Genomic DNA, 115,343 nt, shown 5'->3' on the forward strand with positions numbered 1-115,343 from the left:
GGCGCCGCTCGGGTCGATCGGCGCGGCCAGCTCGGCGACCGTCACCGGCCCCGCGGGCAGCGCGGCCCGCTCGCGAGTGAGTTCGTCGTCGTCGAGCGCCAGCCATTCGACGGTACCGGGCAGTCGATCGCGCTCGCCCGCGACGGTCAGGCCGAGGACGGCGCCCGAGTCGGTGAGCATGTGCCGGACCCGCTCCGCGGGCAGCGCCGGGTCGATCGGGACGAAGGCCGCCCCGGCCTTCGCGACCGCCCACAGGGCGAGCACGGATTCGATGGACCGCGCGAAGGAGGTGGCCACGAACGACTCCGGGCCGATGCCCCGGCCGAGCAGCACCCGCGCCAGGCGGTTGGATTCGGCGTCCAGGTCCGCGTACGACATCTCGATCCCGGCGCAGCGCAGCGCCACGCCGTCGGGATCGACGGCCGCGCCCGCCGCGAGGATCTGCGGCAGCGTCCGCACCCGCGGCGCGGGCAGCGCCGGCCCGGCCTGCGCGGCGAGCCGCTCGGCCTCGTCGAGCACCTCGATGTCGCCGACCACGGCCGAGGGGTCCGCCGCCACGGCCTCGAGCACGCGCAGCAGCCGACGGGCGAACGCGTCCACGGTGTCCCGGTCGAACAGGTCCGCGGCGTAGGTCACCGAGGCGGCCATGCCGTCGCCGGACCCGAGCTCGCGGAAGGTGAGCTCCAGGTCGAACTTCGCGACGTCGACGCCCGGGTCGAGCGCCGCCACCTGCAGGCCCGGCAGCTCCAGCGAGGCGACGCCCTGGTTCTGCAGCGACAGCCCCACCTGGAACAGCGGCGAGTGCGCCTGCGAGCGCGGCGGATTCGCCGCGTCCACGACCTGCTCGAACGGCACGTCGGCGTGACCGTACGCGGCCAGGTCCGTGCTCCTGGTGGACGCCAGCAGGTCCGCGAAGCCGGTACCCGGCTCGACCTGGGTGCGCAACACCAGGGTGTTGACGAACATGCCGACCACGTCGTCGAGCGCCTGCTCGCCGCGGCCCGCGATCGGGGTGCCCACCGAGATGTCGGAGGTCCCGCTGAGCCGGGCCAGCAGCACCGACAGCGCCGCGTGGAGCACCATGAACAGGGTGGCATTGTGCTCTCGCGCAAGCGCGTTCAGTGCCGAGGTCAGCTCCGCGCCGATCTCGAGGTCGGCGCGGGCGCCGCGGAACGACGCGATCACCGGCCTGGGCCGATCGGTCGGCAGCTCGAGCACGCCGGGTGTGCCCGCGAGCTGACCGCGCCAGTAGGCGAGCTGGCGGGCGGCCACGGACAGCGGGTCTGTCTCGTCGCCGAGCACCCGCCGCTGCCAGAGCGCGAAGTCGGCGTACTGCACGGCCAGTGGTCGCCAGGACGGCTCCTCGCCGAGGGTCCGCGCGGAGTACGCGAGCATCAGGTCGCGGGCCAGCGGCACCGTCGACGCCCCGTCGCCGCTGATGTGGTGCACCACCAGTACGAGCACATGTTCCCGGTCGTCGAGCCGGAACAGGCCGCCGCGCACGGGAACCGCGGCGGTGACGTCGAAGCCCCGCGACAGCAGCGTCACCATGGCGGTGCGCAGCTCGTCCTCCCCGTCCACCGGGACGGGGGTCAGGTCGAGGTCGACCTGTGCGGCGGGCACGATCACCTGGTGCGGGCCCGCGTCGGCGGCCGGGAACACCGTGCGCAGCGACTCGTGCCGCTCGATCACGTCGCGCACCGCGGCAGCCAGCGCCGCCGCGTCCAGGGCGCCGGTCAGCCGGACGGCCAGCGGGATGTTGTAGGCCGGGGACTGCGGGTCGAACTGGTTGAGGAACCACATCCGCTGCTGCGCGGCGGACAGCGGCACCCACGCGGGGCGCGCCTGCGCGACCAGCTCCGGGCGGACGATCTCGCGCTGCGCGCCGTCGAGCGCGGCGGCCAGCGCCGCGACGGTGGTGGCCTCGAACAGCTCACGCACACCCAGCCCGGTACCCGCGATCGCGTTGATCCGGGCCATCGCCCTGGTCGCGCTGAGCGAGTTGCCGCCGATGGCGAAGAAGTCGTCCTCCGCGCCGACCCGTTCGAGACCGAGCACCTCGGCGAACACGTCGGCGACCGACGTCTCGGTGCGGGTTCGGGGCGCGACGAACTCGCGGACCGTGAACACCGGCGCGGGCAGCGCGCGGGTGTCGACCTTGCCCGCCGGTGTCAGCGGCAGCTCGCCGAGCACCGTGATCGCCGACGGCACCATGTAGACAGGCAGCAGCTCCCGCGCGTGCGCGGTCAGGGTGTCCGGGTCGGCGGTCCGCCCCGTCGTGGGCAGCACGTAGGACACCACGGACACCACGCCGTCCGCGCCGGTGTGGCCGACGGTGATCGCCGTCTGCACGCTCGCATGCGCGGCCAGCACCGCGTCGATCTCGCCGAGCTCGACCCGATGTCCGCGGACCTTCACCTGGAAGTCGGTGCGGCCCAGGTACTCCATCTCGCCCGCTGCGGTGGCGCGGACCAGGTCGCCGGTGCGGTAGAGCCGTGAGCCCGGCTCGCCGAACGGGTTCGCGACGAACCGCTCTGCGGTCAGCCCGGCCCGGCCGTGGTAGCCGCGCGCCAGTCCGACGCCCGCGACGTACAGCTCGCCCGCGACCCCGGCTGGCACCGGCTGCAGCCGCGCGTCGAGCACGACGGCATCCGTGCCCACCACGGGCGCACCGATCAGCACCGGCTGGCCTGGCTCCAGCGGGCCCTGCTGGGTGGCCACGACGGTCGACTCGGTCGGGCCGTAGGCGTTGAACATCCGGCGACCGGGCGCCCACCGCCGCACCAGCGCCTGCTCGCAGGCGTCGCCGCCGACGACCACGACGCCGATCGTCTCCAGCCCGTCCGGGTCGAGGGTGGCGAGCGCACCCGGGGTGATGAAGGCGTGCGTGACGCCGCCGGCCAGGAGCACCTCGGTCAGCTCGGCGCCGCCGTAGACGCCCACCGGCACCACGACCATCGCCGCGCCGCCGCCGACCGCCATCATCAGTTCGAGGATCGACGCGTCGAAGCTCGGCGACGCGAAATGCAGGGTGCGCGAATCCGGTCCGACGGCGTACGCCGCCCGCTGATCGGCCACGAAGGAGGCCAGGCCGAGGTGCGTGACCACCACGCCCTTGGGCGTGCCCGTCGAGCCGGACGTGTAGATCATGTACGCCGGGTGCCCGGGCCGCAGCGGCCTGAGACGGTCAGCGTCGGTGACGGGCCCGGCGGGCGCGCCCACCATCTCGGCCGCGGTGTCCTCGTCGTCGAGCGACAGCCAGATCACCGTGTCCGGCAGCTCTTCCCGGTGCGCGGACAGGGTGATGCCGATGGCCACCGCGGAATCGGCGACCATGTGCGCGATCCGCTCGGCCGGGTAGGTGGGGTCGATCGGCAGGAAGGCGGCGCCGGTCTTGGCGACCGCCCACAGCGCCAGCACCGACTCGATGGAGCGCGGGACGGACAGCGCGACATACGATTCCGGGCCGACGCCACGCGAGATCAGCAGCCGAGCCAGTCGGTTCGAGCGCTCGTCCAGCTCCCCGTAGGTGAGCTCGGCATCGCCGTGGACCAGCGCGGTGTCGCGCGGGTCGCGGACCGACTCGAGCAGCAGTTCGGGCAGGGTGCGGGTCGGGGCTGGCACCGGACCGGTGACCGGGACCAGCGCCGCGCGCTCGGCGGCGCCCAGCAGGTCGACGTCGCCGACCGGCCGGGACGGATCGGCCGTGCCGTCGCGCAGGATGGCGAGGAACCGCGACGCGAAGCCCAGGGCGGTGGCGCGGTCGAACAGGTCCCGCGCGTAGGTGAAGGCGGCGACCGCACCGGCCGGGTCGCCGCTGCCGTCGAAGTGCTCGGTCACGGTGAGCTGCAGGTCGAACTTGACGATCCCGAAATCGATCGGCTCCGCGGCGATCTGCAGTCCGGGCAGGGCGATGGCGTGTTCGCGGGCGTCCTCTAGCGCGAGCACCACCTGGAACAGCGGATGGTGCGCGGTCGAGCGGGTCGGGCTGATCACCTCGACGAGACGCTCGAAGGGCACGTCGGCGTTGCCGTACGCGGCCAGGTCGGTGGCCCGGACCTTCTCCAGCAGTGCGGCGAACGAGCGCGCCGGGTCCACCTCGGTGCGCAGCACCAGGGTGTTGACGAACATGCCGACGACATCGTCGAGGGCCTGCTCGCCGCGGCCAGCCACCGGCGTGCCGACGGCGATGTCGCCGGTGCCGCTCATCCGCGCGAGCAGCACCGCGAGGGCGGCGTGCAGCACCATGAACGGCGTCGAATTCGTGGACCGGGCAAGGGCCCTCACCGCGCCGTAGGCGGTGGCATCGAGCTCGCACTCGACGGTGCCGCCGCGGTAGGACGGCACCGCGGGGCGCCTGCGGTCGGCGGGCAGGGCAAGCACCTCCGGCACCCCGGTCAGGGCCGCGGTCCAGTAGTCGATCTGGCGGGCGGCCGCGGAGTCCGGGTCGTCCTCCGAGCCGAGCACCGCTCGCTTCCACAGCGCATAGTCCGCGTACTGCACCGGCAGCGGCTCCCATGACGGCGCCTGCCCGAGGGTGCGTGCGGAGTAGGCCTGCACCAGGTCCCGGGCAAGCGCCTGGATCGACCAGCCGTCGATGCTGATGTGGTGCACCACGACCACCAGCACGTGGTCGTCGGGGCCTGCCGCGAGCAGGGTGATCTCGAGCGGGATCTCGGCGGTGACGTCGAACCCGGACGCCACCGCGGCCCGGACCCGCTCGGCCAGCTCGTCCGCGCCGAGCGGCTCGTCGCCGCCAAGCGTGTCGAGGGCGAGCTCGTCGAGCGCCTCGGAGGTCGGCAGGATCTGCTGGTAGGGACCGGACGGCGAGTCCGGGTACACCGTCCGCAGCGACTCGTGCCGCTCGAGGATGTCCCCCACGGCCTCCGCCAGCGCGGACACCTCCAACGCGCCGGTCATCCGCAGCGCGGCCGCGACGTTGTACGCGCCGGACGCGGGATCGAACCGGTTGAGGAACCACATCCGGGACTGCGCCGGGGACAACGGGATCGGGTCCGGACGCGGCCCGGCCACCAGCTCCGGTCGTTGCACGTGCCCGGTGAGCACGTCGTCGACGACGGCGGCCAGCCCGGCGACCGTCGGCGCCTCGAACAGCTCGCGCACGCTCACCCGGGTGCCGAACTCCGCGTTGACCCGAGCCAGCAGCCGGGTCGCGACCAGCGAGTTGCCGCCGAGGTCGAAGAAGCTGTCCGCCGCACCGACGGGGTGGTCGGATTCGAGGACGCCGGCGTAGATCTCGGCCACGGCCAGCTCGGTTGGGGTGCTCGCGGCCACGAACTCGGCGGCGGCGAACTCGGGGGCTGGCAGCGCCTTGCGGTCCAGCTTGCCGCTCGGGTTCAGCGGCAGCGCGTCGAGGACCACCAGCACCGACGGCACCATGTACCGCGGCAACGCCTGCGCGACCGCCTCCAGCACTGCGGTCACGTCCAGGAGTGAACCGGCGGCGGGCACCACGTATGCGGCGAGGTAGTCCCCCGCGGGCCCGTCGCCGCGGACCACCACGACGGCCTGCGCGACGCGCTCGTCGCGCAGCAGGGCCGCCTCGATCTCGCCGAGTTCGATGCGCTGGCCGCGCAGCTTGACCTGGAAGTCGGTGCGGCCGATGTACTCCAGCTCGCCGGTCTCGGCCCAGCGCACCAGGTCGCCGGTCCGGTACATCCGGGAGCCGGTGTCGCCGAACGGGTTCGCCACGAACCGGTCGGCGGTCAGGTCGGGGCGCGCGACGTATCCGCGGGCCAGCTGGACGCCCGCGAGATAGAGCTCTCCCGCGACACCGACCGGCGCGGGCCGCAGCCCGGCGTCGAGCACGTAGGTCTGGGTGTTCCACACCGGCGCACCGATCGGCACGACCGTCTCGCCCGCCACCGTGCGGTGGTAGGTGACGTCGACGGACGCCTCGGTGGGCCCGTACAGGTTGTGCAGCTCGGCGTCGGTGCTGCCGTGCAGCGCCGCCACGGTGCCCGGCGCGAGCGCCTCACCGCTGGTGAAGATCCGGCGCAGCGTGCCGCACCGCGCGATGTCGGCGCCCATCAGGAACACCTCGAGCATCGACGGCACGAAATGCATGGTGGTGACGCCGAACTCGCGGATGGCCGTCTCGAGATAGACGGGGTCGCGGTGACCGTCCGGCTCCGCGATCACCATCCGGGCCCCGGTCTGCAACGGCCAGAACAGTTCCCACACCGAGACGTCGAAGGTCGCGGGGGTCTTCAGCAGCACCACGTCGTCGCCGCCGAGCGGGTAGCTGTCCTGCATCCACTGCAGCCGGTTGACGATCCCCCGATGCGGAACCGCGACCCCCTTGGGCCTGCCGGTCGATCCGGACGTGAAGATCACGTAGGCGGTGTTGTCGGGCCGCAGCGGCGACACCAGGTCGGCGCCGCGCACCGCGGACGCGGACAGGTCCGCAAGGTCGAGGTCCTCCACCGCGACGGTCGCGACCGACGCGGGCATCGACTCGCGGTCCGCCACGGTGCTCAGCACCAGCACCGGCGCGGCCAGCCCCGCGACGTACTCGATCCGCTCGTCCGGCTGCTCCGGGTCGATCGGCACGTAGGCGCCGCCTGCCTTGAGCACCGCGTACATCGCGATCACCATCTCCGTCGAGCGGCGCATGGCGATCCCGACCAGGGACTCCGGTCCCACTCCGGCCGCGATCAGGTACCGCGCCAACCGGTTTGCCCTGGCGTCGAACTCCGCGTAGGACAGCGCGTCGGTCCCGGACACGACGGCGTTCGCGTCGGGGGTGCGAGCCACCTGCGCGTCGAACAGGTCCACCAGGGTGGCGGGTGCGACGTCGTGGTCGGTGTCGTTCCAGCTCCGCAGCACGAGTTCACGTTCGGTGCGGCCCAGCACCTCCACGCCCGCCGCGGTGATCTCCGGGTTCTCGGCGATCGCACGGAGAACCAGCGCCAGCCGGTCCGCGAGGGTGGTGGCCGCCGCGAGGGTGAACAGGTCGGTGCGGTACCGCAGGTGCAGGTGCAGGTGCGGGTCGAGGATCGACATCAACGTCAGCGGGTAGTGCGTCGCGTCGCGACCGGTGAGCCCGGTGACGCGCATGCCCGCGATGTCGGTGTGTTCGTCGAATCCGGCCCGGTCCACGGGGTAGGACTCGAAGACGGTCAGGGTGTCGAACAGCAGACCGAGGCCGGTCTTGGCCTGGATGTCGGCGAGCCCCAGCTGGTGGTGCTCGAGCAGGGCGGTCTGCTCGTCCTGGACCAGGCGCAGCAGCTCCGCGACGGAGGTGTGCGGATCCACCCGGACGCGCACCGGGACGGTGTTGATGAACAGGCCGAGGATCTCCTCGACGCCCGGCAGCTGCGCGGGCCTGCCGGACACCGTCGCGCCGAACAGGACGTCGTCGCGGGAGAGCAAGCGGGACAACAGCAGTCCCCACGCGGTCTGGATGACGGTGTTCAACGTGACGCCGTGGCCTCGGGCCAGTTCGCCGAGCGCGTCGACCAGGTCCGCGGGCAGCTCGACGTCCACCTCGCCGGGCAGATCCAGGCCGGTCGCCGGTGCCTGCGCGGAGGCGATCAGCGTCGGCTCGGTGACCCCGTCGAGGGCGCCCGCCCAGGCGCGCGCCGACTCGTCGGCGTCCCAGTGCGTGCGCCACTCCAGGTAGTCCCGGTAGCGGCGGGCGTCGACATGGCCCGAGGCTCCGCCCGAGGTGGGCAACCCGATGTCGGCGCCGCCCGCGGCGTACCGGACCAGCAGCTCGCGCACCAGCAGCGGCATCGACCAGCCGTCGAGGATGATGTGGTGGTTGGTCAGTGCGAGTACGCAGCAGTCGGCGGCGGTGCGGATCAGCAGCATCCGCAGCAGCGGCGGCCGATCCATCGCGAACCGGGCGACCCGCTCCTCGTCGAGCAGGCGCCGGAGTTCGGCCTCGCGGGCGTCCTCGGCGAGCCCGACGAGGTCGACCTCACGGAACGGCACCTCGACCTGGTCGAGCACCAGCTGGGCGGCAATTCCGTTGTCGTCGTAGACGAAGGCGGTGCGCAGGTTCGGGTGGTGGGCCACCAGCGCGTTCGCGGCGCCGCGGAGGCGGGCCGGGTCGACGGTGCCTGCCAGGTCCATCACGAGCTGTGCGGTGTAGACGTCGATCGTGTCCGCGGCCAGGGTGGCGTGGAACAGCAGGCCGGACTGCAGCGGGGACAGCGACCACACGTCGGTCAGCGAGGGGTACCGGTGGTGCCAGCGGTCGATCTCGTGCTGGCTGACGGTCACCAGCAGCAGGTCCGACGGGGTCAGTCCGCCCGCGTCGGGCCGCTCGGCGTGCGCGGCCAGGCCCTCGAGCGCGCGGCGCCACAGCCCCGCGAACGCGCCGACCTCCTCGGCGGTCAGCAGGCCCGGCTGGAATGCGAACGACGCCTGCAGGATCGGGCCGTCGGCGCCGTCCACGACCATCGCGTTGATGTCCACGGCGACGGCCGCGGTCATCGCGAGTCCGCTGCCCGCGTTCAGGTCCGGGGCGGCCGGGTCGGGGGTGAAGCCGAGGTGCCGCAGCGCCTCGCCCAGGTGCCCGGTGCCGAGCCTGCCGAGGTAGTTGAAGCTGATCTGCGGCTCGGGCAGCGTCGCCAGTTCCGCGCCCGCCTCCGCGTCGAGGTGGCGCAGCACACCGAAACCGATGCCGCGCGAGGGCACGTCGAGCAGTTGCTCCTTGACCGCCTTGATCACGGTGCCCGCGGCGGGTCCGCCGGCCAGCACGTCGTGCAGGTCCGCGGTCGGCACCTGGAGGCGCACCGGGAAGGCGCTGGTGAACCAGCCGACCGTGCGGGACAGGTCGGCGCCGGCGACGGCCTCCTCCTCGCGGCCGTGACCCTCGAGGGTCAGCAGCACCGACGGCTCGACGATCCCGCGGTCGCGGCGCCACGCCGCCAGCGCGACGGCCAGCGCGGACAGCAGCCCGTCGTTGACGCCGCAGCCGAACGCACCGGGCAGCGTGGTGAGCAGGCTCTGCGTTGTCGCGGCGGCAAGCTCGACGTGCACCCGCTCGGCGTCCGCGACGGTGTCCCTGGCCGGGTCCAGCGCGCGGCGGCCGAGCATCGGGTCCGGCCCGTCGAGGATCTCGCGCCAGCGCGGCAGCTCCGCGGCGTGATCGCCGTCGCGAGCCGAGTCCAGCACGCCTTGCGCCCAGCGGCGCAGTGAGGTGGCCACCGGCGCCAGCTCCGGTTCCATGCCCGCACCGAGCTGGGCCGCGGCGGTTGCGAGGTCGGGCAGCAGGATCCGCCAGGACACCCCGTCGACCGCGAGGTGGTGGATCACCACGAGCAGCCGGCCCGCAGACTCCTGCGGGTCCAGCCACACGAGCTGCGCCATGATCCCGGCGGCGGGATCCAAACGACCTGCGGCGGCCGAACATTCGGCGAGAACAAGCGCGTCGAACTCCGGGCTGCCCGGCGCGGTCGCGGCCGGGACCCGGGTGATCAGCGCGTCGGCGCCAACCGTTCCGGGCGCACCGATCTCGAAGACCCATTCGCCGTCGGCGGCGCGCTGCAACCGTGAGCGCAACGCGTCGTGCCGGTCGAGGACCGCCTGCAGCGCCCGCCCGAGCCGATCGCCGTCGACCTCCTCGGGCAGGGTCAGCAGGACGGACTGGTAGAAGGCGTCGAAGTCGCCGCGGCCCAGGATCGACGCCACGATCGGGGTCAGCGCGACGGCACCGACTCCCCCGCCCTCGAGCTCGGTGAGCGCCGCCACGGGCGCAGCCGTCACCGGCACCGCGATCTTCGCGATCTCGGCAACCGTCTTGCGCTCGAACACCTCTCGCGCGGTGAAGCTCAGCCCCAGCGCGCGGGTGCGGGCGACGATCTGCATCGCGATGATGCTGTCCGCGCCGACCGCGAACACCGACTCGTCCACGCTCAGCCGGTCCAGACCGAGCGCCTCCTCGACGACGCCCGCGATGAGCCGTTCCGCCTCGGTGCTCGGGGCCCGGTACTGCTGATCGCGCGAACCGAAGACCGGTTCCGGCAGCGCCCGGCGGTCGAGCTTGCCCGCCGAGGTGAGCGGCACCCGATCGAGCGTCATCACCGCTGCCGGCACCATGTGCGCGGGCAGGAACTCCGCCAGGCGCGCGGTGACGGCGGCCGGATCGAGCTCGACGCCGGCCGCGGGCAGGACATACGACACCAATGCGGTACTGCCGCTGGCGGTCTCGTACGCGATGGTGACCGCGAAGTCGATGCCACCCGGCCCGAGCAGGGCCGCGTCGATCTCGCCGAGTTCGATCCGGAACCCGCGGATCTTGACCTGGAAGTCGGACCGGCCGACGAAGTCGAGCTGGTGGTCGTCGGTCCAGCGGACCTCGTCACCGCTGCGGTACATCCGGGAGCCGGGGGCACCGAACGGGTTGGCCACGAAGCGGTCCGCGGTCAGCTCCGGGCGGCGGTGGTAGCCGCGGGCCAGCCCGGCGCCCGCCAGATACAGCTCACCCACGACGCCGACCGGCACCGGCCGCAGCTTGCGGTCCAGGACCATCGCCTCGGCGCCCTGGATCGGGCGGCCGATGGTGATCGGCGCACTGCCGTCCAGCGGATCCCCGACCGTGATGACGATCGTGGTTTCCGTCGGTCCGTAGCTGTTGGTGAATCGGCAGACGTCCGAGAAGCGCGCGACCAGGTCGGGGGTGCAGACGTCGCCGCCGACCACCACCGCCTCGAGGTGTTCGAGGCCACGCGGGTCGACGGTGCCGAGCAGGGTCGGCGCCGACAGGATGTGGGTGACCCGCTGCTCCCGCAGCAGGTCGGCCAGCTCGTCGCCGCCGAACATCTGCTCCGGGGCCACGACCATCGTCGCCCCGGCGCTGAACGCCTGGATCATCTCGAAGATGGAGGCGTCGAAGCTGGCGGAGGAGAACCGCAGCACCCGCGAGGCGGCGGAGATCCGCAGCTCGTCGCGGGAGGCGGCGTCGAAGTCGACGAGCGCCGAATGGGTGACCAGCACGCCCTTCGGCACGCCGGTGGAGCCGGAGGTGTAGATCATGTAGGCCGTGTTGCCGACCGCGAGGGGCGCCACCCGGTCGGCGTCGGAAATTCGTGCCGCCGAACGTGACTCGCATCGGCGCCGGACGGCGGTGTCGTCGAGGACGATCCAGTCGACGAAGTCGGGCAGCAGCGAGACCTGGTCCGCGCCGGTGAGCCCGAGCAGCACGCCCGAATCGTCGAGCATGTGCCTGATCCGGTCGGCGGGCAGCTTCGGATCGATTGGGACGAACGCGGCCCCGGTTTTGGCGACCGCCCAGCACGCGACCAGCGCGTCGGCGGATCGCGAGAACGCCAGCGCGACAAAGGTCTCGGGTCCGGCGCCCGCGTCGATCAGCAGCCGGGCGAGCTGGTTCGACTTGGCGTCGAGTTCGCGGTAGCTGACCTCGGTCTCCGACGTCCAGATCGCCACGCCGTCCGGGTTGGCGGCGACGCCCGCGGTGAGCAGGTCCGGCAGCGTGCGGGCGGGCAGCGCCGCCGGGCCGCGGAAGGGCACCAGGTCGGCGTACTCGTCGGGGTGCAGCACCTCGAGGGCGGTGACGGTGGCGTCGGGCTCGGATTCGGCGAAGGCGGCGAAGAATTCGAGGAATCGCGCGTGGTGCCCGCGCAGTTCCGCAGCCGAGTACAGGTTGGGGTTGGCCTCGAAGTCGATGTGCGCGCGGCTGCCAGCGACACTCGGGTAGATGTTGACGGAGATGTCCTCGACCGGCCCGGTGGTGAGCACGTTGAGACGGCCGACCAGCTCGCCGAGCCGGATCTCGCTGTGGAACATCATGATGTTGATCGCGGGACCGAAGAAGCCGCGTCGGGCCCCGCCCGATCCGGCGTCGCGCCGGATGTCCTCGTGCCGGTAGCGCTGATGCCGCAGCGCGCCGGTCAGCTCGAGCGCGACCGCACCGATCAGATCGGCGGGGGTGGTGTCGTCGGCGACGGCCAGGCGCAGCGGCACGACGTTGGACACCATGCCGCCGGAGCGGCGGAGCTTGGCGGTGGTGCGGGCGGACACCGGCAGGCTCAGCGCGATGTCGTCCTCGCCGGTGAGCCGCGACAGGTAGGCCGCGACGGCGGCGACGGCGACCGTCGCCAGCGAGGCGCCGGGCAACCGGTCCGCGACGCGCGCCACGGCGGCCTCCGCCGTGGCAGGCAACGGACCACTGACCACCAACGACGACGCGCCGACCGGACCGGTGCGTCCGGACAGGCTGATCGCGGGCGGCAGGTCGCGCGCCCGCTCCGCCCAGTGGTCGCGGTCCTTCTCGAACCGATTGGACCCGCGGTAGGTCGCCTCCTCCGCGCTGATGTCGGGGAGCGCGCTGGCCTTGAGCGCGGCGGGCTCGCGCCCCTCGACGGCCGCGGTGTACCGCTCGGCCGTGCGGTTCATGAACGTCATCGCGCCGAAGCCGTCGAGCGCGATGTGGTGGATGCGGGAGTACCAGTAGTAGCGGTCGTCGCCGACGCGAAGGGTCACCGATTCGATCAGTCGGTCCGAGAGCAGGTCCATCGGCGTGCTGTACTCAGCGCGCATCCAGGCCTGTGCCGCGGCGTGCGGATCCTCGTCGCCGCGGAAGTCGAAATGGGACATCCGGTCCCGCAGGGAATGGTCGATCTGCTGGAACGGCTCGGCGTCCACCTCGGTGATCCGAAGCATGCCGGTGCCCATTTCGCGGGCAGCCGTCGCGCCTGCATCGGCGAGCGCCTCGATGTCGAGATCGCCGACGATCTCGACGTACTGAGCAATCGCGATCGGGACATCCCCGAGCAGATGCTGAGCAAACCAGATACCGCGCTGGGCTGCCGAAAGAGGAAACAGCTCACCCATGGAGGATGCGCGCTCCTCGGTGGAGCCATTAGCACCGTGACCCCCGACGGGTCCCCGTTCCGATGACAAAGATTCGACCCCTCAATAGTGCAACAACTTGTGCAGGTTAGGCGATCTGTGCGTCGCTGTGCGGCGTAACGAATGAACGACTGACCAACTGCGGCGACCATCGGGTTCCCTCAGGTCGACGAGATAGGGATCCGACCCCGTATCACCAGGTCAAATGGAAATTTGATTCGCATTGCAAACATTTTTGGTGCGGTTTACCCGGAATGCTCCACGCGGCGCGACGCAGGAATTAGCCCGCGATCGACCGTGCGCCAGGTACGGCAATCGCCGCCATCCTCCGTCACCCGGCGACCCGGGGCAGCGCGACCTCGGGTGATCCTCACCACCTCCCCGCGCGCCTACGCACCTGAAACCGGGTGCGTGCCCCACCCGACGGGTCCACACTGACGTGTGGGCGCTCCGCTGGCTCCGCGCTGATCCACGGGCGCTCCGCTGGCTCCGCGCTGATTCATGGGCGCTCCGCTGGCTCCGCGCCTGGGATCGACGACCGCGGGTGGATGGACAACCGAGGGAGTGCGGGCATGACCGACGGCGTTCCGCAGATACCACCGAGCGCGGTCGACGTCGACCTCTCCGCCGTCGCGGACGGCTGGGACCGGACGATGTCCGACCTCGAGACCGGAATGTGGCGGATGGAGGAGGCCCAGCCGCGGCTGCGCACGCCGATCGTCGCGGTCGATGTCCTCGATGGCCCGCCGGACTGGGACCGTCTGGTCCGGGCGCACGAGTGGGCCTCGCATATCGTGCCCCGGATCCGGATGCGGGCGGTGGAGCCGGCGTTCGGCCTCGGCAACCCGGTGTGGTCGGTGGACCCCGAGTTCGACCTCGGCTACCACCTGCGGCGGATGCGGCTGCCCGAGCCCGCCGACTTCGACCACGCCCTGCGGATCTGCAGGCACATGGGCACCGAGCCGTTCGACAAGGCCCGGCCGCCGTGGGTGGCGATGCTCATCGAGGGCCTCGACGACGGCCGCGCGGTGTACGTCGTCAAGACGCACCACAGCCTCACCGACGGCATGGGCGGCATCCGGATGATGACGCTGCTGCACAGCCGCCGGTCCGCGCCAAGCCCGAACAAGCCGGACCGGCTGCCCGCGCCGCCCGAGCACCTGTCCAACTTCGAGGCGCTGAGCCAGGACATGCTGTCGGAGGTGCGCAAGTCCCCCGGCCGGATCGCCGGGCTGATCGGCGGCGCGGCCAGGGCCGCGCTGGCCACCGTGACCGACCCGATCGGCACCGTGGGCGACGCGCTGGGGTACGCCAACTCGCTGCGTCGGATCGTCACCCCGCCCTCGGCGACGGGGTCGCCGCTGCTGCGCGGCCGCGGGCTCGGGCGCTGGTTCGGCGTGCTGGAGGTCGGCCTGCCCGAGCTCAAGGCCGCCGCCCGCGCGGCGCACGGGTCGCTCAACGACGCCTACGTCGCGGCGCTGCTCGGCGGGTTCCGCCGCTACGCCGAGGCGCACGGGCAGCAGGTCGGCGCGATCCCGATGGGCATGCCGGTGAGCATGCGGGCGGCCGCGGACGCGTCGGGCGGCAACAGGTTCGCGGCCGTCCGGTTCGCCGGGCCGGCGGCCGAGCCGGACCCGGTCGAGCGGATCAAGAAAGTGCGCGCCATCGTCCTCGGGCTGCGCGAGGAACCCGCGATCGACGCCATCGACCTGGCCGCGCCGGTCCTCAAGCGGCTGCCGAATTGGCTGCTGGCGGACTGGTACTTGTCCCAGTCCACCGGCCTTGACCTGCAGGCCAGCAACGTCGCGGGCGTCCCGGTCCCGGTGTATCTCGCGGGCGCCCGGATCGAGCGGATGTTCCCGTTCGGCCCCGCACCCGGCTGCGCGGTGATGGCCACCCTGGTCTCGCACGTCGGCACCTGCTGTATCGGCGTCAACCTCGACACCGCCGCTGTCACCGCCCCCAAGCTGTTCATGCGCTGCCTGCAGGAAAGCCTGGACGAGATTGTCGCGCTGGCCGGCCCGACCGAAGGGACGCACCGATGACGAGCACCCAACGCCCTCGGGTCTACCTCACCGAGACCATGACGGCCGCCGAGGACGGCGTGCTGCGGTCCTGGTTGGGCAAGCACCCCACCGACACCGGGCAGCCGGCAATCGCCGTGCCGATCAGCAGCGAGTCGCTCGCCGAGCTCTCCAGCCGCGAGGACGATCCGCTGCTCGCCCCGGTCCGGGTGGTCTGGTTGCCGCCCCCCTCGAACGGGCACCGGCACCCGCTCCGGGAGACGCTGTCCCCGCGCGATCCGCTGCACCCCGGCCGCGGCGCACAGCGCCGGATGCTGCGCAGCGACCCGGCGCGCTGCCAGGTGATCGAGGGCGAGCCTGCGCCGCTGAGCGACCTCAAGCGTCGGCTCGAGGAGAACGGCGGCGGCTCGCTGCCGGACTTCATCCGCAGGCAGGCGTCCCTCGCGCTGGAACGGGCGGAGCGGGCGCTGCTCGGCAACCAGTACAAGGTGTCTCGGTTCGTGGTCGACGAGATGACCGACACCGCCCGCTTCCACGCGGGCATCAGCGACCTGTCCCTGCGGCTGGGTGTGCCGCCGTCGGAGGTGGACGAGCGGGTCCGGGACGCGCTCGGCGAGATGGTCGCCGCGCAGAGCAGGCGCGCGATCGCGGTGTGGGACCGGCTGGGCCGCTACTTCTCCCGCGCCTACCGGCTCGACGTCGACACCACCCGGTTCGAGGAGCTGCGCGAGCTGAACAAGGAACACTCGCTGGTGTTCCTGCCGAGCCACCGTTCATATCTGGACCCGCTGGTGCTGCGTCCGGCGCTGCTCGCGAACGACCTGCCGCTCAACCACGTGATGGGCGGGCTGAACGTCAGCTTCTGGCCGATCGGGCCGATCAGCAGGCGCAGCGGCACCGTCTTCATCCGCCGCAAGTTCGACGGCGACGAGGTCTACAAGTGGACGCTGCGCGAGTACATGCGCTATCTGGTCACCAAGCGGTTCAACCTGGAGTGGTACATCGAGGGCGGTCGCAGCCGCACCGGGAAGCTGCGGCCGCCGCGCTTCGGGCTGCTCACCTATCTGACCAAGGCCTACCAGTCCAGTGGCGCCTCGGACGTCTACCTGGTGCCGGTCTCGCTCACCTACGACCAGCTCTACGAGGTGAGCGCGATGGCCGCCGAGGCGCACGGCGCGCCGAAGACGAAGGAGAGCCTGCGCTGGATGATCGGATACGTGCGCGCCCAGGGCAAGCGGCATGGCGTCGCGCACGTGACCGTCGGCAGGCCGCTCTCACTCGCCGAGTCGCTCGCAGGCGAGAAGGACCTGCGGCTGGCGATCCAGAAGACCGCGTTCGAGGTGTGCCACCGGATCAACGAGGTCACCCCGGTCACCGCCTCGTCGCTGGTGATGCTCGCCTTCCTCGGCATCGAGGACCGCGCGCTGACGGTTCCCGAGCTGAGCTTCATCCTCGCCCCGCTGGTGAAGTACGTGACCGACCGCTCGCTGCCGACGGCGGGCGACGTGGACCTGACGAACCCGCAGGTGATCCGGAAGGCGCTGTTCACCCATGTGGAATCCGGTGTGCTGCAGGTCTTCGACAAGGCAGGCGAGCGGGTGTACTACCTGGGCAAGGACCAGCACCTGGTGGCGGCGTTCTATCGCAACAACACCATCCACTTCCTGGTGGTCCGGGCGATCGCCGAGCTGGTGTTGCGGGCCGCGATCGAGGAGCGCTTCACCGACCCGGTCGCCGACGGCTGGGCGGAGGCCAAACGCATCCGCGATTTGCTCAAGTTCGAATTCTTCTTCAGCGACCGGGACGCCTTCGAGCGGGAGCTGCGCACCGAACTCGACCTGATCGCGCCGCGGTGGGAGGACACCCTCAGCGATCCGGAGTACGCCGAGAATCTGCTCGGGTCGGTGCGGCCCTATCTCGCACACCGGGTCCTGCAACCGTTCCTCGAGGCCTACGAGGTGGTCGCCGATCAGCTGATGAACACCCCGGTGTCGGGCAAGTTCGACGAGAAGGCCTTCACCACGGCATGTCTCGCCCTGGCGGAGCAGCGCCGGCTGCGGCAGCAGATCGCCAGCAGTGAGTCCATCTCGGGTGAACTGTTCGCCACGGCGCTGAAGCTGGCGCGCAACCGGCGACTGGTCGAGCCCGCTGACGGGGACGGCGACGGCGATCTGGCGCGGCGACGATCGGAGTTCGCCGACGAGATCCGCGCGCTCGTCGACCGGGTCCGGCACATCCGCGGCCTCGCGCAGGAGCGCCTCGACCTGCTGCAGGAGCCCGCCCCCCTCCCCGAGGAGGGGACTCGGTGACCGACGTCGACGACCTGCACCGGGCCATCGCCGCCGCCGAGCCCGGTCCGCAGACGCTCGCCGCGTTCGACCTGGACGGCACCCTGATCAGCGGCTATTCCGCGAGCGTGGTGTACCGGGATCGGCTGCGCCGCTTCGACATCAGCCTCGCCGAGCTGCTGCGGACCACGGGGGCGGCGTTCGACACCCAGTTCCGCGGCGCCGATGTCGGCGGGCTGATGCGGATCGCGATGGAGGCCCTGGCGGGGAGGATGGACGACGAGCTGCGCGAGTGGGGGCAGCGGCTGTTCCGGCAGGAGATCGCGGGGATGATCTACCCGGAGGTCCGCGGCCTGCTCGCCGCGCACCGGCGCGCCGGGCACACGATCGTGATGGCCACCTCGGCGACCCCGTATCAGGCGCAGTCGGTGGCGGCTGACCTCGACATCGCGGACGTGCTGTCCACCGAACCGGAGGTGGTGGACGGGATGCTGACCGGGGAGCTGGCGACGCCGCCGCTGTGGGGGCAGGCGAAGGCGGACGCCCTGCTCGCGTACGCCACGTCGAAGAAGGCAAGTTTGGAACGGAGTTTCGCGTATTCCAATGGCGGCGAGGATGTTCCGATGCTCGAGTCGGTGGGGCATCCGGTCGCGCTGAATCCGGATCGCAAGCTGACCGGGGTGGCCCGGCAGCAGGGCTGGCCGGTGGTGAACCTGCGCAAGCCGCAGCGCGGGGCGGATCCGCTGTCGGTGGTGCGGACCTCGACCGCGGTCGGTGCGCTGATGACGACCGCCGTGGTCGGCGGCGTGGCTGGCCTCGTGTTGGGTAGCAGGCAGAGCGCGGCGAACCTGGTCGGCACCTTCGGCCCGGAGCTGGCGCTGTCGATCTGCGGGATCACGCTGGAGATCAGCGGCAAGGACAACGCGTGGAGCGATCGTCCGGCGGTGTTCATGTTCAACCACACCAGCTCGCTGGACATGCTGATCGTCGGCGACGTGATCCGTCGCGACGTGACCGGGGTGGCGAAGAAGGAGGCGGCGCGCGATCCGCGGTTCATGCCGATCGGCGCGCTGCTGGATGTCGCGTACATCGACCGGGCGGACAGCGAGAAGGCCAAGGCCGCGCTGGCGCCCGCGGTGGACAAGCTGAAGTCGGGCATCTCGATTGCGATCGCCCCCGAGGGCACGCGGACCCCGACGCCGCGCCTGGGCAGGTTCAAGAAGGGTGGGTTCCACCTGGCGTTGCAGGCGGGGGTGCCGATCGTGCCGATCGTCATCCACAACGCGGGCGAGCTGATGTGGCGCAATTCCCTTGTCGCACATCCGGGGACGGTGTACGTGGACGTGCTCGAGCCGGTGAGGACCGAAAAGTGGACCCTGCGGACGCTGGACAAGCGGGTCGACGAGGTGCGGGCGATGTTCGAGGAGTGCCTGCATGCCGGGCACCGCTGAGCTGACTTGGCACCGGCACACCTGGGACACGCGGCAGGGCACCGCGCCGACGCCGCCCATTTCTGGGTGGTGTCGGGCGGTGCCCGGTGATTTCGCCTCTAGGCGGCGAAGGTGAATTGGTTGCGCCGGTTGTGTGCCGGCACTGGTCTTCGTTGGGTGTCGATCCATTTCGGCGGGACGAACCAGGGATGGCCGTCGTCTTTGCTGATGTATACCGTCCAGTCGCCGCGGTGGATAGTCGTGTGGTGAAAGCGGCAGAGCAGCACCAGATTTGACAGTGTGGTGGGCCCGTTGTTGGACCAGTGCTGAATATGGTGGGCCTCGGTCCAGGCGGCGGGTCGCCCGCACCCTGGGAACGCACATCCGCAGTCTCGTGCGTTGAGTGCGCGGCGGAGTCTGCGGGAGATCAGTCGGGTGGTGTGGCCCACGTCGAGGGGGTTTCCCTCGTGGTCCATCGCGATCGGCGTGATGTCGGCGTCGCAGGAAATCTGGGCGGCGAGGTCCAGGGAGATCGGTCCGAGCCAAGGCATCCAAGCCGGCCCGCGGCGTCGACCGGCGTTGTTACGGACCCGATCCCGATGCTTGGACGCGGCACCGGGGGCGGTCGCGGCGTCAGTGGTCGCGGCATCGGCCGTGGTGTCGGCTAGATCGTCAGCGTCGACGAAGACGCAGACGTTGGGGCGTTCGCCGCCTTCGGTGGGTGCCTGCCCGGAGCCGAGGAAGGAGTTGATGATGTGACTGAAGGCGTCGGCGCGGCGCTGGGCGGGGGTCCGTTGGTCCTTGCCGTGTGATCCGTCGTGGTTGTCGGCTCCGCGGCGCGGCTTCGACAGGGCGGAGAGGGCCGCCAGGAGCGCTTCGCCGGTCAGAGCGTCGAAGTGTCCCTTGACGTGGACGCGGCCGCCGAGGCTTTGGGAGGCGTAGAACTCGTTGAGTTCGGCGTTTTCCGAGTCGCGGGTCTTGTCGTCGCCGTTGAGGATCAGTTCGAGTGCCTTGGCGCGGCGGGCTAGGACGGTGGAGTCCTCGGCGCGTGCGGCGAAGAGGAGGTAGCGGGCACAGGCTTCGGAGCGGGTGTCCCTGTCGCCGAAGATGATCGACTCGACGTCGGGCTCGCCGCCGGATCCATCGTCAGCGCCGTCAACGTCGTCGGCGGCACCGTTGACGTCGTCGGCCGTACCAGTCGCGCCGGTCGCGCCGTCGGCCGTACCGTCGTCGTCGCCGCCGGCCGCGTCGGGGTCGGATCTGCCGTCGGTTTCGGTTGGGGTGCCGTTCGATTCCTCGAGGTCACCGGACTCGCCTTCCGCCTTCGCGGCGGCGTTCGGGTTGGCGGGCGCGCCGCCATCGGGCACCTTCGCGAGGAGGCCGACGATCACCCGGATCTGGTCGTAATCGACTTCTCCGGCGTCGAATTCGGCGGCCACCTTGGGGTGCTGCGCGAGTTCTCGGCCGAGTGTGACGATTCTGTTCGCCCGCCCCGGGGTCATGGTGGTTGCCCCGGCAAGCCAGTTGCCGGGCGAGGACGCCCCGACCTGTTCGGCGACGCAGCGCTGATCGATCTGATGCATCAGTCGTACCCGCAGGGCCTCGAGCTGCCGCATCCGCAGGGACAACTCGGGAACCAGGCGAAGGAGGTCGGCGTCGGCGAGTTGCCAGGCGGCCACATTCTGTGGCGCGGTGAGCATCTCGTCGAGATCCATGCCTCAAGGCTACTAGCACAAATGTTCGAAGACAAGGGTTGGGCGGCGACGTCTCGCTATCAGCGGGGATATCTCGCAACATGCGCCCACGGGGCCGACATCAAGACACACGAGAGGAAGCGACCCGCACCTCGACTCTCACAAGGCCGCGAAAAGCTGACCGCCCGCGTTCCCGCCGAACCGTCGCCGCACTGCCCCTGCCGCGCGGGAGTTGCCCCCAGCCTGGGTGCAGCAACTCGAAGTGACGCCCTCGCGCCACAAGGAGCGTTGCCACTCGCTACAGCAGATCGGCGTAGAGATACACGTTGTCCTCGTAGTCGCCGACACCGTTGTCATAGGTGAGTTCGCCGCCGCAGGTGACCACGGCCAGCCGCCGCGGGCCGGTCGGCCCGTCGAGCACGCTCTCCTCGACCCCGTCGGCCTTGGCCCGCTCGACGACCCGCGTCACCCGCCACGCGGTGGGCTTTCCAGTGTCGTCGGAGGTGTGGATGATGTCGCCGGGTTGCATGAGCGCCAGGTTGAACAGGGCGCCGTTGCCCTGGCCGACCAGGTTCACGTGTCCGGCCAGCAGGGTGGTGCCCTCGTCCGCGGCCAGTGGCGCTCCGTCGAGCCAGATGCCCACCGTCGACACGTCATTCGGCGGGGTCAGCACACCCCCCGGCACGGTCGAGACACCGATCGGCGCCGACATCCCGACCCGCGGCATCGACAGGATGCGCGGGGCCATCGCGGCGAGGTCGGGCCGGTCCGGCACCGGCGAGGGGGCCGACCCGAGCGCGGACACACTCGGCGGGTTCGGATCGACCGGCGTCGGCGCCTGCCTGGCACCCGAAAGCATCACGGCGCCCACCGCCAACACGACCAGCGCCACCACCAGCCCCGAGAGTGCCCAGATGCGGCTCGGTCGCCGTCGATGCCGTCCAATGCTCGCCATGCCCGTCCTCGTCCGATTCCCGTGCTTGTGTCCTACAAACCGAAACGCCCGGCCCGGTGACATCCGGGCCGGGCGCTTCGTCGATCTCACGTCAGGCTAGCCACCCGATCGCGGCACAGCTATCCACGCAGCCGGCGAACGGCCACCACAGCTCCGACACCGCCGACGGCCAGCAGCGCAAGCGCCAACCAGACCCCGGTCTGGGTGTTGAAACCGATACCGGCCTCGCCGCCGTCGATCGCGTGCGGACGCTCACCCTGCGGGGCGCTCGGCTTCACCGGCGCGGTCGTGGCCGGCGGAGTGGTCGGCTTCTCCGGACTGGTCGTGGCCGGCGGAGTGCTCGGCTGCACCGGAGTGGTCGGGGCAGGCGGGGTGGTCGTGGCCGGCGGGGTGCTCGGGCCGGTCGAGCCGCCGTTGCTGCCCTCGCCGCTACCCAGGTCGCTGCTACCGAGGTCACTACTGCCCAGATCGCTGCTGCCGAGGTCACTGCTACCCAGCTCGGCGCTGCCGAGACCAGCACCCAGGCTGCCCAGGCCGGCGCCGAGGCTGCCGAGGGCGCTGCCGGTACCGAGGCTACCCAGGCCGCCGAGCGACCCGAGACCGCCGAGGGAGCCGGTGCTGCCGAGCGAGCCGGTGCCCTCGTCGTCGACGAAGACGGCGTGCGCGCTGGCCTTCAGCTTGGACGAGGTGGTGTCGAAGGTCGCGAAGACCTGGCACTCACGACGGGGGTCGTCGGGGTGCTGGACATCGGCGTTGGCCTGGTTCCAGTGGATGTTCTGCACCGGCGAGGAACTGCCCGCGATGGAAAGGTCCGCCCGGCCGTCCGTGTCCGAGGTGACGCAGAGCGTGACCTCGGTACCCGCCGCACCGGAGCCCTTCACGACGATCTTGTCGCCGGTGATGACCGCGGCACCCTCGCACACCGTCACGGTCGCATTCGGCGGCAGCCTCAGGTCGAGTTCCTGGTCGTACAGGTTGGTGGTCAGGGTGAACTTCGCCGTGTCACCGACCGGGAGTTCGTCGCCGGGGGTCGGCAGGATGCGCTCGAGCTCGAGAACCGACTTCTCGTCGGGCATCGAGGCGAGGATCTCCTTCTGCTTCTCCTTGCCGATGAACTTGTCGCACAGTGTGGTGTCAACCACGCCATAGTCCGAGATGCACCAGACCGCGTCCTGCAGCGCGTTGCGATTCGCCTGCGACGAGTTGTCGGTCCAGGTCGAGGTTCCACCCTTGTCCGGGTTGGTGTTCGGCCACTCGACGCCGTTCAGCAGGAGGTAGCTGATGATCTTCTCCTGGTCGGCCGTCAGCTTCGCGTTGCCGGCCTGCGGCAGGGTCGGTCCGACCGGCTCGCCGTAGTCGTTGAGCTGCGTGCCCTCCGCGACGGGGTCTCGGGTCTCCGGCTTGAACGGCTCGCCGCTCATCGGATCGGTCCAGCCCTCAGGGGCGACGCCTCCGCAGGCGCCCTTTTCCGCGTCGGTGCAGTACATCCACTCGGCAACCGGCTGGCCGCCCACCTGGCGGACACCGCAGATCGGCGGATACTGGATGGTGATCGGGTCCTCGGGCAGGTTGCCGTACATCGGCACGACGTTGCCGGCGTTGTAGCTGTCCAACCGCGTCCCGGTGAGGGTCAGCTGACCCTCGAGCGGCGTCCACGCGGTCGCCTCACACTTCGGCGCGGTGAAGCTCGCGGCGTTCGCAGCAGGCGCCGGGTCCCAAGGAGCGGCCGCGGCCACGCCCACCCCGCCGGCTCCCACGATCACCAGCGCGCACGCCACGGATACTCCCGCACGTAAGCGGCCGACCCACGACCTCGTTGACTGTAAGTTCACGAATCCTCCTGAAATTTCGACTTCCTCACCTCAAGCCCCCCCGAAGCCCAAGAGTTCGTAAAGAACCTAAGTAGGTAGTTTCACTAACTGCAATTCAGGACCGCGGTCGTGTTGCCAAGGTCACAGAGACAGGCTCGAGGTTGTGAGGGCCGCAGAGCGCGACTCATCGGCCCTGGTCGGGGCCATACCGCCGGCCTTCTCGTTACCCCGACGGAGTTCGGCTCACCCACCCGGGTCTGACGGCCGGAAACCAGGACTGGCCGCCGAACCGAACGCGAGCAACGGGTTTGACGGGTCCGCACGTCCGGCACCACGGCCGCGACGCGGTCGGCCACCGCGTCACACGCTCCCGCGTTTCCACGCTGTCGCGGGGACCCCGTGAACCCCGGCGGCCCGGCAGATCGCGCGTTCGGGCTCGTGACGGACCCCGGGCACTAGCATTCGCAGAGTCAGACACCGAGACAAAGGGGATGACATGACCCGCACCCGGACTGTCGCAGTACTGCTCGCAGCGGCGTCGCTGACACTGACCGCCTGTGGCTCCTCCGGCACCGACGGCACACCCACCGCCGCACCCGCCCCTTCGCCCACCTCCACCGCCGAGGCGCCGGCCGCGGAGACCACGGTCGCCGGTCCCCCACCCCCGACCACCGCGCCCGACGACCCGAACACCTGCGCCGCCACCGAACTGATGCTCACCGCGGGGCAGGTCGAGGGCGCCGCCGGCTCGACGATGATCCCGCTGGTATTCACCAACATCGGGGGTCGCACCTGCCTGCTGGACGGATTCCCCGGCGTCTCATACGTCGCCGAGGAGCGCGGCCCCGAGGTGGGTGCACCCGCAACGAGATCCGGGCCCGGGTTCGGCCCGGTGGAGCTGACCTCGAACGGCAAGGCGACCGCTCAGGTCCGGGCGATCCAGGTCGCGAACTATCCGGCGGAGGCCTGCGAGCCGACCCCGGTCACCGGGCTGCGGGTCTTCCCGCCGAACGCGTATGCGTCGCTGTTTCTGCCGCTCCCCGGGACGGGATGCTCGAAGGCAAGCCCAGAGGTCAACCAGCTCGAGGTGACGGCGGTCGTCGCGGGGTAGGCGGTTCTCCCGACCGCGGAACCGATCGGGGCCGCCGTGCGTCTAAGGGTGGGTACGGGTGAATCGACCGAGGAGAAGTGTCTTGCGGGTTCGGGTGGCTGCGGGCGGCATTCTGACGGCTCTCGCACTGATGAGCACCGCTGCGTGCGGCTCCGAGACGGTCGCCGGATCACCGACGGTCGAGAGTTCCGACGTCGGACAGCCAGCCTTCGACCCGTGCACTATTCCTGATGAAGCACTCCTTGCGGTCGGAGTGGACCCAGCAACGGAAGACGCCGACGTCTTCGGGGTTCAGGCGACGGGGTGGGAGCTGTGCAAATGGACGGGGGCCCAGCAGGCACTGGTCGTATTCTCGTCGCTGCGATCCATCGATGAGATCAAGTCGAATCCACGGAACGCGGAGCTCACCTCGGTCGGCATCGGCACGCGTGACGCCGTCACCTACCGGGAGACCAGCGACACCCATCGCGAAAACTGCGACGTCGCCTTCGGGATTGACGGTGGCTCGATCATGGTCCGGATCATGACGAAGGACACGCGATATGTGCTGCCCAACCCCTGCGAAATGGCGGTATCGACCGCAACGACACTTGACCCGTACCTGCCTCGGTGATGTGAGAGCAAGGGTGGGCGGCGACAACGCCAGGAGGCATCAATGACAGAACTCGGGCAATCGATCTCGGAGTTTCAGCAGCTCGCGGCCCAGGCGGACGCAGGGCACCTTCGCCTGAATGAGGACGTGGCGCACAAGTGCATCCAGGCCTGCGAGACCTTCATCGGAGCTCTTAACGAGCTGAGGCAATCCGCAGCGAGCATGTCCACGATCTCCGCCTACGGCACCCTCCAGTCCGCCCAGGACCTCGGTCGAAAGTTCGAACGAAAGGCCTTGGGCGAGGACGGCTTCGAGTCGATCATCCGCCAGCACATCGAGGTCGTGCAGCAGATGCAAGACGTATTCGCCAAGGCCGGCAAGGCCTACGCGGCTGCGGAAGAGTCAAACACTCAAGCTCTCGGCGCGGCCGGGTCCAGCCTGTAGCCGAGCTAATGCTGGCGGACTGAACGAGCGCGTCCGGCGAAACGGAACGGCGCACGCCAAAGTACGCGAACGATGAATCAACAGAGGAGAAGTGTCTTGCGGGTTCGAGTGGCTGCGGGCGGCATTCTGACGGCTCTCGCACTGATGAGCACCGCTGCGTGTGGCGCCGATACGGTCGCCGGATCGCCGACGATCGAGAGTTCCGACGTCGGACAGCCAGCCTTCGACCCGTGCACCATTCCGGATGAGGCGCTTAGGGCGGTCGGGGTGGACCCCGCCACAGAGGATCCCGACATCTTCGGGGTTCAGGCGACGGGCTGGGAAGTGTGCAAGTGGACTGGGGACTGGTTCGGTCTGAGTGTGTTTTCGACAACGCAGCCAATCGACGAGATCAAAACGAATCCGCGGAACACGGAGTTCACACCGGTCGGCATCGGTACACGTGGGGCAATCACCTACCGCGAAACTAGCGACACCCGTCGCGAAAATTGCGATGTCGCCTTCGGCATCGAGGACGGCTCCGTCATGGTTCGGATTCACGGGATGGTCTCCCGACCAGCACTTCGCGAACCATGCGAAATGGCCGTGCTTACAGCAACAACACTCGACCCGCACCTACCCAGGTGATTGATAGAAGGCCGGCAGTCGGCGACGCCGCATGGAGGATGCAATGACAGAACTTGGACAGACGGTATCCGAGTTCCAGCAGCTTGCCGCCCAGGCGGAGTCCGGACATCTCCGGCTGAACGAGGGCGTAGCGCAGAAATGTGTTCAGGCCTGCGAGACCTTCATTTTCGCGCTCGAAGAACTAAGACATTCCGCGCAAGATCTCTCGACGCTCTCCGCCTACGGCACCCTCCAGTCCGCCCAGGACCTCGGTCGAAAGTTCGAACGAAAGGCCTTGGGCGAGGACGGCTTCGAGTCGATCATCCGCCAGCACATCGAGGTCGTGCAGCAGATGCAGGACGTATTCGCCAAGGCCGGCAAGGCCTACGCGGCTGCGGAAGAGTCAAACACTCAAGCTCTCGGCGCGGCCGGGTCGACCCTGTAATCGGGACAGCGGCAGCGGATCTACCACAGCAGCCGCACCCTGACCACGTCCGCGACGACTACGTCCGCCGTGACCAGCGTCGCCGATTCGACCATCGCCTGCACAGCAAGCATCCTGTCGAACGGATCCCGGTGGCTCCAGTTGAGGCCTCCTGCCTCCAGCGCGTGCCGCAAGCTGATCGGCAGCCCGGTCGCGCCCAGCCGCGCGAGATGCTCCGCATATCCGAGCCGCAGCACCTCCGCCTGCGGGAGCTTCCCGAGCCGGTGCTTGGTCGCGAGTCCCCCCGCGGACGCCGCCAAGTCAAGTTGACCAACGGGTGCGCGGGAAGGTCTCCGGCCATGCACGCCGCGCTGGCAAGTAGGGCCCGCCGGCTCCGATCCGCGGGCATGATGGGGTCATGCCGACCGTCGATCTCGCCGAACTCGTCGCAGCGCTGCCCGACGGCGCGGTGCTCACCGACCCGGACCTGACCGCCGGCTATCGCCAGGATTGGGCCGCCGACCCGAATGCCGGCCACCCGCTGGCCGTGATCCGCGCGACCTGCACCGAGGACGTGCAGGCGGTGATGCGCTGGGCGTCGGCACACAGGGTTGCGGTGGTACCGCGCGGCGCCGGCTCCGGGCTGTCCGGCGGGGCGACGGCGGTCAGCGGCGGCGTCGTGCTCACCACCGAGCGGATGCGGGAGATCAGCATCGACCCGGTCACCCGGATCGCCGTCACCCAGCCCGGCCTGTTCAACGCCGAGGTGAAGAAGGCCGCCGCCGAGCACGGGCTCTGGTATCCCCCGGACCCGTCCTCGTTCGAGATCTGTTCCATCGGCGGCAACGCCGCGACCAACGCGGGCGGGCTGTGCTGCGTGAAGTACGGCGTCACCACCGACTACATCCTCGGCATGCAGGTCGTGCTCGCCGACGGCACCGCGGTGCGGCTCGGCGGTCCGCGCCTCAAGGACGTCGCCGGGTTGTCGTTGACCAAGCTGTTCGTCGGCAGCGAGGGCACCCTCGGGATCATCACCGAGATCACGCTGCGGCTGATCCCGGCGCAGCCGCCCGCCTCGACGGTGGTGGCGTCGTTCGGCTCGGTGCAGGACGCGGCCGACGCGGTCCTCGCGATCACCCGGAACCTGCGGCCGGCGATGCTCGAGTTCATGGACCACGCCAGCATCAACGCGGTCGAGGACGCCGTGCACATGGGGCTCGACCGCAAGGCGCGGGCGCTGCTGCTCGCTCAGTCCGATGCGCCGGGCGCGGTCGCCGCCGAGGAGATCGCGGCGATGGTCACGGCCTGCGAAAAGCACGGCGCCACAGAGGTGTTCGCCACCGATGACCCCGACGAGGGCGAGGCGTTCACCGTCGCGAGAAGGTCGGTGTTCCCGGCCGTCCAGGCACTGGGGAGCCTGCTGCTCGAGGACGTCGGGGTGCCGATGGACACGCTGCCGCGGCTCATCACCGGCGTCGAGGACATCGCGCGGGACTGCGACGTGCTGATCTGCGTGGTCGCGCACGCCGGCGACGGCAACACCCACCCGCTGATCGTGTTCGACCCCACGAACCCCGACGAGACGGATCGGGCCCACCGCGCGTTCGGCCTGGTGATGGACCTGGCGATCGCGTTGGGCGGCACCATCACCGGCGAGCACGGCGTCGGCCGACTCAAGCGGGACTGGCTGCCGTTCCAGCTGGGCGAAGACGTGATGGAGCTGAACCGCCGGATCAAGACCGCGCTCGACCCGGACGGAATCCTGAACCCGGGCGCGATGCTCAAGTAGGTCGGCCGGTCAGAGCGGGGCTCCGGCGCCGTCGACGCCGCGCTCCTCCGGGGCCGCGTTCTTCTCGAATGTCTGCTGCATCTCCTGGACAACTTTGATGTGCTCGGTGATCGCCTGCTCCATCGAGCAATCACCACCTGATGCTGTACATTCCGCGTTGGTCGCGAGGTCGACGCCTGAAGGTAGCGGGTCGCCAAAGCCGTCGATCTTGCCAAGTCGCTTGGCCTCGAGCTGCAACTTCTGCAGATGGTCGAGAATTTCAGCGCATCTCTGCGCGCACAGTTGCGCGACTTCAGGTTCAGGGTGGAGATCCCCCGACGCGACGGCCGCCCCCTCTTGGGTCCACCTCGACATCGCTCCCCGCCCTTCCGCCAGGTCACCGGCCTGCAGCGCCGGGAAGTTCCCATGTCGTCCGGACAGCTACGGAGCACGGTTCTCAATAACAGACGAGCATTCGACTGATACCAGTATTACGCCCTCGTTCGACTCGCCAGCAACATCACAGCGGCAACGCGCACCGTGCGACTGTTCCCGATATCAGAACGCTGCCCGGTCGCGGAGCTCGACCGAAGCGAACTCGCGACGCCCAGGCGGCTTGGAATAACCAGGAAACTCGTCGGCGCCGCGAGCGGTAGCGGTTATGAATGGCATTGCGATGCACGAATCGAGATCAAGGCCCGACCCGGAACCGTTTCGCGCGCCGGGCTGGCTTTCACTCTCGCGACTGCTACGTTGGATGGACAAGGCAAGTGGCCCGATGCGCCGCGCCGGTACGGCACATCCTGGGGATGAAACCGAGGACCGGATCCCGCGAAGGAGCATGTCCATGCTGTTGCCAATCCTGCGAGCATCCGCCATTGCGGTCGCCGCCACCGCCCTCGCGATCGGCACGTCTTCGGTCGCATCCGCCGCGAATCCAGCGAGCCTGTCGATCGACGGCCACCTGCAGCCGATTGCCAACCTCGACGCGCTGCACATCGTGGCGACCGGTGAGCAAGATGCCGACGGCAAGGTCACCGGGACATACAACGCCACCGGCGACTTCTTGCCGATCGCCGTCTCCGGCCCGGTCACCTGTCTGAGCGTCGCCGGCAACACGGCGTCGCTGATCTACCCGATCACCGGGGTGTACGGGATGACGCTCCCACAGGGGCTGAACGGCGCCGCTGCCGTTCAGGTCACCGTCACCAAGGGCACCGACGGCCAGCCCAACCACGTCGGGGTGATCGGTCCGATGGCGACCGATTCATTCAAGGGCTGCGCCCCCGGACCGACCCCCTTCGTATTCGACGGAACCATCGAAATCACCGGCGGCTAGGGGTATCCGGTCACGGCGCAGGCGCCGATCAAGCGATCAGTTTCCCTGACCGCTTGGTCCGCGCCAGCTGCGCGGGGGAGGGCGAGTCCATGTGTGCGCATCGCTCTTCGGCCCTCGCGCTGTGCCTCGACTCGACGCCCGCTCCCATCCACGGGGAGTTTGGTCAGAGCCCCGACCCGGAACCTGAGATCACCTGCGCGCCAGCCTCGTCCGAAGCGGCATACATGGCCTCGATCTTCTCGAATGTCTGCTGCATCTCTTGGACAACCTTGATGTGGTCGCCGATCGCCTCGACCATCGAATACTCGCCGCCGACTGCTTTCCTCCCGAACTTCGCGGCAAGGGCGACGCCGGACGGCAGACTGCCGAACCCGTCGATCCTCTCCAGGGCATTCGCTTTGAGCTGGATGTCCTGAAGCTGGCTCACAAACGCGGCGCATCGCTGTGCGCACCGTTGCGCGGCTCCACGCTCGAGATAGACCTGGCCGCCGTCAATCGCCGTCCCAACCGCACCCCAGAGGGACCCTTCACCCTCAGCCATCGGCAGTCCTTCCATGTACGTGTCTAGCTCGGTATGTGGGACAAAAGCTGGAGAGCTGTCCGTTCTGCGACGCCACAGGGCTCCTCCACGACCGGCATTCCGCTCAGATAGGCAATCGAGACCATCACTGCCCCGCCGTTCGATGCGAGGGCGACATCGCACTCGCGTCGTTCCTTATCGGCTACTTCTCGAAAGGTGGCGGCTGTCCTGCCGCCGAGATCGACCGGCAGGAACTCTTCGAATTTCTTGTTCGAGCGGACGTCATCCATGGTGTACGTCGTCGCAAAGATCGAAAGCGCGTGTTCGGGTCCGCGCCACAAGCAAATGTTCCAGCCTGGCTGCTTGACCCCCGCGATGTCCTGCGATTCCGTCATGGGATCCACCTGCACCGCTCGCAACGCCTCATCCGGAATGTCGTCGCACGGGCTGAACACCGGCTCCCCTGCTGCAACTCCCTCGGGCGATGCCTCCCCCGCCACGGTCCCGGAACCACACCCAGCCAGCATCAACACACCACAGACCACGCCGACCCCGGCCAGACCCCGCAACTGCACCCGACACTCCCCACTCCCGGCCGATAGGTACCGGTCCACCCTAGATAGACGCACCACCCCGCCCGCCGGTTCCACCGCCCGGACGGAACTGTCCCGATCACCCGCTCGCCTCCCGGACTTCGTCGGACCCCCGCGATAGATTTGCTGGCGACGGGGGTTCCACGACACGCGACAGGGGGAACGATGACCGCGAGTTTCGACGACAGCATCGAGCAGGCCTGGGCCGACTTCCAGGTGGTCCTCGCCGATCACGTCGCGTCCATGGTCGACGACGACCTGCTCGCGTTGGAGTTGGGCGAGGAGTCCTCGGTGGAGGGCTTCGTCCCGTGCGTGCAGTTCCTGGCGTGGGGCGGCGACCAGGTGCGTTGCGAGGTCCCGTCGAACGCCTACCTCGACCCCCGGCACCGGCTGTCCGCCTCGGACGAGGCGCGGCTGGTCGAGCTGGGCTGGCATCGCCCGACCCGGGCGCCCGAGGACGAGCCGGACGCGGGGTCGCCGGCGTTTTTCGTCGACCGGCCCGCGAACTGGGCCGATCAGCTCGCCGCGATGGCGGTGACCGTCTTCCGGGAGACATGGAGCGTGCCGCACCCGAGCTTCCTGCGGACCGAGGCGGTCGGAACCCTGGAGTCGCTCGAGTTCGAGCCGGCGTTGCCCGACGAGGAGTCGTTTGCGATCGACCCGACCGCTGCGGTGGTGCCGCGCGACGACGAGCACCTCTACGAACTGGTCGCGCTGACCCTGTCGCGGCTGTTCGACGAGCCGCCCGGCGACGACGGCCACAGCGACTTCATGCTCGCCCTGGGACGGGTGGTCGGGTTCGTCGGGCCGCACCTCGACGGCGGCGAGGTTCAGGTGCGGGTGCCGCTGGTGCGCGAGGTCAGCGACCGGACCAGGGCCAGCGAGCTGATCGCCGATCTGAACCGTCGCTGGCCGCACCTGAAGTTCACCCTGTCCACCGACCGGGTGGAGGCCTGGGCGGCGGTGCTCGCGAATCCGTATGTCCCGCAGCACCTCATCGACATGCTCGAGCAGCTGTTCGCGTTCGCACGGACCGTGGACGACGAGTTCGCGGCGCGGTTCGGAGGGCGACTGGACGGCCCGCCGGAGCCCGAGCCGGCGCCCATGGAGGTCGACAACGGCGAGCTGACCTCCCCTCCCCCGGCGCCGAAACCGCTGCGGCAGATGGAGCTGTTCAGCGATCCCGGCGAGCAGACGCTCTTCGACGAGCCGAGCTGACGAACGCCCACCAGAACCACCCACGAGCCCGGATCGGATCATGCGCACCAGGAAGAAGCCCGACAACATCGCCACGCTGGTCAACCAGCTCTACGACCAGCGCGAACGCGCGTGGGCCGCGGCCCTGGTCACCGCCCAGACCTTTGTCGACACCCTCGCCGACGCCGTGCTCGAGGACCTGGACCGCGACCGGCTCAACGCCAAGACCGCCCGCATCAAGGATCGCGAGCGCACCGCGGACAAGGTCCGGCGCAGGATCGCCGAGGGGCAGATGGCCCGCCCCACCACCACCGACGACATCGCCGAGGCCATCCACGACCTGATCGGGATCAAGGTGCTGTGCAAGACCCCGCGCGACCTCACCGCATTCACCGAGAAGCTGTACGAGGCCTGCACCTCGCCCGCCTGCTCGGTGCGACTGGCCGTCCCGCCGCGGGACTACGTGACCCATCCCAAGGACAGCGGCTACCGGGCGTACCACGCGGTCCTGCTGATCAAGGTCGCCACCCACGAGGGCGACCTGGGCGTCAAGGTCGAGGTGCAGGTGAAGACGCTGCTGCAGGACGCGTGGGGCGAGCTGACCCACGAGGACATGTACAAGCCCGGTAAGCCGCTCAAGCCCAACGAGCTGCACCGGGACGTGGCGCGGCAGATGGCCCAGCTGCTGTACAACGTGGACGCCATGGCCGACCTGCTGGCGGCCGAGCTCGATCGACAGACCGCGCAGCTCGACACCGACCCGGACGGCACCGCGCCAGAAGGCTCGGAGGAGCCGACGGTCTTCGCGCGGATCATGCGGACCGGCCCGCGCTACGCCCTCGCGGTCACCCTCGACGGCAGGCAGGGCCTGATCCCGGCGCGCTCGGTCCGCAGGCTCGTCGGGTCTAGCGCACGGATCAACGTGAGCGACTACCTCGAGGTCGGCGACATGGTCGACGTGCGGGTCGAGGAGACCGACACCGCGCTGTACTACCACCCGGTCGCGCTCGGCTGAGCCGGGTAGGTCCCCAGATCAGGCCGTCGGCGTCAGCAGTTCGACGGTCGGGAAATATGCCCGGTAGCGCCGGGCGTCCCGTGTGACGAGCGTCAGCCGGTCCACGGCCGCGTGCGCGCCGATGTAGAAGTCGGGCAGCGGCGACCGGCGCTCGCCGCCGCGGGACCGATAGGCGAGGAATGCCCGGGCGGCCACGAACCCGGCCTGGTACGGCAGCGGCGCCCGACGAAAGGCGTTCTCGGGCAGTGCCGCATCGAGTTCTTCGATGGTGTCGTAGTTCGCCGACACCTCCGCGTAGATCAACGGATTGATCATCACCGGCGCGGTACGCACCGCCGTCGCCAGTGCCGCGGCGGACCACTCGAACCAGTCGGGGTCCTCCGTCGCCACGTCGAGGATCACGTTCGAGTCGATCAGGAATCCCGACGGCCGCGCCGTCCCAGTCGGGTCAGTCACGGGTCAACCGGAGCAGTTCGTCGGTGGACAGCTTCCGGTTTCCGGTGCCGCGCAGCGCCGCCAACGCGCGGTCGCCTCGATCGGGACGGACGCTGTCCGCGGGGAGGATCGTGATTGCGCCGTCGCGCTCGACGAAGTCAACCTCGGTCTCGGGCAGCAGTCCGTACTTGTCACGCAGATGCTGCGGGATCGTCACCTGGCCCTTGCTCGTGATCCGCATGCGCCAATCTTACTCTTACTTCTTGATGTAAGAATTGCCGAACCGGCGCCGGAGCAGGGGTTCGATGTCGTCGGGCCCACCGACTACCGTCTACCCATGCTCTCGCCCGCCGACCGCGACCACACCCTCGCCACCCTGGTGCGGGTGGTCGGCCAGACCACCTACGACCGCGGGAAGCGCTACGCGCGCGGCGGCGCGGTGCTCGAGCTGGACTGGTTCCCGGAGGAGCGGACGGTGGTCGGGCTGGTCGACGGCACCGACCTCTACCGCGCGGAGGCACTGTTCAAGCCGCGCACCGACCGGCTGGAGTTCGCCCTCGGCCAGTGCAGCTGCCCGGTCCGGATGAACTGCAAGCACACGGTGGCGTTGACGGTCGCGCTGCTGGACCAGGCGGCGCCCGCGGCCGCCGACGCTCCCCCGTCCTGGGAGGAGGTGCTCGGCGCCGCCCTCGGCGACCCCGGCGGCGAGCAGCCGAACGCGGTCCCGCTGGCCGTGCAGCTGTCGCTGACGCCGGGCGCCCGCTCGCAGTTCTGGCGGCTGACCGCCCGCATGGTCCGGCCCGGCAAGTCCGGCTGGGTCAACGCCAACATGAACTGGTCGAACCTCGGCCACATGCCGGACGTGAACGGCAGGCACCGGGACCTGTTCAGCGAGCTGTACGCGCTGTACCAGGCCGGCAGCAGGCGCACCTACTCGTACGGCGCCGAGAAAGACATCGACCTCACCACGATCGCCAGCCCGCGGCTGTGGGCCCTGCTCGACGAGGCCGCCGACGCCGGCGTCGAGCTGGTCTACCCCGGCAAGAGTGCCGGCGCCCTGCCCCGGCCGGGGACCGCCGAGCTGTGCGTGGACATCGACGAGACCGGCGGCGGGCTCGAGGTCACCCCCACCGTGCGCGCCGACGACTCCGAGCTGCCGGTGATTGTGCTCGGCTTCCTCGGCGCTGCCGCGCACGGGGTGCTGTACCTGCGTCCCGGCGACCAGCGCGGGGCGTCGTCGTCGCAGTGGCCGTTCCGGATCGCCCGCCTGACCGGCGAGACCCCGCGCGCGATGCAGGAACTGATCGTCGGCAACGCCTCGGTCACCGTCCCCGCGGCCGACGCCGACCGCTTCGCGACCGCCTACTACCCGCGGCTGCGGCGGGCCGCGACGGTGCGATCGGCGGCCGACTCGTTCACCGCGCCGACGATCTCCGGGCCCGGACTGCTGCTCGACGTCGCCTACCGCTCGGGGCACCGGGCGCAGCTGCACTGGCGGTTCCGCTACACCGTCGGCGACGCCGAACACGCGGTGGAGCTCACCCCGGGCGCCGACGAGTCGTTCCGCGACCCTGCCCGGGAACGGGCGGTGCTCGCCGGGCTGGACCTGCCGCTGGAGCGGTACGGGCTACGCGCGTCCGACGGCGGTGCCCTGCTGCCGCTGGTAACGCTAGACGGCCTGGACACCGCGCGCCTGACCACCGAACTGCTGCCGCTGCTGCAGGGCCGCGACGACGTCGAGGTCCGGGTCGAGGGCACCCCCGCCGACTACCGCGACGCAGGCGACACCCTGAGCATCGGGGTCGGCACCGACGCCACCGACGACGGCGACTGGTTCGACCTGTCGATCACCGTCCGCGTCGAGGACCGGCCGGTGCCATTCAAGGACCTGTTCGCCGCCCTGACCGCGGGCGACCAGCACCTGCTGCTCGACGACGGCGCCTACCTGTCGCTGGACAAGCCGGAGCTGCAGCGACTGAAGGACCTGATCGCCGAGGCCCGCGGCCTGCACGAGCAGGACCCGAACCGGTTGCGGCTGAGCCGGTTCCAGGCCTCGCTGTGGGAGGAGCTGGCCGCACTCGGCGTGGTCGAGCGGCAGGCCGCGCAGTGGCGCCAGCAGGTGCAGGGCCTGCTCGACGTCGCGACGGCGGCCAAGACCCGGGCGCCGAAGTCGCTGCAGGCCACGCTGCGCCCCTACCAGCTCGACGGGTTCCGCTGGCTGACGTTCCTGTGGAGCAACGGCCTCGGCGGCATCCTCGCCGACGACATGGGTCTCGGCAAGACCGTGCAGTCGCTGGCGCTGATCTGCCACGCGCGGGCCAAGAACCCGTCCGACCCGCCGGTGCTGATCGTCGCGCCGACGTCGGTGGTCGCGAACTGGGCGTCGGAGGCCGCGCGGTTCGCACCACACCTGCGGGTGGTTGCCGTCTCGCAGACGTCGGCGAAACGCGGTGCGCCGCTGACAGAGTCGATCGACGGCGCGGACGTGGTGGTCACCTCGTACACCCTGGCCCGGCTCAACGACGAGGAGTACGCGGCGCTGCCGTGGTCGATGCTGCTGCTCGACGAGGCGCAGTTCGTCAAGAACCACCGGTCCAAGGCGTATCAGTGCATGCGCCGGATCGAGGCGCCGACGAAGCTCGCGATCACCGGCACCCCGATGGAGAACAACCTGATGGAGCTGTGGTCGCTGCTGTCGATCACCGCGCCCGGGCTGTTCCCGAGCCCCAACAAGTTCCAGGAGTACTACCGCACCCCGATCGAGAACGGCGGCGACAGCGAGCTGCTCGGGCAGCTGCGCCGTCGGATCCGGCCGCTGGTGTTGCGGCGCACCAAAGAACAGGTCGCCACGGACCTGCCCGCCAAGCAGGAGCAGGTGCTCGAAGTGGAACTGGCGCCGCGGCACCGCAAGCTCTACGACACCCACCTGCAGCGCGAGCGGCAGAAGATCCTCGGCCTGGTCGCCGACGTGGACGCCAACCGGTTCACCATCCTGCAGTCGCTGACCCTGCTGCGCCGCCTCAGCCTGGACGCGTCGCTGATCGACGACAAGCACAGCTCGGTCGCGTCGGCGAAGATCGACGCGCTGCTCGAGCAGCTGGAGGACGTGATCGAGGGCGGGCACCGGGCGCTGGTGTTCAGCCAGTTCACCGGCTTCCTGGACCGGGTGCGTCAGCGCCTGGACGTCGAGGGGGTCGCGTACACGTACCTCGACGGCCGGACCCGGGACCGCGCGAAGGTGTTGGGCGAGTTCAAGAACGGCGACGCGCCGGTGTTCCTGATTAGCCTCAAGGCGGGCGGCTTCGGTCTGAACCTCACCGAGGCCGACTACTGCTTCCTGCTCGACCCGTGGTGGAACCCGGCCAGCGAGGCGCAGGCCGTGGACCGCACCCACCGGATCGGGCAGACCCGGAACGTGATGGTGTACCGGCTGATCGCCAAGGACACCATCGAGGAGAAGGTGATGGCGCTGCAGGCCCGCAAGTCGGAGCTGTTCGCCAGCGTGGTCGACGAGGGCGGGGCGTTCAACGCGACGCTGTCCGCCGAGGACATCCAGGAGCTGTTCGGGTAAGGCGGGTGCCCGATGCCCGCAGCCTCGGCCGCGGTGAGCGGTGTTAGAGTCTGATCGCGCGCTGGGGGGCAGCTGCGCGGATCGCGTTGATGTGGGCGGATTTCGGGGGATCAGTGGCCGACTTGATCGTAGAGGTTTCCAAGCTCGCAGGCCTCGCGCTGGATCTGCGGGACGTCGGCGCCACCTTCTCCGCGAACGCCAAACGACTGCTTCCAACGGTGTCACTTCACGCCGGGACAACCGGGCAGCTGGCTGCCCTGACGCCGTCTGTTCAGAGGCTGCACGACATGTTGTCCGGTGCACATCGGAGCGATCTGAGCGCCCTCGATGCGCTCGGCAGGAACCTGGGCGTCACGGCGAACCGATACCAGGCCTCCGACGAACAGCACGCTCACGCCATCTCCCTGGCAGCAACCACCGCCCTGGGCGGGCAGGACGTGTTCGCGAGCGGGTCGCCGCAGGACGTCGTCGGTTTCGGCGGATTGCAGCTCCCGACCCTGCCGGGTGTGGAGCCGGCCCCCTACCAGGTCCGCCAGGTGGTCGCCGCGAGTATCGAGATCCTGACTCCGTATGAGGAGCCCCTGAGCAGGGCGATCGGAGTCAGGCCCGTCGCCGACCATCTCGCCCCGCTCGAGGCGGACTGGGAAGCACTGGAATCGGTGGGTAGGTGCATCGGCCTGCTCGGGATCAACGACTTCGTCACCTCGGAGAACCTCGCCAACGGCACCCGCTGGTTGCAACACAGCTGGTCAGGGGAGGCGTCGAGCGCGTTCGGTGTTGCCTCGACCACGCTCAAGGACTCGATCGGCGCGCGCAGCGAGGACCTCGATGTGGTGGCCAAGATCGTAGGGAACGGCGGGCGGCTCCTCGAACGCCTCGTGCACAACCAGGCGATGGACCTGGCCGTCACCATCACCAAGTCCATGCGCTTTCTCGATTTCACTCTGCCGCTTGGCGTGTGGGCACAGCTGATCGACAGTCCCATGCAACATTCCATGAAGTCCGAGATCTCTTCTGCCGTTGAGGCACTGAAGAAGTCGGCCGCATCCCGGCAGGATGAGATCTCGAACACCATCGAACGGATCGCCTGCGCCCTGACGTACGAGCCGGGCCGCAGCCTTCCCGTTCACAACCCGAGCGATTTCGAGCTCCCCGACAAATTTAACGGGGACCTGGGCGCCTGTCGGTACGGATACGGCGGCAACGTCTGGTGGGAACACACCGTCGATTCCACTGACTGACCCGACCGCTTTCGACAACGACGGACGAATGGATGCCATGTCACCGATTCCCGAACCACTTCCCGCACCTCCGCCCGACCCTGGGCAGGGCGAGTGGGGTTCCCAGCCCGTCTACAGCCGCGGCGACGATCTCGCTTTTGCGACGGTGGCTGCGGCGGCATCCGCGGCCGCAGATGCCGCCGGTTGGACCCATGCCTCCGCCCACCTGAACCACTACCTCGACAACAGCGGCGAGTTGCTGACCATCAACGCGGATGCGGTACTGCGTGAGGTGTCCGCTGCCGACACCAAGGCGAACTCGATAGCCGAAGCGGAGCTCCGACGGATCATTGCCGAGGCGTCGATCTCTCAGACCTTCGACACCCCAGTGCAATTCCAGTCGCAATGGAGCGGGTTCTACATCACGCGGGACCTGAGTGACGACTGGTTCTTCGCGATGGGCGGCATCCACCTGTCGGCCACCGGCGTGGTAACGGTGCACGAGCCGGGCGAGGGAGCCGAGCCGAGCATCACCGCCGAGTACACGGTCCACGTGCACGACCGCTACAACTGGGACGGCGACAAGAGCACCGAGATCGCCGGTGTCACGGTCTCGGACAGCCGCATGGGAGCGCTCCACACGGCGGGCCTGGCGCAGGAGTACTACATCGAGGGATCCAGCGGAGTCCGGCGGTACGAGGGCACGGCGCCATCCACTGGACCGGTGAATCTTCCAGCGGCCGCCGACGGCCGAGACGGAGAGAGGAGTGATCCCACCCGATGAGGTACGCGAAACCGGAAACCCTGCAGGTGAGGCTGGCCCGTGTCATCGTCGGCATGATGGCCGTGACAATCGGCGTAACCGGTTGCGGCAGTGACAATCAGGACGGCGACCACCGGATCGAGACGACGCAGGCCGAGAACAGCGCCGACGTCGTCAGGGAAGCCTCCGAATTCGGTGGAATCGTCATTCCGGAGGACATCTCCGTGCTTGGCGCCCGATCCGAGCACGGTCGAGACACGCTCTACCGGCTTGCCCTCTCCACCAATCCACCGGGTCTCGCCCAACTGCTGGCCGCATCGAACTTCACCGCACCGTTGAACAAGGTCTTCCGGGTGGCCGAGACCACCGTTGGGGGGCCACCCCTGGAAACTTCGCCGTCGCTCCTGCAGGCCGAGGACATCTATCGGCGCCCCGGCGGAAAGGCGGTCAACCGGATCGTCATCGTGGACGAGCGGGACCCGTCGAGCCCCATCGTTCACATCCAACTATTCGACACGTGAAGCCGGGACGGCCGCACGACCAGCCTTAGCTGCGGACCTCGATCCGGCCTGTCCGTCACGGGTCAACCGGAGCAGTTCGTCGGTTCATAGCTTCCGGTTTCCGGTGCCACGTAGCGCCGCCAGCGTGCGGTCACCTCGGTCGGGGTGCGGGCGATCCGCGGGAACGATCGTGACGGCGCCGTCGCGTTCGACGAAGTCGACCTCGGTATGAGGCAGCAGGCCGTACCGGTCGCGCAGGTGCCGCGGGGATTGTCACCTGCCCCTTGCTGGTGATCCGCATGCGGCAATCTTGCTACCACTTTCGGTTGTACGAAACCGGCCGCCGGAACAAACCGTGGATGTCCGGTGGTTGACCCTCAAGACCACTCCCACCGCGACGCTGGGTAGCGTGCGAGGCAGTTCACCGACGAGAGGACCCGACCGTGGCGCACCGCATCGAGCACAAGCCGGACGAGAACCGCTTCGAGATCCACGTCGACGACACCCTCGCCGGGTACGCCGACTACACCGTGATCGGCGGAGTGCGGGACTTCGATCACACGGTCACCGATCCCGCGTTCCGCGGACAGGGCCTGGCAGGCAAGCTCGTTGCGGCGGCGCTGGACGCGACCCGGGTGGACGGGATCTCGATCGCGACGTCCTGCTCGTATGTGGAGAAGTTTGTCGAGCAGAACCCGGAGTACAAGGACTTGCTGGCGGCGTAGCTACGGGTAGTCGCGGGCACGGGCGCGGGCGATCGCCGCGTCCGTACCGAGCTCGGCACGGGTGTCCGGGGTGTTGGCGTAGTAGCTGACCAGCTGGTGCAGGAGCACCGGGTCGACGGCGAACTGGAAGGTGTCGACCTCTATAAGCGGCACTGGCGGCAGGCGGTCGATCCGGAAGAACCGCGTCGTGTAGCGCCGCTCCCACCTCGCGTTGGCGTATGCGATCACCAGCGTCTCCGGGAACTGGTAGTGCACCGCCTTCGCCCCGGCAACCGCCGCCCAGGGAAAATAGGACTCAAAGCTCCACCCTCGCTGCCGGATCCCCTCAGTGGAGAGCATCAGCGACCCCCGCCGCAATCGTCCGGTCATGACCGCAACCAGGTAGCCGGCGCACCCCAGTCCGAAGATGCCGAAGATCAAACTGGCACCGGGAAATCCTTGTCCTCGAGTGTTCAGGAAGATCGCGATTGCTCCACCGCCGGTGAGTGCAGTCAGGACCGCCATCATCGCGGTCATCAGGTGAAACACCATGGCCGAGTATCGGATCTGCGTCACCGCCACCCCGTCGACAGCGATGGTTCGAATGTCGCCCCCGCGGTGTCGTGTCCGTCGGATCACCACGCCGAACACCATGGCCAGCACCATCAGGAGGAAGAACAAGTAAACGAACGCGGCGGCCGTAAACCATCCTTCGACGACGCATCCGATACCTACAAGGAAGGTGACGAGGGCAACCGTGCCTCCAAGCGCTAGCGAAGCAATAACCCTCCAACCAAGTCGCACGGCACGCCATTCACTGGGGCGCTCCAGAGTTTCCTCAGAACACCGCATTCCATGCATCCTTTGCCAGTCCCCCGATTGCCGCGCCGGTGTCTCCAACCGCACCGACACCATCGCCGATCGCGTCACTTAGGTCGTCGACACCGTTCTCGTACACCGAGTCGACCATCCCCGAGGTGAACAATCCGATCGCCGCGCCGCCCGCCGCTCCTGCCGCAGTCCCCAGGAAAGGAACCGGGATCAACTTGCCCGCGACCGCCCCGGCAGCCACCGCAGCCCCGAAACCCGCCGCACCCGAGACGATCGCCTGCTCGGCTGGCTTACCGTGCGCGATGTCGTAGGCCACTCCCGCAGCCGCGAGAGCGCCGCCAACGCGAAAGCCAACCTTGCCGGCCGTCGCATCCGACTTAGCCGCCGCCTCGAGCACCTCGTCGGCTTCACGCGCCAGAGTCTTGGACAGGTCGACATCTCGGTAGATCACGGATGCCGGAGTCCCCGCCGGGGCGGTTCGCGCCAAGTCCAAATACTTGGCCGCGTCATCGGTCATGAGCTGTGCCTTCTTCAGCATCGTCGACGTGGTCCATGCCGCCAACGTCGCGCCCGCGCCATTCACGAGGTCGCCGACCACAAAGAACCACTTCTTGATCAGGTCGTTCCAGGCGTTGACGCCGGACTGAACGATCAGTGCCCATGCCGCCCGGGCGGCGTCCGCCCCGCGCTCCGCGACCTCGTACGCACTGACCAGTGCCGCGTGCCGCTCGACGCGCGCCACCGCCTCGGCGTGCGCGGCCAATGCCAATGCAGAGTCTCCGCTGGGGACGGGTCCGGGATCGACAGGCGCCGGTCCCGGGTCCTCGATCACCTCACCGACGACCGTGAGTCCAGCGGCGACAGCGACCTCCCGCACCGCGCGCATCTCGTCCTGGGAGCGCTGGAGTTCAGCGGCGGAATCATCGAATGCCTGAGCCTGTTCGCGGATCACGGCCGCCAGCTCGTCTGCCTTCGATGCCGAATCCGTGGATCGAGCAACGAAACCGTCGCCAGCCTTGCCGTCCCATCCGGCGTCGGCGAGGTTGCGGACCTTGTACAGCTGGTCGACGGCGGAGGTGGTCTCCACCGCCAACGACGTGCGCAAACCAGCTGGCTGCGGCACGGATGCTCTCGGGATTCCCGTCGATACGGGTGTGGATGGGCATCGGCTAACCGGTCCACGCGGTGCCGAGCGCGTCTGCGGTCGCCACGTCCTGCTCGCGGTATCGCGCGTTGGCATCGCCGACAGCCTCACTCGCCGCCCCCAGCGCCACCACGAGCTGGCCAGCGTCCTCGGCCAATCTAGCCATGAATTCCTAGCATGGCCGGTGCTGCGTCACCGGCATCGATCGCGGACGGAGCTGATTCGCCGGCAGCATCGAGCGCGGAGCTGGACGCCCGGAGCATGCTAACGATTCCATCGAGCGCATCATTGTCGACATACAGGCTCATGCGTAGCCCCCACACGCCCTCGCCGAGACTTCCGTCGACTCCCCCATCGTTCCCCCTTGATACGCCGATCAAGCACGCGGTCCCCTTGCGCCTGCCTGTCCGAGAAACTACCGCAAATCACAGGTGGCTCACCCGGCGGTACTGGCTGAATCGGGGCGAAGTCGGCCGGGCAGGAGCCCGCAACGTGCGCCGTCTACCTGCGGGTGCCGCTGGGCGTGATTTGTGGTCGTGAATCAAGCCGACCCGGACATCATCCGCGACGAGCCGGATGTCTGAAGGCAGCTTCATCGCCTGGGACAACCGCCCAAGCTGGGCCTGTTCGTACAGATCGTCAAGGGAGCCATCCTGCCCGATGTGAGCAAGATGCTTGGGCAGCGGGATTCCAATGCATTCCACCGAAGCAGTCCTGGACCCATCCGGTATCAGGTCGATCCTGAATGCGGTTCCTCCCCAGGTCGCGGGATCAGGAACCCGGCGGCCTTCTCAATCGATGCGCCGGATCAGTCGATCTGCGAGACAGGGTCCTCGACTAAGTCCTCGACTTCGAACGATGACGAGTCCTCCTCCGCATGTCCTTCATCAATGTCTCGCTGCACCGGCTTTCCGATCGCCGATTCGACCAACCGGCACAGCGATTCGCGCCGTTCACGGAAGTATCCGTCGAAGTCATCATTGCGAAGCCTGGCCGCGGGGACGAAATGCGTGTCGAGGAGGTGATCGAGCCCGTCGGTACTGATCTGCGCCCGATTCTCGATCACCGCCAGGTACGCCGAGGGGGCTGCTCCACCGATGACCCTGTTGGTGCGTGCGCTGATCGTGGTCTTGTTGACGATGCTCTCCCGGTGCTCGTCGTCGACCCCGTTGTCGTTACACCACTTCTGCGGGAACACGTGATGGATGTCTACGGCGAGGTCGACGTACTGCACCTTGTCGAGTGCCTTGTCTTCCATCCAGTCTCGGGCTCCGCCATCGAGGATCAATGCGGCGAGGCCCTTGTAGGCCGCCGCGTTGCGGGTCCGCAGTGAATGGAGCCGGGACTCGGTGAAGGATGCGTCCTGGATGGTGCGCGGCGCAGCCTCTGTGGCCCCTGTCGCCCATGCCGGGACCGCCTCGATGTCTCGGGCAAACCGGGTTTCGATAGTCGAGCCGTAGAGCTCACCCAGGACACCACACCAGTACCACCGCACGAGTCGCTGGCTGACGCTGATCAGGTCGGCGCCCTTGCCGAGTGCGACCTTGATCGCCGCCAACGGGACGAGTTGCTTGGGATAGGGGACGTCACGACGGGCAAAGATGTGCCGATCGGCGAGGAAGGTGGCCGACCAGATGAACGCCTCGCGCAGCGGATCACGCCACTCCAGGTAGTCCTCCAAGGTCAGCTTCAGCACGTCCTCGCGCTTGGCCGAGATCGCCGGCGGCCGGTCCGAGCTGTCGGCCAGGTGCCGCTTCCTGGTGGCCAGCATCGTGAGCGCTTGGAGAAAGTCGGTGTTCTCCACGGCGGCCAGGACCGGATATGCCGACCACTTGAGTTGGGATTCCTTCCAGTCGTCGTTGAGTCGGAAGTCCGCGCCCGTGCGTTCGTAGTAGCCGGCGTCCCCTGCGAACACGGCCGTGAGCAGCTCGAACACGTTGAGTGGGAGCCCACCGATGTTGACCTTCTCGAAGACGGTTGCCACCGCTGCTTTGTCGGTGTTCTCGTCCAGCACGATCGCCGGAATGTCGTAGGTGGCGGCCGGCTTGATGAACCGTTTGTGAAACTCTTTGCCAAGCGTGGGGTCGTCGAGGTCCAGGATCCAGCTCATGTAGTCGCCGTACAGCAGATGCAGGGGGAAGTACCCGTGCTGTCGCTGCTTGTCGTGATCAGACAGGTCGAGTGCGACTTCCTTGCCGAAGTTCGTCCGGATCACTCCGTCCCCGGGGATGGAGACCACCGCTTCGTCCACACGGTTCTGATCGGAGAGGGCGGTCTCCATGTGCACCAGGTACCGGCGATCGAGTAACTTCCCTCGACTGTCCTTAGTCGCCACCAGACCGTCACCGCTCAACGCCTGCGTCAGCGAGGTCAACCGCTGCTGGCCGTCCAGCAGAAGGAACTTCGCAGCCGTCCCCGGCGGGAGATCAACGCCCTCGATGGGTCGCGGTTTGAATCGAACCTGGGCGTTGCCGGTCTTGAGCAACATCACGGCCCCGAGCGGATGGCCGCGCAGCACCGTCACCAGGAGCTGACGGATCCGCTCGTCCTCCCACTTGTACCCACGCTGGAAGTCGGGAAGCTGGATCTCACCGGATCGAGTCCAGTCGAGATACTCCCCCAGCTCGTACATCGGAGTCAGGAAACCCATAGCTTCGCCCCCTCGACGAATGCGCACTTACGTCACCGGCCCACCGCACCCGCAACGTTCCGGGGCGAATCGAATTGGACACTACAACCACGGCACCCAAGCATCCTGGACTGCTCCACCGAGTGGCCCGTCGCCCGCGCCGTCCACCCCGTGTGGGGACCCCCGACCGGTGCTGGAGCATGCCGGTAAGAGCTCTTATGACACGGGCTGGCTGCGACTGAGCGGAGAGCCTCGACCAGGGTGTCGCCGGCCCGGCACGCCGTCAACGCTTCCCGTAGGCCGGGCCGGTCGCGGCCTCCAAGAGGTGGATAGTCCGGGAATGGCAACGCCTACCGAACCAACATGCAGGACGGGCAAACAGGACACCCGGAGACGGCGGTCGCGCTGGTCACGACTGCGGAATGGTTCTGGCAGGTCCCATTAGGTCTGGCGCACCGCCGCTGCGACCGATTCGGTCGGATCCAAGTTCGGGTGGCGGCCACGAGAGGTGCGGGCTCAGAGCTTCCTGTCACGTCTACTTGACTGGCAACGATTCGTCGCAGAAGCCGTACCGGCGGCACAGCCAGGAGGCGATATTACTGCGCCGCCTCGATCTTGACCGTGAGCCCCACCGCTGCGATCACCTTGGCGAGAGTCGCCACTGAGACATCGTCGCCGCGTTCGATGCGGGCGATCGTCGGCCGGGAAACCCCTGCTTCCTCGCCCAGCTGCGTTTGAGACCAGCCGCGTTTGCGACGAGCGTTCCGGACAGCATCTCCGACGGAAGCGAGGCTCATGGCTGGATCGGACATCCCTATTCCGCGTGCTCCGCAGGGCTGAACTTCCAGCCTCTGGCCCGTGCCGTTGCAAGCATCGTCTTCGCGGCGAGCAGACACGCTCCTTTGTCAGAGGGAGGCACATCGTTGAAGTCGACATGACCGTGATCATCTGGCCGATCGTCATTCATCGAGTCGTCCCACACGGTGAGTGGCCATCGGCTTTCACTGCCTGCGGGCGACTTGATCTCGATGGACTCGACCTCTTCCACGGTCACGGCTAGGACACCAACCGGAGGTGTGTACGGTTTGCCCGAGGCGTCACACCGAGCCTTTATCGAGGCGGCTCGGGCCATGTACGCCTGCTCGGGAGTTGTTGCGTCGCCGCGGACGATAGACAGTCGGTTGAAGTCCTTCTTGTCGGCACTACTGAGATTGAACGCATCCGGACCGACTACACCGTCGTTGCACCAGACACCGATGATGGGGCGAAGAAGTTCCGTCTCACCGGCGACAATCCGTTCACGTCTGAACACAGTTGCGTCCTCACTCATTGTCCGCGTCCTCTCCGATCAACCATGTTGCGAGTCGATCGGTTAGATCTGCGTTCTCGGGCACCGCTGCATCCTGGAAGGTCCCCGCTGCCACGTCCGCAGTATGAACGTAGAGCGCACATGAGGGCTCGACCTCTATCGACAGCTGGTTCTCGGTGTCTGGCCAGTAGAACCGAACACCACCTTCCTCGGTCGGGAAGACCGACCTGGTGACGTTCCCCAGATTCGTCATCGCGTCGATAACTTCAACACTTCGATTGATCACCTGTGTCGAGATGGCTTGTCCTGCCTCGCCGTCGAGCCAGCCCTCCTCCAGAAAAGCCAACGCGCCGAGTGCCTTACGTGCGGTTCGTGCGTCCTCAGCCAGATCAACGCCGTTCCCAGCCTCCGGGGCTTTGCGATACCGAATGTGGATTGCATCCGCGGCGATGTCAGTGATCGCTTCAAGGAATGCCGGATCGGTCATGTACGACTGGATCTCTTGTGCCTCGCTGACCGTCTTGAACACCGCGAGGCCGACAGCGCCACTGAATCCTTCAGACGCCTTGAGCTGAGCGACAGTGCTGTTCTTCGCCATCGCTACGGCCTCCTCGCTGGCGTCGAGGAAACCCCAGAACGTCGTGATGAACCCGGCCACGCTCTCCGGGCTCACGTCGACACCCTTGGCCTGGAACATCTCGTTCACCTTGTCGATGGCCTCGTCGAGCGGACCCCGCTGCGTTGTCGCGCCGCCGCCCTTGTGTTCTCCATCGAAGGTGGGCAGCTTGATCCCTTCGCTGCTGCCCTCGCTCAGCGAGTGGTTCTCACCGATCGCGGACGGTACAAGCTTCACGCCGGAGAGTTGGACACCCTCCAGGTAGCTGTCGTCGTAGTCCTCGCCGGCGGAGTGAAGGTTGCGCGCCAGCAATGTCGCCAAGATCGCACGGCGTGCGAGGTCTGCGTCCTGGTAGTCGACGATCTGGCTGAGGAACTGCCAGGCGTTGCGGTAGCTGATCACGTCGGCGCGGAACTGCTCGAGTTCCTCTCGCTTCGCCTTGTCCTTGCTGAGCACTGCCTGCCGCGTCTGACCGTTCCAGTGGCTCTTGATCGGCGCGAGGACCTTGGCGATCGCCTCCCCACCAGAGTGGGCGAGGAAGGCGTCGGCGACGGCGTCCATCTCGTCATGCGTATACATGCCGGAGGTGTCGAGGCGCTCGCCGAGCGTGTACAAGGCGTTGGGGTCGACGTCACCCTCGACGTGGGCATCGGAGTAGTAGAGCTTGAAGTCCTTCTGAATGCTCGCCGGCGAGTTCCTGAAGTCCACAACCATCGGCGCGGTCTTGCCTGGGTAGGTGCGGTTGAGCCGTGAGAGCGTCTGGACGGTGGCGACACCGCTGAGCTTCTTGTCGACATACATCGCCATGAGCCGCGGCTCGTCGAATCCGGTCTGAAACTTGTTGGCGACGATAAGTACCCGGCTTTCGTCTTCCTCGCGGAACGCGCGGGCGATGTCGCCGCGGTCGTTGAGCGAGACCTCGGTGACGGATTCGCCGGTGTCCTCGTCCGTGAGGGAACCGGAGAAGGCGACCAGGGTCTTCATGTCGGTGTAGCCCTGCTCGAGGAGGTAGGAGTTCATCTTCTTCGACCAACTGAGAGCTTCGACGCGTGAGCTGGTGACGACCATTGCCCTTGCTTCACCGCCGAGCATGTCCATCACGTTCCGCCGGAAGTGCTCGATGACGACACGGACCTTCTGCGCGATCGCGGTCGGGTGCAGCCGGGCGAACCGAACGATGTTGGTGACTGCCTCGCCGGTGTTGACGCGGACTTCTTGCTCGTCCTCGACCGCGTTCTTCACCCGCAGGAACATGTCGTACGTGGAGTAGTTGGTGAGCACGTCGAGGATGAAGCCCTCCTCGATCGCCTGTGCCATCGTGTACGTGTCGAAGGCTTCCCAGCGGCCGTCACGCTCGGTGCCGAACAGCCGCAGAGTCTTCGCCTTCGGGGTCGCGGTGAGTGCGACGAAGGTGATGTTGCTGGATGCGGCAATCGCCGAGTCTTTCGCCAGCAGCAGGTCGTCGGCGCTGATGTCCTCGTCGTCCGGGTCGAGGTCGACGTCGACCAGTAGCTCCTTCAGCTTCTTCGCTGCGGAGCCTGATTGGGAGGAATGCGCCTCGTCTGCGACTACCGCCCAGCGCCGGCCGCGGAGCTCCTTCGTATCCTCGATCAACTTCATGACTTCGGGGAACGTCTGGAGGGTGCAGGTGATGATGTGGTCACCCTCGACGAGTGCCTTCTTCAGCTGGGGTGACTTCGCTCCCGACTTCTCCCCGACGCTGACGACCAGACCCTTGCTGGACTGCACCAGGTTCATGTCGTGGCGGATGTTTTCGTCAAGCACGTTGCGGTCGGTGACGACGATGACCGAGTCGAACGTCGACTTCGAGTCCGCGCTCATGTGCCGGATCAGCCGGTGACTGAGCCACGCGATCGTCTTCGTCTTGCCGGAGCCGGCCGAGTGCCAGATCAGGTAGCGCTTGCCCGTCCCGTTCGCCTCGATGTCACCGACGACACGCTCGACCGCGCGCAGCTGGTGGAAGCGCGGGAACACCAGTCGCCCTTCCTTCTTGCCGGACTTGCTCGGCTCGAACAGCGCGAAGTCCTTCAGGATGCGCATGAACGTCGGGCGGGCGAGGATCTCGCGCCACAGGTAGTTCGTCGACGAGCCGCTACCCGACGGCGGATTGCCCTCATGGCCTTCGTTGCCCTGGTTGAAGGGCAGGAACACGGTGTCCTCGCCCTCCAGCTTCGTGGTCATGTAGACGAGGTCATTCGATGCCGCGAAATGAACCAAGGCACGGCCGGGCGCGAGCAGTGCCCGGTTCTTCCCAGGCCGGCGATCCTCCTTGTACTGGCGGATCGCATGGTTGACCGTCTGGGTGTTGTCGGTCTTCAGCTCCATCGTCACGACCGGCAAGCCGTTCGCGAGGAGCACTACGTCAATGGTCTCGTTGGTCGCGGTGTCGAATCGCACCTGCCGCAGGACGCGCAGTCGCACCGATTCGGCAGCCGCTACCACCTCTGTGAGATTGGGGTTGGCGGGCGGGAACTCCATCATCGGCCCGAACTTCGCGGCGGGACGACCGACCTGGGCGTAGGTGAAGCCCTTGCGCAGCACCCCGAGCAGACCGCCGACCGGGTGACCGGTGGTGGCGTCCATCTTCGTCTGCTTGGCGAGCTCTTTGGTGATGTGCTGCAGCAGTTTCCGCTCGGCTGCGGGTTTCTGTTCGTCGACAAGGTCTGCGGGTACGGCCTTCTCGTACTCATCCGGGTACTGGGTTGTAAGCCAGTGCAGTACGTCAACGGGGACCATCGCCAGGCCGATGTCCCAGCTCGTCGGCTTGCCCTCGTTCTCGTACAGCCATCCGCGCTCCGCGAGCTCTGTGCAGAGGTTGCGCTCGAACTCCGCCTCCATCAGCTGCGCATCGCTCATCACGCGACCTCTTTCCGACCGGTGACCACGTCGGTGATGAGTGCCGCGCGACGCTCCAGGAGCAGTGCCTTGAGGTCGGCGACCTTCGCGAGCATGGCGTCGACGCGGGCCGCGGCTTCGTCCAGCTGGTCCGCGATTTTGATCTGCTCGTCGAGAGGTGGGAGCGGGACCGGGGTCGCGTCCAGCACGGTCTTGGTTACCCGCTGCGCGTTCGGCCGGACGCCGGTCGCGATGGCGGCGAAGTAGTCGATGTACCGCGAACTTCGGAAGAGATGGTGGACGTAGCGGGGCTCGAACCGGTCCGAGATCCAGAACGCCTTGTAGTCGGGGCTGATGTAGCCGGTCAGCGACGACACGCCGATCCCGCCGTGGTTGAGCCACATCATGTTGGCTGCGAGCTGCCCGGGTCGCACGATGCGGTACTTCGACACATCCAGCGACGCCTGTTGGCCCTCAGTACGAGTGTTGAGCTCAACGCCCCGGTACTCGGAGATCGACAGAAGAGGCCCGGGCGTGCTATCCCCATTCCGCTCGGCGCTCTCGGTGAAGTCGTATCCGAACTTGGTACGACCCCAGTGGTCGGGGATGCCGGAGAGGGGCGAGTGGGCATCGGCGGCGCTGGATCGCTGTCCTGACGCGAGGCCAAACACGGCTCTCGTCTGGGTGCTCCGAGTTCGGTCTCCCAACGCGTTGCTCAGGAGATCCATTCTCGTCAGCACTGCGTCTACGTTGGCTGTCTCTCGGTCCAGATAGTCTGCTATCCCATGTTGCACCTCCGGTGGGAACTGAACCACCGGGTACTCGCGAAGACTCATCCACTCCACGCGTGGCATCTTGGTGCCCTTGGACGCGGCTTCGGCGAACCGAACGAAGTTACGGCTACCGACTACGTACTGGAGATAGCGGGGGTCGACTCCAGCCTCCGGCCGGTAGACATGGATGTCGCCACCGGCCGTGCCGGGGCGATCGGCAAGCCAGTACTTGGCCAGGTACGGACGCAGTTTTCCGAAAAGCAGGTCGCCCGGCCTGAACGGCGTGCCACTCGCCGCATAGGTGGCCAACTCGCCATCGACGAGCTGGCCGGTTTCCGAGACCATGTCTTCTAGAGAGACCTGAAACCCGAGCGGCGGTTCGGATGCTGAAACGAGCGACACATTCGCCCAGAACGGGGCGCTGCTCACTCTTCGCTCACCGCCGTAAACATAGCGGTCAACTCGCCCATGAGCTTCTCCACCTCGGTGTCGATCTCCGCCAACGGTCGGGGCTCCTCAGGCACGTAGAACATCCGGGTGAACGGGATGTCTGTTCCGTTCTTCGCCTTGGTCTCGTCCCACTGAGCGCCAGACGCATAGGGCAGCACTTCGCGCTCCATGTGCTCGTCCAGATCCTCGCTCAGAGGCACGCGCTCGGTGATCTTCCACCCTGAGACGATCACGGGTTTGCCCTTCCGATCAACTGCGAGGGGTGCGGCGTCATCCTCCACGGCCATCGCCTTCATCACGGCGTCGACCAAACCGACCGGCGCCTTCAATCCGGCCGATTTCGCGGCCTCCGGCAACGCCTTGGGAAGGTCGTTCCAGGTGGTGCCGTCAAGGGAACGGAGGATCGCGGCGTGATCCTCGGTGAAGTCGCGGCGGCTGCGCAGCGACTCGACAACTTCGCCGCTGAAGCGCGTCGCGAAGCGCGCCTGCTTGTACACAGGCACGTCGCGGAACATGAAGTCCTCAGGAGTCATCACGCGAGAGATCGCAGGATCAGCCTGATCAAACGCCTTATACGCCTCCATCAGCGTTTTCCGGTGGTCCTTCCCCATCTCGCGGCGCTTATCACCCATCGGTTTCCGCAGGGAGTCCCACTGGCCGGAGCCGTCGATGAGCTGGATCTTGCCCTTGCGCTCGGGATCCTTGTTCGTGTCGAGGATCCAGACGTAGGTTGCGATGCCGGTGCCGTAGAACATGTTCGTGGGCAGAGCCACGATCGCGTCGATCAGGTCTTCCTCGAGGAGCCATTGGCGGATCGAGTTGGGCCCGTTGTCGCTGTTGAACAACGGCGACTGGTTCGAGACGACGGCGGCTCGGCCGCCCTGGCCATTCTTCGCCGCGGGGCTGAGCTTCGATGCGCAGTGGGCCAGGAACAACATCTGACCGTCACTGGTACTCGGCAGACCGTGGCTGAAGCGTGACCCGTGAGCTTTGGCTTGCTCTCTGACCGCCCTCTCGTCTGCCGACCAGTCCATGCCGAACGGAGGATTGGAGAGCACATAGTCGAAGGTCTGATCACCGTAATGATCCTTGAGGAGGGTGTTGCCCTGCTTTATTGCGTCTGGCCGACCACCCTGGATCAACAGGTCCGCTTTGCCGAGGGCAAACGCCGACGCCATGAGTTCCTGGCCGTAGAGCGTGACGTCGATCTTCCCGTTCATTCGCTTGAGCGCGTCCTGCGCGACGAGCAGCATTCCGCCGGAACCGGCGGTCGGGTCGTAGATGGAGCGCAAGGCACTCTCACCCGCGAGGCCGTCGTCATCGTTGGTGATCAAGATGTCGACCATGAGCTTGATTGCATCGCGCGGAGTGTAGAAGTTACCCGCGGCCTTGCCCTTCTTGTTGAAGGCGCGATACATCACGTCCTCGAAAACATCGCCCATGGCGGTGTTGGCGAGTTCACCCGGGGACAGGTCGAGCTTCGAGAAGTGCTTGACCACAGCGAGCAGCCGGTTGGCGTCGGCAAGAACCTTCGCACGGCGATTGAAGTCGAAGGAGGTCCAGATGTCAGCGATGTTGTTCGAGAAGCCATCGATGTAGCTCTGTAGAGACTTGTCCACGTTGTCGTCGACCGATGCAATCGTCGCGAGGTCGAGCGGCGAGACGTTGTAGAAGCTCAGCCCGAACTTGTCCTTCACCGCGATGTCGATCAGGTGCGGAGGCATCCTCGAAAGCGAGGCGACGAACGCAGTCACCTCTTCCTTGGTGTCCGCGAGCATGCACTCCAGCCGGCGAAGCACGGTGAACGGGAGGATGTAATCGCCGTAGTCCTCCTCGTCCACAATGTTTCGGAGGTACTTGTCGGCCGTGTCCCACACGATCCGCGCGGTCGTTGTACTGCTTGTCGCCTCAGCCACTGCGTTGCCCTCGATCAGTCCCGGTCACCCGTCAGAATGTATCGGAAACTTTACATCGGGGTGGGGACGATCGAAGCGACGCCTCAGCTGTGTTGAGTGACAGTGGATTCAGTGGAGGGGCCGTGCGCGGTTGTTCCTCGACAGCTTGATGATGGGAGTACCCCGTCGATTGCGGCGCATTGGGCAGTAGGCCGGCCAGGCATTGGCATCCGACCGGCTGGCGCCTACAGGCCGGAGACCAACTGCTCGACCTTCTGCCCGTCCGCGGCCGAGAGCCCCTCGTTGATCTGGACGAACACCAGGGCGTTCGATGATCCGTATCGGTGCGGGCCGGCGAGCGAAGCGACATCCTCGAAGGCCGCGACGGTCTTGTCATAGATCTTGCTGTTCGAGAACACCAGAACCTGGCCGCTTTCGCCGGGCACCGACGGCAGCTCGAACTCGTAGTTCTCATCGGCACCGATGCCGAGACCCCCGGGTTCGGACTCGGTGCAGTTCGCCCCGACACCCAGATCGACAATCATTTGGCACACTGCCGCCGCGTCCAGCGAGGTCGGATCCGAGCTCGGTGCGGCCTCGAGTTGTGTGGGCGCAGAGCCTGCCCCCGTGTCAGCGGTGATCGGATCCGAAGTTGATGCAGTGTCGTCCGACGAGCAGCCGGCAGCTCCGAGCGCCGCGATCGCGACGATAAGAGAAACCGCGCGTAGTGCCTTGGTCATGACCATTCTCCATGCAGTGTTGAACGGGTTACCCCACTCGGACTGCACCGGCAGGCGAGGGGCCCGTGAAGAATACGGGCGCGGCCACTTCGGGCGCGGCTCCGCACGGTATGCCGTCGCTGCCCCCGACGATGTCGAACATGTCGGGAAAGCCGGGCAAGTTTGCCGATAAGAAGCGTTACGGCATTTATGCTGGTGGAAAGCCGGTTTCCGATCATCCCATCGGCCGGCGGCGAGGGGGTCGGGAATCTCCGATGGTGACGGGTTCGCACGCCGGGTCCCGTGGTCGACCCCCGGGAGGTGACCGCCGGGCCGTGGTGTCGGTCGGCCAGCCGATGTCTCCGGGCAGGGTGCGGGCCGTGGCGACGGTGACCGGAGTGCCGCGGCCGACGGGCCTGCGCAACACCACCCGGTCCGGTTCGACGGCGCTGCCGCTCCCCTGGGCCGATCGGGGGCGATCACCCCGGACCCACCCGGAACCCGGAGTCCGGTGCTCCGAGTAGTGAACCGAAGCCGCTGCTCCCGGATCCGGGAAGCCCGGGCAGTCCGGTCGTCCGGTCGAGGTTGCGAAGCATCATCGGTCGGGATTGCGGCACGATCGGGTGACAGGTTCGGCCTGATGCATTCGAAGTGCCGACAACGGCAACGATCTATTGCCGACGGTGTTCCACAACCTTAGAAGTGAGACGGTCGCCCGCCGGGGTGACGGGGCGGATCGCCCCAGCCCACGCCGTCTCATAAGTTGATTCCAAAACAGGGTGTCGAAATCCTTCTACGGGAACAACTTTCGATACGCTCCCGGGCGGAGCTGGGCTATGCGCGGGTGTCGACGACCAAGCCGGACTCGACCGGCAGATCGACGCCCTCACCACGGCCGGTATCGCCCCGGACCGCATCTAGGTGGACCGCAAATCCGGGACATGACATCGCCCCACCCGAGCTCCTCCGACCACCACCGACCGTCCCGGACTCCCCGAGTACGCCCGCGACGGCGATGTCATCGTCACGCACACCCTCGACAAGGTCGGCCGAACGCGTGCGACACCCCGAACCTGGTCCACAACCTGCGCGAGCGCGGGGATCGGGGACTGCAACCTGGACGATCTGATCCGCATCGGCTCTTCCGACCCGGGCGATCCGATGGGACAGCTGGCAGTCGTGCTGCTCGCACTGTTTGCACAGATGGAACAGACCTACACCCTCGAACGCGCCGCCTACTCCCGAGAGGTCGCCACCGCGAAGGGGCGGCGCACAGGCCGACCGTCGGTGGGCCACCGAATCCCAACTCGCCCAAGCGATCCAAGTGCGCATTTCCGGCCCAACCCTCGCCGATTTCACCGCCAAGACCGAGCTGACGCGCTCCAACCTCGACCGGCACCGGTCGAGACCCCGGCCGTGGGTACGATTCCCGCGCCTGCGTCGCCGCGGATCCACGCCCCGACGAAAACCGGGTAAACCACCCCAACCTGCGACTACTGACCGTCAACGAGGCGGGAGTTTATTCCGCACCTCGATGACCTCGGCACCGTCTAGCCGCATCTTGACGCCGCCGGCCGGCTCGATGAGCACTGACTCTGCGTCCGCTGCCAACCCCACGGCGGGTCATGACAATCACCTGCGAGCGCTGCGGGGACAGGCCACTGGTCACCGGCACCGACCCCACTGGTGACCTACCTGCATTAATTCTCCGATGGATAGAGAACCATGGTTGGCGCACGACTCCGAACCTGCCGTGAATCAACCACCTCTGCGCCATCGCCAAGGTCGAGTCGTAGTACGCGATGTCGAGGTCGGACCGCTCAATCCGGCCGCGGCCACCGTCGGCATCGTGACGATGTCTGCGACCGACTCACGACCCCGGCCGGGTGTGGGCCATCACCCTTTCATACTTGGCGTCGGTCGTTCTCCTTGCAAGCGGCGGAGTCTATCGACGCATCTCGGTTGGAGTAGTCGTCAGTGTCCTCACCCTGGTCCTGCTGCGATTTACGATCCACGTCGTCGCCGTGGTCGGGAATGCCCTCGGCGGCGGCATTCGGCTGATCCCTTCCCGAGCACCCGCCGGACAACCCCCGGTCACTCCCCCGCGCTACCGTGGACCCGCACACACCCCCGCGCAGGACAGAGGAACCATGACCGACCACGACACCACCGACGACCAGCCGCTGCGGATCGACGGCGCGCTCGCCGTGGTCACCGACGAGCACGACCAGCTGCACGCCCTGTGCGTTCGCACCATCGCCGAGCTGCTGGGCTCCGAGCCTGACACCGACGAGGACGGCGACATCGCGATCCCCGTGCACGGCTTCGCGGTGTACGTGACCGTCGCCGACGACGGCCCGCAGTTGCACCTGTGGTCGTCGATCGTCACCGGCATCACCGACCGCGGCCAGGCCACCACCCAGCTGGTCGAGCTGTCGGAGGAGTGGCCGCGGCTGCGGTTCACGCTCAGCGACGAGCACCTGCTGGTCTCGACGCTCCTCGACGCGGACCCCTTCGCACCGCAGCACCTGCTCAACCTGATCGACGAGGTCCACGACCTCACCCACGACCTGGACGACGACTTCGCCGCCCGGTTCGGCGGCACCCTCGACTGCGACGCCGACGACGACAGCTACGCCGGCGACTGCGGTGGCGGCGGCTGCGGCGACGACTGCGCCTGCGGGGACTCCGGCGAGCACGTCGAGGGCGACCTCGGCGTCACCCCGGCCACCACGTAGTCGAACCCACCCCCCAACTGCAGGAGCAGGCGTTCGGCATCACCGCTGCACGTATGCTCCGCCGCGTCCTGGGCCAGAATGTCGGGCGCTCGCGTTACCCTGCATGCCGACGGTCGGGAGTGCGGCCGGTGCGCGCTGCAGATGGGACCACACCCTTGCCCGACCTCGAAAAGTTCGACCAGGCCGTCGAACTGGCCTGGCGCGAGTTCCGTGGCACCCTCGCCGACCACATCGGCACGATGCGCGGCGAGGACATCCTCGTGGTCGAACTGGCGGAGGAGCCGGGCGTCGATGGCTACCTCCCGTGCGTGCAGTTCCTGGCCTGGGCCGATGACCTGGTCCGCTGCGAGGTGCCCTCCAACGCGTTCCTCGACCCCCGGTTCGCGTTGTCGCCCGCCGACGAGGCGCTGCTGATCGAACTCGGCTGGCAGCACCCCACCTGCGCGCCCGACGACGATCCCGGAGACGGGTCGCCCGCCCACTTCCTCGACCGCACCGTCCGGTGGTCCGATCAGCTAGCGTCGATGGCCGTGACCGCGTTCCGCGACGTATGGAGCGTGCCGCATCCGAGCTTTCTGCGGACCGAGGCCGTCGGCGGGCGGGCAGGCAGTCTCGCCGGACCCACCGTGCGGGACTGGCTCGCCTCGGACGTCGACCCGATGCTGGCCGTCGCCCCGCGCGACCCGGACCACCTGCGCGACCTCGTCGAGACCGCCCTCACCGACCTCCTCGGCGACCAGCCTCAGGTCGACGGGGACGGCGACTTCGTGCTGACCATCGAGGGGCACGCGGTGTTCGTGATCCCGCACGCCACCGAGCCCGTTGTCCGGCTGTGGGTGCCGCTGCTCTACCGAATCGGGGGCCGGACCCGCGCCGCGGAGACGGTCGCCGATCTCACCGCACGCTGGTCGCACCTGCGGTTCGTACTCCGCGAGGACCGCCTCAACGCGGTGGTCGAGGTGCCCGGATTCCCTTTCGTGCCACGGCATCTGACCGACCTGCTCGAGCGGGTCACCGCGTTCCTCGCGACCGTCGACCGATCGTTCGCCGCACGGTTCGACGCCGTCGGCTACCGCACCACGCCCTCGGCGGCCGCCGACCACGAATGCGAACCGGACGTGCCGCCGTCGCTGATGGCGGTGATGCAACTGGTGCTCTTCGGCGAGGGCGACCTCGACGCCGAGACCGCCGCCGACGTCTGCGAGCGCGACCGCGCCGCCATCCTCGAGTACATGCGGATCAGCGCGGAACGCACGGCAGAATGGCGAGGTTCGCTCGAAAAGGCTCGCGCCGAGGCGGATCCCAACGAGATCGCACTCTGCGAGGGCGAAGCGGCGGCCTGGGCCGACACGCTCGCGGCGCTGAGCGGCGCCCTGCGGATGGTCAGCTTCTCCCGGCCCGGGCTGGCCCCGGCGCCCGCGGCTCAACCGCCGCGGCAGATGGAGCTGTTCGAAGAACCGAACGAGCTCACCCTGTTCGACGACCCTCGCTGACCCGCGGCCTGGCCGAAATCGGGGTTGCAACCGGCCTCCCACCTGCAATCCAGCGCTAAACTGGCGCTGTGGCGAACATCCAGATCCGCGAACTACCCGAGGAGACCTACGAGGTCATCCGCACACGCGCACGGGCCGCGGGCCGGACCATCGAGTCCTACCTGCGCGAGGTGCTGATCGACTTCGCCGCGACACCGACCACCGACGAGGTCCTGGCCCGCATGGAATCGGCGCGGTCAAACTCCGATGCGCCCGGAGCCACCCGGGAGTCGATCCTCGAGGACCTCGGGGCAGACCGCAGGTGACCGACTGCGTGCTGGACGCGTCCGCGCTACTGCTCGCATACTCGACCGGACTCCGCAATCGGACGATCTGCGACGACGACTTCCCGAGATGTGCTGCCACGCACCGCATCTCATCGATGCGGAGACGGGAAACGTGCGGCGCCGTCCCGAGCGCGCGGGACTCATCAGCGCCGTCGAGGCGCACACCGGGCTGATCACCGCACCGGCGCTGATCGACCGGCGCTACACCCACACCGGCGCGGTCGCGAACCTCGCCTGGTCGCTGCGCGACAACCTGTCCTTCTACGATGCCCTCTACGTCGCGGTCGCGTCCCTGCTCGACGTCCCCGCTCGTCACGGCCGACTCGCGACTGGCCCACGCCCCCGAACTGCCGTGCGCCGTCGAGTTGGTGTGACCCTCGTCGACTGCCTCGGCCGTCCTGCCGCGCAGTGGGCACGCCGATCACCGATCCGTGCGACCGAATCAGAGTCCGCCGCCCGCCCCGGTGATGCCGTCCACGCCGCGCTGCTCCGACGCGCCGTACATGGCCTCGATCTGCTCGAACGTCGCCTGCATCCGCTCGACCTCGACGATATGGTCGCCGATCGCGTCGACCATCGAGTAGTCGCCGCCGACCGCCTTCTTCGCGAACTTCGTGGCCAGGGCTACCCCGCTCGGCAGAGGCCCGAACCCGTCGACTCGGCCAAGCGCCTTCGCTTCGTCCCGCAGCGCCCGGAGCTCGGCCGCGAACTCTGCGCACCGCTTCGCGCACCTGCTCGCCACGCCGGGCTCGAGATAGAGATCGCCAGCAGCGACCGAGGCCCCCACCGCTTCCCATCCCAGGCGTCCCACTTCGGTCATGCCCAGTCTCCTCGCTGTTCGAACTTCTACTCCGGAATGTGGGGCAGCAGGGTGCGGGCGGTCTGCAACGCGACCGCACACGGCTCTTCCACCGCCGGATCCGGACCGGACTCCGAGATCGACACCATCACCGCTCCCCCCGCCGACGTGGTGGCAACGTCACACCACAATCGTTCCCGGTCCGCGACGTCACGGAACGTCACCGCTTCGCGTCCCCCGAGGTCGACGGGCGCGAACTCCTCGAAGTCATCGTTACGCCGCACATCATCGAGGGTGAAGGTCGACGAGTACACCCTCAGGAAGTGCGTGCTGTTGTTCCACCGGCACAGGTTCCAGCCCGGCTGATGAACCCCGAGGATGTCCCGCGACTCGGTCGCCGGGTCCATCCCGACCGCACGGATCGCGTCGTCCGGAAGGTCGTCACACGGGCTGAACACCGGCTCGCCGGCCGCTGACCCCTCCGGTGCCGCCTGACCGCTCACCGACTCGGAACCGCAGCCCGCCAGCACCACCGCGCCGCACACCACCGCGAGAACGAACCCAACGCGCACCCGAACACCCATCGACACTGCCTCCACACCAGTTAGACGCGGCACCCGGCCCGTCGGTTCCCCCCGCCTTGCTCCGACAATTTCACCTTCCCCGATCTACCGCTAAAACGTACAATTTAGCTATGACCACAGTCCCTGCCACTCAGGCCCGCCAGCAGTGGGCCGCCACTCTCGACCTGGCGCGACGAGGACCGGTCACCATCACCCAGCATGGCCGGCCCGGCGTCGTCCTCATGGACGCCGATACCGCGCGCCGCGCACTCGAGGCCCTCCACGACGCCGAGGACGCCGCAGCCGCCGACGCCGCGCGCGAGGCGATGGAGGCCGGTGAGCCGACCGTCAGCCTCGACGAGATCGCCCGGGAGCTGGGCCTGAGCATTGGGTGACTGCTACACGGTCGAGCTGACGGGCCGCGCCGCCAAGACACTCCGGAGGCTCGACCGACCTGTGCAGGCCCGCATCCTCACGGCGCTGACACTGCTGCGCGACGAGCCTCGCCCCCCGGCCGCGACGGCACTGGTCGGGCATCCCGGCTACCTGCGGGTGCGGGTCGGGGACTACCGGATCGTGTACACCGTCGACGACGGCAAACTCCTCGTGCTCGTCCTCACGCTCGGCCAGCGCAGCGGGGTCTACCGAGACCTGCCGTGACGAGTGCGCGGGTCATCAGCGGAGCCAAGGCCGGCTGACCCCTCACCCCCGCCGCAACCCACTCGCCCGCAACACCTGCCGCCGCACCCCGGCCCGCACCGACTCCTCGGTCCCCACGATCCGCACGTGCTTCCGGGCCCGGGTGATCGCCGTGTACAACAGCTCCCGCGTCAGCAGCGACGACTCCTCCCCCGGCAGCACCACGGACACCGTGTCGTACTGGCTGCCCTGGCTGCGGTGAATGGTCATCGCGTAGACGGTCTGCACCGCCGACAGGTAGCTCAGGTTCAGCATCAACGGCTCGTCGCCGCGGGCGAACGCGGCCACCAGCTCGTCGTCCTCGCGCCGGACCACGACGCCGGTGTCGCCGTTGTAGATCCGGGTCTCGTGATCGTTCGCGGTCACCAGCAGCGGCTGCCCGGGATACCAGCGCTCCGGGTCCAGCCGGGTCGCGGTGGCGTCGCCGATCCAGTCCATCGCCTGCCGCGCCCACCAGGTCACGCCGAACGGCCCGGCCCGGTGCGCGCACAGCAGCCGGTGCGCCTCCGAATGCCGCAGCGCGGCAAGTGCATCGCCCGCGACCGCCGCCTCGGTCACCGCGGCCGCGGTGCGCACCACGTCGGTGCGCAGCGCCGCCAGCTCATCGGGGCCGACGAACGACACCTCCTCCGACCCGTCCCGCAGGATCGCCAGCACCGTGTCCTCGTCGGCGTCGCGCACCGCGACCGCCAGGCGGGCGATGGCCCCGCCGAACCGCCTGCCGCGGCTGAGCCGGACCACCCCGCCGCGCAACCGGTCCCGCTCGCCCTCGCTCAGCGCGGCCTCGTCCGGATCGTCCGACGCGTCCAGGTCCGCGCCGACCACCCGGGCCAGCACCGGGTTCTCGACCCTGCTCACCGGCCGCGCGACCAGGTCGGCGAGCACGGCGCCCGCGTCGACGGAGGTCAGCTGGTCCGGGTCCCCGACCAGCACCAGCCGGGTGTCGGGGCGCAGCGCCTCGAGCAGCCGGCACATCATGGTCAGCGACACCATCGACGTCTCGTCGACCACGATCACGTCGTAGGGCAGGTGGTTCGACGCGTTGAACCGGAACCGCCCGCCGCGCATCCAGCCGAGCATCCGGTGCAGCGTCATCGCGGTCATCGTCGACGGCAGGCCCAGCCCGTCGGCCTGATCGCGCACCGACTCCTGCAGCCGCGCGGCCGCCTTGCCGGTAGGCGCGGCCAGCCCGATCCGCGGCGTCGGCCCCGGCTGCCGCGTCAGCAGCGCCAGCACCCGTGCCACCGTGTGCGTCTTGCCGGTGCCCGGCCCGCCGACGATCACCGACGTCGCGTGCGTCGCGGCGACGGCCGCCGCGATCCGCTGCCGGTCCGGCGCGTCCGACGGCCCGCCGCCCTCACGCAGGAACAGCTCCCCCAGGCCCGCGGTCAACGCGCCCTCGTCGACCATCGGATGGACGCCGGCGCGCTCGTCGAGCACCCGGCGGATCGTCTCCTCCTGCCGGAAGTACCGCTCCAGGTACAGCAGACCGCCGTCGTCGGTGTCGACCAGCCGCAGCGGTCGCAGCGGGCCGGCGACGCCGCCGACGATCAGCGGGCTCGCCCGCAGCGCCGCCGCGACTTCCTCGTCCCGCGGCCACGGCAGCGCGGCCAGGTCCACCGGCTCGCACTCCTCGTCCCAGCGTTCGTCGACGTGCACCTCACGGATCTTCGCCAGGTCCAGGCACACCGACCCCAGCCGCACCGCCCGCACCGCCAGCGCGGTCGCCAACTGCACCGCCTCCGACTGCTCCCCCGCCAGCGCCGAGAGCCGCAGCGCCACATGCACGTCCGCGGCGGCGAGCACGCCTGCCTCGTTGAACTCGCGCAGCGCGCCCTTGCCGCGCTGCGCCACCCGCACGTCCGTCACGCCGTCACCTCCGAGGTATGGCCCGCACCGATCCCGGCCAGCAGGTCCGAGAGCCCGGTCACCAGCGCGGCGGGCGGCGTCCAGTCGAAGACGCCGCAGCCGGCCGGGGTGTCCGGCCCGACCATGCCGCGCACGAACAGGTACTGCGCGCCGCCGAGGTGCACCGCCGGGTCGTAGCCGGGCAGCCGCCACCGCAGGTAGCGGTGCAGGGCAACGGAATACAGCAGCGCCTGCAGCGGGTAGTGCGCCCGCATCATCTCCGCGGCCATCGCCTCGCGGGTGAAGTTGTCGGTGGTCAGGTCGCCGGGCGCGAGCCGGTTGGTCTTGTAGTCCACGATCACGAACCGTCCGCCGGGCAGCCGCAGCACCGCGTCGATGCTGCCGGTCAGGTACCCGCGCAGCGGCGTCGGTTCCAGCGTCGCCAGGTGATCGACGTACGCCGCCAGCGCGTCGGATGCGGGCAGGTGCTCGCGCAACAGCCCGGCCAGCCCATCGAGCATCACCGTCAACGCGGCGGGCGTGTCCCCGCCCGCCAGGGGGATCTCGAACTCCAACTCCGGCAGCCTGTTCGACGGTGCGATCTCCGCAAGAGTCGGGCCGGCCCCGGCCAGCGGGGTGCGCATCACAGCCCCGAGCGCCGACGCCAACGCCGCCGGGTCCACCGCCGACATCGTGGCGGCCACCTCGGCCTCGCAGCAGCGCAACAGCTCCGCGTCCAGGTCGTCGGCGGCGGTGTCGACCACCTCGAGCACCGCGTGCACCAGCAGGCCGAAGATCGCGCCGGCCGCCATCCCGTTCATCGGCGACGCGATCCCCGGTCCGGCCGCCGCGACGACGGTCAGCGGCGGCTCGGCGGGTTCGTCGGCCTTCTCCGCGTCCTCGACCTCGCTGCCCACGCCGGGCGTGTCGTGCGCGGACGCGGTCAGCGCCGAGTACGACGTCCGCCGCCACGCCTGGTCGAGCACCCGCTCGAACCGGGCCGCGGCCAGCTCGCCCGCGTCGTCGCCCGCCCTGGCCCAGGCCGCGTCCGGGATCGGATCGGGGCCGACGAACTCGACCTCGATGGTGCCGTTCGCCCCGGCGGCCCAGTCCGTCAGCCGCGACGCGATCACCGAGTCGTCGGGCACCCCGGCGCTCGCCGGAACCTCCGCGCCGCCGGGGCTGCGGCCCAACAGCATTCGGTGCAGCGGCGAGCTGGACGTCGCGAAGCCGGGCGCCCACCACGCGACCACCTGGCACTTGGCCCGGGTCAGCGCGACGTACAGCAGCCGCAGCTCCTCACCGGCCTCCTCCTCCTTGTGCCGGCGCAGCCGCTCGGCGTAGCCGTTGCCGCTCGGGCCGCCGACGTCGCGGATCCGCTGCCCGTGGTCGTCGTGCAGCAGCAGCGTGTCGGGCGTCGGCCTGCGCCCGGGGTCCCAGCCGAACGGCAGGTAGACGATCGGGTACTCGAGGCCCTTGCTGGCGTGCACGGTGGAGATCTGCACGGCGGCGGAGTCGCTGTCGAGCCGCCGGCTGCGGTCCAGGCCGCCGGACGCGGGGTCCTGGATCCGGTCGGTGAGCCAGCGGGTGATCGACGTCAGCCCGAGCGACTGCTCGACGGCGGCGGCGTTGAGCAGCTGCGCGATGTGCCGCAGGTCGGTCAGGGTGCGCTCCCCCGACGGCCGGGACAGCAGCCGCGACTCCAGCGACCCGATCGCGGCGAGCCGCTCGAACAGCGCCGCGAACCCGGACCGCGCGAACGTCGCCGCGAGGTCGCGCAGCTGCCCGCCGACGGTGCCGACGATCTCCTCGCCGCGGGTGTCGAGGTCGGCGGCGGTGTAGCCGAGCAGCGGGGTCAGCGCGGCGAGCCGGACCCGGTCCGCGCGGTGCGGCTGCTCGATGGCCTGCAGCAGCCACAGCCAGTCCTGCGCGGACGCGGTCACGAAAACGCTTGTGCCGCCTGCCAGCACGCACGGGATGCCGGCGCGGGTCAGCTCGGCGTGCACCCGCAGCGCCTGGTTGTTGACCTTGACCAGCACCGCGATGTCCCCGGGCGCCACCGGCCGGGGACCGCCGCCCAGCGTCAGCCGGGCGTCGCCCTCGAGCAGCGCGACGATGTCCGCGGCGACGTCGCGGGCGACCCGGGATCGCAGCGGCCCGACCGCGGGCATCCCGCTCTTGTTCAGCGGGCCGGCGCCGTGCCGGGGCAGCACCCGCAGCCGCATCGGCGGCGTGCCGGTCAGCCGCGAGCCGGTCTTGGCGGCGTCGACCGGGTTCACCACGATCTGGTCGTGGCCCAGCCGCGCCCCGACCTGCAGGTGCGCGAGGGCGTCGAGCAGCCCGGCGTCGCTGCGCCAGTTGGTGATCAGCTCCTGGTGGCTGTCCGCGGCGCCGACCGCGTCGATGTAGCTGAGCACCTCCGCGCCGCGGAACGCGTAGATGGCCTGCTTGGGGTCGCCGACCAGCACCAGCGTCGAGTGGCCGTGGAAGGCGCGGCCGAGGATGCCCCACTGCAGCGGGTCGGTGTCCTGGAACTCGTCGACGAGCACCACCGCGAACTGGTCGCGGACCCGTCGGCAGGCGGCCTCGCCGTGCACCGGGTCGGCGAGCACCCCGTGCAGCAGGGCGGGCAGGTCGTCGAAGTCGCGGATCCCGGCGGATCGCTTGCGGCGCAGCAACTCCGCGCGGACCGCGGCGGCGAACGCGACGGCGTCGCCGGCCTGGGTGCCCTCGTCGTTCTGCGGGGCCAGCACGGCGTGCGGGTCGAAGACGGCCATGCGGGCGGCGGTCCGGGCGAGCTGCGGCGTCATCGGCGTGGTGGCGTTGCGGGCGAAGGTGCGCAGGTACAGGTCGCCGATCGCCTCGTCCCGGATGTCGGTGGCCTCCTCGACCATCTCGGCGTCCGGGTCGCGTTCGCCTGCGAAGCCGAGGCCGTCGAGCACCCGCTGGCAGAAGCTGTGGGTGGTGGCGATGGTGACGGCGTCGAAGTTCGACAGGGCCTGGCGCAGAAGTCGGATCCGGGTCGCGACCTCGTCGGCGGTGCCGGCCGCGAGGTGCGCGATCAGCGGGTCGGGGTCGACGACGGTCGGGTCCGCCAATGCCCGTGCGACGGAGGCGAACCGGTCGCGGGTCCGCTCCCGCAGCTCCTTGGTCGCGGCCTTGGTGAAGGTGACCAGCAGCAGGTCCGACGGGTCGACGCCGACCTCGGCGACGAAGCGGACGGCCAGCCCGACGATGGCGTAGGTCTTGCCGGTGCCCGCGCTGGCCTCGAGCACCGTGGTGCCCCGCGGCAGCGGGCCGAGCAGCTCGAACGCGGTGATCGGTTTCTGCATTGCGGCGGTCACGGCCTCTCCAACTTCTCCGCGGCGAGCAGCGGGTCCCAGATCTGCCGGGCCAGGGTGCCGAACCTGGTCGGCTCCTCGCCGTCCGCCGCCTCCCGGGTGAGGACCGACAGGCCGGACGCGGGCCCGTACACGAAGCCGATGTGCCGGTCGTGGCACTCGCCGAAGTCGCCGCCCCACTCCTTCTCCGCGTAGGCGAGGGCCTGCTCGATCGGTCGGCCGCCTCCGCGGACGGATGCGTATTTCGCGGATGCCTTGGTGCCGATCGGCAGCGGCGCGCAGAGCCCGCGGTCGCGCAGCTCGACGAGCCGCGCGAGCTGGTCGCGGGCGTCGGCCGGGGCGATCAGGACCGAGCGCGCCAGCGGGTCTCGGCCCGAGCCGCGGCCGATGGTGACGGCCCGCCATTGCGTGTCGGTCGGGTCGGAGGCGGCGACGGCGAGCAGCTGCACCCAGGCGGTGAGCCGGTGCTTGGCGGCCAGCTTCGAGTAGCCGGTGCTCGCGATCACCGCGCCGTGCACGCCGCCGACGGTGCCGGTCAGCCTGCGCCCGCCGAGGTCGACGTCCACATCGACGGTGCTGGCGGCTCCCTGGTGCACCTCCCGACCGGCGGCGACCAGCGCCTCGACCTGGTCGACGACCCGGGCCATCACGTTCTTGCCCAGCTCGAACGGCGGCAGGGTGCCGCGGCGCCACTCGGCGTCCCGGACGGAATCGAGGTCCGCGCCCGCCAGCCGGGCGTCGAGCATCCGCTGCCCGACGCCCCACGTCACGAGCGGCTCGAGCTCCAGGTCGAGCGCGTCGGCGATGTCCTCCTCGAGCTCCGGGATCCGCAGTCCCAGCCGCTGTTTGAGGAAGCCCTGGGTGGGGTTGGCCAGGAACGCGATCAGGTCCGCCAGCTGCACGTCCTCGGGCGGCAGCGGCTCGAACGCCGCCGACCGGAGCTCCGGCACCTCGACCGGCGGTCGCTGCAGCGACCGTGCGCCCGCCAGCGCCGCCCGGTCGAAGCTGAACGGGTTCGTCGGCCGAAAGTTGGTGGCGGCGAACGGTTGCAGCGGGTGTTCGGTCACCACGCCGGCGTACGCCTCGGCGCCGGTGGTGGCGCGGACCGTGTCGAGCAGCTCCACCAGCGGGATCGCCGGCGCCCGGTGCGAGCCGTTCACCGGGTCCTTGCCGGTGTAGAGCAGCAGCAGCTTCTCGCCCGCGGACATGACGGCGTCGAGCAGCAGCTGGCGGTCCTCGCTGCGCGGATCGCGTTCCCCGAGAAGGGGTGTGCGGGCGAGCACGTTGTCGCCGTCCACGCCGGAGCCGCGCGGGAACACCTCGTCGTCGAGCCCGAGCAGCACCACCACCCGGTGTGGCACCGACCGCATCGGCACCATGGTGCAGACGGTCAGCTCGCCGGTTCGGAAGTTCGCGCGGGTGGGGCGTCCGGCGAGGCGGCTCGCGAGCATCGACCGGACGTCCGCGAGCCGGAGCACCGCCTCTCCGCCGTTCTCCAGCGCCTCGGCCAGCTCGCGGTGCGCCTGGGCGAGCTGCCAGGCGTCGGCGGCGGCGACGTCGGTCAGCAGGTCGAGGGCGCGGGTCAGGTTGGCGGACCACTGCGTGGTGGTCTGCGGCCCGGCGAGCCCGCGCAGCGACACGTCGAGCCGGTCCACGAATTCGGCGAGCCGGCCGGTGAGTTCGATGTCGTTGCTGTCGACGTCGTCGAGCGGCAGCGCCAGGTTCAGCCAGCCCTCCGACTCGTCGGCGGCCGCGCCGAGCAGGATCCGGTCCATCGCCGCGCCGACGGTGTTCTGTTTGAAGTCGTCCAGCCCGTAGGCGGTTCGCTGCCGGGGGCCGATGCCCCAGCGGGCGCCCGCGCTCACCGCCCAGCCGCGGATGCGTTCGATGTCGTCGTCGCTGAACCCGAAGCGGCGGCGCACCGGTTCGGCGGCGGCGAGGTCCAGCAGCTGCGTCGCGGTGAGCCGGGCGTCCGCCAATTGCAGCAGCGTCCCGACCACGGCGAGCACCGGATTGGTTTGGTGCAGAGCGCGATCGGCGAGCCGGACCCGCAGCCGGTGCCCGGGGTGGCCGAGCACGTCCTGCCCGAACGCGGCCCGGATCAGCGGGGCGTAGGTCTCGACGTCCGGGCACATGACCAGGATGTCGCGGGGTTCGAGGGTCGGGTCGTCCTGGAAGAGGTGCAGCAGGCATTCGCGCAGCACCTCGACCTGGCGGGCCGGGCCGTGGCAGGAGTGCACCTGCACGGAGCCGTCGGGTGTCGCGGGCTCGGTGGGCGCGCGGTCGGCGGCGATGTCGGCCTGCAGACGGCCGAGCAGGGTCGTCGGCGCGGGCGCGGCGGTGTGGTGGACGTCCTCGACGCCGAGGCCGGTGAGCCGGGCCTGCAGCTCGCGGACGTCGCGGGACAGGCTGGCCAGCAGCGGGTTCCGCACCGACAGCGCGCTGTCGTCCTGCGCCCGGGTGGCCGGCGGGTCGACGCTCTCGAGGGTCGACCACATGGTCGGGCTGGGGTGCGGCACCCACAGGTGCACGTCGCGGCTGGCGCCGAGGGCGTCCAGCACCGCGATCTGGTCGGCGCTGAGCCGGGTCGGGCCGAACAGCGACAGCCGCGCGGGCAGGTCCACCAGGCCCGGTTCGGACCGCAACCGGTCGCAGGCGTCGTCAAGCCGCTCCGCCGGGCTGGGGCTGCCGATCCGCTCCCGCAGCCGGCGCCACAGCTGCGCCTGCCAGTGCAGGTCGCCGTCGAGCGGGCCGCCCGCGCCGTCGGTGTCGCGGCCGTCGGCGCTCGCAACACCGGGGCCGTCGGCGCTCGCAACATCGGGGCCCTTGGCCCAGTCGACCAACATGGCCGGTCGCTGTGTGCCGTAGCTGCGGAACAGCTCGGCCAGGTGCGCGGCGGTGCCGTAACGGCGGCCGGTGCGGTAGTCGTCGGCGCCGTGCCCGAGGTGCCGGGCCAGCACCGCGCACCAGGGCTCGTCGAGGCTGTCGTCGATCACCCGGAGCAGCGTCCACAGCACCCGGCTCGACTCCCACGGATCGTCGTCCGCGGTCACCCCGGTCGCGGCGGCCAGCGCCTCGTTGACGAGCCGGGCCGGCGACGGGAAGGCGATGTTCGCGGCGACGCCGTCCCCACGAACGGCGCCCAGCGTGGCCGAGAGTCGCTGGGTGAGCCAGCGTTCGACGCCCTTGGCGGGCACCGCGATCACCTCGCGGGCGAACGGGTCGGCGAGCGGGGTGGCGAGCAGGTCCGCGAGGGCGGAGGCCAGGGTGTCCGAGCGTTCGGCGCGGTGCAGCGTCAGCACGTACTCCCCCTTGCGTTCGAGCTCCCCGGACGGTCGGCTCAGGCTTATCACAGTGCGAGGCGGACATCGTCTCACCGGCGACCGACACTCCAGCGCCACGGACCGAGCAGGTTTGTACGCAGGGCTCGCGCCGCGCTCTGTTACTGGGACGAGCCCGCTTGACGATGCTCGAGTTATGAATTGACCAGCTGGCTCGCTCTCTGGAATGTGACGCCGAGAATCTCACCGATGTCGCGCACGGGGACGTTCTCGGCCGCGAGCTCATGCGCTAGGCGCTTGGATTCAGCCAACGCGCGGGCCTCGAGCTCCGCGGCGTGGTCGCGTTCGCGACGAATCTCCGCAGCACGCATGCCAGCGTCGCGCACCCGGCCGACGTTGACCTCGACCTCGACCGACACCTCGTCCAAAGGAACGCCGGTGGTCACCGCGATGTACTCGCGAGCCATCCGATCGGACTCGGCGAGGCGTCGAGCCTGAGTCAGCCCATCGAGCTCAGGGATGGACACCATCCACCACTTACCTTCTCGGGTCACCTCGACCCTGTACGTCGTCATCCTGTCCTCCTTGCTTTGGTGGGTGCAGCCGGGCATGGACGCGGCCGGCCCACGGCGCCCGCACGGACTACTCCCTACTCTGGGCGATGGCCTTGTCAACCTTGCGGACGACACCGGGCGAGATGGTCCGGTGCCCGTCCGGCAGGAGACCGCTGCACCGTTCGGGCCGGTCCAAAAGGTGTGGCTACCGACCGTGCGCTGCGGCGCGAACCCTGCATCGCGAAGGCGGTTTTGGACCTTCTTGGTGGGTTGCTCCGCAATCACCAAAATAGTCTAATCGGATAGACACTTACCAGTCTAGCGAACTAGACGCTTTCCATGGGCCGGCCGTGACGAGCGACCTCGAGCCGCACACACCTTCTGTCGCCGTCCCACACTTTCTGCGCGTTCAACGCCGTTGTGACGGCGCGAAGAACTGTGTGCGGGCAGGAAAACGGGGCCGACACGGTTCCGCTCTGCGGGACCCGATCCCCACACCACCGACACCCGTGGAGTAGGCATGACTGAAAGGTAGAACCTATTTCACTAGTCCAGAGGTGGTCACAATGCTCGACGCGGCAGCCATCGGAGATGGCATCTTCCAGATTCCCGTTCCTATGTCACACAACCCCCTCGGCTCCACCCTGGTGTACGCGATGGAATCCCCCGGCGGCCTGATCCTGGTCGACGCCGGGTGGGACGCCGACGAGGGCTGGGCCGGGCTGACCTCCGGCCTCGAGTCGATCGGCCACTCGGTCTCGGAGGTCGAGGGCGTGGTGCTCACCCACTTCCACCCCGACCACACCGGGCTGTGCGGGCGGGTGCGCGAGGCCTCGGGCGCCTGGATCGCCATGCACGAGTCCGACCACGAGATGTTCGCGAAGATGTCCTCCGGCCGCGACGCGGAGTGGATGGACTACCAGCTCGCCAACCTGACGCAGGCGGGCGCCGCGCAGGAGGACCTGGATGCGTTCCGGGCCGCGACGGGCAGCGACGTCCCCGTCGGCCCCGAGTCCGCGCCCGACCGCCTGCTCGCCGACGACGAAATCGTCGCGCTCACCGGCCGCGGCCTGCGCGTGGTGCACACGCCGGGCCACACCCCCGGGCACGTCTGCTTCTACCTCGAGGACGCCGAGGTGATGTTCACCGGCGACCACGTGCTGCAGAAGACCACCCCGCACGTGGGTAACTTCGTCTACCCGCTCGAGGAGCGCGACGCCCTCGCCGAGTTCCTGGACTCGCTGCGCCGCGTGCAGACGATGGACGTCACCCGCGGCCTGGGCGCGCACGGCATCCCGCTCGACGACGTCGCGGGCCGCGCAGGCGAACTGATCGAGCACCACGAGGAGCGGCTCGAGCACCTGCTCGACGCGTTCGGCGACGACCGGATCACCGTCTGGGAGGTGGCGCAGCGGATGAAGTGGTACCGCCCGTGGACCGACTTCCATCCGATGGCCAAGGGCATGGCGCTGTCCGAGGCGGCCGCGCACCTGCGGCACCTCGTCGCGCGCGAGCAGGTCGCGCAGGTGCCGGGCACCGAACCGGCGGTGTTCGCGCGGAAGTAGGCGCTGCGCGCCCGTGAGTACTTCTGGTCCCCAGGCGGACCAGAAGTACTCACGGGCGGCGAAGCCGCCTAATCGCGGGGAGTAGCAGCGTCCGGACCAGGTGACGCACCATCGCGACGAACACCGCGAGCCACGCGATGAACGCCACCCACGAGCCGACCTCGCCGATGCCGCGCACGATCGGCAGGTGGTCGGCCTCGCCGATGTAGTGCCCGGCCACGCCGTACATGCCGAGCGGGAAAATGATGCTCCACAGCGTCGCGTCGTAGCGCAGCGGCAGCCGGTGGGTCACGTGCCGCCACCAGCCGGCGGCGAGGAGGATCGGGATCAGCCAGGTACCGAACGCCCAGAAGATCACGGACATGCCTGCGATGAGCCCGCGGGTGGCGTCGACCATCGGCGCGTCGGCCATCTGCACGATCCGGGCCCCGGCGAGGACCGTGATCGCGGTCGCGCCCATCGACACCCAGTACGCGGGGATCAGGTCCTTCGGTTCGAGCGGATACAGCATCAGCCGCGCCAGGACGAGCATCGCGGCCGCCCCGTAAAGGATCACCCCGACCGACCACGAGAAGACCGCCAACAACGCAAGCTCACGACGCCCCAGCCCTTCGCCCGGCTGAAGCACCGCCGAGAGCACCGCGATCGACTGGCTCGCGACCACCCAGACGAACCAGGTGCCGTTCGCGCCCGGCAGGGTCGGACGGATGGTCGGGTTGAGCACGGCAGTCCACGGCACGACGTAGCCGAGCACGAACCAGCTCAGCACCGCGATCGTCAGCAGCACGAATGCGGGATCGGACCACCCTTCCATCGTGCAGCGAGTACCCACCACAGAGGTGGCCGCAACGAAGGTGAAGAATCCGAATCCGCGGCGCGGGTCGCGAAAGTCGGAGAGGAATTGCTCGCGATAGCGGAGGACCCGCCAGATCACCAGCACGAGCAGCACGAACCAGCCGATCCCCGCGATCGCGAACAACAACCCGGACAACAACGGAAGGTCCTTGGTCTTCATCGCGACCGAGATGATCCCGCTCGCCATCACCAGCGCGAAATACCCGGGGTTGAGGGTCGATACCGCCTCGCGGATCGTGCCCGCCCGCGGCGTGGCCGGATCGCCGCCGCCCCGTGAGCCGCTGTCCATCCGAGACGGAGTGCCGCGAGCGGGTTCCGGGTTCATAAACGTCACTCTCACATCGCCGTTCACGGTGATCAACCTGCGCGACCGGCGCGCCGCCGACTACATCGACAGCGCCATCCGCGCGAGCACGCGGGCCCATTCGGGATCCGTGGGCACATTCGCCCGCCCGAAGGTGTCGCCCAGCGCCCCGATCGTCCTGAGGAACCGGCGGGTGGCATCGGCCGCCCAACCCGCGTCCGACGCGCTCAGCGGGCTGCCGTCGCCGTTGCGCCAGCCCAGGACGCTCAACGCCTCGACCATCACCGCGTCGCGCTCGTTGCTCGACGCGCCGGCCGCGACGGTGAGCAGCAGGATTCGTCCGGCCTCCTGCTCGACGCGCTCCTTGCCGAGGGGCAGCGTCGTCACCACATGGCACCACAGGTCGTCGCGCCGCAACTGCGACACGCCCAGCTTGGTCAGGATCAGCCTGCCCTTGAGCTTTCGGGTCAACCCGAACGCCCGCCCGGCCTCGCGCAGGGACTGGATCTGCGGGTTGTCGACCTCGCGGGTACTTTTCCCGATCCAGCTCACGCCCCAGTCGAGCTCGTTGCGCGCCGCCTCGACGTCTGCGGGCGGCAGATACCCGGACCCGGTCAGCGTGATGCCGTCGGGACCGATCCGGTGCAGCAGCCATCGCAGGTGCGCGAGGGCACTCGCCTGCGTCTGCTCGAAATCCGAGCCAACACCACCCTGGAGTTCGGCCCGCGGAATCAGCGAATACAGCTGCGGTGCAGCCCGATACGGAATCCGGGTCAGCAACTCGGCCAGCTGCGAATCGAGCACCGGTGGATATCGCCGAAGCTCATCGCGCATGCCCAGTGCCGCGTTCACCGCGTCGAGGTCGAAGGTCTCCGGGGCGAGTTCTGGTCCGGCCCAGGCCCGCAGGTCCTCGTGCTCCGGGTGCGCGGGATCGGCGAGCACCTCCAGAAGGTGTTCGTAGCCGTGTGCTCCTCCGCAATCCTCGGGAGGGCAGGCGCGCTCGCCGGCGAGGCAGGCCACCGGCGCCATGTCCTCGGCGACCGCCTCGAGCCGGATGGTGTGCACCCAGCCGTCGCCGAAGTCGTACTCGTACAGCAGGGTGTCCCCGAGTTCCCGCAGCACCTGGTCCAGTCGCACGTCCTCCTCGCAGGCGTCGTCGTCCTCGTCCGCGAAGCTGTCCTCAATGCTCGACCGCATCGCGAAGACCTCACGGCGGGAAGGTCGCTGCGGGTCCACGCGTGCCCACTGGTGCAGGTGACAGTCGCCCCAGCCCATCGCCGCCTGCAGCAACGGATGCAGTTCGTCGAGCCTCAGGTTCGACGGGACAACGATGCGCCGCCAGATGGCGGGGGCGATGCCGTCGAGCTCGATTCGCACCTGGTAGCTCACCGCATCCCGCCGACGCTGGGCACGATCCGAACGTCCCGGCGCTTGGACTGCCACGTCATCGTCGGTCTCGTCGATGAACGCGCGCAGCGCCTCGGGCGCGGTGGGCACCACCCGTAGGTGCGAGGGTCTACGCATGCCGGGGCCTCCCATGCCGCAAGGGTAGGGCACGGGCCGCTCCGCCAGGGACGAGTGGGAGGATCGGCCGTCTTCGACCCGCGGGTGCCTTCGCGGAATCCCGGGGTGCGAAGACGGCGATCATTTGGCGATCGCGAACCCGTCGAGTTCCGGTGCCGGGTCGCTGCTGACCTGTTCGAGAATCACCGCGTGCGCCCACTGCCATGACGTGGCCACCGCTCGACGTACCTTTGAGTGAAGAGTCCGAGCATGAACATGCATGCGACCTTCTCGCAGTCGAAACTCACTTCGTCCCACCGTGCACCACGTTCCGAGAAGTACACGACCCACTGGTCGCCGTCGCGAACCAGGCAGTGCCTGTCATCGGCATCGTGCCCGATTGCGTAGTCCCGCTCGCCGAAACCAAGATCATCGAGGTAGACCCGCAGGAGCTGCACCGACATCCGCACGTTTGATTCCCTATCTCGCGCGCCAACCTGCAGCGGCTAGCTAGCTAGCCAATCGGTAGCCACCAGCGTGAGTTCGCCTGACCTATAGCCCTTTCGCACCAATGTCGACCTCTCGAAGACGAGTTCATCAAAATCTCGGACGGTAATCCGCTCTTCAACGCGACCTCTCTCCTGAGGAGTCAGCGAGGTCGATACATTCCGCGGATTGACGATCGTGATCTTGTGATCCCAACTGAATCCGAGCGAGAGAACTCCAAACTTCTCCTGCACGTCGATCAGTTCATACGACTCGTCATACGGTTTCCCGAGCCACCCCGAGGGCAGGATTATCCCAATATCGTGATACCGCGACGAGAAATCTGCAACATCGCGCGCGACCCGCTCCGCACTACCTAGTTCAGCCACGATGGATCCACCTTGTTGATAATGATCTGACTCCCGCCACCGCTGAGGATTCCACCGCCGGCTAGTTTCTGTTCGGCTGCGAATCCCGCATAGATGTCCGTGCCCCGTGGCACCGTGATTGACGCTACATTCTCAGCTGTGTTCCCCCAGTCCGGGTTCAGCGCGCTGTCCAGTTGCGATTGGAGTGGCCCGCGTGGTTCATCCATTGTCCAGAAGCGCCCGAGTGGGCTACCTCCATCCGGAAAAACCCGATAGAGGGTAACCGGATCGGTCGTTGTGACGTGCGCATAGGTCCCGCTTCGGAAGGTCTCGGCCAGTTCAGTCGACAGCGGTCCTGGGTTCATCGGACCATGGTTGGCGATTACGTTTCCGAGGTCGCAGGCCCTCGGCACCAACCCCAACGGATCGATCCACCCCGTCGGATTATGCGGGTACGCACTCGGATTCGCTGCCGGCGCCAACCCGAGCGGATCCTGCGTGACATACCGCGCGGTCGACGGGTCGTAGTACCGGTGCAGGTTGTAGTGCAGCCCGGTCTCGTCGTCGTGGTACTGACCCGGGAACCGCAGCGGCGTCGAAACGCCATCCCAGCTCGTCCGACCCCACAGGTCCGCGGCGGCCAACCCGAGCACCTCGGCCGAGTCCGGGTCGATCAGCTCCACGGGGGTGCCGACGAGGTCGGTGACGATCGCGTAGAACTCGGCGTCGACGTCGCCCTGGCTCGATGTCTGTGTCAGCGGGGTGAAGCTGCCGGGCGCATAGGTCCACCGGGTGACCGCGTCGCCGTGCGTCTGCTCGACGAGTTGCGTTCCGTCCCAGGCATACCGGGTCAGCTCCTCGACAACGCCCTCGCCGTCGATCCGTGCCTTCGTCGTCCTGCGACCCAGCGCGTCGTACGTGTACCGCCACCGCTGACCGTCCGGGGTGGTGACGCCGACCAGCTGGTCGAAGGCGTTGTACCGGTAATGCCAGGTGTCCGCGGTCCGCGAGATCCGGGTGGTGGTCTTGCGGACCAGCCGGCCGGCCTCGTCGTAGTGGTACCGGGTGCGCCCGTCCCGGATCAGCAGGTTGCCGCGGTACTCGCGGCGGTCCGCACCCGACGCCGCCTCGACGACGTTGCCGAGCCGGTCGTAGCCGTAGCTCTCGACCGCGAGATCGTTCCGGGTGACGGTGGTGATCCGGCCGACGCCGTCGAGGGCGTAGCCGCGGCGCATCACCCGGTCCGCATCGGTGGCGTCGCCACGGACGGTGGTGTGGTTCGTCAGGTACCCGTCGGGCCGGTACTCGTAGGCATCCTCACGCAGCACCGTGGGCCCCGACGCCGAGCCCGAACCGAGGCCCAGGTTGAGCAGCGGCGCGGGGCGCGCCGTAACGGACTGACCGGCGAGTTGCCCACGGGCGGTGTGGCTGCGGTCGATCGCGAGCTCCCCGACCTTCCATCCCGTGACCGCGCCGAGCGGGTCGTGGGTGAAGTCCATTTGACGGCCATCGGCGGCGAGCGAGGCCAGCTGCCCCGCCGGATCCCATCGCCAGCCGGTGTCGCCGCCGCCGGGCGAGAACCGGCGGGTGCGTCGGCCCGCGAGGTCGTGCTCGAACCACATCTCCTGGTCGCCGTCGACGATCTGACTGCGCAGCTGTCCTGTCACCGCGTAGGCGAAGTCGACCGTATGCACCGGAGATTCGCCCTCGCCGGAGACGGCGGAGGTCACGCGCCCGGCCGGATCGTGGCCGAAGCGCAGGAACTCGCCGGACTCGGCGCGGATGTCCGTGAGCCGGCCGAGCACGTCGTAGCTGTGCCGGCGGGTGATCCCGGTCGCCGCCGTCACCGTTGCGACGCGGCCCATCGCGTCGTGGGTGTACCCGGTTGTCGCACCGGTGAAGTCGGTCTCCGACGCCAGCCGGCCCGCGCGGTCGTAGCGGTAGGTCCAGGTGTCGCCGAGCGGGTTGGTGACGGCGGTCAACCTACGCTCGGTGTCCCAGGTGTAGCGGGTGACCGAGCCGTCGGGGTCGGTGCGCGCGGACAGCAGGTCGAAGTCGCCGTACGCGTAGCCAGTGGTCGATCCGACCGGATCGGTGTGCGAGAGCAGGTTTCCCTCGCCGTCGTACTCCCACGACTCGCTCGCCCCGTCGGGATGCATCCGCCCCAACATCCGGCCGTCCGCCGACCATCGGTACCGGGTGGTCGCGCCGGTCGGGTCGGTAACGGCCGTCGGCCGCCCGAATCCGTCCCGATCGATGCGGGTGACCGCGCCCTTCGGGTCGGTGACCGCGGCGGGCAACCCGGCGTCGGCGCAGTCGACGAGCGTGGTGGCGCCGGTCGGTCCGGTGACCCGCGCGAGCGACCCGTCGGGGTGGTAGCCGTACGTGGTGCGAGCCCCGGCCGCGTCGACGGTGGCGGTGAGGTTCCCGTCGCGGTCCCACTCCCGCGCGGACGTGCTGCCGTCCGGGTTGCGTACGGCGGCCGGTCGTTTCGGCGCGGCGTAGTCGATGGCGACGACCCGGCCGTCCGGCCTGGTGATCCGCGCGACGTCCCCGTCCGGCGTGTACCGGTACGCGGTGACGGCGCCGTCCGGGGTGCGCACCCGGAGCGGTTCCCGGCGGGAGTTGTAGTCGGTGTGGGTGTGTCCGCCCGCGGGGTCGACCAGGTCGCGCAATCGCAGGTCCTCGTCGAAGCCGTGGGTCGTGGTGGCCCCGGTCGAATCCGTCACGACGGTCACCCGGCCGGCACCGTCCGGGGTGTCGGTGTAGTCGAACCGCGAGTCGAGGATCCCCGCGGTGCCATGCTGCACGACGACGCGGTCCTCGTCGTCGTAGGTGTTGGACATCCGATTGCCGTTGCTGTCCGTCCACGTCACCAACCGCCCCTCGGCGTCGTAGCCGTAGCGGGTGGTGCCGCCGTCGCCCTTCGTGACCGCGACGAGATGCCCTGCCTCGTAGTCGAATCGGCGGACCACGGTGGCCGTGTCGCCGTCGACGACGGACAGCGCGGTGACCCGACCGCCGCCGGTCTCGAGCAGCACGCGGTAACCGCCGGAGTGCACGATCTCGGTCGGCGCACCGTCGGGCCCGTACCGGAACAGGATGCGGTTGTGCTGACGGTCGGTGATCGCGCTGATCGCGAAGTTGCCCAGCGCGGAATCCAGCCCACCGAGTTCGGATCTCGGGGCGAAGTGCCATGTGAGGTCTCGGTCGGGATTGTGCACCCGGTAGCCGCCGGTCTCGGTCCGGGTCAGCGGCCACCGCTGCCCCGACGCGGGCAGCACCTCGGCGCCGACCTCGGGGTGCTCGTAGGTGAGCATCAGCCCGTTCTCGGCGAGCAGGGTCACCCCGGATTCCTCGACCACCACCCGCATGTCGATGGTGGCCGACCAGCTCGGCCCGAACCAGCGGCCGAACCGGAAGTTGGACCGGTGCCGGCGCCCGAACACCAGCGGCAGCACGCCGGGCAGGGTGAGATCGGTTTCGGGGAGCAGGAACTCGCCGGTCGCGACGTCGACGGGGTCTCGGTCCTCGCAGTTCTGGTCGCTGGTGCGGTCGCTGTCCACGCCCGCGTCGTCGGCCGCCTGGTTGACGCCGTTGTCGGCCTCCGCCAGGTCGTGCGGGGTCGCGTTCGGCCGCTCACCGCCGTCGGGGCCATCGTTCGCGGTGGGCGCGTCGACCGGCGCACCACCGTCCCCGTCGGGGAGGCTCGGGGGCGCCTGATCGCCCGCGTCCGGTGTGTGGTCGACCTTCGGGGAATCGGGTTCTCCGCGATCCGTCGGCGGCTCGTCAGTCGGCGACCCGTCCCTTTCCAGCGAACGCTCCACGGGCTGCGACTGCGCCTCCCCGCGATCCGTCGGCCCATCCTCGACCCCGGCCGGACGGGTCTCGGCCTCGGGAGTCGGCCCGTCCAGGCGAGGCGTTTCGGCAACCGGGGCAGGCGATTCCATCCGCGGGGCGTCGGAAGTCGGAAGGTTCCGGCCCCCGTCCGCGACCGTGTCGGCGAGCCGCCCCGGCCCGGCGAAGTCGCCCGCGGCGTCGACCATCCGCTCGACCGATCGAGCCGCCGCGACACCGCCGCCCGCCCCGGCGGTCGCCGCCGTCAGGATCGCGTCGCCGGTGAGGCTGCCGGCGAACTCGAACGGATTGTCCAGGGCGTTGTCGACCATCGCGGACACCACGGCGCCGGGGTCGGCGGCCGCAACGAACAAGCCGGTCGCCAGGTCCGACATCGCCGCGCCGTACTCGGCGGGATGCGTCAGGTTGTACTGGTCCGCCGGGTTGACCTGGCGCACGAACTGCACAATGCCGCTCAGTCCCGTCAGCAGGCCCGCGCCGAAGTTCGTCTTCGCGACCTCCAGCGCGTCGGTGGCGTCCGCGACGTTCGCGACCATGCGCTCGGTGAACGGCGGCGCGGTTGGTGCGGCCGTGGTGGCCTGCTCCAGCGCGCCTGCGACCTGGCCGGCCACGCCGTCGCGCTCGATCCGGGCACTGCGCAGGATCTCTCGGGCCGCGTCCTTCATCGCGCTCCAGCTGTCGACCAGCTGGGTGCCCACCTGCGCGTCGGCGCTGAGCGCGGCATAGGCGGTCTTGCACGCCAGCTCCTCCCGCTCGGCCTGCTTCCACATCTCGACGGCCTGCGCCGCCCGGGCCTGCGCCGCCTCGACGGTGTAGCTCCACGAGGTGAGGCTCCGGCCTGCCGCGCTCATCGCGTCGGCGGCCTCGTGCCACAGCCCCGGCTGCTTGTCGAAGACGGCGTTGAATCCGTCTGCGGCCGTGCCGGTCCAGCCGGCGGCGTCGATCGTGCGCAGCGCGTCGCCGGTGGAGGCGATGCTGCTGGAGAGCTCGCCCAGGGTGGTGGTGGCCTCGGCGATGGCGGCGGGTTCGCCGCGGATCAGTTCCTTCGGCTGCTCGGTCTGGCCCAATTCGAGCTCGTCGACGGCGCCGCCGGTCAGGCTCGCGACCTGATCGCCGAGGTCGGTCAGCGCGTCGGCGACGCCGTCGGCGCCGAGACCGCGGGCCACGCGGGACGCCGCGTCGAGCCCGGAATCGGCTGCCTGCCCGAGGCTTTCGATGCCCGACTCGACCGCGTCCTCGACGAACTCGCCCGCACTGTCGATCGCCCCCGTGGCGTCGTCCCAGGTGTCACTGAGCCAGCTCATCGGCTCCCCCTCCCCCGGCAGTCATCTCGGCGGCGAGCTCGGCGGCCCCGGTGTTCCAACCGCGATCCGCGTCCACCCCGACGGCGTCGGCGAGCTGCGGCGACACGTTCGCGAATGCCTGCGGCGCAACCGCCTCGATCACCTCGTTGTTGGTCTGGATCGTCTGCGCCGCCTCCGCGAACGACTCCGCGCTGTAATCCGGGTTGAGGACGTGATTGACGGCGTTGTCCGCGAGGGTGTCCTCCCAGCTGCGGTCCGCGATCTCCTCGCCGCTCAGGTGCGGGTTGCCGACCGCGTGGGTCCACATGGTCTTGAAGGTGTCCGAGACCTTCTGCTCCATCTCGTGGTAGAGGCCCGCGTTCAGGTCGAGGACCCGGGCGATCTCGTTCGCGGACTGCACCAGGGATCGGACGCCCCAGGACCAGCGCTCGGCGAACTCCTCGAGCCCGGTCTGCACCTCCTGCTTGCCCGCCTCCATCGGCGAGAGCGCCAGCAGCGAGAAGCCCCGCCCGACCGCGGCCGTCTCGCCGATCCCGAGCCCCTCGAGCGATCCGGTGATCGCGGTGATGCCCTGCGCGGCCTGAACCAGTACCTGCGGGTCGACCCCGAGTTCGTCGCTCACGACCGGGCCTCGGCGGGCGGGAACGCCATCGGCGACGGGCCTGCGATGTCGACGGCGATTCCCGTCGGATTCGCCAGGCCGGGGATCAGGTCGTCGACGATCCGACCACCGAGCAGGGCGCGAAAGCCTCGGTGCTCGGAGTCCCCGCGGGCGGCGAGGTACCGCGCGTACTCGTCCTCGCTGGTGAACGCGCAGATCCAGTCCAGCCCGCCGAAGCTACTGGTGAGCAGCCTGTCGTCGCCCGTCACGGGCATCAGCAGCACCGACGACCGTAACGCGTCGGTCAGCGCCCTGGGTTGACCGAACCCCTGGTAGAACGCCTCGATCTCGGCCAGCAGCGCACCGCAGCCGCCGTCCACCGCCCCCATGACATCCCCCCGGATTGGCTCTCCCGGACGCCGCGCACGGCGTCACCCGGCCAGAATAGCCGTCTCGGCGCTGTCGCCGCGCGACGCTCACTCCCGCCCGACCCCGAGCAGCCGATGCGCGCACAGCCCGACGTACAGCTCGGCGGCGTGCACCGGGTCGGAGAAGTCCCGCCCGGTCAGCTCCTGGATCCGGCGCAGGCGGTACAGCACGGTGTTGCGGTGGTAGTGCAGCCGCGCGGCCGCCGCGGTGGTCGAGCCGCGCGCGGCGAACCAGGCCTCCAGCGTCGACAACAGGCTTTCCCGGTCATCGGCGGGCAGGGCCAGCACCGGCCCGAGGACCTGGCGGGCGGTGAGCTGCCCGGCGTCCGGTTGCCGGATCACCAGCAGCGGCACCGGAACCGAGTCGTAGCGCGTCGCATCGACCGCGCCGTCGAGCGCGCAGCGACGGGCCTGCCGTGCCTGCTCCACCGCCTCGCCGATGCCACCGGGTCGGCCGAAGCCCCGGCTCACCCCGACGCGTCCGACGCCGATCCCGCCCAGCGCGACCAGGCCCGCCTCCAAAGCCGGTGCGGCCGTTGCCCACAGCAGCCCGACACGACCGTCGACCTCGGTGTCCCACACCGATTCGACGCCGACACAACGCAGCTCGGATCGCAATGAATCCGCCGACGGACAGGACTCCGATTCCTCGACGGACGCCACCAGGAAGGCTCCCCGCTCGGGGATCCGGAACGCGCGCACCGCGTCGGCTGCGCCCGCCGGGTTGAGCGCCTGGTTCGCGAACAGGGTCCGGATCAGCCGCCGCCTCGCCTCGGCGTCCTCCCTGGCACGGGTGTCGGCCGCCTCCCGGTAGGCGTCGGCCGCGGCGTCCGAGTAGACGTCGACCAGCGCCCAGACCTGCGCCGCCATGTCCAGCAGCCACTGGCTGGCGCGACCGTCCGAACGCGCCATCAGCTCCTCCCAGATCAACCGTCCGCCGAGCCGGAAGGCGTGCAGCAACGCGGCCAACGGCACACCCTGATCGGCCTTCATCCGGCCGGCCGCGCGGGCCGACTCGAGGCGGACCGGCGCCGTGCCGTCGAGATTCGCGAGCATCGACGTCAGGTTGTCCCGGCACGCGGTCCGCAGCTGCTCCGGCGTCAGCAGGGAGGCGTCGGCGTAGTCCTGCTCGGCGGACACGATGCGAGCGACGAGTTCCTCAGTGAGTTCGTCCACCGAGGCGCGCATGTCGTGCAGCAGATCGACGGACGACGGCGGCGCGAGTTCGGGGCTGACGACCATCGGACCAGGATAGCCGCCCGGCAGTGACCCACGCCACAGCCTTTTGTGCGACCGCACAAAAGGCCCGCGAACTTCGACGCCCCTTGCCTATGGCGCATGGCACCCCGATGCGACGAGGATCACAGTAGAAGATCCGACGGGTCCGGCCCGCCGGACTCGAACCGAACGGAGTCACCCGGTGTCCGATCACGATCCCGCCAGCACCCATCCGGCCATCGATGAGGCCCTCGCCGACCTCGTCGAGGGCGAGAAGACCTGGGCGGGCCTGCCCCTGGGCGAACGCCGACGACTGCTCGAGCGGGTCAGCGAGCTGACCGTGCAACACGCAGCCGAATGGGTGGCCGCGGCGGTCGCGATCAAGCGCCTCGACCCCGACTCGCCCCTGGTCGGCGAGGAGTGGATGTCCGGGCCATACGCGATGGCGATGTCCACGACCGCACTGTCCGCCAGCCTCGCGAAGCTCGAGTCGGGCACGAGCCCGCTGGCCGACGCCACCTTCGGCACCGCCCCCGGCGGGCGCACCACGGTGCGGGCGCTGCCGATGAACGTCTTCGACAAGCTGCTGCTGAGCGGGTTCAGCGCGGACGTGTGGCTGGAGCCGGGCATCGATCGTGCGACGGCACAGCGCGAGGCCGGCCTCGCGCAGCTCGACCCGACCCGGACCCAGGGCATCGGGGTGGTCCTCGGCGCGGGCAACATCACCTCCATCGCCCCGCTCGACACGCTGTACGAACTGTTCGCGCACAACCGCGTCGTCGCGCTCAAGCTCAACCCGATCATGGACCTGATGCTGCCGGTGTTCACGAAGGTGCTCGAGCCGTTCATCGGGGCGGGTGTGGTCCGGCTGCTGACCGGCGGCGCCGACGTCGGCACGTACCTGACCCGGCATCGGCTGGTCGACCACGTGCACATGACGGGCAGCGCACTCACCCACGACGCGATCGTCTTCGGCACCGGCGAGGAGGGCGCGCGCCGCAAGGCCGCAGGCGAGCCGGTCCTCGACAAGGGGATGACCAGCGAGCTGGGTGGGGTGTCGCCGACCATCGTGCTGCCCGGCAAGTGGAGCCGTGCCGACATCGAATTCCAGGCCGAACACGTCGCGACCCAACGCCTGCACAACGGCGGCTACAACTGCATCGCGTCGCAGGTGGTGGTGCTGTCCTCACAGTGGGAGCAGCGGGACGAGTTCGTCGCCGCGTTGCGTGCCGCCGTCGACCGCGCCCCCGCCCGCCCGGCCTACTACCCGGGCAGCGACGATCGGGTCGCGTCGGCCGCGCAGTCCTACCCGAAGTCCGAGCGGCTGGGCGACCGCGGCGGCCGGGTCCTGGTGTCGGGCCTGCGGCCGGACGAGTTCGCCCCGCTCCTGCAGACCGAGTACTTCGGGCCGGTGCTGGGCGTGATCGAACTGCCGCACGACGGAAAGGATTTCGCCGCCCGCGCCGCCGAGGTGGTCAACGACCAGTTCGTCGGGACGCTCGGGGTCAACATCATCGCCGAGCCCGGCACCATCGACGCGATGGGAGATCGTTTCGACGCGCTGCTCGAGTCGCTGCGGTACGGGACGATCGCGGTCAACGCCTGGACCGGGGTCGGGTTCCTCACCGCCGCGGCGACCTGGGGCGCGTTCCCCGGCCACACCCTCAGTGATGTGCAGAGCGGCATCGGCGTCGTCCACAACGCGCTGCTGATCGACCGGCCGGAGCGCACCGTGGTGCGCGGCCCGTTCCGGCCGTCCCCGCGCTCACTGCTGCACGGCGAGAGGTCGATCTCGCCGAAGCCGCCGTGGTTCGTCACCAACAAGACCGCGGCGGGCACCGGGCGCCTGCTGACCGCGTTCGCGGGCAACCCGTCGTGGACCCGACTGCCGGCGATCTTCGCCTCTGCGCTGCGCGGGTGAAGCCTGCATACTGAGCACCGCGCACGTCAATGGCCGTTCTTTCTAACACTTTTCGATGCGGAGACGAACGAATGAATCAGGAACCGTCGGCAGCCGACTACGTCATCGTTGGCGCGGGATCGTCCGGCGCCGCGCTGGCCGGCCGGCTCAGCAACGACCCGCGCAACGAGGTCGTCCTGCTCGAGGCCGGGCCGCAGGACAAGGACAAGTTCGTCCACATTCCCGCGGCCTTCTCCAAGCTGTTCCGCGGTGAGATGGACTGGGACTACCTGACCGAGCCGCAGCCCGGCCTGGGGGGCCGCAGCATCTACTGGCCCCGCGGGAAGATGCTCGGCGGATCGTCGTCGATGAACGCCATGATGTGGGTGCGCGGCTTCGCCGCCGACTACGACGAGTGGGCCGAACTCGCGGACGACTCCTGGTCCTTCGGCAAGGTGGTGGAATACTTCCGCAGGTTCGAGAACGTCGAGGGCGCCACCGCGGCCGACGACGCCGGCACCGCCGGCCCGATCTCGGTGAGCAACCAGCGCAGCCCCCGCCCCCTCACCGGGGCCTTCCTCGAGGCGGCGCGCCAGACCGGATTTCCGCTGGAACGCGCGAACACCGCTGCACCCGAGGGCTTCTCGCAGACGATGGTCACGCAGAAGCGCGGCGCCCGGTGGAGCACGGCCGACGCCTACCTCGCACCTGCTCGCAAGCGACCCAACCTGACGGTGCTCACCGAGGCCGCCGCGACGCGGGTGCTGTTCGAGGGATCGGCCGCGGTCGGGGTCGAGTACGTCCACGGCGGCGTGCGCCGGACCGTGCGGGCCCGCAAGGAGGTGATCCTCTCGGGCGGCGCGATCAACACCCCGCAGCTGCTGATGCTGTCCGGGATCGGCGACGAGCAGCACCTGCGCGGGCACGGGATCTCCGTGCAGCACCACCTCCCGGAGGTGGGCCGCAACCTGACCGATCACCTGGTGTCGATGCTCGGCTATAGCGTCGAATCGGATTCGCTCTTCGCCGCCGAGAAGATCCCCGAGCTCGTCAACTACCTGGTGCGTCGCCGCGGCATGCTCACCTCGAACGTCGCCGAGGCGTACGGGTTCACCCGCAGCCGTGCGGAACTCGCACTGCCGGACCTGGAACTGATCTTCGGCCCAGCCCCGTTCTTCGACGAGGGCCTCGTGCCAGCCACCGAGCACGCCGCGGTGATCGGGACGATCCTGCTCAAGCCCGAGAGCCGCGGGGAGATCACGCTGCGGTCCGCGGACCACGCGGACAAGCCGATCATCGATCCCCGCTACCTCAGCGACAGCGGCGTCGACCGCCGCGCGATGCTCGAGGGCCTGCGGGTGTGCGATGCGCTCGCCTCGGCCCCGGCGCTGAAGTCTCGGCTCGGCGCGATGATTCGGCCCTCGATGCCCGCCAGGACGCCCCTGGAGGAGGTGCTGGCGGCCGCGCTCGAGCGGACCTCGCACACCCTGTATCACCCCACCGGAACCTGCCGGATGGGCAAGGACGCGGCGAGCGTCGTCGACCCCGAGCTGCGGGTGCGCGGGGTGGATCGACTGCGGGTCGCGGACGCGTCGATCATGCCGACCATCATCCGCGGCCACACCCACGCGCCGTCCGTGCTGATCGGTGAGAAGGCGGCCGACCTGATCCAGCGGTCGAATTAGACCCGGGGCCAACGAGGTGACGGCTACAGCGATTTCGCGATGATCCCCTTCATCACCTCGTTGGCGCCCGCGTAGATCTTCTGGACGCGGGCGTCCTCATACATCCGCGCGATCAGGTACTCGCGCATGTAGCCGTAGCCGCCGTGCAGCTGGACGCACCGGTCGATCACCGCACACTGCTGCTCGGTGAGCCAGTACTTGACCATCGCCGCCTCGGACGGGTCGAGCTCGCCGCGCAGGTGCGCCTGGACGGCGTGGTCGAGAAACACCTCGCAGGTGCGGGCGATCGTCTGGCACTCGGCGAGCTCGAACGCCGTGTTCTGGAACTCGAAGAGATTGTGCCCGAACGCCTGCCGCGACTTCGTGTACGCGACGGTCTCCTCCACCGCCCGGTTCATCGCGCCCGACGCCTGCGCGCCGATGATCAGGCGCTCCTGCACCAGCTGCGCTATCAGCTGCCCGAAGCCCTGGCCCTCGGCGTCGCCGAGGAGGTTCGACACCGGCACCCGCACGTCGGTGAAGGACAGCTCGGAGGTGTCGGCGCCGTGCTGGCCCACCTTGTCCAGCACCCGCCCGACGACGAACCCGGGGCAGTCGCGCAGGTCGACGATCAGCAGGGACACCCCCTTGGCGCCCGCCTTCGGGTCGGTCTTGACGGCGAGCACGATCACGTCGGCGGAGGATCCGTTGGTGATGAACGTCTTCGAGCCGTTGACCACGTAGTCGTCGCCGTCACGGATGGCGGTGGTCTTGATCGCCTTGAGGTCCGAGCCGGCGCCGGGCTCGGTCATGCCGATGGCGCCGAGGATCTCGCCGGTCGCCATCCCCGGCAGCCACGCCTTCTTCTGTTCCTCGGTGCCGTACTCGGCGATGTAGTGCGGGACGATGCCGCTGTGCACGGCGATCCCGAACGCGAGGTCGCCTGCGTGGCCCTGCGCCTCGAAGACGGCGAGGTCGTGCGCGAACGTGCCGCCACCGCCGCCGTACTCCTCCGGGATGGAGCAGCACAGCAGGCCCAGCTCGCCGGCCTTGAGCCACACGTCGCGGTCGATGCGGTGCTGGGCGTCCCACTTCTCGTTGTGCGCGACCACCTCCCGCTCGAAGAACCCGGCCGCGAGCTCGGACAGGGCGCGGACCTCGTCGTCGTGCCAGGTGGGGAGGTACTTCTTCACGACGCCGACCGCCTTCTCTCCGATGCCCGGACACCGACCGCGCCTGTCGGCCGGTCGCCACTGCTGCCCATGCTAACGATGCGCGTCGTGCTGGTCGCGGAACGACCTGGTCTACCATCGAACGGATCAGATCCGGGGGGGGTTCAGGTGGTCGAGCACACTCATTTCGGCGCGGACGTGCTGTTCGTACCGACCCGTCCACACGACGCGTCCGGTCGGGTCCAACTCGAGCTGCGCACCTTGCCGGACGGCCGTGTGGCACTGCCGGTCTACACGTCGATCCCGAGCCTCGTGCGCTGCTGCGGGCCGCACCAACACTGGGGCGCCCTCGGCGGCAGTGGATTCGACCAGGTGAAGGCCGCGACCGGGTTCGACGTGGCACTGGTCGACGCCAGAATCCCGGACGCACACCGACGGCAACAGCCGGAGCCTGGTCAGGCGGACGATGAGGCTCTTCCTGACTCGTGGCTCGAGTCGGCGTCGGTGTGGGGCGCGGGGGATCTGCGATGAGTTCACCGCTGGAGGTCGACGACCTCTCCCCCGCCGCTCGCTCGCTGGCCTTGGGCGCGAGCGGGCTTCAGGAGTTGGCCGCGCAGGCGCCTGCGCTACCGAATGCGGGCGCGTCCACCTCGTTTGTCGGTGATGTGTTGATGGCCCTGGCCGGAGCGATGTCTCAGGCCGCCGCCGTCGAGGCGAGCGCCGCCGACACCGTGCACGCCAATGCCAGGTCTTACGCCGAGTCGGACGCGAGCGCCGGCCAGGCTATCGGCAAGGCCGGGCAGGCAGTGCCCAATCCGGGCGGAGACCGCTAATGCCGATCTATGTCGAGGTCGATGCGGATCCGCAATCGTGCGCGGCGTGTGTCGATGCGCTGTACGCGCTCGCGAACGGGACCGACGAGGAGGCGCGGACCTTCCTTGACGCGCGTTCGTCCTCGGAGACGAATTGGCGAGGCGACGCGGGCGACGCATTCCGGGACCGGATCACTGCGTTGGAGCGGGTGACCGGCGACCTCGCCGAGCGGGCGCGAGATACCGCCAAGGCGCTGCAGGAGTTCGTCGACGGCATCACCACGGCGAAGGAACGAATGGTGCAGGCAGCCGCCATCGCACTCGAAGCCGGGCTGTATACCGGACCTAATCCGTGCGATCCGACCTGGATCGGCGACCCACAACGTGTCGTGTCGGTCGGGCCGGTCAGCCCCGCAGCTGAGGCGGCCTTTGCGAAGCAGCAGGCCGCATACGCCGAATGCCTCGCGATGGCGGGCGAAGGACGCAGGCTGGAGATGCAGGCGCACGTGGAATTGCGCGAAGCGATGCTGGAGAAGCGAACAGCATTCACAGCGTTCAAGGGCGAATTCCTCGATGAGGCTCCATGGCTGGCGGCGGGGATCAGTACCGGCTACGTGCAGGCCATGGTCGCCAAACAAGCTCCATGGGACGACTTCGCCAGGACGATGACCGCGCAGTCCGAACGGTTTCGGTCTATTGCTGCCGAACCACTTCCGGAATCGTTGCGCCGGTCCGCGATGAATGCCGCCGAACGATTCGGCATGGGTGCCGACGACGCGGTGAGGGCGGCCTCGAACACGCCGTACAACCGGCTTCTCCCCGGCGGAGTGGAAAAGCCACACTGGCGGGCGCTCGCGAAACCAGTCGTCGCCGAGGGCGGGACCACGGCATTGTCGAAGATTGGATCGAAGATCCCCATTGCCGGTGGACTTGTGACGGTCGTCCAAACCGGGCTCGAAGTGGCCGATGCCGACGACAAGGGCGACGCTGCCTTATCCGTGGGCAAGAACGTCGCGGGCTTCGCCGCGGGAACCGTGGCCACCGAACTGATGATGGCGAGCGCGGCGGGTGGGCCCGCAACGGTCGCAGTCGTCGTAGGCGGTGTCTTCATTGGCTGGGGAGTCAGCGAGGCCATCGAATGGGCGGGCGGCGAATAATGGGACGTCACGATGGGCAGTCCGTGAACCCTCTTACCGGTCCTTCCCCGATTCCGGACAAGCTGACCGGTTTGCCGAGGCCGCCACGAGCACCGCGCGAATGGCGAGGTCACACACCGACACCCCACGGCCGCGAGCCAAAGAACCCGCCAGCTGGCCCCTCTGAACTTGGACCGCCGTTGGAATGGAACCAGATGTCAAAGTCGGACACCTGGAAAGCGATCGGTGCGCTTCTGCTGGTGTTGGTTGCCTTCCTGGTACTCAAGCGCGGCCTCGACTGGCTGGGCTACTGGTGGGTTTGGGTTGTGTTCGCCGCGACCGTGCTGTGGGGATTATGGACCTTTCGCCACGGCGACTGGCTGGCCGCAGGCTCGACCTGGGTGCAGCAGAACAGAAACTGGGTCAACACCTACGAGCTCACCCAGATCCGATTCACCGTCAGCGGTCTGAACCGCGCTCTGATCCTGACCGATTCGTCCGGCCAAAACATTCATGGACTGGTGATCCGCAGCGTGCAATCCAACCAACCGATGTGGGATCTCGTCTACAACGGCATCCTCCATTCTGTCGCGTCGGGAAACTGCGACATCTCGGACAAGGCGCGTTCCGTCCTCAAGGTGCCCGCCGACCTGGGCAAGCCCCAGGCCGACGACCGCCCGGGATAAGAGCGAACCCATCCCCCGAAACTGCAACACGTTCTAGCATTCGTCCATGAGCCTCCTCATCACCGACGACAAGCGCGTCCGCACGATCACCCTGAACCGGCCCGACGCGCTGAACGCCTTCGACGAGGCGCTCTACGACGCCACCACCGAGGCGCTGCGCGCGGCCGCCGAGGACCCGGGCGTCGCGGTGGTGCTGCTCACCGGGAGCGGGCGGGCGTTCAGCGCAGGCACGGACCTGCGCGAGATGCACGCCCGCACCACCGATCCCGACTTCCGGCCGGGCAAGCACGGATTCCCCGGGCTGCTCGATGCGCTGGTGGAGTTCCCCAAGCCGCTGATCTGCGCCGTCAACGGGATCGGGCTCGGCATCGGCGCGACCGTGCTCGGCTTCGCGGACCTGGCCTTCATGTCGAGCACCGCCAGGCTCAAGTGCCCGTTCACCGGCCTGGGCGTCGCGCCCGAGGCGGCATCGAGCTACCTGCTGCCCAAGCTGGTCGGCAGGCAGAACGCGGCCTGGCTGCTGATGTCCTCGGAGTGGATCGACGCCGCGCAGGCCAAGGAGATGGGGCTGGTCTGGCGGGTCTGCGAGCCGGACGACCTGATGGACGCGGCCCGCGCGCACGCCGAAGTGCTTGCCGCCAAGCCGATCTCCAGCCTGATCGCGGTCAAGCGCACGATGACCGAGCCGCTGCGGGCCGAGATCGACGCCGCGCGCGAGCGCGAGAACGCCTGCTTCCGCGAGCTGATGGGCGGCCCGGCCAACATCGAGGCCCTCACCGCGTTCGCGCAGGGCCGTCAGCCGGACTTCACGGCCCTGCCGGCCGGCTGGTAGTCGCTACCGGCGAGCTCAGTCCCCCGCCGCCATGTCCAGCGCCGCGAGGTGACTGAACAGCATGCTCGCGCCGATCGGGTTGCCGCCGCCGGGATACACCGTGCCGCTGGCCGCCGCCATCGTGTTGCCCGCCGCGTAGAGGCCGCGGATCGGCACCCCGGCGGTGTCGAGCACCCGCGCGGACACGTCGGTGCGCAGCCCGCCCTTGGTGCCGAGGTCCGAGATGCCGAACGCGGCCGCGTGGAACGGGCCCTGCGCGATCGGTGCCAGCGGGGAGCCCCCGCCGGAGAACGCCCGGTCGTACGGCTCGTCGCCGCGACCGAAGTCCTCGTCGACGCCGGTCGCGGCGAACCCGTTGAACCGCTCGACCGTCGCCACCAGCGCGTCGGCAGGCACCCCGATCTGCTCGGCCAGTTCCTCGAGGGTGTCGGCGGTCTTCCACAGCCCGGCCTCGACGTATTCCTCGGTCGGGGCCAGCGGCACGTTGGTGGCGCGCACCGGCGGCACCTCGCCCTCCCGGTCGTCGTAGATCATCCAGTAGGGCAACGTGACTCCGCCGCCGTCCATGTGCGCGATGACGTCGCGGCCGAGGCGGTCGTAGGGCGCGGACTCGTTGACGAAACGGTTGCCGGCGTCGTCGACGAAGATGCCCCCGGTGAACCACAGCGCGAACGCGGAGGCCCCGTCGGGATGGGTCAGACCCGGCGACCACCAGGCCTGGTCCATCAGGTCGGTGTCGGCGCCGATCGCGATGCCGGCCCGATGGGCCTTGCCGAGGTTGCCCCAGGGCCCCATGGTGTCCCGGACCTCGCCCGGCACACCGAACTCGGCGCGCAGCTCCTCGTTGCGCTCGAAACCGCCTGCCGCCAGCAGCACCCCCTTGCGGGTCCGGATCGCGCTGCGTTCGCCGTCGCGTTCGACGATCGCGCCGACCACCGCGCCGTCCTCGACGACGAGCTCCTCGAGCGAGGTTCCCAGGCGCAGTGAGGCGTTCGGGAACTCCGAGAGTGCGATGAGGAACCGTCCGATCAGCGCCTGCCCGCCGACCAGATACGGCGGCAGCTCCTCGCCGGGCCGGTCGGCGCCGAGCGGCGGCCGCAGCGAGTCGCGCAGCGCGCCCAGCTTGGCGGCGCGGGTCGGCTTCGGCACGATGTGCCTGCCGGTGGCGCTCGCCTTGGCGGCCTTACCGAAGTAGTCCGGCCACGGCAGCACCTGGAACACGAAGTGCTCGTCGGCCTCGAGGTAGTCGATCAGCGGGGCGCCGCCGCGGACGTACGCCTCCTGCAGCTCCGTCGGGCTGCGGTCGCCGACAACCTCGCGGAAGTAGGTGAGCGCGTCCTCGACGGTGTCCTCGTCGCCCGCGCGCCGCAGCACCGCGTTGCCCGGGAACCACATCCCGCCGCCGCCGGACAGGGACGTGGTGCCGCCGAACTTGTCGGTGGCCTCGATCAGCGTGACCGAAAGCCCCTCGCGCGCCGCGGTGTAGGCGCCGGCGCAGCCGCCGCCGGACCCGACCACCAGGACGTCGCACTCCTCGTTCCAGTCCACCACGTCGACCACCCTTCCCTCCGCACAGGTTCCACCTTCTGACCCTGCAATTCCCTCCCGCAAATACTAGAACGCGTTCTAGTATTTGGGAGAGCTTTGGGAGAGGCAGCGAACCGGCCGCGGACGGCGTTAGGGGAAAAATGGCGTACCGAGTGATCCAGTGGGCGACCGGCGGCGTCGGCCGGGCCGCGATCGAGGGCGTGCTGCGCCACCCCGAACTGGAACTGGTCGGCTGCTGGGTGCACTCCGCGGACAAGAGCGGACGCGACGTCGGCGAGATCATCGGGGCCGACCCGACCGGGGTCATCGCCACCGACGACGCCGAGGCCGTCTACGCCCTCGACGCCGACTGCGTGGTCTACGCGCCGCTGATGCCGAACAAGGAGGAGGTCGCGCGCCTGCTCGGGTCGGGCAAGAACGTGGTGACCCCACTCGGCTGGTTCCGCCCCACCGACCGCGACGCCAAGATGGAGGCGACCGCACGGGAGGCCGGGGTGACCCTGCACGGCACCGGCATCGATCCGGGCGGCATCACCGACCTCTTCCCGCTGGCGCTGTCGGTGATGACCTCCGCCGCGACCTTCGTGCGCGCCGAGGAGTTCTCCGACATGCGCGGCTACAACGCACCCGACGTGCTGCGCTGGGTCATGTGTTTCGGCGCGACCCCGGAGGAGGCCGGGTCCGGACCCATGCTCAAGCTGCTGACCGGCGGCTTCACCCAGTCGCTGCGGCTGATCCTCGACGGCATGGGCTTCGACCCGGCGGCCGAGATCCGCACCGCCCAGGAGGTCGCGGTCGCCACCGCCCCCATCGACACCCCGATGGGCGTCATCGAGCCCGGACTCGTTGCCGCGCAGCGCTTCCAATGGGACGCGGTGATCGGCGACACGACCGTCGCCCGCGTCGCGGTCAATTGGCTGATGGGCGAGGAGAACCTCGACCCGGACTGGACCCTCGGCCCGGCGGGGGAACGGTTCGAGGTGGAGATCAAGGGCGACCCCGACCAACTGGTCACCTTCAAGGGATTTCAGGCCGCGCGGCCCGAGGACGGCTGGGACCGCAACCCGGGCATCGTGGCGACCGCCAACCACTGCGTGAACTCGATCCCGTACGTCTGCCGGGCCGAGCCCGGGATCAAAGGCTACCTCGACCTGCCGCTGATGGCCGGCCGCGCGCACCCCGACCTGGCCGCGAAGGGCGATTCGGCGCGCGACTGAACCCGGCAAGCCCGCTTTGCCCGGATCGGGCCGCTCCCGTAGTGTCTGGACATGTGTCTAGTGAAGCCAAGTTCGAATCCACCCGCCGACGCCTGACGCCGCAACAGGCCGAAACCGTCGACCGACTGACGGCGGCCGCGGTCACGGTTCTTCGCGCGCAAGGGTTCTCGGGCCTCACCGTCCGCATGGTGGCGACGGAGGCCGGCGTCGCCGCGGCCACCGCGTACACCTACTTCTCGTCGAAGAGTCACCTCGTCGCGGAGGTGTTCTGGCGGCGCCTGAACGCGGTGCCGAGGGAGGTGCCCACCGACCTCGACCCGGTCACGCGGGTCTGCCGCGTCCTGCGGGACGTCGCACTGCTGGTCTCCGACGAGCCGGCCCTGGCCGCGGCGGTCACCACGGCGATCCTGGGCGACGATCCCGACGTCGAGCACCTGCGGCTCCGCATCGGCAAGGACGTCCGCGGCCGCCTGGTGGCGGCGCTCGGCCCCCGGCACGACGCGGACGTGCTCGACGCGCTCGAGATCGCGTGGTCGGGCGCGCTCGTCCGGGCCGGCATGGGCTACGAGTCCTACGCGCAGATCGCCGATCGCCTCGAGACCACCGCCAAGCTGATCATGGCGGGGCAGCAGTAGCGCCCCGCCGCTACCAGGCCTTCGCCCCGACCAGCGGCAGGTTCACGAAGCTGGGCCGGTCCGGCGACAGCTGCACGTGCTGCGGCCTGTTCTGCCCGTCGGCGAGCACCGGCCCGAGCGGAAGGTACCGGGGGACGCTGGCGGCGTAGACGTCCACCCGCAGCCGGTGCCCCGGCTTCAGCACCGCGTCGGTGGGCACGAGGTTGATGTCCACGGGCGTCACCTGGCCCGGGACGACGGGCTTGCGCGCGGAGATCGTCAGCCTGTGGTGCGGTTCGGTGTAATCCCCGTTCGCCGACTTCAGGCTCAGCGCGTCGTCGACCTCGCGCAGCGACGCGGTGAGCGCACCGTTGGTGAGGGTGGTCGAGGTGCCGTCGGGCGCAACGTCGTTGAGGGTGACCGCCCAGAAGCCGTCGAGCGCGTCGAGGACCGTCTCGAGGTGCAGGTTCACCGGACCGGACAGCTCGGTCGATTCCGCGACCGGTGCGCTGGTGAAGGCGAGCCCCTCGGCCTCCTGGAACCGGGAGTCCTTGCTGCACACCGAGCCGAGGATCACGGTCAGGCCCGCGGTCCCCTGCGCTCCGTCGCGGGAGCAGAACCCGCGCAGTCCCGGTGCGGCCGTGAGCCGCGCCGAGCCCTGCGGCTTGCCTGCGACGAGGCTGCCGTCACGCGCGGCGTGGCCGGCGGTGCCGCTCGGGGCGTCCGAGAGGTACATCCGCTGGTACTCGACTCCCGCCCGCGGGAACTGGTCGGTCGTCGTCCAGCCGTTGCCCTGCTGGTACAGGGTGACCGGGCCGTAGCCGTCGATGCCGTTGTCGATTCCCTTGAGCCACTTGTCGAACCAGGCCCGCTCGAGCACGTCGAGTCGTGGCGGCGCGCCCTCGTCGCCGAACCCGCCGCCGAAGGTGACGTGGTAGTTGTCGCTCATGATCAGCTGCTTCTGACCGGCCGGGAGGGGGATCGCGTTGTAGATGCGGGGCTCGCTGTTGGCGAAGATGTCGTGCCAGGCGCCGTAGAGCATGGTGGGCACCGTGATGTTCTCCACCCTCGCCCGCTTCTCCTGGTAGAAGGCGCCGTCCTGGGCGACGAGCATGGTGGCGGGATCGATACCGCTGACACTCGGGGCGGTCACCGCCTCGCCGAGTTCGGCGATCAGCGTCAGGGGGTCGCGCAGTCGGTCCTGCAGCCACTGCTGATCGAACCGTCCCTGCGCGAGGGACTGCACGTCGGGAATGAGCTTGGTCCCGTTGACCAACGCGAGCCACAGCGGCATGAAGCCGACGCCGAGTCCGCCTCCGGTGCCGACGATGTCGCGGATCAGGTCGTTGCCCGGCTCGGTCGGGAAGATCGCCTTCAGCGCGGGCGGCTGATGCCCGGCGGCCTGCAGTGAGTTGATCCCGGAATAGGACACCCCCGCCATGCCGACCTTGCCGTTCGACCACTGCTGCTTGCTCATCCAGTCGATGATCTCGACGGAATCCTGCTGTTCGCGGGGGCCGAGCGTCTGCCACTCCCCCTGGGAGAATCCGGTGCCGCGGGTGTCGACGACCACCTGGGTGTAGCCGCTGCGGACGAGCTCCCGATTCAGGGCGAACACACGCATTCCGCCGCCGGTGAGCACCTTCGCGGTCTCGCCGACCCCGTCGAACGGGGTACCCGCGAGGTCGTAGCTGTTGACCAGGTCGACCAGGGTGTCCTCGAGCCCGGGGACGGCGATCATGGAATCGACGACGTTGCTGACCAGCTTGGTGTACGGCGTCACGTTCAGGACCGACGGCAACTTGGTGTCGATCGGCTTGCCCGAGGCGTCGGCGGGGCGGTAGACGTTGCCCTTGAGCACGGTCCCGTCGCTCATCGTGATCGGCACGTCCCAGTCGATGGCGACGACCGGGTACTTCGGCGGTGCGTCGGCCGTGGCCAGCCACCGCGCGCCGTCCGCTCCCCCGGTCGGGTCGGCCGATGCCGTGACCGCGGGCACGGCAGCGAGACCGATCGCCAGCGCCCCTGCCAGGGCCAGGGTTCCGGTCCGGGACAGCGACCCCCGTCGAAGTATCCGTCTGCGCATGACTACTCGAACCCCCCGTGGATTCTACGGTGACGCTGGAATCGCCCAGGTGGCCGACGTCACAAACCTACTGGATAGTAACCATGCGGATACCCGCCGTCAAGGCTGAGTTCAACCTCGGTTCGCCACCATCAGAAGCGTCGATTTCCCTTATGCCAGACGGCAATTCGCGCACCCACTAGGCCCAACCAGCGCCGCGCCGCTCGGCATGATGCTCGACCACCCGCCCGACGAGCGCGATCAACTGCTCGCGCTCGCCCGCGTCGAGCGGCGCGAGCAGATCGCCCTGGGCCTCGGCCGCGAGGGCCCGCAGCCGCTGCAGGCGCCGGGCCCCCTCGGCGGTGATGGTGACGACGTTCCGCCGTCTGTCCACCGGGTCCGGCTCGCGTGCGAGGTAGCCGCTCTCGTCGAGTTCGCCGACGACGGACGCGACGTCGCTGCGGTCGAGGTGGCAGCGCCGGCCCAGCGACGCCTGACTGAGCGGACCGTACTCGGCGAGCGCGGACAGCACCGAATAGTGCCGCCGGTGCGCCCCGGCCTCGGCCATTCGCTCGTTGAGCAGCCGTTGCGCGTGGATGCCCGCCTGGCTGACGAGCCAGCTCGGCGAGCGACGCAGTGCGGACGGCGGGCCGTCATCGGTGGACTCCATACCCGACACCCTAGTAACCGTTGGCGACGCCAACAAGTTCTGGTACCGTTGGCGTCACCAACGATATTCAGAGAGGTTGCCATGTCCGCCACGACCATCAGCCCGTACCGACTCGACATCCCGCAGACCGCGCTCGACGATCTCCGCGACCGACTGGCCCGCACCCGCTGGCCCGACGAACCGGACGGCGCCGGCTGGGACTACGGCATCCCGCTCGAGCGGATGCGCGCGCTCGCCGACTACTGGCGCGACGGATACGACTGGCGCGCCCACGAGGCCGCCATCAACCGTCATCCGCAGTTCGTCACCGAGATCGACGGCGCCACCGTGCACTTCCTGCACGTCCGCTCCCCCGAACCCGACGCGACGCCGCTGCTCCTGACCCACGGCTGGCCGGGCTCGTTCATCGAGTTCCTCGACGTCGTCGGCCCGCTGTCGGACCCGAGGGCGCACGGCGGCGATCCCGCGGACGCCTTCCACCTGGTGATCCCGTCGATCCCCGGCTTCGGCCCGTCGGGGCCGACCCGCGACCGGGGCTGGGACACCGCCCGCGTCGCCCGCGCCTTCGCCGAGCTGATGAGCCGGCTCGGCTACGAGCGGTACGGCGCGCAGGGCGGCGACTGGGGCTCGGGCGTCGCCCGGCTGCTCGCGGTCGCGGCCCCGGAGAGCGTGATCGGCGTGCACGTCAACTACCTGCCGCACGGGCCGGCCGAGACCGACGGGCTCTCCGCCGACGATGCCGCCCGGGTCGAGGTGATCCGGAACTTCCTCGCCAACACACCCGGCTACATGCGGATGCAGGCCACCCGCCCGCAGACCATCGCCTACTCCCTCACGGATTCGCCGACCGGGCAGCTGGCCTGGATCGCCGACAAGGTCCGGGAGTGGACCGACCCGGCGCACCCGCTCCCGGACGACACGCTGCTCACCAACGTGTCGCTGCACTGGTTCTTCGGCACCGCGGGATCCTCGGCGCGGCTGACGTTCGAGTCGGGCGGCCCGCGCGCCGGCGGACCGACCGGCGTCGCACCGCTGGGGATGGCGGTGTTCGCCCACGACATCGTCCGGCCGGTCCGCAGCATCTCGGAGAAGGCGAACCCGACGCTGGTGCACTGGAGCGAGTTCGACGATGGCGGGCACTTCGCGGCGCTGGAGGTGCCGGACCTGCTGGTGGGCGACGTGCGGGCGTTTTTCCGGGGGCTACGCGGATAGCAGGGCGGGTCAGGGCCGGCGGTGCAGGTACACCTCGGTGAGCAGGCTGAAGACCGCCCGGCCCTGCGTGTCCGCCAGCTGGCCGGTCGTGGTGACCAGTCCGCGGCCACGGTCGTCCAGCTCGACGTCGTCGATCACCATCAGCCCGGTCAGCACGTCGCCGGGCCGCACGGGTCGAATGAACCGGACGTCGCGCAGCCCACGCGCACCGATCACGCTCCAGTGCCGATAGGCGCCGAGCACAGCGAGCCGCTGGAAGACGGCCATCGTGTGCACACCGCTGGCAATGAGTCCGCCGAAGTAGCCCTGCGCGGCCGCCTCCGCGTCGAGATGGGAGTCCTGCGGATCCCACGCGGTCGAGAAGTCGACCATCTCGGCCTCGCTGACGGTGTGCGAGCCCAGGTCGATGACGTCGCCGACCATCAGGTCCTCGGCGTACTTCACCTCATCCATGAGGTCCATCGTGCCAGGACACTGCCCGGATCGAGGCGACGAGCTCGGTGGAGCCCACCGGCCGGGTTTGGTGTCAGACACTTGCGCCTGACCGGGCGGACTCCACCGCCTCGCCGATCCACGGCACCATCGCCGCGCGCACGTCGACCGACCTCGGCAGCAATCCGTTGGCCGCCAGCACATCTGCGGTGTGCTGCTGCTCATCGAGAAACTCCTCGGACACCGGGTTCACGCCCCACGGGCGGCCCCGCAGCGCGCTCTCCCAGCGGTCCAGGTCGGCCTGGCCACCACGGGCGTCGTCGACGAAGTACTGCGCGGCCGCGCGCGGATTGGCCTCGATCCATGCGTCGGACTCCTGCAGCGCCGCGATGACGGCCTCGAGCGCCCCGCGGTTGCTCTCCGCGAACTCACGGCTGGTGAACCACAGCGACGGGTGGCTGAACAGGGACTCGGTGTCCACCAGCGTGCGCAGGTCGTGGTCGTTCTCGATGGCGTCGAGCCCCGGGTACGACCCGACCCACGCGTCCAGCTCGCCCGCCAGCAGCGCGGCGCCGCCCTCCTGCACGCCGGTGTCGACGGGCTCGACGTCTGCCCACGTCAGGCCAACCTTGTCGAGGGCGAGCAGCAGCAGGCTGGTCTGCCAGGAACCGTGCGCGATGCCGACGCGCTTGCCACTGAGGTCGGCCGCGGTCTCGATGCCGGAGTCGGCGAGGGTGACCAGGCGCCCGTTCTCGATGCGTGGGCCCGAAATGCCGATGTACACCACGTCGCGCCCCTTGGCGAGCGCGGTCAGCGGCGGGGTGAAGCCGGTACCGATGACGTCGTAGCCGCCCTCGGTGAACAGCCAGTCGGAGTGCAGGCTCGGAAGCCCCGTCTTGACGTCCACCGGCTCGGCCTCCGGAAGGGCGCGCAGGTCAACCCATTCGACGTCGGGCAGGGCGCGCTCGAGGATGCCGAGGTGACGAAGGACGAACAGGGAGTTGTTGTGCGGGAAGTAGCCGACGCGAATGGTCATGGGAGTTCTCCTTGAGATGTTGGGGGACAGGCGCTTCGCACCTGTGAGTCCTTTTGGTCCCCACTCGGGCCAAAAGGACTCACGGGTGGCGGAGCCGCCTAGACCAGGCCGCGGCGGCGGGCCTCGTCGACGAGTCCGCTGCGGGACCACTGCGCGACGAGGTTGGTCTTGTCGAATTCGACGGTGCCGCCGACGGATTCGCCGATGGCCTGGTACTGGGCGCCCTCCTCCAGCAGCACCACGAACTTGGCCAGCTCGAGCAGGCCGGCGCGGCCGATTACGTTGACGCCGCCGTTGGCCTCGAAGATCGCGACCAGGTCCGGGTCGCGGACCAGCTGCTCGAGGATGAAGTCGCCCGCGCCGATGCTGCGGTCGATGTGCGGCGGGATCTCTCGGGAGAGGGTCAGCCGCTGCGAGGCCGCGTATCGGATCGGCAGGCTCTTGTGGGTCTGCGCGAAGCCGCCGAGCCACGGGGTGTGCACGTGCACGACGGAGGTGATCTCCTGGTGCTCGCGGAACACCTTGGCGTAGCCGGTGACGAAGCCGGCGGAGCCGCGGCCGGCGAGCACCTCGCCGTCGAAGGTGGCGACGACCGGCTCGATGGTGCGGTCGTCGGCCCACGGCCCGGGCTCGTTGAGGGCGACGGCGATCTCCTCGCCTGGCACCCGCTCGACGAAGTTGACGGTGCCGTTGGCCGAGACGGTGCCGGTTTCGCGGAAGACGCGGAACGCCTTCTCAGCGTCGCGGGTGGCGTTCGCCACGAAGGTGGTGATGGTGTCGGTGATGCGGGATTCGGTGGTGGTCATCGGTTTCTCCTGGTCGAGTAGGGGTTGTCAGGGAATGAGGAGCCGTGAGTCCTTCTGGCCCCTCTGGACACCGGAAGTGCTCACGGGCGACGGAGTCGCCTGCAGCAGCGGGAGAACCTCCTCGCCGACGCGGTAGGCCTCCTCGAGGTGCGGGTTGCCGGCGAGGATGAAGGCATCGACGCCGAGGGCGCGCAGCTCGTCGAGGCGCTGTGCGACCTGCTCGTAGCTGCCGACGAGACCGAACGCTGGACCGCCGCGGATCAGGCTGAACCCCGCCCAGACGTTCGGCTGCACCTCGAGATCGCGGTAGCCGGTGATGGTCTCGGGCACCCAGCCCTTGATCCGGGCAGCGCCGACCGAGTCGCCCTGGGCGGCGCGGTTCGCGGCATCGCGGTCCACGAACGTCCAGCCCTTCTCGATCTCGGCCCAGGCCGCCTCCTCGGTGTGCCGGGCGACGATGTCGATGCGCACCGCGAACTTCGGTGTGCGACCCAGCTTCTCAGCGTGCGCGCGCACGCCGTCGAATTTGGCCCGCAGGTCGCCGAAGGGCTCGAGCCAGGACAGGTAGTAGTCCGAGTGCAGCCCGGCGGCGCCGACCGCGGCGGCCGAGGAACCGGAGAAGTAGACCTCCGGGAACGGCTGGCCCGCGAGCCCGGGCGGCAGTGCGGCCCCCGCGGTCTGGAAGAACCGGCCGTCATGGTCGTACGGCTCGCCGTCCCAGACGCCGCGCAGTACATCGAGGAACTCGCTCGTGCGCGCGTACCGGTCGTCGTGGTTCACCTTGTCGCCCCACCACAGCTGCGCCGGTCCCCCGCCGCCGCTGATGATGTTGTAGACCAGCCGGCCGCCGGTGGCCCGCTGCAGGCTCGCCGACATCCGCGCCGCCTGCACGGGATGCAGGAACCCGGGCTGGAAGGCCACCATGAACTTGTAGGTGGTGGTCTCGCGGGCCAGCGCCGCGGCCACCGCCCACGGGTCCTCGGTGACCGGGAACGACGGCAGCAGCCCGCCGAGGAATCCGGCCGACTCCGACGCCTTCGCGACCGCCGCGATGTGGTCGATGTAGCCGTAGCCGTCGAGCTCGCCGCCGCGGATCGCGGGCGCGATGTTGCCGGGGCCGTACCCGTTCGCGTTGCCCCGGTTGTAGCGACGCGGGGTGCGCAGCGACGCGTGGTCGCCCTCCATCCCGATTCGCCAGTAGAAGTCGATGCTCATGCGGTGGCCTCCTGTGCCAACGTGCGCCCGGCCGGGTCGACCAGGTGCAGCAGGTGCTCGCCTGCGCGGTGCAGTTCCTCGATGTGCGGCCGTCCGTCCAGCACAAAGCTGTCGACGCCGACGTCGACGTACTCCGAAAGCCGCTGCGCCACCTGCTCGTAGCTGCCGACCAGACCGATCGGCTGCTGGTAGCCGATCTCGGTGAAGCCGGCCCACCGCCCGGCGCCGAGGTCCAGCGACCGCGCACCGGCACCGCCGGAATGGACTTCCCGCCACTGCCGTTCGACTCGCGCCCAGGCCTCGGCCTCGCTCTCGCGGGCGATGATGGGCAGCTCCAGCCCGGCGCGGACCGCGCGGCCCTGCTCCTGCGAGCGACGCCGCAGTTCACTCACGGATGCCGCGATTCCGTCGACGGACTCCTCGAACAGGTGCACGTCGCCGTGCCGCGCGGACAGCTCCAGCGCCTCGTCCGAGGCCCCGGCCAGGTACACCGTCGGGAACGGCAACCCGGACAGGATGCCGCGGAATCCGCCGCCGACGACGTCGAAGTACTCGCCGTCGAAGTCGAACCCGGTCCCCGCGAAGCCGCCCCCGGCGACCGGGCTCTCGTTCCACACGCCGCGCGCGACGGTGAGGAACTCCGCCGCCCGGGCGTACCGGTCGACGCCGGTGACCCGGTCGCCGCGGGCCCGGGCATCCGCCTCGTCGGTCTCCACCCGGATCCGCCAGGACAGCCGGCCCTTCGCCAGCCGCTGCAGCGTCGCGGAGACCTTCGCCGCGTACACCGGGGTGCCGAAGGACGGGTGGAACTCGACGATCACCGTCGAGTGCCGGGTGTCCCGCAGCGCGCCGCCGCCGACGATCCACGACTCCTCGCCGAGCGGGTCGTACGGCGCGAGCACCCCGTCGAGCCCGGCCAGCTCGGCCGCGAGCACCACCTGGCCGAGGTCGTCGAAGGGCCCGAAGTTGCCGGGGCGCAGGTCCGTTGCGGCGGTGGGCACCTGCGGCCCGCCGAAGCCGCCGCGGTTGCGCGAGTCCGGCGTCGCGTGCCTGCCGTCCCCGCGGGAGGGCAGTCGCCAGTGAAACTCGGTCATGACGGCACCTTTCCGGCGGCCACCAGCTCGAGTGCCTGCTCGAGCGGCTCACGGGCAACCCAGGATTCGAGGTCGAAGTCGGCGCCGAGGAAGCCGTGCGTGAGCAGGAACTGCTTCTGGATCCCGATCAGCTCGACCCGCTCGTCGGACAGCGACGGGTGCAGGTCCTGGTGGAAGCCCTCCTTGTAGGCGGCGACCACTCCCTCCGGGCCGGACAGGGTTTCGCGGGCGAGCACCTCCCGGACGCGGTCCAGGTTGTCGGCGGCCCAGTCCGCGGCGCGCAGGCTCTGCGCGAGGAAGCCGACGACCAGCTCGGGCCGGGACTCGAGCAGGTCGGCGTGCACGGTGATGGGGCGCGGGGTGCCGTTGTTGACGCGCAGCCGCTTCGCCTCGGTGGCGTCGAGGTCCACCGCGACCCGCAGGCCGTGCTCGCGGGCCACCTCCTGCGCACGGGCGCCCTTGACGTAGATGGCGTCCACGTCGCCGCGCAGCAACTCCTCGACACCCCAGGTGGTGGCGCGACGCGAGGACTGGATCTCGGTGCGCACCTGCGGGTTCCGTTCTACCGCCACCTCGACGGCGATGACGTCAGCGAGGGTCAACCCGCCGAGGCGCAGGGCGTTCGCGAAACCGTGCAGGGCCATGGCGCGCGGGAAGCTGCGCGCCTGGTCCTCCGCCCAGGCCGGGACCGCGATGCGCAGCCCCGCGAGGTCGGCGGGGCCGGCGACCGCCGACGCCGGTCCGACCAGGATGGCCTGCGACTCGTCGATCCAGGTGAGCCCGATCAGCCGGGTCGGCGAGCCCTGGGCACGGGCCGCGATCGCGGGGACGTTCCCGCCCTCGCGGACCAGGCCGAGCAGCTGGTGGTCGAAGTGCCGGACGGCGAGCTCGGGGCCCGCGTCCTGCAGCACGCCCAGGCTCACGCCCGCGTCGGCCGCGGTCTCGCCAAGCCAGCCAAGGCTGTGCGCGAGGCCGCTCGCGGTGGGCACGGGGCAGCGGGTGTACCAGAGGGTGTCGAGGGCGGTAGCGGATACTGCGGTCATCGGGTACTCCTAAGTGGTTGTGGGGGAAGCGGTGCGGCCGACGCCGAGTTCGGCGAGGAACGCGGCGCGGTAGCGGAGGGACTCGGGGTCGGTGCGGTCTCGGGGGCGGGCGAGGTCGATGTCGACGTCCACCGCGAACCGGCCCTCGTTGAGGATCAGCACCCGGTCGGCCAGGCGGACCGCCTCGTCGACGTCGTGCGTGACGAGCAGCACCGCGGGTCGGTGCCGGGCCACCAGGTCGCCGACCAGGTCCTGCATCTGCAGCCGGGTCAGGGCGTCGAGCGCGGCGAACGGCTCGTCGAGCAGCAGCAGCTCCGGCTCCCGGACCAGCGCCCTGGCCAGCGCTACCCGCTGGGCCTCGCCGCCGGACAGGGTGGCAGGCCACTGCCGCGCCTTGCTCTCCAGGTTCACCTCGGCGAGCGCCCGCTCGGCCCTGGACTTGTTCTGCGCGGTCCGGCGCTGGCCGACGGTCACATTGCCGAGCACGCGGGTGGACGGGATCAGCCGCGGCTCCTGGTACACGGTGGTTCGCTGGCTCGGCACCAGAATCCCTCCGGCGTCCGGCCTTTCGAGCCCGGAGAGCAGCCTGAGCAGGGTGGTCTTGCCGGTGCCGCTTGGCCCGAGGAGCACCACGAACTCACCGCGGTGGATCTCCAGGTCGACACCGTCCAGGACGGTCTTGTCGCCGAAGGCCTTGGTGAGACCGCGCAGCGAGACCGCGACGGGCTCACCCGCCCGGCGGTCGCGGGCGGCGGTGGCGGAGAGCTCACGCACCGCGAGCGGCGGCAACGGGGTGTCGAGTGCGCTCATCGGACCGCCACCTGCCCGCGCCACGGCATCGCGAACTTCTCGATGACCCGGACGACGGCGTCGAAGATCAGGCCGAGGACCGCGTAGAGCACCACGCACAGCACCATGTAGTCGGTGCGGTTGTACTCCTGCGCCAGCGTCACCAGGTAGCCGATCCCCTCGCGGGTGCCGACCTGCTCGGCGGCGATGAGGCCGGTGATCGAAATCGACAGGCAGATGCGCAGGGCCATCAGGACTCCGGGCAGCGCGGCAGGCAGGATCGCGCCGAATACCAGCCGCCACCCCCGCAGTCCGAAGCTCTGCGCGGCCTCGACCATCTTGCGGTCCACGTTGCGCACACCGAGGTAGGTGTAGGCGTACATCGGACCGATGGTGGCCACGGCGATCAGCAGCACCTTGAAGGTCTCGTCGATGCCGAACCAGGCGATGAACAGCGGCACCAGCGCCAGGAACGGGATGGCCCGGTTGATCTGCATGGTGGAGTCGATGAGTTCCTCACCGAGGCTGGACAATCCGGCGAGCACGCCCAGCGCCAGGCCGAGCAGCACGCCGAAGAACACGCCGACCGCGGCCCGCTTGAAGGAGGCGATCGAGAAGTCCACCAGCTGCCCGGTCTGGTACAGCTCGGCGAAGGCGCTCCACACCTTCGGCGGTCCGGCGAGGATCTCCTCGGGGATCGCTCCGGTGGCCGAACCGATCCACCAGGCTGCGACGATCAGCGCGGGCACCAGGAGGCGCAGCGGGACGGATGCCCAGGCGGGCCGGGTGCGGCCGGCGCGGTACCGCGGCTCCTCGAGTGCCAGCTGCCCGGGCCGGGCGCCCTGCGCGCCGCGCGCCCGAGGCGGGGTCAGCAGCGCCATGTCAGTTCCCCTTGGTGGGTGCGGACTGGACCTGGGCGGACGCGTTTGCCTTGGACTGCAACGGGTAGAAGACGTCCGTCGCGGTGAGCGCACGGGTGGTCACCCCGTTCTGGAAGAACAGGTCAGCCACCTCCTGCAGGTGCCCCTCGTCGGCCACGGTCGGGAAGCGCGGGACCGCGGCCCGGCGACCGAGGTCGAGCGCCCGCTCGAGCCGGTCCCCCGACAGCGCCCGCGGGCCGGCCTTCTCGAAGACGTTCTGGTAGTCCTCGGGGTTGCTGCGCTGACGCTCGGTCAGCTCCTGCAGGGTCTCGAGGTACTTCGCCGCGACGTCGGGGCGCTCCTCGAGGACCGCGGTACGGAACGCGACGATCGTGTTGTCCTTGGAGTCGATGGTCGCCTCGGTGGCGATCTCGACGACGCCGTCGCGGGCCTTGGCCTCCTGGTACGGGTCGTTGAACGACGCCCACGCGTCGACCTGGCCGGTGGAGAAGGCCGACGCCGCGTCGGCCTGCTGCAGCGGCACCCGCTCGACCTGGTCGAACGGGATGTTGGCCTGACGCAACGCCTTCAGGGTGATGTACTCCCCCTTGCCTGCGGGGTTCACCGCGATGCGCTTGCCGACCAGGTCCTTGACCTCCTTCACCCCCGAGTTCGGGGAGGCGACGATGCCGGACTGGTCCTGGTCGACCGGGTCGGCGACGGCGATGATCCGCACGCCGACGTCCTTGGACAGCGCGCCGACGACCGGGCTGTAGGCGCCGCCGGAGACGTCGAGCTGACCGGCGTTGAACAGCTTGAGGTTCGAGCTGAACCCGGGCGTGGAGTTGACCCACTCGATCCTCGCGCCGAGCGGGGCGAGCGCCTTGTCGAAGGTGCCGTCCCGCTTGGCGACGGCGAGCGGACCCGCGTTGCCACCGTCGGTGACCTTGAGCACGAAGGTGGGCTCGGCCCCACCGGCGTCGGCGGCGGCGCCGTCGGAGTCCGACCCGCAGGCGGCAACCAGGGCGACAACGGGGAGAAGCGCGAGCGCGAGGCGTGCTCGGGGAAGTCGGCGGTTGCGGGACATCGGGGGCTCCTGTTCGAGAGGCTGGTCGATCAACGCCTCAAAAGCTAGGCCGCCTAAACCCCACCGACTAGGTATAGTTTTCCGATGATCGGAATGGTTGACAGATCCCAGGCCGGATGAGGGAGACCCTCGCTCCGCCCTTCTGACACCCCGGCGGTCACCAACGGGCCCTTCCTTCCAATTAATGGAAAGTAGCTGCAGCGGCCGCGCGCTTCGGTTGTGTTAGCGTCGCGGCGTGGAGACCCCCGCGGCGACACCGACTGTGCAGACCGTGGCGCGCGCCCTGTCGGTGCTCGGCTGCTTCCGTGGCGGCGACGAGCTCGGGGTGTCCGAGGTGGCCCGGCAGCAGGGACTCGCGGTCAGCACCACACACCGCCTGCTCACCGCCCTCGTCGACGCCGGCTTCCTGGACAAGGACGCGGAGTCGAGCCGGTACCGCCTCGGCGGCGCGCTGGCGGAGTACGGCCAGATCGCCTACCGACAGCACCGCATCTATCTCGCCGAGCCGCACCTCGAGCGTCTCGCCACCACCACCGGGGCGAGCGCGTCGATCGCGACGCGGTACGGCAACGACGCCGTGCTGCTCGGCACCAGCCGGTGGCGGGAGGCCGACGGCCACGAGCTGCAGGGCGTCCGGTTGCCACTGCACGCCAGTGCGCTGGGCAAGGCACTGCTCGCCTGGTCCCAGGTCACCGATGACGAGCTGGCACGGTTGCCCTACGAAACGGGAACGGCGCGTTCGGTTCCCGGCCCGGAGGAGCTGGGCAAGGAGCTGGCCCTGACCCGCGAACGCGGCTACGCCTTCAACGACGAGGAGCTCGCCCCCGGATTCCGCACCATCGGCGTCCCGGTGATCGGCGAGGGCGGCCCTGCCCGCTTCGCGCTGGGGCTGCGCGGGCCGGTGGACCTGATGATCCCGGAGCGGGTGCCCTTCTTCGTCGAGCTGGCCAAGGTCACCGCCCGCGAGATCGCCGCCGTCATGCGCTGACGCGCCCGTGCGCGAGTCGCACCCCGATGAGGGTGAGTTCCGCTCGCAGTCACCGTCACGTGCGGACGGAACCGTGAGTGATTCTTACCCCAATGGGGGTAAGACGCGCGCACGGGCGGCGGAGCCGCACCCCCTAGGCTCGGGACATGACCTCTTTCGACGACTCCGTCATCGCCGCCGTCACCGGCCACATGAACGGCGACCACGCCGCCGACAACCTGCTCATCGTGCGCGCCTTCGCCGAGCCGTCCGCGACGGCCGCGCGGATGACCGGCCTCGACACCGAAGCCGGCGAGTGGGCGGCGGAGGTGGACGGCGCCGAGCGCTCAGTGCGGGTGCCGTGGCTGGGCCCGGTCACCGACCGCGCCTCGATCCGCACCGAGGTGGTGGCGCTGTGCCAGCAGGCGTACGCGCGCCTCGGTGTGGAGCCGACCCAGCACTGACCGAAAATCGCTCGCGCGGCCGCGGCGGGAGCGCTAGCGTCGGATCATGTCTCCTCCATCCTGAAGGAACCCCGACATGACTGCGACGGCCACCGCCGCGCGCCGGTACACGCCCCTGATCCTGATCAACCTGGCGACGCTGCTCTCGGCGACAGGCAACGGCATCACCGTCGTGGCGCTGCCGTGGCTGGTGCTCGAACAGACCGGCCGGGCCACCGATGCCGCCATCGTCGCGGGCGCCGCGACCCTGCCGCTGCTGCTGTCGAGCCTGTTCTCCGGCACGGTCGTTGACCGGTTCGGCCGCCGCCGCACGTCGCTGGTCTCGGACTTCCTGTCCGCGGTGTCGGTGGCCCTCATCCCGGTGATGGCCGCGACGGCCGGGCTGTCGGTGACGGTCATCGCCGCACTTGCGGCACTCGGCGCCGCCTTCGACCCGGCGGGCATCTCGGCCCGTGAATCCATGCTGCCCGCCGCGACCAAGGACGCCGGGTGGTCGCTGGACCGGGTGAACAGCCTGTACGAGGCGAACTACAACGTCGCCTACCTGATCGGCCCCGGCGTCGGCGGCATGCTGATCGCCACCGTTGGCGCGGTGAACACGCTGTGGGTGACCTCCGTCTGCTTCGCGCTGTCGATCGTCACCATCGCGTTCCTCCGGCTCGAGGGCGCGGGGACGCCCGACCACGCGACCCGGCCGGAGTCGATGTGGAGCGGCACGCTCGAGGGCCTGAAGTTCGTGTGGCACAACCGGTTGCTGCGGACCCTCGCGCTGGTCGACATGGCGATCGTCGCGCTGTACATGCCGGTGGAGAGCGTGCTCTTCCCCGTCTACTTCACCGAACGCGGCCAGCCCGCGCAGCTCGGCTGGGTGTTGATGGCGATGAGCGTCGGCGGCGTCATCGGCGCCCTGACCTACGGCGCGCTCGCCGCCCGCGTCAAGCGCCGGACCCTGATGCTGGTCGCGGTGACGGCGCTCGGCGGGTGCATGGTCGGCATGGCCTTCCTGCCCGCGCTGTGGGTGACGCTCACCCTGGCGCTGCTGGTCGGCCTGGTATTCGGGCCGGTCGGCCCGATCGCGAACTACGCGATGCAGACCCGCAGCCCGGAGCACATGCGCGGCCGCGTCGTCGGGGTCATGACGTCCACCGCGTACGCCGCGGGCCCGCTCGGGTATCTGCTCGCAGGCCCGCTGATCGACGCGGTCGGCCTGCGGACCACGTTCTTCGCGCTGTCCATCCCGGTCCTGGTGATCGCCGCCGGCTGCTTCGCGCTGCCCGCGTTGCGCGATCTGGATGCACCGGTGGCCGATCCGGTCGACACTCGAATGCAATAGGGGGATGAGAGAGGAACGCCATGACGCAGTACCTGCTCAGTGTCTACCAGCCGGACGGGCCGGTGCCCGCGCCGGAGATCCTGGAGGGGATCGTCGAGGACATCGAAGCCCTGAACCAGGAACTCAAGGCCGCGGGAGCCTGGGTCTTCGCCGGGGGCCTGCATCCACCCGAGACGGCGACCGTCCTGCGGCCGAAGGCCGGCGACGTGCTCGTCACCGACGGCCCCTTCGCGCAGGCCCAGGAGCATCTCGGCGGCTTCACCATCATCGAGGCGCCCGACCTCGACGCCGCGCTCGACTGGGCACGCAAGCTGGCGACCGCGACCACCCTGCCGATCGAGGTGCGCCCCTTCCAGTAGGCGCCCAGGGAGTACCGGGACCCCAACACAGCACCACTGCGCGTCAGCGCATCACGACCAGCAGGAAACCGCCGCCACCCGGCTCGATCTTGGTGTCCAGCGTCAGCTCGGGCGCGAGCCGCGAGAGCCGGTCCAGTAGCCAGGCGGCGGCGTCCTCGGCGTCGGACTTCGAGGGGCACCGCGCGACGGCGACCCGTCCCGGCTTGCGGGTGAGCTGCTCGACCACCCCGATGATCGGCGCCGGGTCGATCACGAACAGCGCATCCGACCACGGCACCACCGGCTTGATCGCGCCCTTCTTGGTGTTGCAGGCGCGGTGCGCGAGCCGCTCCGGGCCGCCCTTGCCCTTCTTCGCGGTGTTGATGCTGTCGATGCTCGGACCGCGCGGGTCGTTCACCGACATGTCCGGGTCGACGGGTTCGTCGCACAACCAGCAGCGCCACGATTCCCGTTCGCCGACCTCATCCAGCTTGCTCATGTGCATGACGCTACAGATCGCCGGTCAGCGGAACCCCATCACCTTGTCGCCCCACGCCGCCCGCAACTCTCGGTCCGGATCGCTGGCGAGGGTGTCGGTCTTGTCGATGAGCAGCGTCGACCGGGTGTCCTCCCGGTACGGCGCCCAGTGCTTGGAGGCGTCGAGCGCCGCGGGCACGCCGTGCTGCGCGAAGGCCAGCCACCGACGCTGCACCCGCCCGGACACCTCCAGTGCGGCCTTGCGGCCACCGAGCCAGAACGTCGGATCGTGATTGAGTGTGCCGAAATTGCCGAACACGTACGGCAATTCGGTGGCGTGGCCCGCACCGACCCGGGCCGCCCACAGCATCGGGGTGGCGTGGTCGAAGCGGTACACCCAGGTGGGCGAGTGCTTGCTGTGCGCGTCCGCGATCCACAGGCACGGCATCCTGAAGGCCGCGTCCCGGGACACCGCGAGGGCGCCGCTGGGCTTCGACCAGTCCGGGTAGGCCGAGATGATCTCCGCGACCCGGATCGCAGGCAGCTTCGGGTGATCGGCGGCGATCGCGGTGAACATCTGGTTCACGGTGTCCGCGGTGACGGGCATGATCGGCGACCGGGTGAGCCGGAAGATCGACGCCTCGTCCTTGTTGGTGCCGATGATCAGCGGGATGCGGTGCGCGAAACCCTTCTGAAACGCGGAGACTGGATACCGCGGCACCAGATCGCCGTCGACGACGGGTGCCATCGCCAGGGTGCCCGGCACCGTGGTGGTCACCTCGTCGAGCAGCAGGTCGCCTGCCCTGGTCAGCTTCTCGACCGGCAGCTCACACAGTCGTCCGGCGTCGCCCTCACCGACCCCGACGATCTCCAGGAAACGCTTGGCCACCGTCGCCGCCCGCTCCGCACCGTAAACCGATGTGGCGGGAGCACTTTGGGCGATCACCCGATGAAACAGCCCCTCCGCTCGCGGCGACGTCATCAGCGTGGTGAGCGACCCCGCGCCCGAGGACTCCCCGAACGCGGTGACATTCCCCGGGTCCCCGCCGAATGCGGCGATGCAGTCGCGGACCCATTCGAAGGCCGCGATCTGGTCGCGCAGCCCGACATTGGTCTCGAACGGATGCTCGTCGGTCGAGAACGCCGACAGGTCGAGGAACCCGAACACGCCGGTCCGGTAGTTGACCGTGACGACCACGACGTCGCCCTGTTCCGCCAGCCGCTGCCCGTCGTACACGCTCTGCGACGACGAGCCGACGCAGTAGGCGCCGCCGTGAATCCACACCATCACCGGGCGCGGCGTCCCGTCCGGGCGCGGGGCCCACACGTTGAGCGAGAGGCAGTCCTCGTCCGCCACCATCCCCGGCTCCATCGGCACCTGCACCGTCTTCGCCTGCGGGGCGATGGCGCCGAAGTCCCGGCAGTCGCGTTCGCCCTCCCACGGGGAGGGCGCGACGGCGGCGCGGAATCGTCGCTCGGCCCCTGCGCTGGCGTACGGGATGCCCTTCCAGGCGAAGACGCCGCCCGCCGCGTGACCACGCGCGTCGCCGTCACGGGCGGAGACGGTCAGCGTCTCGGCCGGGGTCGCGGTCACGCCCTGGGTTTGCACGGCAGCCTCCTCGCAGCGGGATCCCAGCCAACGTACCAAGGATGCCGAGCGACCTGCGGGAACCGGCAGTCGCGCCAGACGGACGCACCTCCGCGCCCTCGACGCGGACCCCGGGTCTGCGGCGGCTGCGCCGAGAGTGCACCTACCGGGGCATCGCTCGAGTGGGGCGACGGTAGGTGCACTCTCGGCGGGCAACCCGCGGGAGCGAACCCCGCCGCAGGACTAGCCGGCGCGGCGCGACCCCAGCGGCGCACGGTCGGCGCACTCGATCTGCCAGAACGTCCACCCGTCCCGGACCTCCACGTCCCCGCTGATGTGGCTGGCGACGGCGTTGGCTGCGACGGTCGGATTGTCGAAGCGTCGACCCTCCATCGGTCCGCGGGTGATCTCGAGCCGACCCGACTGCTCGTCGTACATGCCGACGAGCCGGTAGCCCTCGAAGTCCGCGACCACCTGTAGTCGCTCGTCAACGACCTCGTCGACGACGGCGGCGGCCTTCTTCGCCTTCGTCGGCAGCCTGAACACCTCGCGCGGGGCCTCGGGCTGGCCGCCGACCATCTTGCGGCTCGGGTCCTTGACGTCGGACAGGCCGAGCAGGTCCCAGCGCTCACTTCCGTGTGCCACCCGCTCGACGGCGATGGAGTGACTACCGGTCCTGGTGCGCCCGGGAACCTCCTTCACCCACAGGTCCACCTCGCTGTGAATGTCGGCCGCGACCTCCTCCGAGGGGACGACGTAGAACTGCTCCGGGGAGGCGGCCAGGTCGACGAACACCCAGAACTGCGATCCGGTGTCATCGGTGTCCAGATCGCCGTCCTGCTTGCGGGCCTGCCAGTCGCCATCCAGCTTGGTGCGCACCCGGACCACGCAACTGCCGTCGCCGACGCCCCAGACCTGGACCGGATTGCGCCGCGAATGCGTGAGCCGGACCGCGCGCCCACCGCGCTGGACGACCTCGGAAATAAATGCCTGAATGCCCAGGCTGGCAGTGTTCTCCATGGTGTCCGTCCGTGCCGCTCAGCCCGTGCAAATGTGAGAGCAGTGGGGCGACGGGCGACGCGGACACGACTCGGTCTCTGGCCTCCACCTTACGTGCAGCTGAACGGACGACAACCATAACGGCTCGGATCACCGTTCTTGCAGCACCGACAGGACATTGCCGGCCGGATCGGTGAACCACGCGATGTACGGTCCGCCGCCGCGAAAGACGCCGCGCTCGTCGGACTCCATCCCCGGATACCGCTCGAAGGCGACGCCCCGTGCGATCAGTTCGTCCACCGCCGCATCGATGTCGTCGACCGGGAAGTTCAGGATGGTGTACGTCGCCGGGGCGTGGTTTTCCTTCGGGTACACAAGGACGGTTCTGTCCCCGCCGACGTGCAGCGCCAGCATGCCGAACTCCTCGGTGACGGTCAGACCGAGGGTGTCGCGGTAGAACGCCTTTGCCGCGGCGATGTCGTCGACGGCGAAGCCGCTGTACGGCTCCGAGTTGAGCACCGTCGACGGCTTGGCCACCCGGGTGGCCCGGTACTGCTCGCCGAGCTCGACGATCTGGAAGTAGTTCCCGTCCGGGTCGATCAGCGTCCCGAACAGCATCCCCTCGGAGCGTTCCTCGAGCCTGACGAGCCAGTCGGCGCCCATCTCGTCGAGGCGGGCCGCGATCGCCCTCGCGTCGTCCACGTGGAAGTTGAGGATCGTGCGGCCGGGCTCGGGATTCCTGGCCCCGATGTCGTCGCGACCGTCGAACAGGACGCTGACGCCGCCGAACCGGACGTCCCCGTCCGGGGTCGGTGTGGCCTCGAATGCCTGGCAGTACCAGTCCCGGAGGCGTTCGGGATTCGGGCTCGCGAGCAGAATCGAACCGAGGTCGGGGCCGGTCATGGTGTCCTCCCTGGTGCTGATGCCGCTCTCGACACTGCTCCCGACCACGGTCGGGCGCAAGGGGTCGCCCGCGGAGGGACTGCCAGGGCGACCGAAAACGTAGCGTCCCCACCGGCGGCCTCGGGCAGCTACGGTTGCGCGGAAACACCGCATGGACCAACAGATGGATGTAGATCAGTGAAGCGCGCGCCCTCCTCCGCACTGGCCCCGCTGCTCGCCGCAGCCGTTGCGCTCGGCGGCGCAGTCGCCCTCGGATCGCCCGCTTCGGCGGCCCCGATCCTGCCGACCCCCAGCGGCGACGCCGCCGTCGGCGCGACCGCACTGAGTCTCATCGACCACGACCGCGAGGACCCGTGGGCGCCCGGCACCCGGCGCGAGCTCGCCGTGACGGTCACCTACCCCGCCGCGGCCGGGGTCGGGCGCGGCCCCTCCGCGTACGTCTCGGGCAGTGGCCTCCCGACGAACGGCCAACTCGATGCGCCCGTCGCCGCGAGCCCCGGCCGCTCGTTGCCGGTGGTGCTCTTCTCCCCCGGGTTCTACATGCCCAGGACGCTCTCGACCGGCACCGCCGAGCATCTCGCCAGCCACGGGTACGTGGTGATCAGCATCGATCACACCGGCGACGCCCTCGCCACGGTGTTCCCGGACGGTCGGGTGGTTCCGCAGAGGATCACCGATTCCTACTCCGACGCCACCCTGCGCAAGGCCGTCGACACCAGGGTCGCCGACGCGAAGTTCGTGATCGACTTCGTCGAGTCGCTCTCGCGCGGGGACGACGACGCCGCGGCGACGTCCCTCCCCGCCGGTCTGGCCGACGCGATCGACCCGTCCAGGATCGGCATGTTCGGTCATTCGATGGGCGGCGCGTCCACCGCCGAGGTGCTGCGTACCGAACCCCGACTCGACGCCGGGGTGAATCTCGACGGCGCCCTCTTCTATGGCACCGCGCCGAGCCCGATCGTCACCGAGGGCGCCACCCGTCCGCTGCTGAGCATCATCAGCTCGCTGCACGCCGACAGCCCCGAGGGCCGCGAGCGCTTCTGGGACCAGTACTTCCGGACGCCCCGCGGGTGGAGTCGCGTCTACGCGATCGCCGACACCGGGCACGCCAGCTTCACCGATGCCGAGCACTTCGTCCCGCAGAACGTGCCGGACCTCCCCGCCTTCGAGATCCCCGGCGGGCTGAGCCTCGGAACCGCTCCGCGTGAGGAGGTGACCAGGACGATCGACGGCCTCGTCACCGCGATGTTCGACCGCCACCTCAAGGATCGGGACGAGGCGGTACTGGAGCATCCGACGCCGCAGTACCCGCTGATCCGCGAGATGCGTTAGCCGCGTTCGGTTCAGCCGTACAGCGCGTCGATCTCTTCGGAGAAGCGCTGGGTCACGACGTTTCGCTTGATCTTCAGGGTTGCGGTCATCTCGCCGTCCGCCTCGGTGAGATCGCGACGGAGGATCGTGAACTTCTTGATCGCCTCGGAATGCGAGACCGTGCTGTTCGCGTCGTCGACCACCTGCTGCAGCGCGGCGCGCAGGTCCGCGTCCTCACTCAGATCCGAGACGGACGCCGAGGCCGGCTTGCCGTTCTCGGTCTTCCACAGCGCGAACACGTCCGGGTCCACGGTGAGCAGCGCGCCGATAAACGGGCGTGCGTCCCCGACGACCACGGCCTGCGAGATCAGGGCGTGCGAACGCATCCGATCTTCGAGCGGTCCCGGTGAGACGTTCTTGCCGCCCGCGGTGATCAGCAGATCCTTTTTGCGGCCGGTGATGGTGAGGTAGCCGTCCTCGTCGAGGTCGCCGAGGTCGCCGGTCCGCAGCCATCCGTCGTCGAAGGTGTCGGCGGTGGCCTCCTCGTTGCGCCAGTAGCCCCCGAACACCACCGGGCCGCGCAGCTCGATCTCGCCGTCGGCCGCGATGCGAACGCTGTTGCCGCCCAAGGGCTGACCGACGGTTCCCATCTTCTGCGCACCGGGGACGTTGACGCAGTGCGCCGCGGTGGACTCGGTGAGGCCGTAGCCCTCGTAGATCGGTACGCCGACGCCCCGGAAGAAGTGTCCGAGGCTGGGCATCAGTGCGCCGCCGCCGGAGATGGCCCACCAACAGTCGCCGCCGAGCGCGGCCCGGAGCTTCGAGTAGACGAGCCGGTCCGCGACCCAGTGCTGGGCGCGGAGCAGCGGCGACGGCCCGCCCTGATCGAGCGCCTCGCTGTAACGGATTGCGGTCGTCTCGGCGAAGTCGAAGATCGCCTTCTTCACGGCGCCGCCCTGCGCGGCGCTGTGCGCGGCCGAGTCGCGGACCTTCTCGAAGACCCGCGGCACGCCGAGGATGGTGTGCGGCTTGAACCGGGCGAACTGTCCGACGACGGTGCCGAAGTTCGCCCAATGCGCCTGCGTTCCACCGGCTTCGAACATCGCAAGCGAGACCGCGCGGGCCAGGACGTGAGCGAGCGGCAGGAACGTCAGCATCCGGTTGCCGGGCTTTGCGACCTCGCCGATGCTGGCGGTGAGGATGCCGCGGACCTCGGAGAGGAAGTTCCGGTGCGTCAGGATGCAGCCCTTGGGTCTGCCGGTGGTGCCTGAGGTGTAGACGAGCGACGCGAGATCGTCGGCCCGGATCGCGGCGACACGGTCATGGACCTCGGCATCGCCGAGGTGCGCGCCCGCCGCGATCAGTGTGCCCACCGCGTCGTCGTCGATCTGTCGCACGGTCAGGCCGGATCCGTCGAATGCCGCCGCGTGCCGGTCGGTTTCGACGATCGCGGTCACGGCGCCCGAGTCCTCGGCGATCCAGCGGATCTGATCGGCCGACGACGAGTCGTAGATCGGCACCGACGCCGCGCCCGCCGCCCAGATCGCGAAGTCGAACAGCGACCACTCGAACCGGGTGGCCGACAACAGGATCACCCGGTCACCGCGGGAGACTCCACCCGCGATCAGCCCCTTCGCGACGCCGACGACCAGGTCCGCGAACTCCGCGGCGGTGACGTCGACCCAGTCGTCGCCAACCGGCCGGCTGAACAGCACCCGCTGGGGCGCTTCCTGCGCCTGCCGGTAGACGGACCGGACGATCGCGTCGTCGCCTGCGACGGTGAACTGGGCGTTGGTGGTGTACTCACGCACGGGGGTCTGCTCCGATGCTCTTGGCGATGTCTTGGTCTGCGGTGCTGGTGCGGAACCGGTG

90 protein-coding genes and 1 pseudogene (2 of these 91 cut by a window edge) are annotated in these 115,343 nt (G+C 69.4%); 39 read left to right on the forward strand and 52 right to left on the reverse strand.

What is annotated here, in order from left to right; genetic code table 11:
- Positions 1-12,825: the 5' portion of a non-ribosomal peptide synthase/polyketide synthase gene (locus ACFXMV_RS15725; RefSeq protein ID WP_378503060.1), read on the reverse strand. Its footprint begins 5,823 nt before the window's first position; only the first 12,825 of its 18,648 coding nucleotides appear in the window; its start codon is at positions 12,823-12,825; its stop codon lies beyond the left edge, outside the window.
- A 590-nt stretch (positions 12,826-13,415) separates the two neighbouring features.
- On the opposite strand from ACFXMV_RS15725, the gene ACFXMV_RS15730 reads away from it, so the two are divergent.
- From ACFXMV_RS15730 to ACFXMV_RS15740, 3 genes are read left to right on the forward strand one after another with little or no spacing between them, the layout of a single operon-like run.
- The gene (locus tag ACFXMV_RS15730; protein WP_378498228.1) at positions 13,416-14,888 is read left to right on the forward strand and encodes a wax ester/triacylglycerol synthase domain-containing protein; all 1,473 of its coding nucleotides are present in this window, start codon (positions 13,416-13,418) and stop codon (positions 14,886-14,888) included.
- Positions 14,885-17,176: a glycerol-3-phosphate 1-O-acyltransferase gene (locus tag ACFXMV_RS15735; RefSeq protein WP_378498227.1), complete on the forward strand. Its 2,292-nt coding sequence runs from the start codon at positions 14,885-14,887 to the stop codon at positions 17,174-17,176. Before ACFXMV_RS15730 ends, ACFXMV_RS15735 begins: the two co-directional genes overlap by 4 nt.
- Positions 17,173-18,606, forward strand: coding sequence for an HAD-IB family hydrolase (locus tag ACFXMV_RS15740; protein ID WP_378498226.1), 1,434 nt, complete (start codon positions 17,173-17,175; stop codon positions 18,604-18,606). Before ACFXMV_RS15735 ends, ACFXMV_RS15740 begins: the two co-directional genes overlap by 4 nt.
- Positions 18,607-18,704: 98 nt before the next feature.
- Here the strand turns inward: ACFXMV_RS15740 and ACFXMV_RS15745 are convergent, their stop codons facing one another.
- The 3 genes from ACFXMV_RS15745 to ACFXMV_RS15755 all read right to left on the reverse strand — a co-directional run bounded on the left by ACFXMV_RS15745 (position 18,705) and on the right by ACFXMV_RS15755 (position 22,997).
- Entirely contained in the window at positions 18,705-20,300 is a 1,596-nt protein-coding gene (locus ACFXMV_RS15745) for a DUF222 domain-containing protein (protein WP_378611928.1), read from the reverse strand.
- Positions 20,301-20,577: 277 nt separating this feature from the next.
- Entirely contained in the window at positions 20,578-21,234 is a 657-nt protein-coding gene (locus tag ACFXMV_RS15750; protein ID WP_378503059.1) for a class F sortase, read from the reverse strand.
- 119 nt (positions 21,235-21,353) lie between these two features.
- Entirely contained in the window at positions 21,354-22,997 is a 1,644-nt protein-coding gene (locus ACFXMV_RS15755) for a hypothetical protein (protein WP_378500986.1), read from the reverse strand.
- Between the two features lie 544 nt (positions 22,998-23,541).
- Between ACFXMV_RS15755 and ACFXMV_RS15760 the strand changes: the two genes are divergently transcribed.
- The 5 genes from ACFXMV_RS15760 (at position 23,542) to ACFXMV_RS15780 (ending at position 26,243) form a co-directional block, all read left to right on the forward strand.
- On the forward strand, positions 23,542-24,156 hold the full coding sequence (locus ACFXMV_RS15760; protein ID WP_378500985.1) for a DUF4232 domain-containing protein: 615 nt from the start codon (positions 23,542-23,544) through the stop codon (positions 24,154-24,156).
- A 58-nt stretch (positions 24,157-24,214) separates the two neighbouring features.
- Positions 24,215-24,769 carry a DUF3558 domain-containing protein gene (locus ACFXMV_RS15765; protein WP_378503058.1) on the forward strand — a complete coding sequence of 185 codons (555 nt, stop codon included), beginning with the start codon at positions 24,215-24,217 and terminating at the stop codon, positions 24,767-24,769.
- Positions 24,770-24,811: 42 nt separating this feature from the next.
- On the forward strand, positions 24,812-25,192 hold the full coding sequence (locus ACFXMV_RS15770) for a hypothetical protein (protein ID WP_378500983.1): 381 nt from the start codon (positions 24,812-24,814) through the stop codon (positions 25,190-25,192).
- A 144-nt stretch (positions 25,193-25,336) separates the two neighbouring features.
- A complete protein-coding gene (locus ACFXMV_RS15775; protein ID WP_378500982.1) occupies positions 25,337-25,819 on the forward strand; it encodes a DUF3558 domain-containing protein in 483 nt (160 codons plus the stop codon).
- A gap of 43 nt (positions 25,820-25,862) precedes the next feature.
- Positions 25,863-26,243, forward strand: coding sequence for a hypothetical protein (locus tag ACFXMV_RS15780; RefSeq protein WP_378500981.1), 381 nt, complete (start codon positions 25,863-25,865; stop codon positions 26,241-26,243).
- Between the two features lie 20 nt (positions 26,244-26,263).
- Here the strand turns inward: ACFXMV_RS15780 and ACFXMV_RS15785 are convergent, their stop codons facing one another.
- Positions 26,264-26,542, reverse strand: coding sequence for a type II toxin-antitoxin system VapC family toxin (locus ACFXMV_RS15785; protein ID WP_378500980.1), 279 nt, complete (start codon positions 26,540-26,542; stop codon positions 26,264-26,266).
- Positions 26,543-26,640: 98 nt separating this feature from the next.
- Between ACFXMV_RS15785 and ACFXMV_RS15790 the strand changes: the two genes are divergently transcribed.
- Entirely contained in the window at positions 26,641-28,011 is a 1,371-nt protein-coding gene (locus ACFXMV_RS15790; protein ID WP_378503057.1) for an FAD-binding oxidoreductase, read from the forward strand.
- A gap of 9 nt (positions 28,012-28,020) precedes the next feature.
- Here ACFXMV_RS15790 and ACFXMV_RS15795 read toward each other — a convergent pair whose 3' ends face one another.
- The gene (locus tag ACFXMV_RS15795) at positions 28,021-28,365 is read right to left on the reverse strand and encodes a hypothetical protein (RefSeq protein WP_378499761.1); all 345 of its coding nucleotides are present in this window, start codon (positions 28,363-28,365) and stop codon (positions 28,021-28,023) included.
- A 472-nt stretch (positions 28,366-28,837) separates the two neighbouring features.
- On the opposite strand from ACFXMV_RS15795, the gene ACFXMV_RS15800 reads away from it, so the two are divergent.
- Positions 28,838-29,329 carry a hypothetical protein gene (locus tag ACFXMV_RS15800; RefSeq protein ID WP_378499760.1) on the forward strand — a complete coding sequence of 164 codons (492 nt, stop codon included), beginning with the start codon at positions 28,838-28,840 and terminating at the stop codon, positions 29,327-29,329.
- A 163-nt stretch (positions 29,330-29,492) separates the two neighbouring features.
- Here the strand turns inward: ACFXMV_RS15800 and ACFXMV_RS15805 are convergent, their stop codons facing one another.
- Positions 29,493-29,870 carry a hypothetical protein gene (locus tag ACFXMV_RS15805; protein WP_378499759.1) on the reverse strand — a complete coding sequence of 126 codons (378 nt, stop codon included), beginning with the start codon at positions 29,868-29,870 and terminating at the stop codon, positions 29,493-29,495.
- 23 nt (positions 29,871-29,893) lie between these two features.
- Complete coding sequence (locus ACFXMV_RS15810) at positions 29,894-30,424, reverse strand: DUF3558 domain-containing protein (protein WP_378499758.1); 531 nt, start codon at positions 30,422-30,424, stop codon at positions 29,894-29,896.
- A 183-nt stretch (positions 30,425-30,607) separates the two neighbouring features.
- On the opposite strand from ACFXMV_RS15810, the gene ACFXMV_RS15815 reads away from it, so the two are divergent.
- Complete coding sequence (locus ACFXMV_RS15815; protein ID WP_378499757.1) at positions 30,608-31,660, forward strand: hypothetical protein; 1,053 nt, start codon at positions 30,608-30,610, stop codon at positions 31,658-31,660.
- 40 nt (positions 31,661-31,700) lie between these two features.
- The gene (locus ACFXMV_RS15820; protein WP_378499756.1) at positions 31,701-32,654 is read left to right on the forward strand and encodes a RelA/SpoT protein; all 954 of its coding nucleotides are present in this window, start codon (positions 31,701-31,703) and stop codon (positions 32,652-32,654) included.
- An 18-nt stretch (positions 32,655-32,672) separates the two neighbouring features.
- Here ACFXMV_RS15820 and ACFXMV_RS15825 read toward each other — a convergent pair whose 3' ends face one another.
- Both ACFXMV_RS15825 and ACFXMV_RS15830 read right to left on the reverse strand, forming a co-directional pair.
- On the reverse strand, positions 32,673-33,110 hold the full coding sequence (locus tag ACFXMV_RS15825) for a type II toxin-antitoxin system VapC family toxin (RefSeq protein ID WP_378499755.1): 438 nt from the start codon (positions 33,108-33,110) through the stop codon (positions 32,673-32,675).
- The gene (locus tag ACFXMV_RS15830) at positions 33,103-33,330 is read right to left on the reverse strand and encodes an AbrB/MazE/SpoVT family DNA-binding domain-containing protein (protein ID WP_378499754.1); all 228 of its coding nucleotides are present in this window, start codon (positions 33,328-33,330) and stop codon (positions 33,103-33,105) included. The genes ACFXMV_RS15825 and ACFXMV_RS15830 overlap by 8 nt, the downstream gene beginning before the upstream one ends.
- 96 nt (positions 33,331-33,426) lie before the next feature.
- On the opposite strand from ACFXMV_RS15830, the gene ACFXMV_RS15835 reads away from it, so the two are divergent.
- The 5 genes and pseudogenes from ACFXMV_RS15835 to ACFXMV_RS15855 all read left to right on the forward strand — a co-directional run.
- On the forward strand, positions 33,427-36,660 hold the full coding sequence (locus ACFXMV_RS15835) for an SNF2-related protein (RefSeq protein WP_378499753.1): 3,234 nt from the start codon (positions 33,427-33,429) through the stop codon (positions 36,658-36,660).
- A 113-nt stretch (positions 36,661-36,773) separates the two neighbouring features.
- Positions 36,774-37,901 (forward strand): hypothetical protein, encoded by a 1,128-nt coding sequence (locus ACFXMV_RS15840; RefSeq protein ID WP_378503056.1) that lies wholly within the window; start codon positions 36,774-36,776, stop codon positions 37,899-37,901.
- Between the two features lie 37 nt (positions 37,902-37,938).
- On the forward strand, positions 37,939-38,664 hold the full coding sequence (locus ACFXMV_RS15845; RefSeq protein WP_378503055.1) for a hypothetical protein: 726 nt from the start codon (positions 37,939-37,941) through the stop codon (positions 38,662-38,664).
- Positions 38,661-39,164 (forward strand): hypothetical protein, encoded by a 504-nt coding sequence (locus ACFXMV_RS15850; RefSeq protein WP_378503054.1) that lies wholly within the window; start codon positions 38,661-38,663, stop codon positions 39,162-39,164. The genes ACFXMV_RS15845 and ACFXMV_RS15850 overlap by 4 nt, the downstream gene beginning before the upstream one ends.
- A 413-nt stretch (positions 39,165-39,577) precedes the next feature.
- A pseudogene (locus ACFXMV_RS15855) lies at positions 39,578-39,868 on the forward strand (GNAT family N-acetyltransferase); the annotation flags it as partial.
- Here ACFXMV_RS15855 and ACFXMV_RS15860 read toward each other — a convergent pair.
- The 10 genes from ACFXMV_RS15860 to ACFXMV_RS15905 form a co-directional block, all read right to left on the reverse strand.
- Positions 39,869-40,699: a hypothetical protein gene (locus ACFXMV_RS15860; RefSeq protein ID WP_378611931.1), complete on the reverse strand. Its 831-nt coding sequence runs from the start codon at positions 40,697-40,699 to the stop codon at positions 39,869-39,871.
- Entirely contained in the window at positions 40,686-41,783 is a 1,098-nt protein-coding gene (locus ACFXMV_RS15865; protein WP_378500531.1) for a hypothetical protein, read from the reverse strand. The genes ACFXMV_RS15860 and ACFXMV_RS15865 overlap by 14 nt, the downstream gene beginning before the upstream one ends.
- A gap of 64 nt (positions 41,784-41,847) precedes the next feature.
- Positions 41,848-41,988, reverse strand: a complete 141-nt coding sequence (locus ACFXMV_RS15870) for a hypothetical protein (RefSeq protein ID WP_378500530.1) — start codon at positions 41,986-41,988, stop codon at positions 41,848-41,850.
- A gap of 642 nt (positions 41,989-42,630) precedes the next feature.
- A complete protein-coding gene (locus ACFXMV_RS15875) occupies positions 42,631-44,472 on the reverse strand; it encodes a DUF262 domain-containing protein (RefSeq protein WP_378503052.1) in 1,842 nt (613 codons plus the stop codon).
- 575 nt (positions 44,473-45,047) lie between these two features.
- On the reverse strand, positions 45,048-45,263 hold the full coding sequence (locus ACFXMV_RS15880; protein ID WP_378503051.1) for a helix-turn-helix domain-containing protein: 216 nt from the start codon (positions 45,261-45,263) through the stop codon (positions 45,048-45,050).
- Positions 45,264-45,265: 2 nt separating this feature from the next.
- Positions 45,266-45,781 carry an endo-1,4-beta-xylanase gene (locus tag ACFXMV_RS15885; RefSeq protein ID WP_378500527.1) on the reverse strand — a complete coding sequence of 172 codons (516 nt, stop codon included), beginning with the start codon at positions 45,779-45,781 and terminating at the stop codon, positions 45,266-45,268.
- Positions 45,774-49,253, reverse strand: coding sequence for a type I restriction endonuclease subunit R (locus ACFXMV_RS15890; protein ID WP_378503050.1), 3,480 nt, complete (start codon positions 49,251-49,253; stop codon positions 45,774-45,776). Before ACFXMV_RS15890 ends, ACFXMV_RS15885 begins: the two co-directional genes overlap by 8 nt.
- Positions 49,253-50,434 carry a hypothetical protein gene (locus ACFXMV_RS15895; protein ID WP_378500849.1) on the reverse strand — a complete coding sequence of 394 codons (1,182 nt, stop codon included), beginning with the start codon at positions 50,432-50,434 and terminating at the stop codon, positions 49,253-49,255. The genes ACFXMV_RS15890 and ACFXMV_RS15895 overlap by 1 nt, the downstream gene beginning before the upstream one ends.
- Positions 50,431-52,371, reverse strand: coding sequence for an N-6 DNA methylase (locus ACFXMV_RS15900; RefSeq protein WP_378503049.1), 1,941 nt, complete (start codon positions 52,369-52,371; stop codon positions 50,431-50,433). Before ACFXMV_RS15900 ends, ACFXMV_RS15895 begins: the two co-directional genes overlap by 4 nt.
- A 224-nt stretch (positions 52,372-52,595) precedes the next feature.
- Positions 52,596-53,090 (reverse strand): hypothetical protein, encoded by a 495-nt coding sequence (locus ACFXMV_RS15905; protein WP_378503048.1) that lies wholly within the window; start codon positions 53,088-53,090, stop codon positions 52,596-52,598.
- A 999-nt stretch (positions 53,091-54,089) separates the two neighbouring features.
- On the opposite strand from ACFXMV_RS15905, the gene ACFXMV_RS15910 reads away from it, so the two are divergent.
- From ACFXMV_RS15910 to ACFXMV_RS15925, 4 genes are all read left to right on the forward strand, one after another.
- Entirely contained in the window at positions 54,090-54,545 is a 456-nt protein-coding gene (locus ACFXMV_RS15910) for a hypothetical protein (protein ID WP_378502190.1), read from the forward strand.
- A gap of 674 nt (positions 54,546-55,219) precedes the next feature.
- Positions 55,220-55,807: a hypothetical protein gene (locus tag ACFXMV_RS15915; protein ID WP_378498961.1), complete on the forward strand. Its 588-nt coding sequence runs from the start codon at positions 55,220-55,222 to the stop codon at positions 55,805-55,807.
- Positions 55,808-55,962: 155 nt separating this feature from the next.
- Positions 55,963-57,300 (forward strand): hypothetical protein, encoded by a 1,338-nt coding sequence (locus ACFXMV_RS15920; protein WP_378498960.1) that lies wholly within the window; start codon positions 55,963-55,965, stop codon positions 57,298-57,300.
- A 68-nt stretch (positions 57,301-57,368) separates the two neighbouring features.
- The gene (locus tag ACFXMV_RS15925; RefSeq protein ID WP_378498959.1) at positions 57,369-57,605 is read left to right on the forward strand and encodes an antitoxin; all 237 of its coding nucleotides are present in this window, start codon (positions 57,369-57,371) and stop codon (positions 57,603-57,605) included.
- A 463-nt stretch (positions 57,606-58,068) separates the two neighbouring features.
- Here the strand turns inward: ACFXMV_RS15925 and ACFXMV_RS15930 are convergent, their stop codons facing one another.
- Entirely contained in the window at positions 58,069-58,446 is a 378-nt protein-coding gene (locus ACFXMV_RS15930; RefSeq protein WP_378498958.1) for a hypothetical protein, read from the reverse strand.
- 26 nt (positions 58,447-58,472) lie between these two features.
- Positions 58,473-58,997 (reverse strand): DUF3558 domain-containing protein, encoded by a 525-nt coding sequence (locus ACFXMV_RS15935; protein WP_378498957.1) that lies wholly within the window; start codon positions 58,995-58,997, stop codon positions 58,473-58,475.
- Positions 58,998-59,119: 122 nt separating this feature from the next.
- On the opposite strand from ACFXMV_RS15935, the gene ACFXMV_RS15940 reads away from it, so the two are divergent.
- Positions 59,120-59,383: a type II toxin-antitoxin system Phd/YefM family antitoxin gene (locus tag ACFXMV_RS15940; protein ID WP_378498956.1), complete on the forward strand. Its 264-nt coding sequence runs from the start codon at positions 59,120-59,122 to the stop codon at positions 59,381-59,383.
- Positions 59,376-59,648 carry a type II toxin-antitoxin system RelE/ParE family toxin gene (locus tag ACFXMV_RS15945; RefSeq protein WP_378498955.1) on the forward strand — a complete coding sequence of 91 codons (273 nt, stop codon included), beginning with the start codon at positions 59,376-59,378 and terminating at the stop codon, positions 59,646-59,648. Before ACFXMV_RS15940 ends, ACFXMV_RS15945 begins: the two co-directional genes overlap by 8 nt.
- A gap of 42 nt (positions 59,649-59,690) precedes the next feature.
- On the opposite strand, the gene recD is transcribed toward ACFXMV_RS15945, so the two are convergent.
- From recD to ACFXMV_RS15965, 4 genes are all read right to left on the reverse strand, one after another.
- A complete protein-coding gene (recD, locus tag ACFXMV_RS15950) occupies positions 59,691-61,556 on the reverse strand; it encodes an exodeoxyribonuclease V subunit alpha (protein WP_378498954.1) in 1,866 nt (621 codons plus the stop codon).
- Entirely contained in the window at positions 61,553-64,867 is a 3,315-nt protein-coding gene (locus tag ACFXMV_RS15955) for a UvrD-helicase domain-containing protein (RefSeq protein WP_378503083.1), read from the reverse strand. Before ACFXMV_RS15955 ends, recD begins: the two co-directional genes overlap by 4 nt.
- 8 nt (positions 64,868-64,875) lie before the next feature.
- The gene (recC, locus tag ACFXMV_RS15960) at positions 64,876-68,178 is read right to left on the reverse strand and encodes an exodeoxyribonuclease V subunit gamma (RefSeq protein ID WP_378498962.1); all 3,303 of its coding nucleotides are present in this window, start codon (positions 68,176-68,178) and stop codon (positions 64,876-64,878) included.
- Positions 68,179-68,351: 173 nt separating this feature from the next.
- Positions 68,352-68,732: a HicB family toxin-antitoxin system gene (locus tag ACFXMV_RS15965; RefSeq protein WP_378498953.1), complete on the reverse strand. Its 381-nt coding sequence runs from the start codon at positions 68,730-68,732 to the stop codon at positions 68,352-68,354.
- 545 nt (positions 68,733-69,277) lie between these two features.
- Here ACFXMV_RS15965 and ACFXMV_RS15970 point away from each other — a divergent pair.
- Positions 69,278-70,276 (forward strand): MBL fold metallo-hydrolase, encoded by a 999-nt coding sequence (locus ACFXMV_RS15970; RefSeq protein WP_378503047.1) that lies wholly within the window; start codon positions 69,278-69,280, stop codon positions 70,274-70,276.
- A gap of 49 nt (positions 70,277-70,325) precedes the next feature.
- Here the strand turns inward: ACFXMV_RS15970 and ACFXMV_RS15975 are convergent, their stop codons facing one another.
- From ACFXMV_RS15975 to ACFXMV_RS16005, 7 genes are all read right to left on the reverse strand, one after another.
- Positions 70,326-71,420 (reverse strand): tellurite resistance/C4-dicarboxylate transporter family protein, encoded by a 1,095-nt coding sequence (locus tag ACFXMV_RS15975; RefSeq protein ID WP_378503046.1) that lies wholly within the window; start codon positions 71,418-71,420, stop codon positions 70,326-70,328.
- A gap of 96 nt (positions 71,421-71,516) precedes the next feature.
- A complete protein-coding gene (locus ACFXMV_RS15980; protein WP_378503045.1) occupies positions 71,517-72,974 on the reverse strand; it encodes a plasmid pRiA4b ORF-3 family protein in 1,458 nt (485 codons plus the stop codon).
- A gap of 470 nt (positions 72,975-73,444) precedes the next feature.
- Entirely contained in the window at positions 73,445-73,813 is a 369-nt protein-coding gene (locus ACFXMV_RS15985) for a hypothetical protein (RefSeq protein ID WP_378500524.1), read from the reverse strand.
- Complete coding sequence (locus ACFXMV_RS15990) at positions 73,801-78,954, reverse strand: putative T7SS-secreted protein (protein WP_378503044.1); 5,154 nt, start codon at positions 78,952-78,954, stop codon at positions 73,801-73,803. Before ACFXMV_RS15990 ends, ACFXMV_RS15985 begins: the two co-directional genes overlap by 13 nt.
- Positions 78,938-79,576 (reverse strand): hypothetical protein, encoded by a 639-nt coding sequence (locus ACFXMV_RS15995; RefSeq protein ID WP_378498336.1) that lies wholly within the window; start codon positions 79,574-79,576, stop codon positions 78,938-78,940. Before ACFXMV_RS15995 ends, ACFXMV_RS15990 begins: the two co-directional genes overlap by 17 nt.
- Entirely contained in the window at positions 79,573-79,944 is a 372-nt protein-coding gene (locus ACFXMV_RS16000; RefSeq protein WP_378498335.1) for an SseB family protein, read from the reverse strand. The genes ACFXMV_RS15995 and ACFXMV_RS16000 overlap by 4 nt, the downstream gene beginning before the upstream one ends.
- 87 nt (positions 79,945-80,031) lie before the next feature.
- Positions 80,032-81,225, reverse strand: coding sequence for a PucR family transcriptional regulator (locus ACFXMV_RS16005; RefSeq protein ID WP_378498334.1), 1,194 nt, complete (start codon positions 81,223-81,225; stop codon positions 80,032-80,034).
- A gap of 178 nt (positions 81,226-81,403) precedes the next feature.
- Between ACFXMV_RS16005 and ACFXMV_RS16010 the strand changes: the two genes are divergently transcribed.
- Positions 81,404-83,122: an aldehyde dehydrogenase family protein gene (locus tag ACFXMV_RS16010; RefSeq protein WP_378498333.1), complete on the forward strand. Its 1,719-nt coding sequence runs from the start codon at positions 81,404-81,406 to the stop codon at positions 83,120-83,122.
- 71 nt (positions 83,123-83,193) lie between these two features.
- Positions 83,194-84,786 (forward strand): GMC family oxidoreductase, encoded by a 1,593-nt coding sequence (locus ACFXMV_RS16015; protein WP_378498332.1) that lies wholly within the window; start codon positions 83,194-83,196, stop codon positions 84,784-84,786.
- A gap of 23 nt (positions 84,787-84,809) precedes the next feature.
- Here ACFXMV_RS16015 and ACFXMV_RS16020 read toward each other — a convergent pair whose 3' ends face one another.
- A complete protein-coding gene (locus tag ACFXMV_RS16020; RefSeq protein ID WP_378498331.1) occupies positions 84,810-85,958 on the reverse strand; it encodes an acyl-CoA dehydrogenase family protein in 1,149 nt (382 codons plus the stop codon).
- Between the two features lie 147 nt (positions 85,959-86,105).
- On the opposite strand from ACFXMV_RS16020, the gene ACFXMV_RS16025 reads away from it, so the two are divergent.
- From ACFXMV_RS16025 to ACFXMV_RS16045, 5 genes are all read left to right on the forward strand, one after another.
- Positions 86,106-86,468, forward strand: coding sequence for an SAV_915 family protein (locus ACFXMV_RS16025; protein ID WP_378498330.1), 363 nt, complete (start codon positions 86,106-86,108; stop codon positions 86,466-86,468).
- Positions 86,465-86,770, forward strand: coding sequence for a hypothetical protein (locus tag ACFXMV_RS16030; RefSeq protein WP_378503043.1), 306 nt, complete (start codon positions 86,465-86,467; stop codon positions 86,768-86,770). The genes ACFXMV_RS16025 and ACFXMV_RS16030 overlap by 4 nt, the downstream gene beginning before the upstream one ends.
- Positions 86,770-87,906: a hypothetical protein gene (locus tag ACFXMV_RS16035; protein ID WP_378498328.1), complete on the forward strand. Its 1,137-nt coding sequence runs from the start codon at positions 86,770-86,772 to the stop codon at positions 87,904-87,906. Before ACFXMV_RS16030 ends, ACFXMV_RS16035 begins: the two co-directional genes overlap by 1 nt.
- A 194-nt stretch (positions 87,907-88,100) precedes the next feature.
- Positions 88,101-88,571 carry a hypothetical protein gene (locus ACFXMV_RS16040; RefSeq protein ID WP_378498327.1) on the forward strand — a complete coding sequence of 157 codons (471 nt, stop codon included), beginning with the start codon at positions 88,101-88,103 and terminating at the stop codon, positions 88,569-88,571.
- A gap of 46 nt (positions 88,572-88,617) precedes the next feature.
- On the forward strand, positions 88,618-89,403 hold the full coding sequence (locus ACFXMV_RS16045; protein ID WP_378498326.1) for an enoyl-CoA hydratase/isomerase family protein: 786 nt from the start codon (positions 88,618-88,620) through the stop codon (positions 89,401-89,403).
- A 15-nt stretch (positions 89,404-89,418) separates the two neighbouring features.
- Here ACFXMV_RS16045 and ACFXMV_RS16050 read toward each other — a convergent pair whose 3' ends face one another.
- Positions 89,419-90,954, reverse strand: coding sequence for an FAD-binding protein (locus ACFXMV_RS16050; RefSeq protein WP_378503082.1), 1,536 nt, complete (start codon positions 90,952-90,954; stop codon positions 89,419-89,421).
- A 137-nt stretch (positions 90,955-91,091) separates the two neighbouring features.
- Here ACFXMV_RS16050 and ACFXMV_RS16055 point away from each other — a divergent pair, with 137 nt between their 5' ends.
- Together ACFXMV_RS16055 and ACFXMV_RS16060 are read left to right on the forward strand one after the other, a co-directional pair.
- A complete protein-coding gene (locus ACFXMV_RS16055; RefSeq protein ID WP_378498936.1) occupies positions 91,092-92,168 on the forward strand; it encodes a dihydrodipicolinate reductase in 1,077 nt (358 codons plus the stop codon).
- 53 nt (positions 92,169-92,221) lie between these two features.
- Positions 92,222-92,803, forward strand: a complete 582-nt coding sequence (locus ACFXMV_RS16060) for a TetR/AcrR family transcriptional regulator (protein WP_378498937.1) — start codon at positions 92,222-92,224, stop codon at positions 92,801-92,803.
- A gap of 10 nt (positions 92,804-92,813) precedes the next feature.
- Here ACFXMV_RS16060 and ACFXMV_RS16065 read toward each other — a convergent pair whose 3' ends face one another.
- Positions 92,814-94,868, reverse strand: a complete 2,055-nt coding sequence (locus ACFXMV_RS16065; RefSeq protein ID WP_378498938.1) for a CocE/NonD family hydrolase — start codon at positions 94,866-94,868, stop codon at positions 92,814-92,816.
- Positions 94,869-95,046: 178 nt separating this feature from the next.
- Entirely contained in the window at positions 95,047-95,517 is a 471-nt protein-coding gene (locus ACFXMV_RS16070; RefSeq protein ID WP_378498939.1) for a MarR family winged helix-turn-helix transcriptional regulator, read from the reverse strand.
- 81 nt (positions 95,518-95,598) lie between these two features.
- On the opposite strand from ACFXMV_RS16070, the gene ACFXMV_RS16075 reads away from it, so the two are divergent.
- A complete protein-coding gene (locus ACFXMV_RS16075; RefSeq protein WP_378498940.1) occupies positions 95,599-96,729 on the forward strand; it encodes an epoxide hydrolase family protein in 1,131 nt (376 codons plus the stop codon).
- Positions 96,730-96,738: 9 nt separating this feature from the next.
- Here the strand turns inward: ACFXMV_RS16075 and ACFXMV_RS16080 are convergent, their stop codons facing one another.
- The 9 genes from ACFXMV_RS16080 to ACFXMV_RS16120 form a co-directional block, all read right to left on the reverse strand.
- Positions 96,739-97,191 carry a MaoC/PaaZ C-terminal domain-containing protein gene (locus ACFXMV_RS16080; RefSeq protein ID WP_378498941.1) on the reverse strand — a complete coding sequence of 151 codons (453 nt, stop codon included), beginning with the start codon at positions 97,189-97,191 and terminating at the stop codon, positions 96,739-96,741.
- A gap of 64 nt (positions 97,192-97,255) precedes the next feature.
- Positions 97,256-98,197 carry an ABC transporter substrate-binding protein gene (locus ACFXMV_RS16085; RefSeq protein WP_378498942.1) on the reverse strand — a complete coding sequence of 314 codons (942 nt, stop codon included), beginning with the start codon at positions 98,195-98,197 and terminating at the stop codon, positions 97,256-97,258.
- Positions 98,198-98,295: 98 nt separating this feature from the next.
- Positions 98,296-99,003 carry a class II aldolase/adducin family protein gene (locus ACFXMV_RS16090; RefSeq protein ID WP_378503041.1) on the reverse strand — a complete coding sequence of 236 codons (708 nt, stop codon included), beginning with the start codon at positions 99,001-99,003 and terminating at the stop codon, positions 98,296-98,298.
- Positions 99,004-99,030: 27 nt separating this feature from the next.
- Positions 99,031-100,218 carry an LLM class flavin-dependent oxidoreductase gene (locus tag ACFXMV_RS16095; protein ID WP_378498943.1) on the reverse strand — a complete coding sequence of 396 codons (1,188 nt, stop codon included), beginning with the start codon at positions 100,216-100,218 and terminating at the stop codon, positions 99,031-99,033.
- Positions 100,215-101,312, reverse strand: coding sequence for an LLM class flavin-dependent oxidoreductase (locus ACFXMV_RS16100; RefSeq protein ID WP_378498944.1), 1,098 nt, complete (start codon positions 101,310-101,312; stop codon positions 100,215-100,217). Before ACFXMV_RS16100 ends, ACFXMV_RS16095 begins: the two co-directional genes overlap by 4 nt.
- Complete coding sequence (locus ACFXMV_RS16105) at positions 101,309-102,355, reverse strand: ABC transporter substrate-binding protein (protein ID WP_378498945.1); 1,047 nt, start codon at positions 102,353-102,355, stop codon at positions 101,309-101,311. Before ACFXMV_RS16105 ends, ACFXMV_RS16100 begins: the two co-directional genes overlap by 4 nt.
- 9 nt (positions 102,356-102,364) lie before the next feature.
- Positions 102,365-103,165: an ABC transporter ATP-binding protein gene (locus ACFXMV_RS16110; protein WP_378498946.1), complete on the reverse strand. Its 801-nt coding sequence runs from the start codon at positions 103,163-103,165 to the stop codon at positions 102,365-102,367.
- Entirely contained in the window at positions 103,162-104,025 is an 864-nt protein-coding gene (locus ACFXMV_RS16115; RefSeq protein ID WP_378498947.1) for an ABC transporter permease, read from the reverse strand. The genes ACFXMV_RS16110 and ACFXMV_RS16115 overlap by 4 nt, the downstream gene beginning before the upstream one ends.
- 1 nt (position 104,026) lies before the next feature.
- Positions 104,027-105,091 carry an NrtA/SsuA/CpmA family ABC transporter substrate-binding protein gene (locus ACFXMV_RS16120; RefSeq protein ID WP_378498948.1) on the reverse strand — a complete coding sequence of 355 codons (1,065 nt, stop codon included), beginning with the start codon at positions 105,089-105,091 and terminating at the stop codon, positions 104,027-104,029.
- A gap of 235 nt (positions 105,092-105,326) precedes the next feature.
- Between ACFXMV_RS16120 and ACFXMV_RS16125 the strand changes: the two genes are divergently transcribed.
- The 4 genes from ACFXMV_RS16125 (at position 105,327) to ACFXMV_RS16140 (ending at position 108,214) form a co-directional block, all read left to right on the forward strand.
- Positions 105,327-106,079, forward strand: a complete 753-nt coding sequence (locus ACFXMV_RS16125) for an IclR family transcriptional regulator (RefSeq protein ID WP_378498949.1) — start codon at positions 105,327-105,329, stop codon at positions 106,077-106,079.
- Between the two features lie 146 nt (positions 106,080-106,225).
- Positions 106,226-106,522 (forward strand): DUF2470 domain-containing protein, encoded by a 297-nt coding sequence (locus ACFXMV_RS16130; RefSeq protein WP_378500756.1) that lies wholly within the window; start codon positions 106,226-106,228, stop codon positions 106,520-106,522.
- Between the two features lie 76 nt (positions 106,523-106,598).
- Positions 106,599-107,855 carry an MFS transporter gene (locus tag ACFXMV_RS16135; RefSeq protein WP_378500755.1) on the forward strand — a complete coding sequence of 419 codons (1,257 nt, stop codon included), beginning with the start codon at positions 106,599-106,601 and terminating at the stop codon, positions 107,853-107,855.
- 20 nt (positions 107,856-107,875) lie between these two features.
- Positions 107,876-108,214 carry a YciI family protein gene (locus ACFXMV_RS16140; RefSeq protein WP_378500754.1) on the forward strand — a complete coding sequence of 113 codons (339 nt, stop codon included), beginning with the start codon at positions 107,876-107,878 and terminating at the stop codon, positions 108,212-108,214.
- Positions 108,215-108,257: 43 nt separating this feature from the next.
- Here the strand turns inward: ACFXMV_RS16140 and ACFXMV_RS16145 are convergent, their stop codons facing one another.
- The 4 genes from ACFXMV_RS16145 to ACFXMV_RS16160 form a co-directional block, all read right to left on the reverse strand.
- Positions 108,258-108,692, reverse strand: coding sequence for a hypothetical protein (locus tag ACFXMV_RS16145; protein ID WP_378500753.1), 435 nt, complete (start codon positions 108,690-108,692; stop codon positions 108,258-108,260).
- 24 nt (positions 108,693-108,716) lie between these two features.
- Positions 108,717-110,279 carry a carboxylesterase/lipase family protein gene (locus ACFXMV_RS16150; RefSeq protein WP_378500752.1) on the reverse strand — a complete coding sequence of 521 codons (1,563 nt, stop codon included), beginning with the start codon at positions 110,277-110,279 and terminating at the stop codon, positions 108,717-108,719.
- A 222-nt stretch (positions 110,280-110,501) separates the two neighbouring features.
- On the reverse strand, positions 110,502-111,278 hold the full coding sequence (locus ACFXMV_RS16155) for a hypothetical protein (RefSeq protein WP_378500751.1): 777 nt from the start codon (positions 111,276-111,278) through the stop codon (positions 110,502-110,504).
- 129 nt (positions 111,279-111,407) lie between these two features.
- Positions 111,408-112,160, reverse strand: a complete 753-nt coding sequence (locus ACFXMV_RS16160; protein WP_378500750.1) for a VOC family protein — start codon at positions 112,158-112,160, stop codon at positions 111,408-111,410.
- A gap of 177 nt (positions 112,161-112,337) precedes the next feature.
- On the opposite strand from ACFXMV_RS16160, the gene ACFXMV_RS16165 reads away from it, so the two are divergent.
- A complete protein-coding gene (locus ACFXMV_RS16165) occupies positions 112,338-113,492 on the forward strand; it encodes an alpha/beta hydrolase family protein (protein ID WP_378503040.1) in 1,155 nt (384 codons plus the stop codon).
- An 11-nt stretch (positions 113,493-113,503) separates the two neighbouring features.
- On the opposite strand, the gene ACFXMV_RS16170 is transcribed toward ACFXMV_RS16165, so the two are convergent.
- The gene (locus ACFXMV_RS16170; protein ID WP_378503039.1) at positions 113,504-115,282 is read right to left on the reverse strand and encodes an AMP-dependent synthetase/ligase; all 1,779 of its coding nucleotides are present in this window, start codon (positions 115,280-115,282) and stop codon (positions 113,504-113,506) included.
- On the reverse strand, positions 115,275-115,343 hold the final stretch of the coding sequence (locus ACFXMV_RS16175; RefSeq protein WP_378498395.1) for a MarR family winged helix-turn-helix transcriptional regulator. The gene runs 396 nt beyond the window's last position; only the last 69 of its 465 coding nucleotides appear in the window; the start codon falls outside the window, past its right edge — the gene reads right to left on this strand; its stop codon occupies positions 115,275-115,277. The genes ACFXMV_RS16170 and ACFXMV_RS16175 overlap by 8 nt, the downstream gene beginning before the upstream one ends.

This window comes from Rhodococcus sp. NPDC059179 (assembly GCF_042754885.1).
Classification (GTDB): Bacteria; Actinomycetota; Actinomycetes; order Mycobacteriales; family Mycobacteriaceae; genus Rhodococcus_G.

Coding starts and splice junctions, on each gene's coding strand:
- ACFXMV_RS15730 (WP_378498228.1), top strand. CDS start 13,416: ATGACCGACGGCGTTCCGCAGATACCACCGAGCGCGGTCGACGTCGAC.
- ACFXMV_RS15815 (WP_378499757.1), top strand. CDS start 30,608: ATGACCGCGAGTTTCGACGACAGCATCGAGCAGGCCTGGGCCGACTTC.
- ACFXMV_RS16015 (WP_378498332.1), top strand. CDS start 83,194: ATGAATCAGGAACCGTCGGCAGCCGACTACGTCATCGTTGGCGCGGGA.
- ACFXMV_RS15800 (WP_378499760.1), top strand. CDS start 28,838: ATGCTGTTGCCAATCCTGCGAGCATCCGCCATTGCGGTCGCCGCCACC.
- ACFXMV_RS16100 (WP_378498944.1), bottom strand. CDS start 101,312: ATGACCGAGTTTCACTGGCGACTGCCCTCCCGCGGGGACGGCAGGCAC.
- ACFXMV_RS16160 (WP_378500750.1), bottom strand. CDS start 112,160: ATGACCGGCCCCGACCTCGGTTCGATTCTGCTCGCGAGCCCGAATCCC.
- ACFXMV_RS15885 (WP_378500527.1), bottom strand. CDS start 45,781: ATGAGTGAGGACGCAACTGTGTTCAGACGTGAACGGATTGTCGCCGGT.
- ACFXMV_RS16095 (WP_378498943.1), bottom strand. CDS start 100,218: ATGAGCATCGACTTCTACTGGCGAATCGGGATGGAGGGCGACCACGCG.
- ACFXMV_RS15990 (WP_378503044.1), bottom strand. CDS start 78,954: ATGAGCTGGCTCAGTGACACCTGGGACGACGCCACGGGGGCGATCGAC.
- ACFXMV_RS15775 (WP_378500982.1), top strand. CDS start 25,337: ATGAGCACCGCTGCGTGTGGCGCCGATACGGTCGCCGGATCGCCGACG.
- ACFXMV_RS16140 (WP_378500754.1), top strand. CDS start 107,876: ATGACGCAGTACCTGCTCAGTGTCTACCAGCCGGACGGGCCGGTGCCC.
- ACFXMV_RS15930 (WP_378498958.1), bottom strand. CDS start 58,446: ATGACCGAAGTGGGACGCCTGGGATGGGAAGCGGTGGGGGCCTCGGTC.
- ACFXMV_RS16120 (WP_378498948.1), bottom strand. CDS start 105,091: ATGTCCCGCAACCGCCGACTTCCCCGAGCACGCCTCGCGCTCGCGCTT.
- ACFXMV_RS15880 (WP_378503051.1), bottom strand. CDS start 45,263: ATGTCCGATCCAGCCATGAGCCTCGCTTCCGTCGGAGATGCTGTCCGG.
- ACFXMV_RS16155 (WP_378500751.1), bottom strand. CDS start 111,278: ATGGAGAACACTGCCAGCCTGGGCATTCAGGCATTTATTTCCGAGGTC.
- ACFXMV_RS15940 (WP_378498956.1), top strand. CDS start 59,120: ATGACCACAGTCCCTGCCACTCAGGCCCGCCAGCAGTGGGCCGCCACT.
- ACFXMV_RS16130 (WP_378500756.1), top strand. CDS start 106,226: ATGACCTCTTTCGACGACTCCGTCATCGCCGCCGTCACCGGCCACATG.
- ACFXMV_RS16145 (WP_378500753.1), bottom strand. CDS start 108,692: ATGAGCAAGCTGGATGAGGTCGGCGAACGGGAATCGTGGCGCTGCTGG.
- ACFXMV_RS15830 (WP_378499754.1), bottom strand. CDS start 33,330: ATGCGGATCACGAGCAAGGGCCAGGTGACGATCCCGCAGCATCTGCGT.
- ACFXMV_RS16110 (WP_378498946.1), bottom strand. CDS start 103,165: ATGAGCGCACTCGACACCCCGTTGCCGCCGCTCGCGGTGCGTGAGCTC.
- ACFXMV_RS15955 (WP_378503083.1), bottom strand. CDS start 64,867: ATGCAGAAACCGATCACCGCGTTCGAGCTGCTCGGCCCGCTGCCGCGG.
- ACFXMV_RS15915 (WP_378498961.1), top strand. CDS start 55,220: ATGACCGACCACGACACCACCGACGACCAGCCGCTGCGGATCGACGGC.
- ACFXMV_RS15750 (WP_378503059.1), bottom strand. CDS start 21,234: ATGGCGAGCATTGGACGGCATCGACGGCGACCGAGCCGCATCTGGGCA.
- ACFXMV_RS16070 (WP_378498939.1), bottom strand. CDS start 95,517: ATGGAGTCCACCGATGACGGCCCGCCGTCCGCACTGCGTCGCTCGCCG.
- ACFXMV_RS15870 (WP_378500530.1), bottom strand. CDS start 41,988: ATGGCTAGATTGGCCGAGGACGCTGGCCAGCTCGTGGTGGCGCTGGGG.
- ACFXMV_RS16085 (WP_378498942.1), bottom strand. CDS start 98,197: ATGACCATTCGCGTCGGCTACTTCCCGCACAACAACTCCCTGTTCGTC.
- ACFXMV_RS15845 (WP_378503055.1), top strand. CDS start 37,939: ATGTCACCGATTCCCGAACCACTTCCCGCACCTCCGCCCGACCCTGGG.
- ACFXMV_RS16000 (WP_378498335.1), bottom strand. CDS start 79,944: ATGGGGGCGGTGGACGGCGGCTGCGGTGCGCTGCTGGCCGAGATCGAG.
- ACFXMV_RS16090 (WP_378503041.1), bottom strand. CDS start 99,003: ATGACCACCACCGAATCCCGCATCACCGACACCATCACCACCTTCGTG.
- ACFXMV_RS16030 (WP_378503043.1), top strand. CDS start 86,465: ATGAGTTCACCGCTGGAGGTCGACGACCTCTCCCCCGCCGCTCGCTCG.
- ACFXMV_RS15850 (WP_378503054.1), top strand. CDS start 38,661: ATGAGGTACGCGAAACCGGAAACCCTGCAGGTGAGGCTGGCCCGTGTC.
- ACFXMV_RS15835 (WP_378499753.1), top strand. CDS start 33,427: ATGCTCTCGCCCGCCGACCGCGACCACACCCTCGCCACCCTGGTGCGG.
- ACFXMV_RS16075 (WP_378498940.1), top strand. CDS start 95,599: ATGTCCGCCACGACCATCAGCCCGTACCGACTCGACATCCCGCAGACC.
- ACFXMV_RS15875 (WP_378503052.1), bottom strand. CDS start 44,472: ATGGGTTTCCTGACTCCGATGTACGAGCTGGGGGAGTATCTCGACTGG.
- ACFXMV_RS15735 (WP_378498227.1), top strand. CDS start 14,885: ATGACGAGCACCCAACGCCCTCGGGTCTACCTCACCGAGACCATGACG.
- ACFXMV_RS15780 (WP_378500981.1), top strand. CDS start 25,863: ATGACAGAACTTGGACAGACGGTATCCGAGTTCCAGCAGCTTGCCGCC.
- ACFXMV_RS15965 (WP_378498953.1), bottom strand. CDS start 68,732: ATGACGACGTACAGGGTCGAGGTGACCCGAGAAGGTAAGTGGTGGATG.
- ACFXMV_RS16080 (WP_378498941.1), bottom strand. CDS start 97,191: ATGGACCTCATGGATGAGGTGAAGTACGCCGAGGACCTGATGGTCGGC.
- ACFXMV_RS16115 (WP_378498947.1), bottom strand. CDS start 104,025: ATGGCGCTGCTGACCCCGCCTCGGGCGCGCGGCGCGCAGGGCGCCCGG.
- ACFXMV_RS15980 (WP_378503045.1), bottom strand. CDS start 72,974: ATGGGAGGCCCCGGCATGCGTAGACCCTCGCACCTACGGGTGGTGCCC.
- ACFXMV_RS15890 (WP_378503050.1), bottom strand. CDS start 49,253: ATGAGCGATGCGCAGCTGATGGAGGCGGAGTTCGAGCGCAACCTCTGC.
- ACFXMV_RS16065 (WP_378498938.1), bottom strand. CDS start 94,868: ATGCGCAGACGGATACTTCGACGGGGGTCGCTGTCCCGGACCGGAACC.
- ACFXMV_RS16055 (WP_378498936.1), top strand. CDS start 91,092: ATGGCGTACCGAGTGATCCAGTGGGCGACCGGCGGCGTCGGCCGGGCC.
- ACFXMV_RS15970 (WP_378503047.1), top strand. CDS start 69,278: ATGCTCGACGCGGCAGCCATCGGAGATGGCATCTTCCAGATTCCCGTT.
- ACFXMV_RS15905 (WP_378503048.1), bottom strand. CDS start 53,090: ATGACCAAGGCACTACGCGCGGTTTCTCTTATCGTCGCGATCGCGGCG.
- ACFXMV_RS15975 (WP_378503046.1), bottom strand. CDS start 71,420: ATGGACAGCGGCTCACGGGGCGGCGGCGATCCGGCCACGCCGCGGGCG.
- ACFXMV_RS15770 (WP_378500983.1), top strand. CDS start 24,812: ATGACAGAACTCGGGCAATCGATCTCGGAGTTTCAGCAGCTCGCGGCC.
- ACFXMV_RS15805 (WP_378499759.1), bottom strand. CDS start 29,870: ATGGCTGAGGGTGAAGGGTCCCTCTGGGGTGCGGTTGGGACGGCGATT.
- ACFXMV_RS15860 (WP_378611931.1), bottom strand. CDS start 40,699: ATGCGGTGTTCTGAGGAAACTCTGGAGCGCCCCAGTGAATGGCGTGCC.
- ACFXMV_RS16105 (WP_378498945.1), bottom strand. CDS start 102,355: ATGACCGCAGTATCCGCTACCGCCCTCGACACCCTCTGGTACACCCGC.
- ACFXMV_RS15760 (WP_378500985.1), top strand. CDS start 23,542: ATGACCCGCACCCGGACTGTCGCAGTACTGCTCGCAGCGGCGTCGCTG.
- ACFXMV_RS16040 (WP_378498327.1), top strand. CDS start 88,101: ATGTCAAAGTCGGACACCTGGAAAGCGATCGGTGCGCTTCTGCTGGTG.
- ACFXMV_RS15795 (WP_378499761.1), bottom strand. CDS start 28,365: ATGTCGAGGTGGACCCAAGAGGGGGCGGCCGTCGCGTCGGGGGATCTC.
- ACFXMV_RS16035 (WP_378498328.1), top strand. CDS start 86,770: ATGCCGATCTATGTCGAGGTCGATGCGGATCCGCAATCGTGCGCGGCG.
- ACFXMV_RS16045 (WP_378498326.1), top strand. CDS start 88,618: ATGAGCCTCCTCATCACCGACGACAAGCGCGTCCGCACGATCACCCTG.
- ACFXMV_RS15820 (WP_378499756.1), top strand. CDS start 31,701: ATGCGCACCAGGAAGAAGCCCGACAACATCGCCACGCTGGTCAACCAG.
- ACFXMV_RS16005 (WP_378498334.1), bottom strand. CDS start 81,225: ATGGTCGTCAGCCCCGAACTCGCGCCGCCGTCGTCCGTCGATCTGCTG.
- ACFXMV_RS15745 (WP_378611928.1), bottom strand. CDS start 20,300: ATGGATCTCGACGAGATGCTCACCGCGCCACAGAATGTGGCCGCCTGG.
- ACFXMV_RS15790 (WP_378503057.1), top strand. CDS start 26,641: ATGCCGACCGTCGATCTCGCCGAACTCGTCGCAGCGCTGCCCGACGGC.
- ACFXMV_RS16135 (WP_378500755.1), top strand. CDS start 106,599: ATGACTGCGACGGCCACCGCCGCGCGCCGGTACACGCCCCTGATCCTG.